Origin of the sequence: Paralimibaculum aggregatum (assembly GCF_030270585.1) — a bacterium.
GTDB classification, from domain to species: domain Bacteria; phylum Pseudomonadota; class Alphaproteobacteria; order Rhodobacterales; family Rhodobacteraceae; genus Thermohalobaculum; species Thermohalobaculum aggregatum.
In genome coordinates, this window is sequence record NZ_BSYI01000001.1 from 1 (window position 1) to 113,687 (window position 113,687).

General features: G+C 73.1%; 89 protein-coding genes, 4 tRNA genes and 1 pseudogene (1 of these 94 running past the window's edge). 36 read left to right on the forward strand and 58 right to left on the reverse strand.

Going from position 1 to position 113,687, the window contains the following annotated elements; all coding sequences use genetic code 11:
* Positions 1–274: pseudogene (locus QSJ97_RS00005) on the forward strand (hypothetical protein); the annotation flags it as partial.
* Positions 275–474: 200 nt separating this feature from the next.
* On the opposite strand, the gene QSJ97_RS00010 reads toward QSJ97_RS00005, so the two are convergent.
* Together QSJ97_RS00010 and QSJ97_RS00015 are read right to left on the reverse strand one after the other, a co-directional pair.
* A tRNA-Arg gene (locus QSJ97_RS00010) sits at positions 475–551 on the reverse strand.
* Between the two features lie 121 nt (positions 552–672).
* Positions 673–3,270, reverse strand: a complete 2,598-nt coding sequence (locus QSJ97_RS00015; protein WP_285669417.1) for a hypothetical protein — start codon at positions 3,268–3,270, stop codon at positions 673–675.
* Between the two features lie 237 nt (positions 3,271–3,507).
* Between QSJ97_RS00015 and QSJ97_RS00020 the strand changes: the two genes are divergently transcribed.
* The gene (locus tag QSJ97_RS00020; protein WP_285669418.1) at positions 3,508–4,110 is read left to right on the forward strand and encodes a biotin transporter BioY; all 603 of its coding nucleotides are present in this window, start codon (positions 3,508–3,510) and stop codon (positions 4,108–4,110) included.
* 55 nt (positions 4,111–4,165) lie between these two features.
* Positions 4,166–5,068 carry a histone deacetylase family protein gene (locus tag QSJ97_RS00025; RefSeq protein WP_285669419.1) on the forward strand — a complete coding sequence of 301 codons (903 nt, stop codon included), beginning with the start codon at positions 4,166–4,168 and terminating at the stop codon, positions 5,066–5,068.
* A 57-nt stretch (positions 5,069–5,125) separates the two neighbouring features.
* On the opposite strand, the gene QSJ97_RS00030 is transcribed toward QSJ97_RS00025, so the two are convergent.
* The 3 genes from QSJ97_RS00030 to QSJ97_RS00040 form a co-directional block, all read right to left on the reverse strand.
* Positions 5,126–7,159 carry a peroxidase family protein gene (locus QSJ97_RS00030; protein WP_285669420.1) on the reverse strand — a complete coding sequence of 678 codons (2,034 nt, stop codon included), beginning with the start codon at positions 7,157–7,159 and terminating at the stop codon, positions 5,126–5,128.
* 78 nt (positions 7,160–7,237) lie between these two features.
* Positions 7,238–8,041, reverse strand: a complete 804-nt coding sequence (locus tag QSJ97_RS00035; protein WP_285669421.1) for an ABC transporter permease — start codon at positions 8,039–8,041, stop codon at positions 7,238–7,240.
* Complete coding sequence (locus QSJ97_RS00040) at positions 8,041–8,946, reverse strand: ABC transporter permease subunit (protein ID WP_285669422.1); 906 nt, start codon at positions 8,944–8,946, stop codon at positions 8,041–8,043. Before QSJ97_RS00040 ends, QSJ97_RS00035 begins: the two co-directional genes overlap by 1 nt.
* A gap of 175 nt (positions 8,947–9,121) precedes the next feature.
* On the opposite strand from QSJ97_RS00040, the gene QSJ97_RS00045 reads away from it, so the two are divergent.
* Together QSJ97_RS00045 and QSJ97_RS00050 are read left to right on the forward strand one after the other, a co-directional pair.
* Complete coding sequence (locus QSJ97_RS00045) at positions 9,122–10,207, forward strand: polyamine ABC transporter substrate-binding protein (protein ID WP_285669423.1); 1,086 nt, start codon at positions 9,122–9,124, stop codon at positions 10,205–10,207.
* A complete protein-coding gene (locus QSJ97_RS00050) occupies positions 10,204–11,343 on the forward strand; it encodes an ABC transporter ATP-binding protein (protein WP_285669424.1) in 1,140 nt (379 codons plus the stop codon). The genes QSJ97_RS00045 and QSJ97_RS00050 overlap by 4 nt, the downstream gene beginning before the upstream one ends.
* 80 nt (positions 11,344–11,423) lie before the next feature.
* Here QSJ97_RS00050 and QSJ97_RS00055 read toward each other — a convergent pair whose 3' ends face one another.
* The 6 genes from QSJ97_RS00055 to QSJ97_RS00080 form a co-directional block, all read right to left on the reverse strand.
* A complete protein-coding gene (locus QSJ97_RS00055) occupies positions 11,424–11,597 on the reverse strand; it encodes a hypothetical protein (protein ID WP_285669425.1) in 174 nt (57 codons plus the stop codon).
* Positions 11,598–11,958: 361 nt separating this feature from the next.
* Positions 11,959–12,543 (reverse strand): sarcosine oxidase subunit gamma, encoded by a 585-nt coding sequence (locus QSJ97_RS00060; RefSeq protein ID WP_285669426.1) that lies wholly within the window; start codon positions 12,541–12,543, stop codon positions 11,959–11,961.
* Positions 12,536–15,580, reverse strand: a complete 3,045-nt coding sequence (locus QSJ97_RS00065) for a sarcosine oxidase subunit alpha family protein (protein WP_285669427.1) — start codon at positions 15,578–15,580, stop codon at positions 12,536–12,538. Before QSJ97_RS00065 ends, QSJ97_RS00060 begins: the two co-directional genes overlap by 8 nt.
* A gap of 3 nt (positions 15,581–15,583) precedes the next feature.
* Positions 15,584–15,901 (reverse strand): sarcosine oxidase subunit delta, encoded by a 318-nt coding sequence (locus tag QSJ97_RS00070; protein WP_285669428.1) that lies wholly within the window; start codon positions 15,899–15,901, stop codon positions 15,584–15,586.
* A gap of 142 nt (positions 15,902–16,043) precedes the next feature.
* Positions 16,044–16,304 (reverse strand): hypothetical protein, encoded by a 261-nt coding sequence (locus tag QSJ97_RS00075; RefSeq protein WP_285669429.1) that lies wholly within the window; start codon positions 16,302–16,304, stop codon positions 16,044–16,046.
* 96 nt (positions 16,305–16,400) lie between these two features.
* On the reverse strand, positions 16,401–16,622 hold the full coding sequence (locus QSJ97_RS00080) for a hypothetical protein (RefSeq protein ID WP_285669430.1): 222 nt from the start codon (positions 16,620–16,622) through the stop codon (positions 16,401–16,403).
* A 331-nt stretch (positions 16,623–16,953) separates the two neighbouring features.
* On the opposite strand from QSJ97_RS00080, the gene QSJ97_RS00085 reads away from it, so the two are divergent.
* Both QSJ97_RS00085 and QSJ97_RS00090 read left to right on the forward strand, forming a co-directional pair.
* A complete protein-coding gene (locus QSJ97_RS00085) occupies positions 16,954–24,174 on the forward strand; it encodes a type I polyketide synthase (RefSeq protein WP_285669431.1) in 7,221 nt (2,406 codons plus the stop codon).
* On the forward strand, positions 24,171–25,484 hold the full coding sequence (locus QSJ97_RS00090; RefSeq protein WP_285669432.1) for an aminotransferase class I/II-fold pyridoxal phosphate-dependent enzyme: 1,314 nt from the start codon (positions 24,171–24,173) through the stop codon (positions 25,482–25,484). Before QSJ97_RS00085 ends, QSJ97_RS00090 begins: the two co-directional genes overlap by 4 nt.
* Here the strand turns inward: QSJ97_RS00090 and QSJ97_RS00095 are convergent.
* Both QSJ97_RS00095 and QSJ97_RS00100 read right to left on the reverse strand, forming a co-directional pair.
* Positions 25,481–26,266, reverse strand: coding sequence for an SDR family NAD(P)-dependent oxidoreductase (locus tag QSJ97_RS00095; RefSeq protein ID WP_285669433.1), 786 nt, complete (start codon positions 26,264–26,266; stop codon positions 25,481–25,483). The genes QSJ97_RS00090 and QSJ97_RS00095 overlap by 4 nt on opposite strands.
* 9 nt (positions 26,267–26,275) lie before the next feature.
* The gene (locus QSJ97_RS00100) at positions 26,276–27,451 is read right to left on the reverse strand and encodes a capsular biosynthesis protein (RefSeq protein ID WP_285669434.1); all 1,176 of its coding nucleotides are present in this window, start codon (positions 27,449–27,451) and stop codon (positions 26,276–26,278) included.
* Positions 27,452–27,594: 143 nt separating this feature from the next.
* Here QSJ97_RS00100 and QSJ97_RS00105 point away from each other — a divergent pair, with 143 nt between their 5' ends.
* Positions 27,595–28,959, forward strand: a complete 1,365-nt coding sequence (locus QSJ97_RS00105) for a capsule polysaccharide biogenesis protein (protein WP_285669435.1) — start codon at positions 27,595–27,597, stop codon at positions 28,957–28,959.
* Positions 28,960–29,040: 81 nt separating this feature from the next.
* Here QSJ97_RS00105 and QSJ97_RS00110 read toward each other — a convergent pair whose 3' ends face one another.
* Positions 29,041–30,198 (reverse strand): polysaccharide biosynthesis/export family protein, encoded by a 1,158-nt coding sequence (locus QSJ97_RS00110; RefSeq protein ID WP_285669436.1) that lies wholly within the window; start codon positions 30,196–30,198, stop codon positions 29,041–29,043.
* A 114-nt stretch (positions 30,199–30,312) separates the two neighbouring features.
* Between QSJ97_RS00110 and QSJ97_RS00115 the strand changes: the two genes are divergently transcribed.
* Positions 30,313–31,368: a hypothetical protein gene (locus QSJ97_RS00115; protein ID WP_285669437.1), complete on the forward strand. Its 1,056-nt coding sequence runs from the start codon at positions 30,313–30,315 to the stop codon at positions 31,366–31,368.
* On the opposite strand, the gene QSJ97_RS00120 is transcribed toward QSJ97_RS00115, so the two are convergent.
* The 4 genes from QSJ97_RS00120 to QSJ97_RS00135 form a co-directional block, all read right to left on the reverse strand.
* Positions 31,311–32,609 carry a glycosyltransferase family 4 protein gene (locus tag QSJ97_RS00120; protein ID WP_285669438.1) on the reverse strand — a complete coding sequence of 433 codons (1,299 nt, stop codon included), beginning with the start codon at positions 32,607–32,609 and terminating at the stop codon, positions 31,311–31,313. The two genes, QSJ97_RS00115 and QSJ97_RS00120, sit on opposite strands and share 58 nt — an antisense overlap.
* Positions 32,606–35,362 (reverse strand): glycosyltransferase family 4 protein, encoded by a 2,757-nt coding sequence (locus tag QSJ97_RS00125; RefSeq protein WP_285669439.1) that lies wholly within the window; start codon positions 35,360–35,362, stop codon positions 32,606–32,608. Before QSJ97_RS00125 ends, QSJ97_RS00120 begins: the two co-directional genes overlap by 4 nt.
* Before the next feature lie 75 nt (positions 35,363–35,437).
* Positions 35,438–36,616 (reverse strand): non-hydrolyzing UDP-N-acetylglucosamine 2-epimerase, encoded by a 1,179-nt coding sequence (wecB, locus tag QSJ97_RS00130; RefSeq protein ID WP_285669440.1) that lies wholly within the window; start codon positions 36,614–36,616, stop codon positions 35,438–35,440.
* A gap of 160 nt (positions 36,617–36,776) precedes the next feature.
* Positions 36,777–37,820, reverse strand: a complete 1,044-nt coding sequence (locus tag QSJ97_RS00135; RefSeq protein WP_285669441.1) for a hypothetical protein — start codon at positions 37,818–37,820, stop codon at positions 36,777–36,779.
* A 50-nt stretch (positions 37,821–37,870) separates the two neighbouring features.
* Between QSJ97_RS00135 and QSJ97_RS00140 the strand changes: the two genes are divergently transcribed.
* Positions 37,871–38,728: a class I SAM-dependent methyltransferase gene (locus QSJ97_RS00140; RefSeq protein ID WP_285669442.1), complete on the forward strand. Its 858-nt coding sequence runs from the start codon at positions 37,871–37,873 to the stop codon at positions 38,726–38,728.
* On the forward strand, positions 38,725–40,035 hold the full coding sequence (locus QSJ97_RS00145) for a KpsE/RkpR family capsule polysaccharide export protein (RefSeq protein ID WP_285669443.1): 1,311 nt from the start codon (positions 38,725–38,727) through the stop codon (positions 40,033–40,035). Before QSJ97_RS00140 ends, QSJ97_RS00145 begins: the two co-directional genes overlap by 4 nt.
* Here QSJ97_RS00145 and QSJ97_RS00150 read toward each other — a convergent pair.
* The 12 genes from QSJ97_RS00150 to QSJ97_RS00205 all read right to left on the reverse strand — a co-directional run bounded on the left by QSJ97_RS00150 (position 39,977) and on the right by QSJ97_RS00205 (position 51,312).
* Positions 39,977–42,238: a glycosyltransferase family 2 protein gene (locus tag QSJ97_RS00150; RefSeq protein WP_285669444.1), complete on the reverse strand. Its 2,262-nt coding sequence runs from the start codon at positions 42,236–42,238 to the stop codon at positions 39,977–39,979. The genes QSJ97_RS00145 and QSJ97_RS00150 overlap by 59 nt on opposite strands.
* Before the next feature lie 24 nt (positions 42,239–42,262).
* Positions 42,263–43,036, reverse strand: a complete 774-nt coding sequence (locus QSJ97_RS00155; protein ID WP_285669445.1) for an ABC transporter permease — start codon at positions 43,034–43,036, stop codon at positions 42,263–42,265.
* 9 nt (positions 43,037–43,045) lie between these two features.
* Positions 43,046–44,368, reverse strand: a complete 1,323-nt coding sequence (locus QSJ97_RS00160) for a KpsE/RkpR family capsule polysaccharide export protein (RefSeq protein ID WP_285669446.1) — start codon at positions 44,366–44,368, stop codon at positions 43,046–43,048.
* A 7-nt stretch (positions 44,369–44,375) separates the two neighbouring features.
* A complete protein-coding gene (locus QSJ97_RS00165; protein ID WP_285669447.1) occupies positions 44,376–45,029 on the reverse strand; it encodes an ABC transporter ATP-binding protein in 654 nt (217 codons plus the stop codon).
* Between the two features lie 157 nt (positions 45,030–45,186).
* The gene (locus tag QSJ97_RS00170) at positions 45,187–45,603 is read right to left on the reverse strand and encodes an Sbal_3080 family lipoprotein (protein WP_285669448.1); all 417 of its coding nucleotides are present in this window, start codon (positions 45,601–45,603) and stop codon (positions 45,187–45,189) included.
* Positions 45,604–45,663: 60 nt separating this feature from the next.
* A tRNA-Glu gene (locus QSJ97_RS00175) sits at positions 45,664–45,739 on the reverse strand.
* 39 nt (positions 45,740–45,778) lie between these two features.
* A tRNA-Glu gene (locus QSJ97_RS00180) sits at positions 45,779–45,854 on the reverse strand.
* A 103-nt stretch (positions 45,855–45,957) separates the two neighbouring features.
* Entirely contained in the window at positions 45,958–47,742 is a 1,785-nt protein-coding gene (gene recJ, locus QSJ97_RS00185) for a single-stranded-DNA-specific exonuclease RecJ (RefSeq protein WP_285669449.1), read from the reverse strand.
* 203 nt (positions 47,743–47,945) lie between these two features.
* The gene (gene glpX, locus QSJ97_RS00190) at positions 47,946–48,917 is read right to left on the reverse strand and encodes a class II fructose-bisphosphatase (protein WP_434220871.1); all 972 of its coding nucleotides are present in this window, start codon (positions 48,915–48,917) and stop codon (positions 47,946–47,948) included.
* Positions 48,918–49,006: 89 nt separating this feature from the next.
* Positions 49,007–50,317 (reverse strand): homoserine dehydrogenase, encoded by a 1,311-nt coding sequence (locus tag QSJ97_RS00195; RefSeq protein ID WP_285669451.1) that lies wholly within the window; start codon positions 50,315–50,317, stop codon positions 49,007–49,009.
* A 151-nt stretch (positions 50,318–50,468) separates the two neighbouring features.
* Positions 50,469–50,816, reverse strand: a complete 348-nt coding sequence (locus tag QSJ97_RS00200; RefSeq protein WP_285669452.1) for a hypothetical protein — start codon at positions 50,814–50,816, stop codon at positions 50,469–50,471.
* A gap of 28 nt (positions 50,817–50,844) precedes the next feature.
* Complete coding sequence (locus tag QSJ97_RS00205; RefSeq protein WP_285669453.1) at positions 50,845–51,312, reverse strand: hypothetical protein; 468 nt, start codon at positions 51,310–51,312, stop codon at positions 50,845–50,847.
* 162 nt (positions 51,313–51,474) lie between these two features.
* Here QSJ97_RS00205 and QSJ97_RS00210 point away from each other — a divergent pair, with 162 nt between their 5' ends.
* From QSJ97_RS00210 to QSJ97_RS00220, 3 genes are all read left to right on the forward strand, one after another.
* On the forward strand, positions 51,475–53,289 hold the full coding sequence (locus tag QSJ97_RS00210; RefSeq protein WP_285669454.1) for a PHA/PHB synthase family protein: 1,815 nt from the start codon (positions 51,475–51,477) through the stop codon (positions 53,287–53,289).
* A gap of 74 nt (positions 53,290–53,363) precedes the next feature.
* Positions 53,364–54,371: a CE1 family esterase gene (locus tag QSJ97_RS00215; RefSeq protein WP_285669455.1), complete on the forward strand. Its 1,008-nt coding sequence runs from the start codon at positions 53,364–53,366 to the stop codon at positions 54,369–54,371.
* Positions 54,372–54,498: 127 nt separating this feature from the next.
* Positions 54,499–55,815, forward strand: coding sequence for an aspartate aminotransferase family protein (locus QSJ97_RS00220; RefSeq protein WP_285669456.1), 1,317 nt, complete (start codon positions 54,499–54,501; stop codon positions 55,813–55,815).
* Between the two features lie 41 nt (positions 55,816–55,856).
* Here the strand turns inward: QSJ97_RS00220 and QSJ97_RS00225 are convergent, their stop codons facing one another.
* The 8 genes from QSJ97_RS00225 to QSJ97_RS00260 all read right to left on the reverse strand — a co-directional run bounded on the left by QSJ97_RS00225 (position 55,857) and on the right by QSJ97_RS00260 (position 65,612).
* Complete coding sequence (locus QSJ97_RS00225; protein WP_285669457.1) at positions 55,857–56,810, reverse strand: ATP-grasp domain-containing protein; 954 nt, start codon at positions 56,808–56,810, stop codon at positions 55,857–55,859.
* An 86-nt stretch (positions 56,811–56,896) separates the two neighbouring features.
* Positions 56,897–57,742, reverse strand: coding sequence for an alpha/beta fold hydrolase (locus QSJ97_RS00230; protein WP_285669458.1), 846 nt, complete (start codon positions 57,740–57,742; stop codon positions 56,897–56,899).
* Complete coding sequence (locus QSJ97_RS00235; protein ID WP_285669459.1) at positions 57,739–58,923, reverse strand: acetate/propionate family kinase; 1,185 nt, start codon at positions 58,921–58,923, stop codon at positions 57,739–57,741. The genes QSJ97_RS00230 and QSJ97_RS00235 overlap by 4 nt, the downstream gene beginning before the upstream one ends.
* The gene (locus tag QSJ97_RS00240; protein ID WP_285669460.1) at positions 58,920–61,337 is read right to left on the reverse strand and encodes a DUF3141 domain-containing protein; all 2,418 of its coding nucleotides are present in this window, start codon (positions 61,335–61,337) and stop codon (positions 58,920–58,922) included. Before QSJ97_RS00240 ends, QSJ97_RS00235 begins: the two co-directional genes overlap by 4 nt.
* A gap of 10 nt (positions 61,338–61,347) precedes the next feature.
* Positions 61,348–62,112, reverse strand: a complete 765-nt coding sequence (gene fabI, locus QSJ97_RS00245; protein WP_285669461.1) for an enoyl-ACP reductase FabI — start codon at positions 62,110–62,112, stop codon at positions 61,348–61,350.
* A gap of 131 nt (positions 62,113–62,243) precedes the next feature.
* On the reverse strand, positions 62,244–63,617 hold the full coding sequence (locus QSJ97_RS00250) for an MmgE/PrpD family protein (protein ID WP_285669462.1): 1,374 nt from the start codon (positions 63,615–63,617) through the stop codon (positions 62,244–62,246).
* Positions 63,618–63,627: 10 nt separating this feature from the next.
* Positions 63,628–64,461 carry an HTD2 family dehydratase gene (locus tag QSJ97_RS00255; protein WP_285669463.1) on the reverse strand — a complete coding sequence of 278 codons (834 nt, stop codon included), beginning with the start codon at positions 64,459–64,461 and terminating at the stop codon, positions 63,628–63,630.
* 23 nt (positions 64,462–64,484) lie between these two features.
* On the reverse strand, positions 64,485–65,612 hold the full coding sequence (locus QSJ97_RS00260; protein WP_285669464.1) for a CaiB/BaiF CoA transferase family protein: 1,128 nt from the start codon (positions 65,610–65,612) through the stop codon (positions 64,485–64,487).
* A gap of 154 nt (positions 65,613–65,766) precedes the next feature.
* On the opposite strand from QSJ97_RS00260, the gene QSJ97_RS00265 reads away from it, so the two are divergent.
* Complete coding sequence (locus QSJ97_RS00265; protein WP_285669465.1) at positions 65,767–66,660, forward strand: LysR substrate-binding domain-containing protein; 894 nt, start codon at positions 65,767–65,769, stop codon at positions 66,658–66,660.
* Here the strand turns inward: QSJ97_RS00265 and QSJ97_RS00270 are convergent.
* The 4 genes from QSJ97_RS00270 to QSJ97_RS00285 all read right to left on the reverse strand — a co-directional run bounded on the left by QSJ97_RS00270 (position 66,651) and on the right by QSJ97_RS00285 (position 71,755).
* Positions 66,651–68,315 (reverse strand): ABC transporter ATP-binding protein, encoded by a 1,665-nt coding sequence (locus QSJ97_RS00270; protein ID WP_285669466.1) that lies wholly within the window; start codon positions 68,313–68,315, stop codon positions 66,651–66,653. The genes QSJ97_RS00265 and QSJ97_RS00270 overlap by 10 nt on opposite strands.
* A gap of 4 nt (positions 68,316–68,319) precedes the next feature.
* A complete protein-coding gene (locus QSJ97_RS00275; RefSeq protein WP_285669467.1) occupies positions 68,320–69,165 on the reverse strand; it encodes an ABC transporter permease in 846 nt (281 codons plus the stop codon).
* Positions 69,166–69,175: 10 nt separating this feature from the next.
* On the reverse strand, positions 69,176–70,129 hold the full coding sequence (locus QSJ97_RS00280) for an ABC transporter permease (protein WP_285669468.1): 954 nt from the start codon (positions 70,127–70,129) through the stop codon (positions 69,176–69,178).
* Positions 70,130–70,195: 66 nt separating this feature from the next.
* A complete protein-coding gene (locus QSJ97_RS00285) occupies positions 70,196–71,755 on the reverse strand; it encodes an ABC transporter substrate-binding protein (protein WP_285669469.1) in 1,560 nt (519 codons plus the stop codon).
* Positions 71,756–72,433: 678 nt separating this feature from the next.
* On the opposite strand from QSJ97_RS00285, the gene QSJ97_RS00290 reads away from it, so the two are divergent.
* From QSJ97_RS00290 to QSJ97_RS00310, 5 genes are all read left to right on the forward strand, one after another.
* The gene (locus QSJ97_RS00290) at positions 72,434–72,874 is read left to right on the forward strand and encodes a PepSY domain-containing protein (protein WP_285669470.1); all 441 of its coding nucleotides are present in this window, start codon (positions 72,434–72,436) and stop codon (positions 72,872–72,874) included.
* 27 nt (positions 72,875–72,901) lie between these two features.
* On the forward strand, positions 72,902–73,579 hold the full coding sequence (locus QSJ97_RS00295) for a response regulator transcription factor (protein WP_285669471.1): 678 nt from the start codon (positions 72,902–72,904) through the stop codon (positions 73,577–73,579).
* Positions 73,576–74,946, forward strand: a complete 1,371-nt coding sequence (locus QSJ97_RS00300; protein WP_285669472.1) for a sensor histidine kinase — start codon at positions 73,576–73,578, stop codon at positions 74,944–74,946. Before QSJ97_RS00295 ends, QSJ97_RS00300 begins: the two co-directional genes overlap by 4 nt.
* A 148-nt stretch (positions 74,947–75,094) precedes the next feature.
* Positions 75,095–75,403 (forward strand): hypothetical protein, encoded by a 309-nt coding sequence (locus tag QSJ97_RS00305; protein ID WP_285669473.1) that lies wholly within the window; start codon positions 75,095–75,097, stop codon positions 75,401–75,403.
* Positions 75,404–75,466: 63 nt separating this feature from the next.
* Positions 75,467–76,444 carry a hypothetical protein gene (locus QSJ97_RS00310; RefSeq protein ID WP_285669474.1) on the forward strand — a complete coding sequence of 326 codons (978 nt, stop codon included), beginning with the start codon at positions 75,467–75,469 and terminating at the stop codon, positions 76,442–76,444.
* A gap of 597 nt (positions 76,445–77,041) precedes the next feature.
* On the opposite strand, the gene QSJ97_RS00315 is transcribed toward QSJ97_RS00310, so the two are convergent.
* The 3 genes from QSJ97_RS00315 to QSJ97_RS00325 form a co-directional block, all read right to left on the reverse strand.
* Entirely contained in the window at positions 77,042–79,657 is a 2,616-nt protein-coding gene (locus tag QSJ97_RS00315; protein WP_285669475.1) for a cation:proton antiporter, read from the reverse strand.
* A 1,691-nt stretch (positions 79,658–81,348) separates the two neighbouring features.
* A tRNA-Leu gene (locus QSJ97_RS00320) sits at positions 81,349–81,435 on the reverse strand.
* 72 nt (positions 81,436–81,507) lie between these two features.
* On the reverse strand, positions 81,508–82,602 hold the full coding sequence (locus QSJ97_RS00325) for a neutral zinc metallopeptidase (protein ID WP_285669476.1): 1,095 nt from the start codon (positions 82,600–82,602) through the stop codon (positions 81,508–81,510).
* Between the two features lie 118 nt (positions 82,603–82,720).
* Here QSJ97_RS00325 and QSJ97_RS00330 point away from each other — a divergent pair, with 118 nt between their 5' ends.
* Positions 82,721–83,302, forward strand: coding sequence for a YqaA family protein (locus QSJ97_RS00330; protein WP_285669477.1), 582 nt, complete (start codon positions 82,721–82,723; stop codon positions 83,300–83,302).
* Positions 83,299–83,811, forward strand: coding sequence for a disulfide bond formation protein B (locus QSJ97_RS00335; RefSeq protein WP_285669478.1), 513 nt, complete (start codon positions 83,299–83,301; stop codon positions 83,809–83,811). Before QSJ97_RS00330 ends, QSJ97_RS00335 begins: the two co-directional genes overlap by 4 nt.
* Before the next feature lie 25 nt (positions 83,812–83,836).
* On the opposite strand, the gene QSJ97_RS00340 is transcribed toward QSJ97_RS00335, so the two are convergent.
* The 4 genes from QSJ97_RS00340 to QSJ97_RS00355 all read right to left on the reverse strand — a co-directional run bounded on the left by QSJ97_RS00340 (position 83,837) and on the right by QSJ97_RS00355 (position 87,492).
* Complete coding sequence (locus QSJ97_RS00340) at positions 83,837–84,421, reverse strand: HNH endonuclease (RefSeq protein WP_285669479.1); 585 nt, start codon at positions 84,419–84,421, stop codon at positions 83,837–83,839.
* A gap of 336 nt (positions 84,422–84,757) precedes the next feature.
* Positions 84,758–85,438, reverse strand: coding sequence for an alpha/beta hydrolase (locus QSJ97_RS00345; protein WP_285669480.1), 681 nt, complete (start codon positions 85,436–85,438; stop codon positions 84,758–84,760).
* A 125-nt stretch (positions 85,439–85,563) separates the two neighbouring features.
* Entirely contained in the window at positions 85,564–86,196 is a 633-nt protein-coding gene (locus QSJ97_RS00350) for a DNA-3-methyladenine glycosylase family protein (protein ID WP_285669481.1), read from the reverse strand.
* A 57-nt stretch (positions 86,197–86,253) separates the two neighbouring features.
* Positions 86,254–87,492 carry a DUF6456 domain-containing protein gene (locus QSJ97_RS00355; protein ID WP_285669482.1) on the reverse strand — a complete coding sequence of 413 codons (1,239 nt, stop codon included), beginning with the start codon at positions 87,490–87,492 and terminating at the stop codon, positions 86,254–86,256.
* A gap of 205 nt (positions 87,493–87,697) precedes the next feature.
* Here QSJ97_RS00355 and QSJ97_RS00360 point away from each other — a divergent pair, with 205 nt between their 5' ends.
* Positions 87,698–88,090, forward strand: coding sequence for a DUF6477 family protein (locus tag QSJ97_RS00360; RefSeq protein ID WP_285669483.1), 393 nt, complete (start codon positions 87,698–87,700; stop codon positions 88,088–88,090).
* A 12-nt stretch (positions 88,091–88,102) separates the two neighbouring features.
* On the opposite strand, the gene QSJ97_RS00365 is transcribed toward QSJ97_RS00360, so the two are convergent.
* Positions 88,103–89,656, reverse strand: coding sequence for a trimethylamine methyltransferase family protein (locus QSJ97_RS00365; RefSeq protein WP_285669484.1), 1,554 nt, complete (start codon positions 89,654–89,656; stop codon positions 88,103–88,105).
* A 329-nt stretch (positions 89,657–89,985) separates the two neighbouring features.
* Here QSJ97_RS00365 and guaA point away from each other — a divergent pair, with 329 nt between their 5' ends.
* Genes guaA through mazG form a run of 4 tightly spaced genes read left to right on the forward strand, consistent with a single transcriptional unit; the run spans position 89,986 to position 94,013 of the window.
* The gene (gene guaA, locus QSJ97_RS00370; protein WP_285669485.1) at positions 89,986–91,554 is read left to right on the forward strand and encodes a glutamine-hydrolyzing GMP synthase; all 1,569 of its coding nucleotides are present in this window, start codon (positions 89,986–89,988) and stop codon (positions 91,552–91,554) included.
* A 25-nt stretch (positions 91,555–91,579) separates the two neighbouring features.
* Entirely contained in the window at positions 91,580–92,254 is a 675-nt protein-coding gene (locus QSJ97_RS00375) for a YdcF family protein (RefSeq protein WP_285669486.1), read from the forward strand.
* On the forward strand, positions 92,251–93,147 hold the full coding sequence (locus tag QSJ97_RS00380) for a DMT family transporter (RefSeq protein ID WP_285669487.1): 897 nt from the start codon (positions 92,251–92,253) through the stop codon (positions 93,145–93,147). The genes QSJ97_RS00375 and QSJ97_RS00380 overlap by 4 nt, the downstream gene beginning before the upstream one ends.
* Entirely contained in the window at positions 93,144–94,013 is an 870-nt protein-coding gene (gene mazG / locus QSJ97_RS00385) for a nucleoside triphosphate pyrophosphohydrolase (protein WP_285669488.1), read from the forward strand. The genes QSJ97_RS00380 and mazG overlap by 4 nt, the downstream gene beginning before the upstream one ends.
* On the opposite strand, the gene QSJ97_RS00390 is transcribed toward mazG, so the two are convergent.
* Complete coding sequence (locus QSJ97_RS00390; protein WP_285669489.1) at positions 94,010–94,300, reverse strand: YciI family protein; 291 nt, start codon at positions 94,298–94,300, stop codon at positions 94,010–94,012. The two genes, mazG and QSJ97_RS00390, sit on opposite strands and share 4 nt — an antisense overlap.
* Positions 94,301–94,396: 96 nt before the next feature.
* On the opposite strand from QSJ97_RS00390, the gene QSJ97_RS00395 reads away from it, so the two are divergent.
* From QSJ97_RS00395 to QSJ97_RS00410, 4 genes are all read left to right on the forward strand, one after another.
* Positions 94,397–95,305 carry a LysR family transcriptional regulator gene (locus QSJ97_RS00395; RefSeq protein ID WP_285669490.1) on the forward strand — a complete coding sequence of 303 codons (909 nt, stop codon included), beginning with the start codon at positions 94,397–94,399 and terminating at the stop codon, positions 95,303–95,305.
* 89 nt (positions 95,306–95,394) lie between these two features.
* Complete coding sequence (gene eno, locus QSJ97_RS00400) at positions 95,395–96,684, forward strand: phosphopyruvate hydratase (RefSeq protein ID WP_285669491.1); 1,290 nt, start codon at positions 95,395–95,397, stop codon at positions 96,682–96,684.
* A 144-nt stretch (positions 96,685–96,828) separates the two neighbouring features.
* Positions 96,829–97,506 carry a hypothetical protein gene (locus tag QSJ97_RS00405; protein WP_285669492.1) on the forward strand — a complete coding sequence of 226 codons (678 nt, stop codon included), beginning with the start codon at positions 96,829–96,831 and terminating at the stop codon, positions 97,504–97,506.
* A 549-nt stretch (positions 97,507–98,055) separates the two neighbouring features.
* A complete protein-coding gene (locus QSJ97_RS00410; RefSeq protein ID WP_285669493.1) occupies positions 98,056–98,367 on the forward strand; it encodes a septum formation initiator family protein in 312 nt (103 codons plus the stop codon).
* A gap of 136 nt (positions 98,368–98,503) precedes the next feature.
* On the opposite strand, the gene alaS is transcribed toward QSJ97_RS00410, so the two are convergent.
* The 4 genes from alaS to QSJ97_RS00430 form a co-directional block, all read right to left on the reverse strand.
* Positions 98,504–101,164, reverse strand: a complete 2,661-nt coding sequence (alaS, locus tag QSJ97_RS00415; protein WP_285669494.1) for an alanine--tRNA ligase — start codon at positions 101,162–101,164, stop codon at positions 98,504–98,506.
* Between the two features lie 107 nt (positions 101,165–101,271).
* A complete protein-coding gene (locus QSJ97_RS00420) occupies positions 101,272–101,658 on the reverse strand; it encodes an MmcQ/YjbR family DNA-binding protein (protein WP_285669495.1) in 387 nt (128 codons plus the stop codon).
* Positions 101,659–101,662: 4 nt separating this feature from the next.
* The gene (gene recA / locus QSJ97_RS00425) at positions 101,663–102,730 is read right to left on the reverse strand and encodes a recombinase RecA (protein WP_285669496.1); all 1,068 of its coding nucleotides are present in this window, start codon (positions 102,728–102,730) and stop codon (positions 101,663–101,665) included.
* A gap of 317 nt (positions 102,731–103,047) precedes the next feature.
* Positions 103,048–105,324, reverse strand: a complete 2,277-nt coding sequence (locus tag QSJ97_RS00430; RefSeq protein ID WP_285669497.1) for an ATP-binding protein — start codon at positions 105,322–105,324, stop codon at positions 103,048–103,050.
* A 420-nt stretch (positions 105,325–105,744) separates the two neighbouring features.
* Between QSJ97_RS00430 and rimP the strand changes: the two genes are divergently transcribed.
* The 4 genes from rimP to infB are packed head-to-tail and all read left to right on the forward strand — an operon-like array spanning position 105,745 to position 111,706.
* On the forward strand, positions 105,745–106,365 hold the full coding sequence (rimP, locus tag QSJ97_RS00435; RefSeq protein WP_285669498.1) for a ribosome maturation factor RimP: 621 nt from the start codon (positions 105,745–105,747) through the stop codon (positions 106,363–106,365).
* 3 nt (positions 106,366–106,368) lie between these two features.
* A complete protein-coding gene (gene nusA / locus QSJ97_RS00440) occupies positions 106,369–108,030 on the forward strand; it encodes a transcription termination factor NusA (protein ID WP_285669500.1) in 1,662 nt (553 codons plus the stop codon).
* 26 nt (positions 108,031–108,056) lie between these two features.
* Positions 108,057–108,854 carry an RNA-binding protein gene (locus QSJ97_RS00445; protein WP_352231040.1) on the forward strand — a complete coding sequence of 266 codons (798 nt, stop codon included), beginning with the start codon at positions 108,057–108,059 and terminating at the stop codon, positions 108,852–108,854.
* Positions 108,851–111,706, forward strand: a complete 2,856-nt coding sequence (infB, locus tag QSJ97_RS00450) for a translation initiation factor IF-2 (RefSeq protein WP_285669501.1) — start codon at positions 108,851–108,853, stop codon at positions 111,704–111,706. Before QSJ97_RS00445 ends, infB begins: the two co-directional genes overlap by 4 nt.
* 34 nt (positions 111,707–111,740) lie before the next feature.
* On the opposite strand, the gene QSJ97_RS00455 is transcribed toward infB, so the two are convergent.
* Positions 111,741–112,154: a VOC family protein gene (locus QSJ97_RS00455; RefSeq protein ID WP_285669502.1), complete on the reverse strand. Its 414-nt coding sequence runs from the start codon at positions 112,152–112,154 to the stop codon at positions 111,741–111,743.
* A gap of 54 nt (positions 112,155–112,208) precedes the next feature.
* On the opposite strand from QSJ97_RS00455, the gene rbfA reads away from it, so the two are divergent.
* The gene (rbfA, locus tag QSJ97_RS00460) at positions 112,209–112,607 is read left to right on the forward strand and encodes a 30S ribosome-binding factor RbfA (RefSeq protein WP_285669503.1); all 399 of its coding nucleotides are present in this window, start codon (positions 112,209–112,211) and stop codon (positions 112,605–112,607) included.
* A gap of 143 nt (positions 112,608–112,750) precedes the next feature.
* Here rbfA and QSJ97_RS00465 read toward each other — a convergent pair whose 3' ends face one another.
* Positions 112,751–113,518 carry a class I SAM-dependent methyltransferase gene (locus tag QSJ97_RS00465; protein ID WP_285669504.1) on the reverse strand — a complete coding sequence of 256 codons (768 nt, stop codon included), beginning with the start codon at positions 113,516–113,518 and terminating at the stop codon, positions 112,751–112,753.
* A protein-coding gene (locus QSJ97_RS00470; protein ID WP_285669505.1) for a UbiH/UbiF/VisC/COQ6 family ubiquinone biosynthesis hydroxylase crosses the window boundary here: on the reverse strand, positions 113,515–113,687 show its end. 1,048 nt of this gene lie beyond the right edge of the window; 173 of the gene's 1,221 nt are visible here — the last part of the coding sequence; the start codon falls outside the window, past its right edge; it ends in the stop codon at positions 113,515–113,517. Before QSJ97_RS00470 ends, QSJ97_RS00465 begins: the two co-directional genes overlap by 4 nt.

Below are 113,687 nucleotides of genomic sequence, written 5' to 3' on the forward strand. Positions count from 1 at the left end.
GGTCGGGAGGGTGCAACGGACGGCACTCGAGGAGTTCCGGCCAACCGTCGATCTCGACGACCCGGACCTCGGGGTGAAGCTCAGGGAATGGCAGCACTTCCACAACTGGGAACGTCCGCACGACAGCCTCGGCGGCGGCGTTCCAATCGACCGCCTGTGCGACCGCATCCATCAGGCACCGCTCGGCGAGGAAATCGCCGATGCCTACGACCCGGACCGCGAACTCATCCTGCCGCGCGACGACTGCTCGACACGTCCGAACCGCCCAGACTGAAACCATGTCCGCAGATCACACAGCCGGAGGTCAGGGCCTTCTGCGCCAACATCGAAATTCTAAGTTGATACTCGAGAATGGTCTGGGCCACGAAAGGGATTTGCCATTGCCCAAATGCTCAAGCTCAGATCGCGTGGAAGACAGGTGGAAGATGACATCCCTGTCGGACCAATCTCCACACTCTAACGTGTTGATTTTGTTGGCGCACCGGGGAGGATTCGAACCCCCGACCCCCAGATTCGTAGTCTGGTGCTCTATCCAGCTGAGCTACCGGTGCCGGCCCTTGCAGGAGCACGCATCTACCCCCCGTGCGCGGGGATTGCAAGGGGCCGGGGGCAAAAAAACGTGCTCTCACCCCTGGCCCTTCCGGACAGGGGCGGCCATCGCATGCGCCGCCTTCAGCGGCCGACGAGGAGCAGTGTCCGGCTCTGGCCCGCCTGCTCGAGGCGCATCGCGTCGCGGCCGATCAGGCGCACCTCCCAGCCATCGAGGCGATCGCCGCGGGAGAGCCGGCGAACCGCGCCGTCGGCGGTGCGGACAAGCGCCGTGCGTCCGCCATTGAGCTGCAGGATGCCGATGAGCGATGTGCGGTCGAGCGACAGCCCCCGGTCGCGCGCGGCGATGCGCACGGAATTGCTCGGCGCCCGCAGCACATGGTTGATCTTCGGCAGGGCCGGCGGCGCGGTGCTCGCGAGGCGCGAGGGGCGCTCCGGCGGCGCCGGGGTCCGGAAGACGGGGCTGCGCCGGGCATCGCCGGCCGCCGTGGCTGGCGCGGTCTCCCCAGTCTCCCCGCCATCCGCGGGGGGCGTCTCCGCGGCGGCGGGAGCGGCGATCGCGGCCGGGCGCGGGCGCGGCAGAGGCATCTCGACGCGCGCGATGGCAGGGTCTGCGGGCTCCTCCGACGCCTCGGTCGCGGCTTCCGCGGGCCCGGCGGAGACCGGGGGCGCCTCGGCCTCGGTGCCGTCGCCCGCGGCGTCGGGCGCAGAGGCAATGCGGCTGCCCGGACGGGGCTGCGGGAGCCGCATGCCCAGCCACCGCGCCGGATCGCCCTCGACGATGCGGATGCCGTTGCTCTCGACGGGTGGCGCCTCGGTGCCGGCAGCCGGCGGGGTGCTCTCCCCCGCGGCGGATGCCGTCGGCTCCGCCGTTTCCGCCGCCGTTGGCGTAGGCGCGGGCGCGCCCAGCGCTTCGGGACGGGCCGGCGGCGGTGCCAGGGCGAGGCGCTGCGGCGCGCCCGGCCCGGGCTCCCGCGCCGCGGCTGCGAGGTCCAGGGCGGCGCCCGGGCCATCCGGGCGTCCCGCGGCCAGAGCGGCGAGATCGGGTCCGGCCAGCGTCCGGCCTCCGGCAATCTCCCGAGCGGACATCGTGCTGCGGGCCTCGGCGGAAAGGTCGGGCGCCGCATCCGCCGCCGCGCCGGCCGCCAGCCGGATCTCGGCACCGGCGCCGGGGCGGGGCCGCGGCAGCGGCGGCTCGGGCCAGGCGGGATGGTCGGGAGACAGCTCCTCGTCGCCCTCGGAGGGCTCCGGCGCCAGCCCCGCCCGCCGCGACCGCCCGGTCGGCGCCAGCGCCGGCGGGAAGGGCCGGCCCGGCGCCTCGAGACGCGGACGGCTCGGCAAGGTCCCGGCCTCGGGCAGCGGCGCCGGCGCCGTCAGCTCGGACGGCTCGGCCGGACGCGGCGGCGTGCCGAGGCCCAGCCCGCGGAGAATGCCGAAGGCCGGGGCCGGAAGCGTGGTCGGATCGAAGCTCAGGACCGCGGGGCTCACCCGCACGATCCGGCCGAACCCGTCGACCACGACGACGGGCGACGGATCCGAATTCGGGGCGGCGGCGGCGGGCGGCTCGATGGTCCGGCCGGTATCGGCGGGAGAATCGGGCGGCGTCGGCCGGCTGCTGGCATGCGGCGGACTGGCGATGCTGCCGCCGGACGCATCGACGCCGAAGGATGCGTGCCGCTCGAGGCTCGGCGGGCTGTCCGGTGCGCCGGCCAGCGCGCGCGGCGGCGAGATCGCGTCCGGATCGGCGCGCCGTCCGGCGTCCGGCAACGCATCGCCCGGGGCGCCTGCCCCCCCTGCCCCGGCCACCGCGGATTGCGGATCGAGCGCGGCTATCCCGGGCGCGATCGCGGGCGGCCGGGGCTCGGGATCATCCGCCAGCCACCAGGCGAGCCCGCCGGCGCAGGCAAGGAGCGCCGCGACGGCCGCGATGGTGCCCGTCCGCCTCGGGCGGGGTGCTGCGGCTGGCTGCGCCCGGGGCGGGACGGCGCCCCCCGGGGGCGAGACCGCGCCGGGAGTGGCGGGCGCTGCCGCGGGCCGTGCCGGATCGGCCGCGGCCTCGATTGGAGCGTCCGTCAGGGGCTCGGAGGGAGGCACCACGGCCGGCGGGGGCACCGGCGCTTCCTTCGCAGGCGCCTCCTGCGCGGACGGCTCCGCCTCGGGCGGCCCCTCCGGTGCAGTGGCAAGCGCCGCATTGACCGGCGCGAAGACCGGCCCGGCGGCGCCGAAGGCGTCGGCCTCGTGGCGCGTGGAGACTGGTCCGGGCAGGAAACCCCACTGCGCGGCGTAATCCTGCGCCTCGGACCAGGTGTCGTGCAACGCCGCCAGCACCGTGACCGTACCACCGCCATCCGGCTCGGAGACCGCGAGCACCAGGCCCTCGGGCGGCTGCAGCAGCGCCGCGCCGACCCAGGCGGCGGTCTCGGCCGGGCTCGCGAGGGCCGGGTCATCGGCAGCGAGGCGCCGTGCGAAGACCTGCTCCGGCGGCAGCCAGAGGAGCGCCGGTTCGCCCGCGACACCCTCCGATTCGGCGACCGCCCGGAGCGCCGCGACGCGGTCGGCGAAGCCCGTGCCCTCGATCGCCGCCGCGGCCGCTGGGCCCCAGCCGCCGCCAGCGTCGCGCAGATGCAGCGCCACGCCGTCCGTCGAGAAGTCGAGCGCGAGAACGGACCGCGCAGGACTGCCCGGATCCTTGCTTCCGCTCTCGGCCTCGCCCTTGGTCATGCGCGCCCCTGCAGGTTCGCTGTTGCCCCGCCGGGGCGGATGCCCGCGGCCGGGGCCCCCAGTCTGCCGGAAGCCGGAGCGGCTGGCCAGTCCCGCCCGCATCCAGCCCTCTTGCGCGGCGCGCGAGCCCTGTGCGAAAGCTGGTCGCGACGTCTACGCGGCGGAACCGCGGCGCGCCCCCGCGCCCCGCGGCACCGCCGGCAAAGCCGACGGGACACCGAGAGGAGACAAGGCAAGATGGCACGGACACTGAACGGCAGGGTGCTGAGCGAGGTCGTCTGGACCGATGGCGCGATCTGGACCAAGCGCGTGGCGCTGGTGGCGCTCGGCATCGCCGCGATGGCGATCGCGGCCAAGGTCAAGGTGCCGTTCTGGCCGGTGCCGATCACCATGCAGAGCTTCGTGGTGCTCTCGGTCGGCGCCGCCTACGGGATGCGTCTCGGCGCGGTGACGCTGCTCGGATACCTGGCGATCGGCGCCCTCGGCTTCGATATCTTCACCTCCTCCAGCGCCAGCAACAACGGCCTCGCCTACATGATGGCGGGCACCGGCGGCTATCTGGTGGGCTTCCTGCTCGCGGTGCTGGCGCTCGGCGCGCTGGCCCGGATCGGCTGGGACCGCTCGCCGCTGAAGATGGCTGGCGCGATGCTGATCGGCGAGGTGCTGATCTTCCTGCCGGGCGTGCTCTGGCTCGGCCATCTCTATGCCGCCGACAAGGGCTGGGCCTGGGTGATGGAGTGGGGGCTCACCGCCTTCCTGCCCGCCGAGGCGCTGAAGCTCGCCCTTGCCGCGGTGCTGTTCCCGCTCGCCTGGCGCGCGGTCGGCCGCGCCCGCGGCTGAGGCTGGCGCAAGGCAAACGCTCGACGCGGTCGGCGGCACGGGCCATATCCCGCCCATGCTGCCGATCGTGCACCACCCGGACTACCGCATCCCGCTGCGCCCGCGGCATCCTTTCCCGATGTCGAAATACGGCTACCTGCGGGAGGCGCTCGAGGCCCGCGGGCTGATCTCCCCCGGCAACGGGTTCGCCCCGGCGCAGGCCGGCGCCACGGTGATCGCCCGGGCCCATGACCCCGACTATGTGGCCCGCGTCCTCGAGGGCAGGCTGGCCCCGGAGGAGACCCGGCGCATCGGCCTGCCGGGCTCGGCGAAGGTGGCGCGGCGCGCCCGGCTGGCCTGCGCCGGCACCCTGCTCGCCACCTGGCTGGCGCTGGAGCACGGGCTCGCCGCCAATGCCGCCGGCGGCTCGCACCATGCCGGCCCCGAGGGCGGCGCGGGCTATTGCGTCTTCAACGATGTCGGCGTTGCCGCCGCGGCGGTGCTGGCGGGCGACGGGCCGGCGCCGGTGCTGGTGGTCGATTGCGACGTGCACCAGGGCGACGGCACGGCGCGGATCTTCGCGGAGGAGCCGCGGGTCTTCACCCTCTCCGTCCATGCCGCGCGCAACTATCCGGCGCAGAAGGCGCGATCGGATCTCGATCTCGCGCTGCCCGACGGCACCGGCGATGCGGACTATCTCGAGGCGCTCGGCGCGGCGCTGGAGCATGCGCTGGCCGCCGCCCGGCCCCGGCTGGTCTACTACAATGCCGGGGTGGATGTCTGGCAGGGCGACCGGCTCGGCCGGCTCGCGCTGACGAGCGGGGGCATCCGCGCACGCGACCGGCTGGTGCTGGGGCGCATCCGTGAAGCCGGGCTGCCGCTGGTCTGCGTGCTCGGCGGCGGCTATGACGACGACCCGCACCGGCTCGCCGGGCATCACGCGATCCTCTTCGAGGAGGCGGCGCGGCTTGCCGGCTGAGGCGCCCGCCCAGCTAGTCAGACGGCCAGACGGTCAGACTGTCAGCCGGAAAGCAGGTCAGCCGATCAGCGTGATCTCCGCCTCGTCGAGGCTCCAGTGCCCGGCGCCCCAGATCTGGACCACGGCGACGCCGTCCACCGAGAGCGTCGACATCGCGGCGTCATGGGTGATCTCCACCACCGCGGTGCCGGCGCCGAAGCCGCGCAGCTCGATGCCGTCCTCCGCGCCGTCGAAGCCCATCACCATGTCCATGCCGTCGTCGGCGGCATCGAAGACGAAGATGTCGGCCCCTTCGCCGCCCACCAGCAGATCATGCCCCGGCCCGCCGGCGATGCGGTCGTCGCCGTCCTCGCCCATCAGCTTGTCCGCGCCCGCGCCGCCGGAGAGCCCGTCGCTGCCGGTGCCGCCGCGCACCATGTCGGCGCCCTCGTCGCCGAAGAGGTCGTCGGCGCCGTCCTTGCCCTTGAGATAGTCCGCCCCCGCGAAGCCGATCAGCAGATCGGCCCCCTCGGTGCCCTTGATCAGGTCGTCTCCATCGGTGCCGCCGAGCCGGTCGGAGGCGAGGAAGGCGTCGCGCTGCACATGCGCGACCCCGCCGGAGCGGGCCAGCACATCCGAGAGCAGGGTGGCCCGCACCTCGCTCTCGAGCGCCGGGTTCGCCCACTCCCGCGCCAGGTAGAAGGCCGGGTCGCCGTCGCGGCTGGCGGCGAACTGCTCGGCCAGGATCGCCTGCACCGTCGGGCCGATGCCCGCCCCCGGGGCCTTGTCCTCGGCCAGCCCGCCGACCCAGAGATCGACGTCGCCCAGCGTCGGATAGACCGAGGCGAGCTCGGCCTGCACCGCCGGATCGGCGGTGATGACGGAGAAATCCGTGCTGCCGGCCAGCGCCTCGGCATCGACATCGCCGAGGATCTGCGCGCGCACCGAGAGATAGCCGTCGATCCCGTGGTCGCGCCCGCGCAGCATGTTTCGCTCGGGCAGCGAGAAGCCGGTGAGCCCGCCATCGGGGGTGAAGAGCAGGAAGTTGAGGCTGTCGACCACCTTCGTGTCGATCGCCTGCGCCGGGGTCTCGAGCACGCCGCGCAGCAGATCCGAGGTGCCCCGCTCCAGCAGCACCGCATCGGTCTCGAAGGCCTCGAAGAGCGCCATCTCGGCCGAGGCCGCCAGCCCGCCCTCGTCGAGGAAGCGGAAGGTCTCCGGGATCGCGGTATGGCCGAAACGGTAGGCCGCGGTGGAGAACTCGGTGGAGACCTGCGGATCGACATCCGGGTCGAAGCCGTCATAGGCGCCGAGCGCATCCGCGCCGATCAGATGCGGCAGGAACTCCTCGTAGGTGATCTGCTGGATCAGCACCTCGACGATGGCGCGGGCACTGGCGAAGAGCTCGTCGTCGGTCCAGTCCGGATGCTCGGCGGCCAGACGATCGGCCCAGTAGTTGTGCTCGTTGAGCCAGAGCGTGTGGACCGAGGTCAGCCCCGGGTTCTCCTGCACGCGGATGTCTCCCGCGGCGAACCCCTCGCCGGAGGGCGCATAATCCGCCGCGATATCGTCGAGGAACGGGATGAAGAGCTCGCGCTCGTCGGGCAGCAGGTCGACACCGTCCGGCCCCGGCCGGCTCTGCATCCGCCCGCCCTCGAAGGCGCGCAGCAGCAGGGTGCGGAAACTGTCGGAGCCATAGACGTTCGAGGCGTCGATCAGCGGGGTGATCACGTTCGGCTGCTCGCGCACGAAGTCGTGCCCCGGGCCGGTGTATTCCTCGGAGCGCACCACGTTGAAGGGCGCGCCCTCCCCCTCGAACTTGATGAATTCCGCGTCCTCGCCCTCCTGCTCGGGCGTGAGGTCCATGTCGTGGTCGAGGAACTGGCCCCAGAAGATCCAGAGCGCCGAGAGACCGTCCGGGTGGGGGATGTCGGCATCGCCCTGCGTGAACACCGCCTCGGCCACCTCGATCGCCGGGACCGGGTTCTCGGTGGGCGCGGAAATCCCGTCGCCATAGGCCGGCGCGGTCAGCCGCCGCAGCGCCTCCACCACCACATCCTGCTGGCTTCGCAGCGTGACAACCGCCTCCGAGCCAAGCGAACCGTCGTTCATTTCAAACCCCCAACAGGCGACCACGCCCGGATCGGGCGGAGTATGCCGAGATCACGAAAACTTGTACAGACGCCCGCCTCAGGGCAGATCGTCCGCCGCCGCCGCGCGGGCGCGCTTGAGGCTCACCGACCACACCAGCGTGCCGAGCGCAACGAGCCCGATCAGGATCGTCGCGATGGCGTTGATCTCCGGCGTGACGCCGAGCCGCACCTGGGAGAACACCTTGATCGGCAGCGTGGTGGAGCCGGGCCCGGCAGCGAAGCTCGCGATCACCAGATCGTCGAGCGAGAGCGTGAAGGAGAGCAGCCAGCCGGAGACCACGCCCGGGGCGATCATCGGCAGCGTCACGCGCCAGAACACCGTGGCCGGCCGGGCGCCGAGATCCTGCGCCGCCTCCTCCACCGAGCGGTCTAGGCCGGTGAGCCGCGCCTGCACCACCACCGCGACATAGCACATCGAGCATGTGGCATGGGCGAGCACGATGGTCAGCATCCCCCTATCGAGCGAAAGCGAGATGAAGGTCAGCAGCAGCGAGAGCCCGATGATCACGTCCGGCATCACCAGCGGCGCCAGCACCATGCCGGAGAACAGCGTCCGCCCGAAGAAGCGCGACGACCGGGCCAGCGCGATGCCGGCCATCACCCCGAGGCATGTCGCCAGCGTCGAGGAGGCCAGCGCCACGCGCACCGAGACCCAGGCGGCGTCGATCAGCCCCTGGTTCGCCCAGAGCTCGCGATACCATTTCAGCGACCAGCCGCCCCAGACCGTGACGAGCTTCGATTCATTGAAGCTGTAGACGATCAGCGTCACGATCGGCAGGTAGAGAAAGACGAAGCCCAGCCCCATGGCGACACAGAGCGGCCAGCTCGGACCCCGGCGCATCAGCCCGTGCCCCCGCGGCGCGCAATGCGCTGGAAGATCACGATGGGCACCACCAGCACCAGCACCAGCAGCACCGTGAGCGCTGAGGCCACCGGCCAGTCGCGGTTCTGGAAGAACTCGGTCCAGAGCGTGCGGCCGATCATCTGCGTCGAGACCCCGCCGAGAAGCTCCGGGATCACGAACTCGCCGACCGCCGGGATGAAGACGAGGAAGCACCCTGCCGCCACGCCCGGCATCGCCAGCGGCACCACCACCCGCCAGAACACCGTGGCCGGCCGGGCGCCGAGATCCGCCGCCGCCTCCATCAGGCTGCCGTCGAGCTTCTCCAGCGAGGAATAGAGCGGCAGCACCATGAACGGCAGATAGCTGTAGACGATGCCGATATAGACCGCGAGCGGCGTCAGGTGGATCACCAGCGGCTCGGTGATCGCCCCGAGGCTCAGCAGGACCTGATTGAGCAACCCCTCGGTCTTGAGGATGCCGATCCAGGAATAGACGCGGATCAGGAACGAGGTCCAGAACGGCAGGATCACCGCGGTGAGCAGGATCGCCCGCCATGTCGGGCCCGAGCGCGCCATGCCATAGGCCATGGGAAAGCCGACCAGCAGGGTCAGCAGCGTCGAGATCCCGGCCACCTGCAGGCTGTTGAGATAGCTGTCGATATAGAGCGCGTCGGAGAACAGGAAGGCGTAGTTCTCGAGGTTCGGCGCCGAGAGATGGTCGAGCGCGGCGCCGATGCTGTCCCAGACGGGCAGATAGGGCGGCCGCGCGATGGCCGGCTCGGAGATCGAGATCTTGGCGACGATGAAGAAAGGCAGCAGGAAGAACAGCAGCAGCCAGAGATACGGCACGGCGATGGTCAGACGCCTGCCCCAGCCCATGCCCCTCGCCCTGCCCTGGCCCATGCGCCCTCTTGTCCGCAACCCTGCCGGCCCCGAGCCTAGGGCCTGCCCGCGCAACGGGCAAGACGCCGCGAATGCCTGCGATTTGACTTTCGAGCCGGCCGGAGCGCGGCTAGTCTCGGTGCGACTCGGGCCGGTCACGGGCCCGGCGCAACAGGTTGGGAATAAGGAGACCGCAATGCGTCAGTGGATGTTCGGTGTCGCGGCCCTCGCACTCGTGGCGGGCACCGCCGCCGCCGAGGAGGGGGTTGTCCACGTCTACAACTGGTCCGACTACATCGACGAGGAGATCCTTGCCGAGTTCGAGGCCGAGACCGGGATCAAGGTGGTCTACGACGTGTTCGATTCCAACGAGCTGCTCGAGACCAAGATGCTCGCCGGCGGCTCCGGCTATGACGTGGTGGTGCCCACCGGCGACTTCCTGCAGCGCCAGATCGGCGCCGGCGCCTTCATGGAGCTCGACAAGTCGAAGCTCCCCAATCTCGTGAACATGTGGGACCGGATCGCCGAGGTCACCGCGAATTACGACCCCGGAAACGCCTATTCCATCAACTACATGTGGGGCACCACCGGCATCGGCTACAACGTCGACGCGGTCGAGGCGCGGCTCGGCACCGACGAGATCACCTCCTGGGACGTGATCTTCAAGCCGGAGCTGCTCGAGAAGTTCGCCGATTGCGGCGTGCACATGCTCGATGCGCCGACCGAGATGATCCCCGCCGCGCTCAACTATCTCGGCCACGATCCCGACAGCTTCGATACCGGGCAGATCGAGGAGGCGGCCGCGCTCATCCAGAGCATCCGCCCGCATATCGCGCAGTTCCACTCCTCGCAGTACATCGAGGCGCTGGCGAACGGCGACATCTGCCTGGCGGTCGGCTGGTCGGGCGACGTGCTGCAGGCCCGCGACCGTGCCGACGAGGCGGAGAACGGCGTGCGCGTCGGCTACGCGATTCCGAAGGAGGGCGCGCTGATGTGGTTCGACCAGATGGCGATCCCGTCGGATGCGCCGAACCCGGAGGCGGCCCATGCCTTCCTCAACTACATCATGAAGCCCGAGGTGATCGCGAAGGCGTCCAACTACGTCTATTACGCCAACGGCAACAAGGCGAGCCAGGCGCTGCTCAACGAGGACGTGATCGGCGATCCGGCGATCTATCCGCCCGAGGAGGCGGTGGCCAATCTCTATGTCACCAGCCCCTATCCGCCGCGGGTCCAGCGCACGGTCACCCGGCTCTGGACGCGGATCAAGACCGGCTCGTGAGCACCGCGGGCGTGCAGCGCAAGCCGGCGGCGGCAACCGCCGGCGCCAAGCCCTGGGCGGACCCCGCCGCCCGGCCCTATCTGGAGATTGCCGGGGTCACCAAGCGCTTCGGCAGCACCGCGGCCGTGGACCGCATCTCGCTCGGCATCCATGCCGGCGAGTTCTTCGCGCTGCTCGGCCCCTCCGGCTGCGGCAAGACCACCCTGCTGCGGATGCTGGCCGGGTTCGAGACCCCGGACGAGGGCTCGATCCGGCTCGACGGCGAGGAGCTCTCGCGCATCCCGCCGCATGAGCGGCCGGTGAACATGATGTTCCAGTCCTATGCGCTGTTCCCCCACATGACGGTGGAGAAGAACATCGCCTTCGGGCTGGAGATGGAGCGGATGCCGGCCGCGCAGCGGCGGGCCCGCGTCGAGGAGATGCTGGCGCTGACCCGGCTCGAGAAGCTTGCCCGGCGCAGGCCCGACCAGCTCTCCGGCGGCCAGCGTCAGCGCGTCGCGCTGGCCCGGGCGCTCGCCAAGAAGCCCAAGCTGATCCTGCTCGACGAGCCGCTCGGCGCGCTCGACCGCAAGCTCCGCGAGGCGACCCAGTTCGAGCTGGTGCGCATCCAGGAGGAGCTCGGCCTCACCTTCGTCATCGTCACCCACGACCAGGAGGAGGCGATGACCGTCTCCACCCGCATCGCGGTGATGAACGAGGGCCGCATCGCGCAGATCGGCGAGCCGCACGAGGTCTACGAAGCGCCGCAGAACCGTTTCGTGGCGGAGTTCATCGGCGATGTGAACATTCTCGAGGGGCGCGCCGATGCCGCGGCGGGGCGTTTCGTCTTTGCCGTCGGCGGCTGGGCGGAGCTGCCGGAGGGCGCCGCGCCGGTCGCGATGGCCGTGCGGCCCGAGAAGATCGAGATCGAGCTCGCCCGCGGCGCGGAGGAGGACGGGCCGAACCGGATCCTCGGCGTGGTCGAGGACATCGCCTATCTCGGCGACATGTCGGTCTATCACGTGCGGCTCGACAGCGGCAGCATCGTCCGGGTGGCGCGCACCAACCGGATCAGGGCGCTCGAGGAACCGATCGACTGGGACAGCCGGGTCCGGCTGGCCTGGGATGCGAAATCGGCGGTGCCGCTCGCGGCGTAGTTGCGGCGCGGCGGGCGATCACCGCCCCGGCGCGGGAGCCGCCCCCCGCGGGGCAGAACTCTCCGCCACCGGTGCGGCGATCAGGCCTCGCGAACCCCGCCGGTGCTGCGCGTGGCGCCGGTCTTGTTGCCGAAGGCCCAGCCGAAGGCGAGGATGAACAGGCGCCGCATCTCCCGCGCGCGCATCAGTTCGGCCTCTGCGATCTTCTCGCGGACGAGATCATGGTCGATCGCGCCGATGTCAAAGCGTTTCATGGACATGGTCTGCTCCATTCTTTCTGAGACTGAGGGCCCAGATCCCATGCGTTTCCTGTCTGCCAAAGATAGGCCTGCGGATGGGGCGGAGACCTGCCGTTTTCGCAAAGCGGCTTTTCGCACTTGCAGCATGACAGGCATGCGGACCCGGGACGCAACCGCCATGGTCCTAAAAGACGTTTGATGTCAGATCGTTATCGCCCGGCCGCGACCGGTTCGGCCATCGTTCACGCGTTCGGGAACGGGCCTGCGGCGGGGTCGGGTGCTGCTGCACCGAGGCAACAGGCCGGGCGATAAGGCGCAGGCGTGCTTCAATCCGCCGGGTCAGATCGGGGGCAGAAGCCCTGCCCCCGCGCCCGGGTCAGACGCCGAAGCGGCCGACCTCGGCACCCTCGACGCCGGAGGTCTCCAGCCAGGCGAAGAGGTGGTGCGCAAAGCTGCGGAAGCAGACCAGCTCCCACTCTTCGGGACCGCGCCGCCAGATGCCCACCGCGAGCCCGCCGAGATGGGTCCGCCGGGCCCGGCCCACGGGGAACCCGGCCTCGCTGAAATCGAGCGGTGCGCCCTTGGCCAGCGTCTCGGCGGCATCGGCCCCCTCGAGCCGCAGCACGGCACGGGCATGGGAGACGTCGAGCGCCATGTGATGCGTGCCGGCGAGCGCCCCCTCGAGCATCTCCACGGCGCCGGCCACCTCGGCATGGGGCACGAAGAGCAGCAGCTCGTCCGGCGCCATCCAGACCGCGCCGCGGTCATCGCCCGCGAACCCGGCCGACAGGGCCTCCGGCACCGCGACGCCCGTGATCGCCTCGACCGCCCCCACCAGCGCCGACGATGCGAGATCGCCCGCGCGCAGGGTGATCTGCCCGCGCAGCCCGCATTCGGCAAGCCGCAGCCCGGGGCGGGGTTCCGCCGCCCGGCCGTCCAGAGCACTCACAGCATCAGACATTCTGCCGCTCCCCCGCCGCGTCATAGAACACCGGGCTGACCACCTCGGCCCTGATCACCTTGTCCTCGCCCACCGGGAAGAGCAGCGTCTCGCCCATGCGCTCGGAGCCCCGCTCGATCAGCGCCATGGCGATGGAGCGGTCGAGGGTCGGCGAGAAATAGCTCGACGTCACATGCCCGATGGTGCGCATCGGCTTCGGCGCGTCGATGTCCTCCACCGCATGGGCGCCGTCGGGCAGCACCTCGGCCGGGTCCTCGGTGCTGAGGCCGACGAGCTGCTTGCGGTTCGGGCGGATGAGATCGGCCCGGCTCTGCGCGCGCTTTCCGAGGAAATCGTCCTTCTTCTTCGAGACCGCCCAGTGCAGGCCGAGATCCTGCGGCGTGACGGTGCCATCGGTCTCGTCGCCGATCATGATGAAGCCCTTCTCGGCGCGCATCACGTGCAGCGCCTCGGTGCCGTAGGGCATCGCGCCGAAGGCTTCGCCCGCCGCGTGCAGCGCCTGCCAGAGCGCGAGCCCGTGGCCGGCCGGCGTGGCGATCTCGTAGGAGAGCTCGCCCGAGAAGGAGATCCGGAAGATCCGCGCCGGGCAGCCCGCGACGGTGCCCTCGGCAAAGGCCATGAAGGGGAGCGCATCGGCGGAGATGTCGGCATCGGTGCCGGCGGCCTCGATCAGCCTGCGCGCCTCCGGCCCGGCCACCGCGATCTGCGCCCAGTGATCGGTGACGTTCTGGACATAGACCTCGAGGTCCCACCACTCGGTCTGCAGCCATTCCTCGAGATGGCCGGCCACGCGGTCCGACCCGCCGGAGGTGGTGTGCAGCAGGAAGCTGTCCGCCCCGGTGCGCACCACGACGCCGTCGTCGAACAGGAAGCCGTTCTCGTTGCACATCAGGCCATAGCGGCAGCGGCCCGGCTTCAGGGTCGACATCATGTTGGTGTAGATGCGGTCGAGGAAGACGCCGGCATCCGGGCCCTTCACCGCGATCTTGCCGAGGGTGGAGGCATCGAGCAGGCCGACATGGCCGCGGGCGTTCAGCACCTCGCGGCGCACCGCGGCCTCGCGGCTTTCGCCCTCGCGGCGATAGCAATAGGGGCGCTCCCAGTCGCCCACCGGCTCGAAATCGGCACCGTTCGCGGCGTGCCAGCCATGCATCGGGGTCTGCCGCACCGCCTTGAACAGCGGGCCCGCCGCCTGCCCCGCGATCGCCCCCATGGAGATCGGCGTGTAGGGCGGGCGGAAGGTGGTGGTGCCGACCTTCTGGATCGGCGCGCCGAGCGCCTCCGCCAGCAGCGCGAGGCCGTTGATGTTGGAGGTCTTGCCCTGGTCGGTGGCCATGCCGAGCGTGGTGTAGCGCTTGGTGTGCTCGACGCTCTCGTAGCCCTCGCGCGCGGCAAGGCGGACATCGGCCGCGGTCACGTCGTTCTGGAAATCGACGAAATGCTTGGTGCCGTGGGCATACTTGTCGCGCGAGGGGGTGAACCAGTGCGCCGCGACCGGCTGCTCGGCCGGCTCCTCCACCGCCGGAACCGGCAGCTCCGGACCGGGGGTGAAGCCCGCCGCCTCGGCCGCCGCGCGGCCAGCCATGCGCGCATCCGCAAGGCATGGGGCGCTGGTCAGCTCGCCATTTGCCGCCCCGGCGCAGCGGGTGTTGATCTCGCCGTCGGGGCCGAGCGGCGCGCCGGCTTCCGGATGCGGGCGGAACATCAGCGCGGTGTCGTCCCAAGCCAGCTTGCCGCCGCAATGGCTGTAGAGATGCACCACGGGCGACCAGCCGCCGGACATCGCGACGAGATCGACCGTCTCGGCCGGGCCTGCGCCGCCGATCTCGGTGCCGGATTTCAGCCGCCCGATCTCGACGCCCTCGAGCCGCTTGCCGCCCCTGGCCCTGGCGATCCCGCGGCCCTCGTGGATCGGGATCTGCAGCGCCCGCGCCATCTCCGGCAGCGCGCCCTCGGCATCGTGGCGCACGTCGACGATGCCGACGACCTCCGCCCCCGCCTCGTGCAGCGCCAGCGCGGTGCGGTAGGCGTCGTCGTTGTTGGCATAGACGATGGCGCGCCGCCCCGGGCAGACGCCATAGAGCCGGATGTAGTCGCGCACCGCGCCGGCCAGCATGACGCCGGGGGTGTCGTTGCCGGCGAAGGTGAGCGGGCGCTCGATGGCGCCGGTGGCGACGACGATCTGCTTCGCGCGCACCCGCCAGAGCCGGTGGCGCGGCGCGCCGGGCGTGCCGGGGCGATGGTCGGAGACGCGCTCGTAGAGCAGCGCATAGCCGTGGTCGTAGAGCCCGGCGGCCATGGTGCGCAGGCGCGTCACCACGCTCGGATCGGCCTCGAGCTCGGCGGCGCGGGCGGTGGCCCAGTCCGCCGCCGGCACGCCGTCGATCCGGGTCTCGGCCTCGGCGAGCGCCCGCCCGCCCCAATGCGCGGTCTGCTCCACCAGCAGCACCCGCGCGCCGGAAGCCGCCGCCTCGCGCGCCGCGGCGAGCCCGGCGATGCCGCCGCCGATCACCAGCACGTCGGTATGGGCGTGCAGGTGCTCGTAGCTGTCCGGGTCGCGCTCGCTCGGCGCCTTGCCGAGGCCGGCGGCGCGGCGGATGAAGGGCTCGTAGACATGCTTCCAGGCGGCGCGCGGATACATGAAGGTCTTGTAGTAGAAGCCCGCCGAGAACACCGGCAGCATCGAGGCGACCGCGGCATTCACCGCGCCGATGTCGAAATCGAGGCTCGGCCAGTGGTTCTGGCTGATCGCCTCCATGCCGGCATGCAGCTCGGTGGTGGTGGCGCGCTGGTTCGGCTCGAAGCGGTTGCCGGCGCCGACGCCGAACAGCGCGTTCGGCTCCTCGGCACCGCTCGCCACGATGCCGCGCGGGCGGTGATACTTGAACGAGCGGCCGACCAGCACCCGGTCGTTGGCCAGCAGCGCCGAGGCCAGCGTGTCGCCCTCGAAGCCCTCGAGATCGCGGCCGTTGAAGCGGAAGCCGAGCGGCTGGCTGCGGTCGATCAGGCGGCCGCCCTTCTCCAGACGATGCGCCATGGCTCAGCCCTCCCAGTTCGGGCGGCGGGCCCGGATGCGCTCGACGATCTCCGCCGGCGGCTCGGTGACCTGCGCCGGATAGGTGCCGAAGACCTCCAGCGTCACGGTGCAGCGCGCCGCATGGAACCACTTGCCGCAGCCGAAGGCATGGCGCCAGCGCTCGAAATGCACGCCCTTGGGGTTCTTGCGGGTGAACAGGTAGCCCGCGAAGTCCTCGTCGGTGGAGCCGGGGCCGAAGCGCTCGAGATGCGCCTCGCCGCCGGGCGCAAGCTCGGTCTCGGCGCAATCGGCGCCGCAATTCGGACAGGTGATCAGCAGCATGGGTCGGTCGGTCCTCGGGCGGTCGATGGGCAGAGGGCAGCCGCAAGATGCAGTGCGGCCTAGCCTCGTCGCACGCCGTCGAGGTTTGCACGCGACCGGACCCGTCGCAATAGGGCCTGCTTGCGACGCGCCGGACGCTCCCTCAGGTCGCCTTCAGGGCGGGGCGGGCACGGCGCAGCCTGCGCCCGGCAACCAGCGCCAGGCTCAGCAGGTTGGCCCAGAGACAGAGGACGACCGCCGCCGCCGGCAAGGCCGGCTCGAGATCCGCCGGCGCAAGGCCGGTCCAGACCAGCGCGATCACGGCCACCGCCCCGGCCATGCAGGCGACCGCGGTCATCCGCAAGGCGTCGCGCACGGGGGACTCCATGGGAGACTGGGCAATTTCAGCGTGTCGATCGGCCATTGCATCCTCCTCTTCCCGGTGCTGACAGGAGGCCATGCAATCTTGGCGAGATTTTGTCGGGCAGATGGCACAACCGGAGGATGCGTGAAGGGCGCCTCAGCCGGTCCGGCGTCCGAGCAGCAGCAATGCGCTGAGCAGGTTCGCCGAGATGCAGAGCACCAGGCCGCCGGAAATCAGCCCGCCGCGTTTCAGCCCGATGGTGGGTGCGGCCCATTCCGCCGCCAGCATCAGGCTCGCAAGCACGAGAAAGCACAGCGCCACAGCTCTGACGAACCGCCGTTTCACCGAAATCGGCCGGGCTTCTCCCGCATTCTGCATGCAACGACCCTCTTTCCCCCAAGGCAGGCCTTCACCGGCCAGTGTGACCCGAATCGCACTCGTTTCGCAAGGTGAACCTTCGCAGGATGCAAAGCCGCGCCACCGCCGGCCTGCCTGCCCGTCTGCCCGCCTGCCGGGCCGAGGCGCCCGCCCGTTCAGCCGATGTTAACCAAACCCCGCGATGGTTAATGCGCAACGCGGAGCACGGGCCGGAACCGGCCCGCTTCGGCCGCCAGGGGCGCGCCGGACCGCGGCGCCAGCGCCCCGCGCCTGCGGGGCGACCGCAACGTGCGCCCGGCTCGAATGGCCGGCGCCGGTCCGGGGGTGGACGGTGTATCAGAACGAGCTCGATCCGACGGCAGATCAACCGGCTGCGGGGCACGACACGGACCGGGAGGCAGGATCGGGGCCTGCCGCCGCCCCGCTGCCCGCCGCGCGCGATGTGGCGATCCTCGGCCATGCCTGCCGGCTGCCGGGTGCCGCCGACCCGGCGGCGTTCTGGGAGATGCTGACGGCCGGGCGCTCGGCGATCGCACCGATGGAGGGCGCACGCTGGCCGGCTTCGCGCCATCTCCACCCCGATCCGCGCCGCCGCGGGCGCAGCTATACCGATGCCGCCGCGCTGGTCGACGGGATCTGGGCGTTCGACCCCGGCTTCTTCGGCTTCTCGATCCGCGAGGCCGAGCAGATGGACCCGCAGCAGCGCCTGCTGCTGATGACCGCGTGGGAGGCGATCGAGGATGCCGGCGTGCTGCCGGCGCGCCTCTCCGCGGCGCGCACCGGGGTATTCGTCGGCTGCGCGGCGATGGACCACAGCCACGGCTTCCTCGAGCGGCCGGACTGCATCGACGCGCCGTTCATGACCGGCAACACCCTCAGCATCGTGGCCAACCGGCTCTCCCATGTGCTCGATCTCACGGGGCCCAGCTTCACGGTGGACACCGCCTGCTCGGCCTCGATGGTGGCGCTCGACCGGGCCGCGAAGGCGCTGGCCGCGGGGGAGATCGACTATGCGCTGGTCGGCGGCGTGCATGCCCTGCTCTCGCCGGCGCCCTTCGTCGGCTTCTCGCGGGCGGGGATGCTGTCGCCGAGCGGGCGGCTCCGGGCCTTCGATGCGGAGGCCGACGGCTATGTCCGCGGCGAGGGCGCGGTGGCGCTGCTGCTCGGCCGGGGCAGCGCGGCGGAGGCGGCGGGCGACCGGATCCGCGGCCGGCTGCTCGCCACCGGGGTCAACAGCACCGGCCGGCAGGGCGGCATCACCCGTCCGGCAGCCGCGCGCCAGGCGGCGCTGATCGCCGGGACGGTGCGGGCAGCGGGGCTCACGGCCGCCGAGATCGCCTTCGTGGAGGCCCATGGCACCGGCACGCCGGTGGGCGATCCGCAGGAGGCCGAAGCGATCGGCCTGGCGCTCGGCCAGGCCCGCGCAGCGCCGGTGCCGGTGGCGACGCTGAAGCCCAGTATCGGCCATCTGGAGCCGGCCTCGGGGCTGGCGGGGCTGCTGAAGGCAACGCTGGCGATGGAGCGGCGCGCGCTGCCGCCCTCGCTCGGATACGCGCGCGCCGGCCCCGGGGTCGACCCGGAGGCGCGCAATCTGCGCATCGTGGCCGAAGGCGCGCCGCTCGATCCGGCGGGCCGGGCCGCCGTGGTCAATGCCTTCGGTTTCGGCGGCGCCAACGCCTGCGCGGTGGTCGCCGCACCGAAACCGCGCCCCAGCGGCACAGCGGTGCCCGCGGCCCCCGGCGCGCTGGTGATCTCGGCCGCGACCGCGGCGGGGCTCGAGCGCCAGCTGGCGGCCTGGCGGCAGCGGCTGGCGGCGGCGGCCCCCGAGGAGGCGGCGGCGCTCGCCAATGCCGCGGCGCATCGGCGCGCGCGCCTCGCCCACCGCGCGGTGATCTTGCCCGGCGAGGGCGCGGAGCCCTATCCGCTCGCGGATCCCGGCGCCGTGATCCGCGGCCAGCTGCCGGCCAGCGGCGCGCGGATCGCCTTCGCCTTCGCCGGCAACGGTGCGCAATACCCGGCGATGGGGGCGCATCTCTACCGCTCCGATCCGGTCTATCGCCGGGCCTTCGATGCGGTGGCCGAGCGCTTCGCCGCCATCGATCCGCTGCAGGACCCGCGCGGGCTCGCCGATGCCCCGGCGGAGGCGCTGCGCGACGCCCGCCGCGCGCAGCCGGCGCTGTTCGCGCTGCAGGTCGCGCTCGTCGAAGCGCTGGCGGCGGCGGGGCTGCGCCCGCAGGCGGCGATCGGCCATTCGGTCGGCGAGGTGGCCGCGGCCTGGGCCGCCGGCGCGCTCGATCTCGCCACCGCGGTGCGCCTGATCGCCACCCGCGGCCCGCTTCTGAACGCGCTGCCGCCGGGCGGCATGCTGGCCCTGCGCGCAAGCCGCGACGAGGCCGAGGCGGCGATCGCCCGTTCCGGCATTCCCGGCCTCGCGCTGTCGGGGGACAATGCGCCGGAGGGCACCACCCTCTCCGGCGACGCGGCAGCGATCGCCGCCTTCCGCCGCTTCGCCCGGGGCGCGCGGCTGGCGGCGCGGCCGCTCGACGTCGCCTATCCCTATCACAGCCCGGCGCTCGAGCCGCTGCGAGATCGCTTCTTCGCGGCGCTGGGCGAGATCCGCCCACGCCCTTCGGCGATCCCCCTGGCGGCCGCGACCGAGGGCGGGGCGGTGGCCGGCGAGGCGCTCGATCTCGGTTTCTGGTGGCGCAACGTGCGCGAGCCCGTCCGGTTTCGCGAGGCCGTGGCGGCGCTCGGGCGCGCGGGCTGCGGGATCTTCCTCGAGATCGGCCCGCGGCCGGTGCTGCGCGCCTATATCGCGGACACGCTCGCCGCCGAGGGCCGCCCGGCCGCGGTGCTCGCGAGCCTCGACATCCGCGGGCCGGCGGCGCGGGCCGGCGTCGAGCGGATCGTGGCGGAGGCGCTTGCCCATGGCTCCGCGATCGACGAGGCCCGCGTCTTCGGCCCGGCCGCCCCGCTCCGTGCCGCGCCGCCGCCGACGCAGTGGGAGCTGAGGACCTGCCGCGCCATCCCGCGCGAGCCGGCATGCGACCATCCGCTGCTCGGAGCGCCGACGGGCCCCCATTGCTGGGAGACGCCGGTCGATGCCGCGCTGCATCCCTGGCTCGCCGCGCATCTCGTCGAGGGCCGTGCGACCATGCCGGCGGCGGCCTTCTCCGAGATCGCCCTGGTGGCGGCGGAGGCGGTGCATGGCACCGGGCGGGCGGAGGTCGCCGCGCTCGAGCTGCGCGCCGGGCTGGCCCTGGCCGAGGGCGAGAGCCGCCACCTGCGCTGCCGGGTAGAGGCCGCCGCCGCCATCGTCCTGATCGAGAGCCGCGGCGAAACCGGGGGCAGTCCGGAGGCCGGCGCGCCGCCCTCCTGGGTGCTGCATGCGCAGGCCAGCATCGCCCCGATCGGCGCCCGCCCCGCACCGCTCGGATGGCGCGCATCGGAGGCCGCCCGGAGCTGCGACGCGCCGGCACTCTATGCCGCGCTGGAGGCGGACGGGCTGCGCTACGGCGCTCCCTTCCGGCGGGTCTCCAGCCTCGCATTCGCCGGCAGGGAGGGGCTGGTGCGGCTCACCGGCGACCCGCGCAGCGCGGCGTTCTCCGGCCACCGGTTCGACCCCGGCGCGCTGGATGCGGCCTTTCAGGCGCTGCACCCGATCATCGCGGCGGCACTGCCCGAGGAGGCGCTGGCCGGCGATCTGCTCCTGCCGCGGCGGATCGGCCGGCTGCGGCCGGGCGCCGGCACGGATCCGGTCGCCGCGGAGCTTCGCCTCGATCATGTCTCCCCGGAGGCGGTGACGGCGGATGTCGTGCTGCTCGATGCGGCCGGGCGGGCGGTGCTGCGCGTCGACGGCCTCGGGCTCGACCGCGTGGCCCGGGCCGGTCCGGCGGCCAGCCGCTTCTGGACCGTCGGCGAAGTGCCGGTTGCCCCGCCTGCCCCGCCTGGCCCAGAGGTGCTGCGCGGCGCGGTCGCCGCCGCCCTCGCGGCAGAGGTGCGGGAGGAGGCAGACGAGGGCCGGCTGCTGCTGGATGCGCTCGCCCGCAGGATCGCCTGGGAGCGGCTCCCGCCGCGCGCCTCGGGCACCGAGGATGCGCTGGCGGCCAGGCTCCGCGCCGCGCTTGCGGAGGACGGCGCCGTTCCCGGCACCGGGTCCTGTCCCTATCCGCCGCGAGCCGAGCTGATCGCGGCACTGCTCGCCCTCGCGCCGGAGGATGCGCCGCGCCTGCGCCGCGTGCTCGATCTCGAGCGCCGGCTCGCCGATCCGGCCGCGGCGCCGCTGGACCTGCCGACCAGCGAGACCGGCTGCCCTGCCGCGCGCGCCGCCGCAGCCGCAACGGAGGCCGCGGCAGCGGCGCTGATCGGCGCATGGCCGGAAGCCGGGCGGCGGCGCATTCTGCTGCTTGGAGACGCGCCCGCGGCCTTGCGCCGTGCGCTCGGGGCCGCGCCGGGCATCGCCTCGATCCGCGAGATCGATCCGGAGCGGGAGGGTGCGCTTGAGGCGTTCCGGGCTGCGGGGCCGGCCGATATCGCGGTCGCGCCGCAGGGGCTCGGCACGGTCGACCGGGTCTGGTTGGCGCGCCTTGCGGCGGCGCTCGTGCCGGGCGCCGCGCTGCTGGTCTTCGCGCCCGGCCGGGATCTCCTGCAGGCGGTGGTGGCGCCCGCTTCGCCGGTGGCGGCGGACGCCGCCGGGCTTTGCGCGCGGCTGACGGAGGCCGGCTTCGCGGTGACCGAGCCGCTGCCCCTCGGCGGCCTCGCGGACGGGGTGCTGATCGTCGCCGCTGCGCCCGGCGCGGCAGCCGGCACCGATACGCCGGCCGAGCCCCCCGCGGTCGCGCTCGAGGCACCGCCCGGAGATGCTCTCGCCGCCGCGCTTGCCGCCGCCTGCCGGATCGATCCGCTGGCGCCGGAGCGGGTGGTCGTCCTGCCGCCGCGCGCCGCGGATGCCGCGGGGCTCGCGGCCGATCTGGGCGCCGTGCGCGCCGCGCTGTCGGCATCCGGTCGGCGGCTCTGGCTGGTGCTGGAGACCACGGGCGACGCAGATCCGAGGAGCGAGGCGATCGCGGCGCTGCTCCGGGTGCTGGCCAACGAGCAGCCGGAGGCCGGGAGGCGGCTGCTCCGCCTCGCGCCCGGGCTCGACGGCGCGGATGCCGCCCGCCGCATCGCGGCGATCATCGCCGATCCGCCGGACGAGCACGAGCTCACGCTGCGGGCGGGGATGCTGACGGCGCCCCGGCTCCTGCCCGCCCCGGACCTTGCCATGCGCCCGACCATGCCGGGAGACGCACCGCGGCTGAGCCGCCTGGCGCTCCGCCGGCGCGGCGATCCGTCGAGCCTCGCCTGGACCACGGCCGCACGCCGCACCCCGGGGCCGCGCGAGGTGGAGATCGAGATTGCCGCCACGGGGCTGAACTTCCGCGACCTGATCTGGGCACAGGGCGGGCTGCCCGAGGCGCTCCTGGCACCGGGGCTCACCGGTGCCTGCCTCGGCATGGAATGCGCCGGCCGGGTGGTTGCCGCCGGCGCGGAGGCCGGCATCGCGCCGGGCCAGCCGGTGGCGGCGATCGCCGCCGATGCCTTCGCGAGCCATGCCTGCGCCCGGCGCGAGGCGGTGCTGACGCTGCCCGAGGGCATCGACCCCGTCCACGCCGCGGGCCTGCCGGTGGCCCTCTTCACCGCCGACTGCGCGCTGACCGAGCTGGCCGGCCTCGCCGCGGGCGAGACCGTGCTGATCCATGGCGGCGCCGGCGGGGTCGGGCTGGCCGCGCTGCATCTCGCGCGGGCCCGCGGCGCCCGGGTGCTCGCCACCGCCGGCAGCGCCGACAAGCGGGCGCTTCTCACGGCCCTCGGGGCGGCGGCGGTGTTCGACAGCCGCAGCCTCGACTTTGCCGACCATGTGCGCGATGCGACGGCCGGGCGCGGGGCCGATGTGGTGCTCAACAGCCTGTCCGGCGAGGCGCTGCGCCGCTCGCTCGACTGCCTCGCCCCGTTCGGCCGCTTCGTCGAGCTCGGCAAGCGCGATTTCCTCGAGAACACGCGCATCGCGCTCGGCAGCCTTTCGGGCAACCGGCGGTTCCTGGCGCTGGATGCCGACAGCCTGCTGGCGGACTGCCCGGAGGTCGCGGCGCGGGTCATGGCACGGCTCGGCGAGGCGCTGGCGGAGGGGCGCCTGCCGCCGCTGCCGGTGCAGCGCTTCGGCGCGGCGGATGTGGGCGCCGCCTTCCGGCTGATGCAGGGCGCCGGGCATCTGGGCAAGATCGTGGTCGAGGCGCCGCCCGCGCCGCGCCGCGGGCAGCCCGCGCCGGGCGGCACCTGGCTGATCGCCGGCGGGCTCGGCGGGCTCGGCCTCGCGATCGCCCGCCGCCTCGCGGCCCGCGGGGCGCGCCGGCTCTGGCTGGTCTCGCGCAGCGGTCGCCCCCGGCCCGGCGATGCAGCGGCCCTCGCCGCGCTCGAGGCGACGGGGGCAGAGATCCGCTGCCAGGCCACGGACATCGCCGACCCCGCCGCGGCGGCAGAGCTTGTCGACCGCGTCGCGGCGGAGGGTCCGCTCGAGGGCGTCATCCATGCCGCGATGGTGCTGCGCGACGGCGCCTTCGCGGCGCAATCCGCGGAGGACGACCGCGCGGTGCTCGCACCGAAGCTCGACGGCGCCCGGCATCTCGACCGGCTGACCCGCGCGCTGGCACCGCGTTGGTTCGTCCTGCTCGGCTCGGCCGCGGCGGAGCTCGGCAATCCCGGTCAGGGCGCCTATGCCGCGGCGAACGCAGCGCTCGGCGCAATCGCGCGGGGTCGCCGCGCCGCGGGGCTGCCGGGCCTCGCCGTCGCGCTCGGGCCGGTGGCCGATGCCGGCCATCTCGCCCATGCGCCGGAGCTGCGCGCCCGCATGGCGCAGGCGCTGGGCCCGGGGGTGATGCCGGCGGCGGCCATGCTTGACGATCTCGGCCGGCTGCTCGACGATCCGGCGCCGCCGCCGGAGGTCCTGCTCGCGCCGCTGCCCTGGGGCCGCCTCGCGGCGCGCCTGCCGGCGCTTTCGGCGCCCCGCTTCGCGCATGTGGTGCCCGCGGGCAACGCGGCGACCAGCCAGGCCCCGCTCGCGGAGACGCTTGCGGGATTGCCGGAGGCCGAGGCGCTCGCCCGCCTCGCCGCGGCGCTTGGCGAGGCGCTGGCATCGGTCCTGCGCCAGCCCGAGGAGGCGCTCGACCCGCACCGCACGCTGCTCGATCTCGGGCTCGACAGCCTGATGTCGGTGGATCTGAAGCTGGCGATCGAGGCGCGCCTCGGGGCCTCCCTGCCCACCCTGCATCTCGGCGAGGACACGACCATCGCCGATCTCGCGCGGCAGCTGCTCGCCGGTCTGCGCGCTGGCGAGACGGGCGCGGACAGCGCCACCAGGCCGGGCGACGGCGCCCCGGCCGATGCCACCATGGAGCGGCTGATCCGCCAGCATGTGGCCACGAGGGACGACGCCCTGCGCCCGGAGACCGCATCGCGCCTTCGCGCCGCCGCGGCGAAGGATGTCCGCAACGCCGCGGCGGAGCCCGCCCGATGAGCGGCAGGGCCGAGGGTGCGGCGCTGGTCGCCCGGCTGCGCGCTCAGGCGGCGGCGCGGCCCGCGCCGGGCCCTGCGGATGCTGCCGACACCACCCCCGCACCAGCGGGTGCCGACTATGATTTCGAGGATCTGCCGGAGCACCGCCCGATCCGTCTGCAGCTCGCCGCGCTCGAGTCGCTGGGGCTGGAGCACCCGTTCTACCGGCTGAACGAGAGCGGGCCCACCACCGCTCCGGTGATCGAGGGGCGGCCGCAGCTCTCCTTCGCCAGCTACGACTATCTCGGCCTGAACGCACATCCCGAGCTGATCGCGGCGGCGCGGGACGCGGTGGCGCGCTGGGGGGTCTCCGCCTCGGCCAGCCGGCTGGTCGGCGGCGAGCGGGCGCATCACCGCCAGCTCGAGGCGGCGCTCGCAAAGATGCAGGGCACGGAGGACTGCGTCGTCTTCGTCTCCGGCCATGCCACCAATGTCACCGGGATCGGCGCGCTGATGGGCCCGCAGGACCTGATCCTGCACGATGCGCTGGCGCACAACTCGGTCACCGTCGGCGCGCAGCTCTCCGGCGCCGCACGCCTGACCATGCCGCACAACGATCTCGACTGGCTCGAGGACAGCCTGGCCCGCCGGCGCGGCGATTTCCGGCACGTGCTGATCGCGGTGGAGGGGCTCTACTCGATGGATGGCGACATTCCCGACCTCGCCCGTCTGGTGGAGATCAAGCGCCGCCACGGGGCCTGGCTGATGGTCGACGAGGCGCATTCCCTCGGCGTGCTCGGCGCCACCGGCCGCGGGCTGGCGGAGCATTGCGGCGTGCCGCCCGCCGCGGTGGACATCTGGATGGGCACGCTCTCCAAGACGCTGGCCTCCTGCGGCGGCTACATCTGCGGGCAGGCGGCGCTCGTCCGGCACCTCAAGGCGCGCGCCTCGGGCTTCGTCTTCTCGGTGGCGCTCGCCGCGCCGCTGGCCGCCGCGGCCACCACCGCGCTGGCGCTGATGGCGCGAGAGCCGGAGCGGGTTGCGCGGCTCCAGGCGCGGGCCGCGCGCTTCCGCGACCGTGCGCGGGCGGCCGGGATCGACACCGGCCTCGGCCAGGGCTTCGCGGTGATGCCGGTGATGGTGGGCGACAGCCTGCGCGCGCTGAGAGCCTCGGCCGCGCTCTTCGAACGGGGGATCTATGCCCTGCCCATCGTGCATCCCGCGGTGCCGGAGCGCCAGGCCCGGCTGCGCTTCTTCATCACCGCCGAGCACACCGAGGCGGAGATCGACCGCGCGGTGGCGGAGACGGCGGCGGCGCTCTCGGCGCTCTAGCGCTCCGCCTCCTCCGCCGCGATGCGCGCGGCGAAGCCCGCCGCCAGCCGGTCCGACAGCCCGGCCGGCAGGCAGCGATCCGCCCAGGAGAGGAACGCCAAGGCCCGCGGGAAGCTGACTACCGCGCGGCCGCGCGCGACACCCGTGAGGATGCGCAGGGCCGCCCGGTCCGCCGGCATCTCGAAGGGTCGGGCGCCGCGATGGCGCGCGGTCATCGGCGAGGTCACGAAACCCGGGCAGATCACCGTGACCCCCACCCCGTGCGGCCGCAGCGCGCCGCGCAGCGCCGTGCCATAGGCCCGCAGCCCCGCCTTGCTCGCGCCATAGGCCGCCATGTCGGGCAGCGGGCGCAGGGCGGCGAGCGAACTCATCAGCACCACGCGCCCGGCACCGCGCGCGCGCAGCGCCGGCAGCAGCGGGCTGACGGTGTTGATCGCGCCGATCAGGTTGGTCTCGACCACGCGGGCTGCATCCGCCCGGCTCTCCCAGCGGCCATCGGGCGCGGTGCCGCCGCTGATCCCGGCATTGGCGATGAGGAGATCGACCGGCGCCCGCGCGTCGAAGCCGGTCAGCGTCCCGGCCAGCGGATCGGCGGCGCGGACATCGATGGCGGCGCATTCCGCCGCACCGCCGGCGGCACGCACCCGTTCGGCAACGGCAGCCAGCCGCGCCTCGGACCGTGCGACCAGCAGCAGGCGCCGCCCCGGTGCGGCCAGCGCCCCGGCCAGGGCCGCGCCGATCCCCGACGAGGCGCCGGTGATGACGATGTTGCGCGGCTTCATCCCGCGCCCTCAGAACGGCGCCGGCGCGAGGATGCGCGCCGCGACGCCCCGGGCGCCGGGCTCGGCGCCGCTGCCGTCGAACCCGCCCGGCACCTGCACGGTGGCCGCGAGCATGGCGGCGAATGCCGCGACCAGCCCGTCCTCCGGCGGCTGCGGCGCCGACCAGAACCCGGCCAGCGGCCCGCGATGGGTCATGCCCGGCACGTCATAGACCGCCGCGCCGAGCGGGATCACCGGCACGCCGGCCTGCAGCGCGCCGAGCCCCACGGTGGAGTTCACCGTCACCACGCCGGCAGCCGAGGCCAGCAGCCGCTCGAGATCGCCGCCGGCGAGATAGAGCACCCGGCCGCTGACCCCGTGGCGCGCCGCCAGCCGCCGCACCCGCCGCGCCCAGAGCGCCAGCCCGTTGTCGAGCGGATGGCGCTTGACCAGCAGCAGCGCATTGCCCGGCGCATGGGCGGCGAAATCCGCGACGACGCGATCCAGCACCGCCGCGAGCCCGCCAGGCGGCCCGTCGCGCCGGATCTGGAAATCGGTCTCGAGCTGCAGCGGCAGGAGGAAGACCGGCCCCGCCGCGCCCAGCGCCCGTGCCATGCCGGCCCGCACCCGCCGCGCGGCCAGCGGCGCGCCGAGCGCCTTGCCGATCCAGCCGGCCCAGTCCGCGACAGGGCCATGCAGCGCATGGGTGCGGTAGCGCGGCCAGGCCGGCCGGCCGAGCAGGTTGGCGAGGTTCCACGCCACATCCATCGCCGCATAGCTGGCGAAGGGCGCGGCGAAGCGCTGGGCCTCGACCGCGCCGGCAAAGCCCCGGATCCGCACCGGGCAGCGCGGGATGCGCGAGCGCGCGCCCATGCCGCCGGGCTCCAGCGTCAGCCAGCCGGGGCGCAGATAGCCCTGCTCCACCACATGCACGCGCACCCCCGTCGCCTCGGCCTGCGCGATCGCCGCGCGGTGCCAGAACCGCCCGTCGCCGAGGCAGACGAGATCGCTCACCCGCTCGGCCGCGAGGCGCGCGCCGATCCAGCCCGCCCAGCCCTCCGGCCGGCCGCGATAGCGAAGCGCCGGGCCGCGCCAGAACAGCCGGTCCCCCGGGCAGAGCAGCACGCGCAGCACCTCCGCCCCCTCCGCCCGCAGCGCCGCCGCGAGCCGCAGGAAGAACCAGGAGGCCGGCCCCTGCAGCAGCATGATCCTGCGGCCTTCGCCGCTCCCTGTCCGGTTCCTGGTCGGCATAGGCAGAGTGTTAACCGATGAAGGGTAAACCGGAGGTAACGCCGGCCCGGATTTCGCGCCCGCGATCCGCTGCCCGGCCCGTCCGGAAGGAGCCCCGCATGCGCCCGAGCCCGCCCCGCACCGTCCTGATGCTCCAGGGCCCTCCCTGCCGGTTCTGGCGCGAGCTCGGCGACGGGCTGCGCGCAGAGGGGTTTCGCGTGCTGCATGTCGGCTTCTGCCTGGCCGATCTCGCGCTCTGGCGGCGGCGCGGGCAGCGGCTCTGGCGCGGCCGGCTGGCGGACTGGCCGGCGCATCTCTCGGCGCTGATCGCGGCCGAGGGGGTGACCGACATTCTCTATTATGCCGACCGGCTGCCCTATCACGCCGCGGCGATCGAGGTGGCCCGCGCCGCCGGCATCCGCGCCTGGGCGATCGAGAACGGCTATCTGCGGCCGGACTGGCTGACCATGGAGCCCGAGGCGATGGGGGCGCTGTCCCGCTTCCCGCGCGATCCGGCGGAGATCCGGCGCCTGGCCGGGGACGCCGCGGTGCCCGAGGCAACGCCGCGATACCGCCACGGTTTCGCCCGCGAGGCCGTCTCGGAGGTGGTGTTTCACCTCGCCATGGTTCTGGGCCGGCCGATCTTTCCCAACTATATGGCGGACAAGCATTATCCCCCGCTGCTCGACTATCTGAGCTGGCTCCGGAAATGGAGCCTCGGGGGCGCCGCGGTGCGGGCGGCGGCGCGCGCCGAGGCGGCCTGCCGGCGGCGCGACTGGCCTTTCGTGCTGCTCGCCATGCAGCTGCAGAGCGACTACCAGATCCGCGCGTCCTCGCCCTATGGCTGCCTCTCGGAGATGCTGGAGGACGCCATCGCCTCCTTCGCCGCCCATGCGCCGGCGCGGCTTCGCCTCGTGGTCAAGCTGCACCCGATGGACAATGGCTGGGAGAACTGGCCCGCCCGCATCGCCCGGCTGGCCCGCGCCCATGGCGTGGCGGACCGGGTGCTGGCGATCGACGGCGGATCGCTCGATCTCTTCCTAGAGCGTGCCGAGGGGGTGCTGACGGTCAACTCGACGGTCGGCATCCATGCGCTGCGCCGCGGCCGGCCGGTGCTGGCGCTCGGCGATGCGGTCTACGACATGCCGGGGCTCACGCATCAGGGCGGGCTCGGGCGGTTCTGGGCGCGGCCGGAGGCGCCGGAGCCGGAGCTGCGCGATGCCTTCCTCGCCGCGCTCGCCGACCGGATCCAGCTGCGCGGCTCGTTCTACGACCCGGCGGGGCGCGCGGCGGCGGTGGCGGAGATCGCCCGGCGTCTCGGCAAGCCCGAGCGCCACTGGCTGCTCTGCCGGCCGGTCGAGGCGCTCGGCCTCGCCGCGCAGGCCCGGCCCGGCGGTACCGCCGATGCGGCCACGGAGCCGGGCGATCTCGGTCCGGCCGGCAGCCCGGCGCTCGCCCTCAGGCAGCAGAGGCAGATGGCCTGACCTCGCCGGGCGCCAAAGGCCCGAGGGGCGCGCGGCCTGCGCCGCCCGCCCCCGGTCCTGCCTTCCGGTTCGGGTGTCCGATCAGTTCACCACGAGATTGCCGATCACGGCGCCGGTCGTCACCGGCTGCAGAGCCAGCGAGACGATGCGGAAGATCTTCTCCAGCGAGTTCAGCTCGGAATTCGCCACATAGAGCGTGTCGCGGTGGCGGATCGGGAAGCGCTTGGCCAGCAACAGCCCGGATGGCTTGGAGAAATCCAGCCGGTAGACCACCGGCACCGGCTCCGCGCCATAGCCCGCGAGCCGCGCCCCCGGCACCTGCGGCATGCCGACCAGCACGGAAGGCGCCTCGTAGCGGATCACGAAGACCCCCGCCGCATCGGCCCGCGCATCGACCAGCCCGTTGGCCATGCCGAGCGCCTCGTCGAGCGAGAGCCGCGGCCGGTCGAAGCCGATCCTGGCGTTCTGCGCCACCGCGCCGAGCACCGAGAAATGCCGCGGCCGGTGCTCCACCGAGATCACGTCCGCCGGGTGCACCGCCACGTTCTGCGCCGGCTCGGCGAGCAGCGCATCCATCTCCACCAGCGCGCTCGACTGCTTGCGGGTGAGGCGCAGCGCGCTCTCGTGGATCGGCTTGCTCAGCCCGCCGGCCGCCGCCACCATGTCGAGCACCCGCTCGCCGGTGCCGCTGAGCGGCACGCGCCCGCCGCCGGCCACCGCATCGCCGAGCACGGTGACCGAGGCGCTCGGCGAGCTGACCAGGCTGACCACCGCCTGCGGCTCGATCGCCTGGCCCTGCAGCGCCGCCTCGATCCGCCGCGCCGCCGCCTCCGGCGAGAGCCCGCGCACGCGGACATTGCCGCCATAGGGCACCCGGATCGTGCCATTGGCCGAGACGATCTGCTCGGGCAGCGCGCGGGCGCCGCCGCCGCCTTCGACCGAGCCGGAGAACAGCCCGCCGCCGGTGGCCTCGAACAGCATCACCTGCACCCGGTCGCCAGTGCGCAGGCGCCGCCCGTAGATCGCCGGGCCGCGCGCCAGCCGCGTGAGATCGTCGCCGAGCTCGACCGCGCCGAGGCGCCGGACGACCTCCGCATCGGTCTCGATCAGCTCGAAGCCGAGCGCCTCCGGCGCCGCCGCCTCGTCATACACATCGGCGGTCAGGGGGCCGGAGCGCGGAACGGCGGAACAGGCCGACGCCAGCAGGGCGCAGGCCAGGATGACAAGTCTGGTCGACATGGGTTCCCCATTCATTAACCGTTTAGGGTCAAGCTGGCCTCGGAACGAATTCTGTACCAAAGCGCAACAGGCGATGAACAAAGCCTAGGCGCGCGCGGTTAATGGGAGCTTACAATGCTGTTCAACATCGAGGCGGATTCGGGCTCCGAGATCGCCGGCTACCTGGTGCCGGACAGTTTTTCCGACACGCCGCGGCTCTGCCTCCATGCCGGCGGCGCGCTGCTCTGGCACGGCGAGGCCAGCGAGCCGCGCGCGGCGCTGGTGGCCGCCGGGCGCCACGCCACCGGGCGCTGCGGCTTCCGGATCGGGCCGGCCGAGGTGCCGGGGCTGGCCGCGCTCGCCGATCTCGAGCTGCGCGAGCCGGCCAGCGGGCTCTGCCTCTACCGCCGGGCGGGCGGGCGCCGGCTGGTCGGGCAGAGGATCTTCCGGCTGGAGACGCGGCTGCTTGCCGACAGCGGCTTCGACCGCGCCATGGAGCCGCATTTCCAAGCCTGGCACAGCCGCATCGAGCATTTCGGGGCGGAAACGATCAACCAGCTCTTCCTGCTCCACGGCATCGCCTCGAGCTATGCCAGCGGGCGGGTGCAGGTGCCGGCGCATCCCGCCCTCACCGACGGTTCGGTGACCGTGATGCTGCAGCTGCGCGACCCCTTCGAGGAGCTGGCCGAGCGCATCGCCGTGCTCGCCGGGGCGCGCGGGCCGCTGGCGCGGCATCTCACGGTGCGCGAACGGCTGGCGCTGCACGGCGCGGCGGCGGCGCTGGACGGCCTCGACCCGGGCTCGGCGCGCGCGGTGCGGCGGCTGTTCCGCCGGCTCGAGCCCGGGGTGGCGGCGGCGCTCTCCAACCCGCTGGCGCGCCAGCTCACCACCGCCAGCCCCGGCGATCTCTGCGCGCCCGCGGCGGTGGCGGCGGGGCTGCGCGCGCTGGCCGGTTTCGAGATCGTCTCGACCGGCGAGCTGCCCGGCTATTTCGAGGCCGCCGCGGCGGCGCTGCTCGAGCTGCCGCCGCCGGCGCCGATGCGCGACCCCCATGCCGCGGAAACGGCGGAGATCGCCGATGCCCTGGCCGGGATCTCCGCCGTGCAGGCGATGCTGGAATGCGATCTCGAGATCTATGCCAGCGTCTCCGGCGTCTTCGACGGGCTGGCCAGCGGCACCAGCCAGGGCTGAGTGGCATCCGCCGCGGCGCTGAGCGGCGCCGAATGGCGGAACAGCCGGTGATAGGCATCGACCATGCGGTCGAGCCCGATCGCGGCGCGCCGCTCCGCCAGCACCTCCGGCGCCGCCGCGCCGCCGCGCATGGTCAGCGCCGCCGCCATCGCCTCGACCAGCGCGCGCAGGTTCCGCGTCTCCCCGGTCTGGCTGAGCGCGGCGATCCGCGCGGGGCCGAGCGCGGCGACATCCTCCGCCGCCTCGATCACCCGCACCCGCGGGCTCATCCGCCGCGCCTCGCGGGCATTGCCGACATCGGTGAGGATCATCGGACGGTCCGCCGCCAGCGCCTCGAGCACCACGTTGGAGCAGCCCTCCTGCAGCGTCGGCAGCAGCACGCAGTCCACCACCTCGCGGTAGAAGGCGGCCATGGCGTCGTGCGGCACATAGTCGACCCGGGTGATCCGCGCGCGCGCCGGCGAGGCCGCGATCAGCCGCTCGACATGCGCGCCATAGGCCTCCTCGCCCGGATTGCCGAGCAGCACGAGCTGGAAGCCCCGGTGGCGCTCGGCCAGCATCTCGGCGGCGCGGATCGCCAGCGGATGATGCTTCACCGGATGGAAGCTCGCCGGCATGGCGAAGACGAAGCGCCCCTCCGGCAGGCCGAGATCGGGCAGCGGCGCCGCCCCCTCCAGCCAGCCGAGATCGACGCCGTTGGGGATCAGCTCGATGCGGTCGGCGGGGCAGCCGGCCCGGCCGGCGAAATAGCTGCGCACGAATTCCGAGACGGCGGTCACGCGGTCGGCCTGCAGCACCTGCCGGGCATGATGGGCGAAGCCGGCATCGTCGAGCCAGGTGTAGACATTGTGCAGGGTGTAGAGCGTGAAGATGCCGAGCGCGCGCGCCGCCGCGAGGCCGAAGCTCGAATAGTGGTAGTGCAGCACCTCGATCCCGTGCGCCGCCAGCGTCTCGACGAAGCGCGGCTCCTCGCGGTTGAGGATCACCGCGTGGTCCGGGCTCTCGAGCCGGCCGAGCATGGCGCCGGCGATGTTGTTCTCCACCAGCACGACGACGCGGCAGCCGCGCGCGCGATAGCCGCGATAGAGATTGAGCGCGACCTGCTCGAGCCCGCCCTTGTCGAAGGAGGGGACGACGAGGCCGACGGACAGCGGCGGCGCAGCGCCTGTCGACGGGCCCGTCACCGGGTTCATCACAGGGTTCATCGCGGGCCTTTTCACGGGGCTCTTCACGCGGCTCATGCGGTGCTCCTGATCCGTTGCGGGGCGGCGGCGGCCGGGCCGGCCTCGGCGACCGCGGCGGCGATCTGCCCGAGCCCCGCGCGCGAGCGGGCCAGCAGGCTGCGGAATACCGCGTGGTTGGCGGCGGCCATCTCGGCGCGGGCGTCGGGGCCGGGCAGCCGGCCTTCGCGGAACGCCGCGGCATCGAGGTAGCGCATGCCCATCGCCGCGAAATCGCCGACATGCGGCGTGTCGAGCACCGGGATCACGCCGAAACGCAGGTATTCGATCAGCTTGGTCGGGCAGGCGACGCGGTTGACCGTGCAGTCCTCCCGCAGCAGCAGGCCGAAATCGCAGCGCTGATAGGTGGCGAAGACCTGCGCCTGCGCAGCCGCGCGCAGCGAGAGGCCGGGCGCGCCCTCCTCCACCCCGGCGCGGCGGAGCGCCCGGGCCATGCCCTCCGGGTCCGGCGTCAGCAGGCACCAGTCGATCTCCTCGACGGTGGCGGCGACGGCCGCGGCCAGCTCGGGGATGCACTGCCAGCGCTGGGTGCCGCCGGCATAGATCGCCCGCGGGCGGGCGTTGTAGGGCCGCGCGGGCAGCTGCGCCGGGCCGGAATGGGTGTAGATCGGGCAGACGATCATCCGCTCCGGCGCGAGGCCCAGCTTCTCCGCGAAATGCGCCGCCATGGCATCGGTGACGCAGACCACCAGATCCGCCTCGCGCGCCGCCCAGGCTTCGTATCCGGCGTATTTCTGCGCCATGTAATGGTTCTCGTAGAGCACGAATTCCTCGGGGACCGCGCCGTGCATGTCCATGATCAGGCGGCCGCGGCGCGCCGGCAGCAGGCGGCGCAGCACCGGCGGGTCGATGCCGACGAGGCTCTGGCTGTAGACGCAGGCGCCAAGCCCCAGCAGCGCCGCCAGCACCGCCTCGCCGAGGGGATCGCGATGGGCGATCTCGAGCCGCCAGATGCCGGTATCGAGGAACACCAGCGCCGGCCGCCCGGCCCGCGCCTCGACCATCTTGAGATAGAGCCGGTCGCGCGGCGCCAGCGCCTTGTCGATCGCCACCACGCGCTGGACATAGCCGTCCTTCTCGTCGCCGGTCACCGGGTCGGTGTCCATGGTCAGCACCAGCACCGGATCGGCCGCGGCGAAGATCCGCGCCAGCGCCGCGGCGACCGGCTGCATGCCCAGCACGTCGGCCAGGCTCGCCCGGTCGCGCGCGATCAGCTCGGCCCAGAGCGCGTCCTGCACCCGGCGATAGGCAGCGCGGAGCCCGGCCGGATCGGCCAGCGAGACCGGCTGCGGCGCGGCGCCGAAGGCAACCTCGTCCCAGGGGCAGAGGGCGGCGGCGTCGGCCAGCCCCCGGCTCTCGGCGGGGCTTGCCGTCTCGAGCCGGCCGAGCCGGGTGTGCAGGCGCCGCAGCTCGCGGCCGAGCGCCGCCGCGCCGGCCTCGCGCCGGGCCGCATGAGCCGCCAGGAGCCGCGGGGCATCCGCCGTCCAGCAGCCGAGCGCCGCGGCATCCGCGGCCTCCGCCGTCGCCGCCGCCAGCGCCGCCGCCACCGGATCGCCGGGCGCCGCGCCGGCAATGCTCGTGCGCTCCAGCCGGTGCGCATAGATATGCCGCGCGACCACCGGGGGCGCGAGGCCGAGGCCGTCCATCCCCGCCAGCAGTCGCCCGAGGGCCTGGCGCAGATCCGGCGCGCTCTCGTCGAGCAGGCCGAGCGCCTCGAGCGCCCCCGCCTCGAACAGCAGGCAGGCCGGCTCCAGCGCCGCGGCCTCGGTCACCGCGCCCGGGATCAGCGCACGGCGCCGGGCCGCGAAGCCCTCCAGCGCCGCCAGCGGCTCGGAAGAGGCATAGATGTCGAAATCCACCGGCACCGCCTGCACCGTCTCGGCCAGGTTGAGCACCGGCGCGGCCACCGGCGCCCAGAGATCGACCAGCCCGCGAAGCGCCCCCCGCGGCAGCAGCGCCGCCTGCTCCAGCAGGCCGACATGGCTGTGCCGCCCGGCCTGCTGCGCCGCCCAGAGCCCGGCATTGGCGAGCGCCAGCGCGTCGCCCCCGGGCACGCAGTGGCGCCTGACCTCGAGCCCGTCGCCCCGCGCCGCCACCGCCTCAGCCAGCGCATCGAGCTCGCCCCGCGCCGGCTCGTCGCCGGCATCGGTGAGATAGACGGTGACCGGCAGCCCGGCGCGGCCCTGCGCCAGCGCCCAGAGCGCGAGATCGAGCGCCGTCCGGTCGCCCAGATAGGGCATGGCGAGCGCGATGTCCGGCTGCCCCGGATCGAACGCCGCGACCTTGGGATGCGGCCGGATGCCGGCGGCGCGTCCCTCGGCGAGCCAGTGCGAGAGCGGGTCGCGGTCGCCGCCGGCAAGCTCCGGGCAGGCCGCGAGATAGGCCGCGGTGCAGAACAGCCCCGAGGGGTCGCGCCCCTCGCGCCAGCCATGTGCCAGCCAGTGCTCCAGCGGCTCGCCGCCGGCCAGCGCGACATCCCTGTAGCGCGCGCGGTACCAGGCGGGGGAGAACAGCGGACAGGGCGAGCGCGCCGCCTGCGAGCCCCGCTCGAGATAATCGGCCCGCGGCTCGACCGCCCGATCGACGGCATGGCCGGCATACCAGGCGGCATCGAAGAGCGGGGCGCCGGGCTCGGCGGCCGGGGTGTCCTCTGCCGGGGCGGCCTCCGCCGGGCCCGCCGCGCCGGGCGGAGCGGCTTCGGCGATGGCGGCAGGGTTGGTATCGGCGGCGCGGCGGCGCAGGAGGCGAAGCATCGCGAGCGGTCTCCTCGGGCTCTCGGGCGGTCTGGGGCTCTCGGGCGGTCGGGGCGGGACGCGCCGGCCCCGGGCTCAGGCGGTCAGCGCGACGGGGGCGGGCTGCGCCGCGATCGCGGGATCCGGCGCGAACTCGGACACCGGCTCGCCCTTGATCGCGGCGAGGATCCGGCCGCTTGCCGCGCCGTCGCCATAGGGGTTGGCGATGCGCGCGATGCGGGCATGCTCGGCGCTGTCCTCGATCAGCCGGGCCGCGGCGGCAACGATCGCCGCCGGATCGGTGCCGACGAGCTGCGCCGTGCCGGCGGCCACCGCCTCGGGGCGCTCGGTGACGTCGCGCATCACCAGCACCGGCGTGCCGAGCGAGGGCGCCTCCTCCTGCACGCCGCCCGAATCGGTCAGCACCAAATGCGCCCGGCGCAGCAGCCAGACGAAGGGCAGATAGTCGAGCGGCTCGATCAGATGGATGCGCGGATGCCCGCCGAGCCGCGCATGCACCGGCTCGCGCACCTGCGGGTTGAGATGCACGGGGTAGACGATGCGGACATCCTGCCGCGCGGCGAGATCGGCCAGCGCCGTGCAGATATCCTCGAAACCCTGGCCGAAGCTCTCGCGCCGGTGACCGGTGACGAGCACCAGCCGCGCCCCCGGCGCCGCCAGCGGCGCGAGTTCGGCGATCCGCGCCGCCTCCTGCCCGGAACCGAGGCGCGCCTCGGCGAGGCGCAGCGCGTCGATCACCGTGTTGCCGGTGACGACGATCTCGCGCGGGCCGAGATTCTCCGCCAGCAGGTTGGCGCGGGCCAGCGGCGTCGGCGCATAGAGCTGGTCGGCCACCGCGTCGATGCAGCGCCGGTTCATCTCCTCGGGCCAGGGCCTGCCGAGATCGCCGGTGCGCAGCCCCGCCTCGACATGGCCGACCGGGATGCGCCGGTGGAAGGCGGCGACCGCCGCGGCCATCGCGGTGGTGGTGTCGCCATGCACGAGAATGCGGTCGGGCCGCTCCTCCTGCAGCACCGGGTCGAGCGCGCCGAGCGCCCGCGAGGCGAGGCGGTTGAGGCTCTGGCCCGGGCGCATCAGCGCGAGATCGTGATCCGGCCGGATCGCGAAGGCGCCGAGCACCGGGTCGAGCATCTCGCGGTGCTGGCCGGTGATGCAGACCCGCTGGTCGATCGCCGGATCGGCCGCCATCGCGGCGATCACGGGGGCGAGCTTGATCGCTTCCGGCCGGGTGCCGAAGACCGTCAGGACCTTCATCGCGGGCCTCCTCTCGCAAGGCACGGGCGGGCTGGGCGGATGGCGGCGCGGGGCGTGCATTCGTGACGCATCGGGGGCCTTTCCGGTCTCGATCTGTTCGCCCCCGAAGTTAAGCAACAGTCGTTAACCGAGTATTGACGAAAAGCAGCCGAAATATTGCTCAATTGATGAGGTTGGGGGGCCCGAGGGCGAAGCCATGCCGCCAGAAATCCTGCAGAAGCGCCGGATGGTTGAGATCGGCCGCCAGTGCCCGCCCGCGTGCCGCCAGCGCGCGCCGCGCCGCCGCGTCGCGGATCAGCCCGGAGACCGCCTCGGCCCAGGCCCCGGCCCGCTCCGGCAGCACCAGCCCGGCGCCGCGCCGCGCCACCCGCGCCGCCTCGGGCCAGCCCGCGGAATACACCCCGGCCGCCCCGGCCACGCCGTGCTCGATGATCTTGTTGACCGAGCGGGCGCGGTTCACCGGCGTCTCCCGCAGCGGATAGAGCGCGATGTGCAGCCGCCGCGCGCCGAGGCTCGCCCGATAGGCCTGCCAGGAGGTCTCGCGGATCGGGCGCAGCCGCGGATGCCCCGCGAGCGCGCCGAGCCGGTGATTCGCAGCGAGATGCAACTCCGCCTCCGGGTGCCGGTCCAGCAACTCGCGCAGCACCGGCAGGAGGAAGGCGAGATCCCCGCCATGCACCGCCGAGCCGAGAAAGCCGATGCGCACCGGCCCGGCCTCGGCATGATGCGCCAGCCCGGCCAGCGGCTCCGACCAGTGCGGGCGCAGCAGATGCACCCGCGCCCGGCCGCGATAGCGCTCGGCCAGCGCCGCCGAGCTCACCGCCACCTCCGCGCCCGCCGCGAGCAGCCGACGGCCCTGGCGCCGCTCGAACAGCGCGAGCTTCAGCCGCTGGCCGGGTCGCAGCGAGCGGTCGGCGCAGGCCGCCTCGATGTCGTCGTCGATCAGCCAGATCACCCGCCGCCGCCGCGGCAGCGCCTCGGCCCGGCCCCAGTTGCGCACCACCACCAGGGTCTCGGCCGAGGCGAACACCCCCGGCCCCAGCCGCGCGACCGGCCGGTCCGGCCCGATCCAGCCGCCGCAGGCGTTGACCAGGTAGAGATCCGCGGTGGGCGAGCGGGGGCGGATCATCGCCCGCGCCGCCAGCCGCTCGGCCGCCGCCCCGATCCGCCGCCCGATTCCGCTCCCGGCTCCCGCGCCGATCATCGCCCCGCTCCGCCGCCATCCCGCACCGTCTGCATCAGAGGTTAGACCCCATGTTCTCCGCGCGCGCAAAAGGATCGCAGAGGCCGCTCCCCCTGCCCGACCTGTTCGACCGCTATGTCGCCACGCCGCCCTCGGCGCAGAACGCCGTCGATGCGGTGCCCGGCTGGCGCACCGCGCTGCCGCCCGAGACCGGCGCCGAGGCCGGCACGCTCGGGCTGATGTCCGACAGCCGCATCGCCTGGGCGCTGGAGCGGCTCGGCGGCGTCGCCGGCGCCCGGGTGCTCGAGCTCGGGCCGCTCGACGGCGGGCACACCGCGATGCTGCACGCCGCCGGCGCCGCCCGGGTCGACGCGATCGAGGGCAACCGGCTGGCCTTCCTGCGCTGCCTGATCGCCAAGGAGCTGCTCGGGCTCGATCGCGCGCATTTCCATCATGGCGATTTCGCCGCCGGGCTCGGCAGCGCCGATGGCCGCTACGACCTCGTGCTGGCCTCGGGCGTGCTCTACCACATGGCCGATCCGGCGGCGCTGCTGGCACGCCTCGCCGCGGTGACCGACCGGCTCTATCTCTGGACCCATCTCTTCGACGCCGCCGCGATGCCGGAGGGCGACCCACGCCGCGGCGCCTTCACCGGGCGGGTGCTCGAGGCGGCGCATGGCGGCGTGCCGCTGCGGCTGCACGAGCGCGGCTATCTCGGCTCCGAGCGCAAGGCGGCGTTCTGCGGCGGCCCGCGCGACCGGCATGTCTGGATGGAACGCGGCGGGCTGATGGCGCTGCTCGGCGCGCTCGGCTTCGACCGGCTGGAGATCGCCCATGACGATCCCGCGGCCGAGGGCGGGCCGGCGCTCTCGGTGCTGGCAACGCGCAGCCGCGGCCCGGCGGCCGGCGCGGCGGAGACGGCAGGGTGAGCGCCCAGCCGGTGATCCGCCTCGCGCCGCCCGGCCGCCGCGGCCGGCGCGCGCCGGACCCCGCGCCGGAGGTGGAGATCGACGCCGGGCCGGCGGCAACCGGCTCCGGCCCCGGTCCCGGCGCCGAGGCCGGCATGGCGCCGCCGATCGCCGCGCCGATGCCGCCGAGGGCGCGTCCGCGGCGGGTCAACTGGCCGGCGGTGATCTCGTTCGCGCTGATCGTGGTGCTGCCGGTGGTCGTGATCGGCACCTATTATTACCGCCACGCCGCCGACCAGTTCACCGCCACCGCGCGCTTCACCCTGCGCGAGACCCGGGCCCGCCCGCTCGGCTTCGAGGCGGCGGAGGGCGCGCCGGAGCGCATCGGCAGCGGTCTGGCCACCGAGACGGTCTCGCATTTCACCCATGTCGCGGCGAGCTATCTCGAGAGCCGGGCGCTGCTCGCCGATCTCGGCGCCGTGCTGGATGTCGACGCGATGTTCCGCCGCCCGGAGGCGGATTTCTGGGCACGCATGCCGGAGGGGCTGCCGGCGGAGGCGCGGTTCGACTACTGGCGCGAGCGGGTGCGCGTGGCGGTGGACGGGCCGTCCGGCATCGTCAGCCTGCAGATCCGCGCCTTCCGCCCGGAGGATGCGCTGGCGCTGGCCGATGCGGCGGTGGCCCGGGCCGAGGCGCTGGTCAACGCGCTCTCGCTGCGCCAGAAGGCCGATGCGGTGGCGAGGGCCGAGGCGGAGGCCGCGGAATCCGAGCGCCGGCTGCAGGCCAGCATCGCCGCGCTCTCCGCCTTCCGCGACCGCGAGGGGCTGCTCGACCCCGGCCAGGAGGGCGCCGAGACGGTGCGGCTGCTGAGCCAGCTCACCACCGAGCGGATCCGCCTCGAGAGCGAGCTGCGCGTGCTCGACCGGGTGGTGGACGGCGATGCCGCGCGCGCCCGGGCGCTGCGCACCCGGCTCGCCAGCATCACCGGGGACATCGCGCAGCTGCGCGACCAGCTCGGCTCCGGCGCCGCCGCGGATGCCAGCCTCGCCGCCGCCCTCGGCCGTTTCGAGGCGCTGGAGATCCGCCGCCGCTTCGCCGCCAAGCTCTACGGCCTGGCGCAGACCCGGCGGATCAATGCGGAGATCGACCGGGCGCGCCAGTCGGTCTTCCTCAACCTCTTCGACCCGGCCCAGCGGCCGGAGCGGTCGGACCATCCGCGCCGGGCCGCCTTCACGCTGCTGGCCTTTCTCGGCCTCAGCGCGGGCTGGGCTATCCTCGCGCTGATCTGGGCATCGGTCGCCGATCACCGGCTGGACCGGCGAGGCTGAGCGGCGCGCGCAGCGGTGCGGCGCTGGCCAGGCCGAGGAAGACCCGCGCCGCCGGCAGCCGCTCCCCCACCACCAGCCGCGGGCGCGACTGGAAACGCGACCACCAGGGGCTGAAGCTCGGATCAACCAGGGTGGCGGTGCCATGGCGCGCGGCCAGCGCATCCTTCTCGCGCTGGAAGCGGCGCGCCTTCTCACCCACCATGTCGGAGCCGCGCGAGGCGCTCTCGTGGTGGAACAGCGTGGCGAAGGGGGTCCAGACCACGCCATATCCGGCCTCCCGCGCGCGGGCGCAGAGATCGACGTCGTTGTAGGCCACCGCGAAGCGCCGCGCATCCATGCCGCCGAGCCGGTGCCAGCATTCCGCCGTCACCAGCATGCAGGCGCCGGTCACCACGCTCAGCGAGTTGCGCACCGCGAGCCGGCCCATCGGCCCCGGATCGTCCTCTGCCGCCCGGTAGTACCAGTGCCCGGCATAGCCGCCGAGGCCGAGCACCACGCCGCCATGCTGCAGCGTGCGGTCGGGGAACAGCAGCTTCGCCCCGACCACGCCGGTGCCCGGATAGGCGAGGCATTCCACCATCTCGCCGAGCCAGCCGGGCTCGATCACCGAAATGTCGTTGTTGAGCAGCAGCAGCGCCTCGCCGCGGGCCATCGCCGCGCCGCGGTTGACCATGGCGGCGAAGTTGAACGGCTCCGGCCGGATCTCGTAGCGGAAATCGCCGCGCCGGGCCTCGCGGGCATAGAGCGCATGCACCCGCGGATCGGTGGAGCCGTTGTCGACCACGACGATCTCCATGCGCGGATAGTCGGTGCGCGCGCGCAGGTCGCCGATCACGCGGGCGATCATCTCGTGGCTGTCGCGGTTCGGGATGATCACCGAGACCAGCGGGCGCGGCGCCTCCGGGAAGCGCATCCGGTGCAGCTCGCCGATCAGCGCCGGCTCGGCGCGGGCCGGGCCGGCGAGGCTGGCGAACTGCTCCTCGAGCGCCTTGCGGGCATTGGCCACCGCCCGGTCCTTGCCGGCATGGGAGACGCTGCCGGCCCGCTCGGTCCACTGATAGGCCGGATAGGGCAGGTGCCGGATCTGCCCGGCGCGCAGGCCGCGGGTGTAGCGCAGCACCAGCTCGTAGTCCTGGCTGCCGTGGAAACCCTCGCGCAGCCCGCCCAACGCCGCCAGCCGCTCGCGGCGATAGACCGAGAGATGGTTGACGTAGTTGACGCCGGAGAGCAGCACCGGGTCGAAGGCCGGCTTCCAGAACGCACCCTTCGGCGCGCCGGCCTCGTCGGTCACCACCTCGTCGGTGTAGAGGAACAGCGTCTCGGGATGATCGCGGAGCGCGCGGCGCAGCCGGTCCACCGCATGGGGCGAGAGCGCGTCGTCATGGTCGACCAGCCCGACCCAGGCGCCGCGGGCCGCGGCCAGCGCGCGGTTGGTGGCATGGGCGATGCCGCGGTTCGCCCCGGCGCGCAGCACGGTCAGCCCCGGCACCCGGTCATGGGTGGCCAGCCAGAAGGCGGTTTCGGGGCTCGAGGAACCGTCATCGGCGAGGATCAACTCGGCCCCCGGCCCCTGCGCCTCGAAGGAGGCGAGCAGCCGGTCGAGCCAGGCCGGCTCGGCATCGTAGACCGGCACCAGGAAGGAGATCTCCGGCTGCACCGGCACCGGCAGCGGCGAAAGGCTCGCCTCGAGCGCCGCCATCTCCCAGATCCGCGCGAGGTTCTGGCCGAGCCCGGGCCGCCCCACCGCGGGGCGCCGCAGCCTCCCGAGCCGCGCCGCGAGCCCCGGATCCGGCCCGATCAGGTTGACCGTGAGCCCCGGCCGCCGCGCCAGCCGCGCGCGCAGCAGGCGCACGAGGCCGGCCCGGCTGCGCCGGCTCCAGCGCCGCAGCGCGAAGCGCGTGCCCGGATGCTCCGCCGGGTCGAGCCTGAGCCCGAGCCGGCCGGGCCCGGCGCGGAGATCGATCGCCAGCAGCAGCACCCGGCTCTCGGGAAAATCCACCCGCTCCGCCTCGGAGAAGCCGCCCCGCTCGCGCAGATAGACCGCCGCATCCAGCGGCCGGTCGCGCGCCTCGAGCTCGATCACCGCGAAGCGCGGCCCGGCGCGGCCCGGCGCGATGGCGATCTGCGGGTCGGGCCCCGTCGCCTCCCAGATGCCGCCGCCGCGGGCCGCAAGCTCGCCGTTCGGCGTGAATGACGTGAACATGGTTCCTCCCCGGCCGCGCGGGCCTCATCCGCCCAGCAGCCGGCCGCGGATCGCCCGCTCCAGCACGAGGCTCAGCACGATGGTCGCCGCCGCCCAGCCGAGCACGTAGGGCCGGTCGAGCAGCGTGTCGGGATAGCCCTCGTAATAGGCCCCCCGCATCCATTCCACGAGATGCATGGTCGGGATCCAGCTCAGCGCCTCGCCGAAGCGCGCCGGCAGCGCGCTCGGCACGAAGAGGATCCCGGAGAAGATGTAGCAGCCGATCACGATCAGCGTGTAGATCGTCACCCAGCCGTGCAGCACCATGGCGATGATCGCCGAGAGCATGCCGCAGCCGAGCCCGAGCGCCAGCGCCGCGCCCATCGCCGCCGCCGCCTGCACGATGTCGGCCGGCATCGGGTCGATCCCCACAGCGAGCGCGATGCCCACCAGCAGCGCCGCCATGGCGCAGCTGCCGAGCAGCTCGAGCAGCGCCCGGCCGAACAGGATGTCGAGGATCTTCACCGCCGGGAAGGCGAGCAGCTGGCGGTTCATCACCAGGCTCATCATGATGAAGCGTGACATGTAGTTCCAGGTCATGAAAGGCAGCAGCGCGGTGCCGAAGAACAGCTCGATGCTCTGCCCCCAGGGCGCATAGCGGCCGAGGAAGGTGTAGAACAGCAGCAGGATCAGGATATGCGCCAGCGGCCAGCTCACCGCGAGCAGGTAGCCGAGCCCGTGGTTGAAGAAGCGGGTGCGGATGTCGCGCAGCATCACCGCCCGGATCGCCCGCCCCGTCGCCGCCAGTGCCTCGCCCATGCCGCCCCCTCAGGCCATGTGGTTGCGGATCGTGGCGAAAAGCCCCGCCGCCGCGCCCCAGAGCGCCAGGCAGGCGGTCAGGATCACCCCGAGCCAGAGCGCCCGGCGCGGGTGGCTCGGCTCCTCCGGCAGCGCCGGCTCGACGAAGACGTCGAGATACATCATCCGCGCCTCGGCGACCTGGCGCACCTCCTCGAGCTTGGCGGCGGCGGCGAGGAACTGGCGCTCCGCCAGCTCCTGCTCGACCTCGATCTCGGCGAAGCGGGCCATCACCTCGGCGAGGCTGCGCCCGTCGGCCGCGCCGGCGCCGACCCGCTCGCGCCCCAGCGCCGCAAGCTGCGCCTTCAGCGAGGCGATGCGCCGCGAGAGCGCCTGCAGCCGGGCCGACGAGGGCGCCAGATGCTGCGCCTGCGCGGCATGGTCCTGCTCCAGCCGGATCAGCTCGGCGCGGGTGCTCGAGGCCAGCGCCGAGAGCGCCCCGGCCTCGGCCTCGGTGTCGAGCACGCCGGCCTCGTTGCGCGCCACCGCGAGCCGCGCCTGCGCCGCGGCCAGCCGGTCGGCGGCATCGCGGAACAGCGCCTCCGCCTTGGCCACCGCATCGGCCCAGACGCGGGCGTTCAGCCGCTCGACCAGCGCCTCCGCCGCGGCGATCGCCGCCGCCGAGAGGTCGCGCGCGCCCTCCGGCGTGAAGGACTGCAGCCGGAACACCACGATCCCCGCCGGCAGCTCGATCTCGGCGCCCGAGAGCGCCTCCCAGCGGGCATGCAGGTCCTCCGCCGGGGCATCCGGGGCGAGGCGGGCCACCCAGTCCCCGGCGATCCAGGTCTCCGGGCGCAGCGGATCGGCCGCCGGCCCGGTCCAGCGCGCGCGCAGCCCCTCGCGCGCGGCGAGCTCGGCCACCAGGCCCGCGCTCCCGAGATATTCCGCGATCACCTGGGTGTCGCGCTGCATCTCGATCGAGGGCAGGCCGGTGATGCCGGAGAGCCGGTCCGGCCGCGCCGCCTGGTTGACGCGCAGGATCATCCGGCTCTCGACCTCGTAGCGGTCCTCCGCCAGCCAGCCGTAGTAGACACCGGCCAGCGCCATCGGCAGCGCCACCAGCAGCGCGAAGCCGGCCCGCGCGAAGGCGCGGATCGCCCCGGCCCGCCGCCGCTCGGAGAAGCCGACATCGAAGCGCCGCCGCCGGTTGGAGAAATTGTGCCGGCCCGCCGCGGCGGAGAGCCCCTGCGCGACATGCGCGCGCAGCGCCGCCGGCCCGTCGGGCAACACGGGGGCAGCGGGGGCCGGGGTGGCTGGGGCCGGGGCGGGGCCGGTGATCCGCGGCTCGGTCATCGCCGCCTCACCGGTTGAGCCGCAGATAGGCGGCGATGGCGAGCCCGACATCGGGATAGGTCAGCAGCTGGCCCTCGACGATCAGCGCGCCGCGGTCGCAGTATTTCGCGATGGTCTGCATCGAGTGGCTGACGACGATCAGGTCCGCCGTGCTGCGCCGCGCATCGAAGGCCGCCGCGCAGCGCGCCTGGAAGCGGGCATCGCCGACCGCGGTGATCTCGTCGATCAGGTAGACGTCGAACTCGATGGCCATCGAGAGCCCGAAGGCCAGCCGCGCCATCATGCCGGAGGAATAGGTCTTCACCGGGTTGCGCAGATAGTCGCCGAGCTCGGCAAACTCCTGCACGAAGCGGGCGATGCGGCGCGGGTCCTCGCCATAGACACGGGCGACGAAATGGATGTTCTCCTGCCCGGTCATCTGCGGGTGGAAGCCGCCGGCGAAGCCGAGCGGCCAGGAGACCCGCCGGCTGCGACGCACGCGCCCGGCATTGGGCAGCTCGATCCCGGCGATCAGCCGCAGCGTGGTGGACTTGCCCGCGCCGTTGACGCCGAGCAGGCCGTAGGAGAGCCCGCTCTCGAACACCGCCGAGACATCGTCGAGCACCGTCTTCGGCCGCCCGTCGGTGCGGTAGGATTTGGAGACCCGCTCGAGCGCGATCACCGGGCGCCTCCGCCCTGCCCCGCGCCGCCGCGCCGCCGCCTCGCTGTCTCGCCTCTCGCCACCACGCACCCCGGTTGCGGGCTGAGCCCGTTCTGGACGGCGCCCAGAATCGCCGGGGGTGGTTAATTCTTGGTGAGCGGCGGCGTCTCCGCCCGCCTCACTGGTGCAGGAGGTCGCTCACCATCGGGCCGATCTTGCCCTCGGTGGAGCCGAACTTCTCCATGCTCAGCCCGCCGGCGCTGGCGTCATAGCTGGCCGAGCCGATCACCCGCCCCGCGTCCAGTATCTCCAGCCGCGCCGTGTAGAGATACATCGCGAGATCCCAGCGCCAGGTGGCGGTGTAGCGCATGACATGGCGGCAATGCCCGGGCGCCGGGCCCTGCACGACCTCGGTCCTGACCCCGCGCATCTCGACCTGGCGGACGAGCGCAGGCAGGAACCCCTCCATGTGGACGGCCGGGTTGGACTCGATGCAGAGCGCGAAGATGTGGTCGGGGACGGGGGTCGCGGCACGCTGGATGCTGCAGGATGCCAGCAGCAGGACCGCTGCCGCGAGGAAATGATGAAGCCGCAAGGCCCTGCTCCGAAATGCGCGCGTCAATCAATCCGGACGAAGCTGCCCCGGGAGGAAGGTTGGTACGCCCTAGGGGACTCGAACCCCTGTTTCCGCCGTGAGAGGGCGGCGTCCTAGACCACTAGACGAAGGGCGCCCATGGGGGGGCGACTTTCTGCACCGGCTGTCCTTCGCGTGGTACGCCCTACGGGACTCGAACCCGTGTTTCCGCCGTGAAAGGGCGGCGTCCTAGACCGCTAGACGAAGGGCGCGCCGGCGCCGGTGCAGCGCTAGATAGCGAAGGCCCGGGGATGGCGCAAGAGCAAATCCGGGCATTTTTCCGGGGATCGCCCGGGGGATCGCTCAGCGGATCGCTCAGGGGATCGCAAGATCCTCGAGCCGCAGCTTGGCGCGCCGCCGGCCGCCCCAGTCGTCGATCTCGAGGCGCCCCGCGGCATGCACCGGCTGGCCCGAGGCCCCGGCATCGGCGAGCGCCGCGGCAAGGCCGCTGTCCTCGGCGCGGAAGGCGATGGCATCGACGCTGCCGCCCGGCCCCGCGAAGCGGCAGCGCATGTGCCCGGTGCCGACGGGCTTCACCCCCTGCACCCGCACCCCGGCGAAGGCGAGCCGCGGTGCCGGATTGGCCGGGCCGAACGGACCCGCCGCCTCGAGCCGGGCCACCAGCTCGACGCTCGCGCCGCCCGGCGCCAGCGCACCGTCGATGGCGAGATCCTCCGGCCCCGCCGTGCCCGCCCCCTGCGCCGCCAGCCGCCCGCCGAGCGCGTCCATCGCCGCCTCGAGCCGCGCCGCCGCCACGGTGAGCCCGGCCGCCATCCGGTGCCCGCCGCCCTTCAGCAGCAGCCCCTCGGCCGCCAGCGCCGCCACCGCGGAGCCGAGATCGACCCCGGGCACCGAGCGGCCCGAGCCCTTGCCCTCGGCGCCGTCGAGCCCGATCACCACCGCGGGGCGGTTGAAGCGGTCCTTCAGCCGGCTCGCGACGATGCCGACGACACCGGCATGCCAGCCCTCCCCGGCGGCCCAGACCAGCGGGCCGTCGGCGCCGCGCGCCTCGGCCTGCTCGGCCGCCGCGGCCAGCACCGCCGCCTCGATCTCGCGGCGCTCGCGGTTCAGCCCGTCGAGCCTTGCGGCCAGCGCCGCCGCCTCGTCCGGGCAGCGGGTGGCCAGCAGCCGGGTGCCGAGATCCGCCGCGCCGACCCGCCCGCCGGCATTGATCCGCGGCCCCAGCGCGAAGCCGAGATCGCGCGCGCTCGGCGGCGCCGTCAGCCCCGCCACATCGGCCAGCGCCGCGAGCCCCGGCCGCCCGCGCCGCGCCAGCACGCCGAGCCCCTGGCGCACGAAGGCCCGGTTGAGCCCGATCAGCGGCGTCACATCGGCGATGGTGGCCAGCGCCACCAGATCGAGCCAGGCGCGCAGGTCCGGCTCCGGCCGCCCGGCGAAGGCGCCCTGCCCGCGCAGCGCCCGGTTGGTCGCGGCGAGCAGCAGGAAGGCGACCCCGGCGGCGCAGAGATGGCCCTGGCCGGAGGGACAGTCGGCCCGGTTCGGGTTGACCACGGCCAGCGCCCCGGGCACCGCGCCCTCGGTCAGGTGATGGTCGACCACCAGCACATCGGCGCCGGCCCGGCAGGCGGCGGCGATCGGCTCCGGCGCGGCGCTGCCGCAGTCGAGGCAGATCAGCAGGTCGTGCGCCGCGCCGAGCCCGGTCATGGCGGGCAGGTTGGGGCCATAGCCCTCGTCGATCCGGTCGGGGATATAGGGGGTGGCCTCGAGCCCCAGGGCGCCCAGCCAGTCGAGCATCAGCGCCACCGAGGCGGCGCCGTCGACGTCGTAGTCCCCAAAGAGCGCGATGCGCTCGCGCCGCCGCACCGCCAGGGCCAGGCGCTCGGCGGCGCGGTCCATGTCGGCGAGCCGGCTCGGATCGGGCATCAGCGCGCGCAACGTCGGCGCGAGGAAGCCCTCGGCCTCCTCCGGGCCGACCCCGCGCAGCGCCAGCACCCGGCCGACGATCTCCGGCAGCGCGGCGGTCTGGGCGATGGCGAGGCCGAGGCGCTCGGCATAGGCGTCGGGGCCGACCCAGCGCCGGCCGGTCACCGACCGGGCGACGCCGAGAAAGGCGGGGGGCGTTTTCGAGTCATCCAGCATGCCATATCTATGGCACCGAGCGGGTCAGACCGCAACGACTTGTGGTATCCTCCATCGGAACGCAGGCGCAACATGCGGCTCCGCCAGATGCAGGCAGCGAGCCGCCGCGCCCGGCCGGGGCGCTGGCGGCGGCTGGTCGCCCGCCCGAAATGCCGGCACCGTGCCGGCTGTGCGGGCCATCGGCGGCCCGCCGGCCGCAGAGATCAGAAATTCCGCGTGCGATACATCAGCCGGCGCATCGAGCCGGTGCGCGAGCGCATCAGCAGCGTCTCCATCTCGATGAAGTCGCCGTGGCGCCGGGCGCCCTTCAGGATCGAGCCGTCGGTGACGCCGGTGGCGGCGAAGATCACGTCGGCCTTCACCATGTCGTCGCGGCTGTATTTGGCATCGAGATCCTCGATCCCGGCGCGGCGGCCGCGGGCGATCTCGTCCTCGTTGCGGAACATCAGCCGGCCCTGGATCTGCCCGCCCATGCATTTCAGCGCCGCCGCGGCCAGCACCCCCTCCGGCGCGCCGCCGAGGCCCATGTACATGTCGATCCCGGTCTCGGCCGGGTCGGCGCAGTGCATCACCCCGGCGACGTCGCCATCGGTGATCAGCCGGATCGCGGCGCCGGTGGAGCGCACCGCATCGATCAGCTCCTTGTGGCGCGGACGCTCGAGGATGCAGACGCTGACATCCTCCGGCCTGCAGCCCTTGGCCTTGGCGAAGACCCGCACCCGCTCGTCCGGGCTCATGTCGATATCCACCAGCCCGTCCGGGAAGCCGGGCCCGATGGCCAGCTTGTCCATGTAGACATCCGGCGCGTGCAGCATCGAGTGCCGCGGGCCCATGGCGATCACGGTGATCGCGTTCGGCATCGCCTTGGCGGTGAGGGTGGTGCCCTCGAGCGGGTCGAGCGCGATATCGACCTCGACGCCGCTGCCGGAGCCGACCTCCTCGCCGATATAGAGCATCGGCGCCTCGTCGCGCTCGCCCTCGCCGATCACCACGGTGCCCTTGATGTCGAGCATGTTGAGCTGGGTGCGCATGGCGTCCACCGCCACCTGGTCGGCGGCCTTCTCGTCGCCCCGCCCGATCAGCCGGGCCGCCGCCAGCGCCGCCGCCTCGGAAACGCGGGCAAGCCCGAGGCTGAGCATCCGGTCCTGGAAATCGAGACGCACATCATCGGTCATCGCCATTCTCCCTCAGCTCGGCCCGGGTCGACTGCCGCCGGGGCCATTGTCCGGGCTTCTAGGCCGCCCCCGGCCAGCGTGCAAGCCGCTCAGATCTCCTCGATGGCGATCGCCACCGGCTCGGCAGCGCTCACATCCAGCGCCGCGATGCGGGCCACCGCGCCGTCGATCATCTCGCGCCGGGCGTCGTGGGTGACGATCACCACCGGCACCGCGCCGGCCCGCGCGCCGCCGCGCCCGTATTGCCGCATGCGGTGGATCGAGACCCCGGCCTCGCCGATCGCCGAGGCCAGCGCCGCCAGCGCGCCGGGCCGGTCGAGCAGCGAGAAGCGCAGGTAGTAGGGCGCGTGCTCGTCGGAGTAGTCGAGCCGCTCGGCCGCCCGGAGCCCCGCCGCGGGCTGCGCGAAGAGCGGCCCGGCGGCGCCGCGGGCGATGTCCATGAGATCGGCGACGATCGCCGAGGCGGTCGGCCCCTCCCCCGCACCGGGGCCGGTGAAGGCGCAGGTGCCGACGAAATCGCCCTCCAGCACCACCGCGTTGGTGACGCCGGGCAGGCTGCCGATCAGGCTCTCGCGCGGGACCATGGTGGGGCGCACGCGCTGCTCGAGCCCGCCGGCCTCCATCCGCGCCACCGCCAGCAGCTTGATGGCGAAGCCGAGATCGCCCGCGGTCTCGATATCGGCCGCGGTGATGCGCTCGATGCCCTCGGTGGTGACCCCCGCGAAATCGACCCGGGTGCCGAAGGCGGCGGCGGCGAGGATCGCCAGCTTGTGCGCCGCATCGGTGCCGCCGACATCGAAGGCCGGATCGGCCTCGGCATAGCCCTTGGCCTGCGCCTCGGCGAGCACCTCGGCATAGCCCCGCCCGGTGGCGGCCATCTCGGTGAGGATGTAGTTGCAGGTGCCGTTGAGCACGCCGGAGACGCGGTGGATGCGGTTGGCCGCGAGGCCCTCGGTCAGCGCCTTCATCACCGGGATGCCGCCGGCCACCCCGGCCTCGGCGCGCAGCGCGACGCCGGCCGCCTCCGCCGCCTCGGCCAGCGCCTGGCCGTGATGGGCGATCAGCGCCTTGTTGGCGGTGACCACCGGCTTGCCGGCGGCGAGCGCCGCCTCGACCAGTGCCTTGGCCGGGCCGTTGGAGCCGCCGACCACCTCGACGACGCAGTCCACGTCATCGCGCGCGGCGAGGCGCACCGCGTCGTCCTCCCAGGCATAGGGCGCGAGATCCACCCCGCGGTCGCGGCCGCGCGAGCGCGCCGACACCGCGGTGACCGCAACCGGCCGCCCGGCGCGCGCGGCGATCGCCCCGGCATTGGCGGCAAGCAGCTTCACCACGCCGGCGCCGACGGTGCCGAGACCCGCGATGCCGATCCTGAGGGGCGAGGTGTCTGGGCGGGTCATCGGGCGATCTCCGGGCTGATGGGCGGGACTGGGACGCTGTCGGGACGGGGGGCCGCGGGCGGATGCCGCGAACCGGGCTCGCGCCGGCGCTTAGCGCGTCCGGCCGGCCGGCTCAACCGGCAAAAGCGGCGCATCCGGGCAGGCCGGGCGCTCAGCCGCGCAGATCCCAGCCGAAGGGCGCGAAGCCGAAGCGGAAGGCCAGCCGCGCCGTGCGCTCGCTCGCCTCCCGGATCTCCGCCAGCCCGAAGGTCAGCTTCACGGTGGCGGCGATGTGCTTGGGCCGCTCCTCGGTCTTCTCGCGGATGCCCGCCGGCATGCCCTCCGCCTCGAGGCTCGCGAGAAACGCGTCGGGCTGCGCGCCGGGCACCCAGGGCACGAAATGGAAGCTCAGCACCACCGGCTGGCCGGGCACCAGCCGGGTCTCGCGGGTGACTTCGGCCATCGCCTTCTCGAGGCGATCGCGCTCGCCCGCCCAGTCCCAGGTCTCCGGATCGATCATCGCGCTGTCCTCCCTGCGGCCTGCCGGCTCATTCGGTCTCCGCACCATCCGCCGCCGCCTGCGCCTCCGCGGCCCGGCGCCGGGCGCGCTGGGCGGCCTCGGCCTCGACCAGCGCCGCCCGTTCCGCCGGGGTCAGCGGCGGCCGCCGCGCCTCCGCGGTGCGCCGATCGCGCCGTGGATCGGCCGCGGCCAGCGCCTTCCGCTCGGCCTCGCTCAGAACCGGCGGGGCCAGCCGCGCCGCCTTGGGCCCGGCGCTCTCGGAGGCCAGCGAGAGCTCGGTCTGCACCGCGATGCCCCCGGCCGGATCGGGCACGGCGGCGGTGTAGGTGCCCGGCGGCGGCGCCGGCGGCACATCGACCAGCAGCGGCCAGGGCGTGGCCTCGACCTCCGGGCTCTCGACCACCTGGTATTCGTTGAACAGGCGAAAGCTCTCACAGCCCGCCAGCGCCAGCACCAGCGCCGCCGCGACACCATGCGCTGCCCCAAACCGCTTCATTCGCCCGCCTCCGGTCTGCTATGGATTGTTGAGGGCCGGCTTCCCCGTGGCGGAACCCTACCCCCCTGCGCGGGGGCTGGCCAGTGCCGAACCGCCGGGCCCGGCCGATGGCCGGGTCCCCAAGCTCCCGCCGGAGGAGCAAGACCACGGAGGAAGCCCGCCATGGCCGACGAGCCCGCGACGAAGCCCACCGACCCCGCCGCCGACCTGCCGGTCCTTTCGGACCGCATCGGACGCATCGTCGAGCGCAGTTCCAAGGTCTGGGCCGAGGCGCTCGACAAGCAGATCGACGATATCGGCCATCTGAAGCCCGATCCGCTCAACACGGTGCCCTCGATGGCGCGCTGGGCCTACGACTTCTGGGACCATCCCGACCGGATGGCGACCGCGATGGGCCAGCTCTGGGCGGCGCAGGCCGATCTCTGGACCCGCACCATGCAGCGCGCCTGGACCGGCGAGGCCGCCTCGCCGCTGATCCAGCCGGAACGCGGCGACAAGCGCTTCAAGGACAAGCTCTGGGACGAGAGCCCGTTCTACGACTATCTCAAGCAGTCCTACCTGCTGACGGCGGACTGGCTGAAGGGCCGCCTCGCCGAGGCCGAGGGGCTGACCCCGCAGGACCGCAAGAAGCTCGAGCTGATCACCCGCAACTTCATCGAGGCGACCTCGCCCTCGAACTCGCCGGTGATCAACCCCGAGGTGCTGCGCACCACCATCGACGAGAAGGGCGAGAACCTGATCCGCGGCCTCGAGCACCTGGTGCGCGACCTCGAGCGCGGCAAGGGCCAGCTGCTGATCCAGCAGACCGACATGAGCGCCTTCAAGGTGGGCGAGAACATGGCCACCACCCCCGGCGCGGTGGTCTTCGAGAACGAGCTGCTGCAGCTGATCCAGTATGCCCCGGCCACCGAGCAGGTGCACAAGACCCCGCTGCTGTTCTGCCCGCCCTGGATCAACAAGTTCTACATCCTCGACCTCAACGAGAAGAAGTCGATGATCCGCTGGCTGGTCGAGCAGGGCCACACGGTCTTCGTGATCTCCTGGGTCAATCCCGGCCCGGCGCAGAAGGACGAGACCTGGGAGAGCTACATGACCAAGGGCGTGCTCACCGCCCTCGCGAAGGTGCTCGAGGAGACCGGCGAGCCGCAGGCCAACATCGTCGGCTACTGCATCGGCGGCACCATGGTGGGCAGCACCCTCGCCTACATGGCCGCCAACGGCGACGACCGGGTGAAATCCGCCACCTTCTTCACCGCCCAGCTCGACTTCACCGATGCCGGCGAGCTGCAGGCCTTCGTCGATGACGAGGTGCTCGACACCATCGAGCAGGCGGTCGACGAGAAGGGCTATCTCGCCGCCGAGAACATGTTCGCCGCCTTCAACTCGCTGCGCTCGACCGACCTGATCTGGGGCTTCGTGATCAACAACTACCTGCTGGGCAAGGAGAACTTCCCCTTCGACCTGCTCTACTGGAACTCGGATTCGACGGCGATGCCGGGGCGGGTGCACATGTACTACCTCGACACCTTCTACAACCGGAACCTGCTCGCCAAGGGCGAGATGGAGATCGCCGGGCAGCGGCTCGACCTCTCCAGGGTCAAGCTGCCCTGCTTCCATGTCGGCACGGTGGAGGACCACATCGCGCCGGCGCCCTCGACCTATCGCGCGGCGAAGATGCTCGGCAGCCGCAGCCAGACCTACATCCTCGCCGGCAGCGGCCATATCGCCGGCGTCGTCAACCCGCCGGCCTCGGGGAAATACCAGTACTGGACCAAGCGCGGGCTGAAGGGCACCACGCTCGAGGAATGGCGCGAGGGCACCACCGAGACCAAGGGCTCCTGGTGGCCGCACTGGGACAAGTGGCTCGCCGCGAAATCCGACGGCAAGGTGCCCGGGCGCAGCCCCGGCACGGTGCTCGGCCAGATCGAGCCGGCCCCCGGGCGCTACGTGAAGCAGCGCTTCGACGACGAGAGCTGATGGCGCCGGCCGGCGCGCGCCGGGCCGGGCGCCGGAGCGGGCGCCGGGGAAGGCGCCCGGGAAAGCCCGCGCGGATGTTCGGGCGGATGTTCGGGCGGATGTTCGGGCCGATGTTCGGGCGGATGCTTCGGGGCGGGCTGCTCGCCGCGCTGCTCGCCGGGCCCGCCGCCCCGGCGGCGGCGCAGTCGGGCGTGATCAACCCCTGCGCCTTCTCCGAGCGCGACAGCGCCTGCCGCGTCGAGGACGGCGAGTACCGCGTGCTGCTGCCGCAGGGGCTCGGCCCGTTCCCGGCGCTGGTCTATCTCTACGGCTCGCTCGGCGAGAGCCGGCGGATCACCGACTCGCGCCAGTTCCGCGAGGAGATCGTGCGCCGGGGCTATGCACTGATCGTGCCGCAGGCGCTCGACATCACCTATCTCGGCAGCCTGCGCGGCACCGGCTGGGGCCGGCGGATCCGCGCCGCGCGCCACCCGCGCGACGATGTCGACTTCCTGCGCCGGGTGGTGTTCGACGCCCGCCGGCGGGTCAATATCGACCCCGGGCGGATCATCTGGGCCGGCCATTCCGACGGCGGCTACATGGTCTTCGAGATGGCCTGCCACCACCCCGAGATGGGCGTCGCCTTCGCCTCCCATGCCGCGAGCTATGGCGGGATGCTGCCGCGCGCCTGCCGCCGCCCGGTCCGGCTCCTGCACACCCATTCGCCGGACGACCGGATCGTGCCCTTCGCCGGCGAGCGGCGCCAGGGGCCGATCGTCGACAGCGCCGATCTCGGCGAGGCGCTCGGGCTGATCGCGCGCACCAATCGCTGCCGCCGCGGCCCGGAGCCGGCCGGGCGCTTCTTCGGCTTCGAGCGGCAGACCTGGTCCGACTGCGAGCATGGCTCGGCGCTCGACCTGCTGATCCACGACCGCGGACACGGCTGGCCCGCGGCCTGGCTGCCGGCGGTGCTCGACTGGTATGACAGCGTGAGCTTCCGGCCCGCGGTCTCGCGCACCATCCGGGTTGGCGAGCCGGCCCCGGGCACCCGCCGCAAGGTGCCGGGCGCCTCCGGGGGCTTCTTCAAGTCCGTCCCGAAATAGCGCCTGCCGCGGCGCATCCGCCCTGCTTCTCCCCCGCGCGTGCGTCGTGCGGCGGTGTGCGGCCGAAAGGGTGTTGCCTTCCGCGCGGATCGGCGTATTGGTACAACTGTACCAATCGGAGCCAGTCATGACAATTTCCGACCATTCCGCCGATGCCGCCGCCCCCGCCCAGGCCGACTGGATCCGCCGCGCCCAGGCGGTGCTGCCCGCCGGCAGCTTCGGCAATTTTCCCGGCGACATCGTGATCGAGAGCGGCGAGGGCGCGCGCATCCGCGATGCCGATGGCCGGGACTATGTCGATTACCTGATCGGCTCGGGCCCGATGCTTGTCGGCCATCGCCACCCGGAGGTGATCGCCGCGGTGCAGGCGCAGCTTGCCAGCGGCCTGACCTTCTTCGCCAACAACCCGCATGGCATCGCGCTCGCCGAGGTGATCGTCGATGCCGTCGCCTGCGCCGAGCAGATCCGCTATGTCTCCACCGGCTCGGAGGCCGATCTCTATGCCATGCGGCTGGCCCGCGCGCATACCGGCCGGCAGAAGATCCTGAAGTTCGAGGGCGGCTATCACGGCATGTCCGACGTGGCGCTGATGAGCCTCGCGCCGAAGCGGCTGGCCAATTTCCCCGAGCCGGTGCCCGACAGCGCCGGCATCGCCGAGGCGGTGCGCGGCGACGTGCTGGTGGCGCCGTTCAACGATCTCGAGGCGGTGCGCGCGCTGGTGGCGGCGCATGGCCCGGAGATCGCCGGCATCATCGTCGAGCCGCTGCAACGGCTGATCCCGCCCGAGCCGGGCTTTCTCGAGGGGCTGCGCGAGATCGCCTCCGCGCAGGGCATCGTGCTGATCTTCGACGAGGTGGTGACAGGCTTCCGCTTCGGCTATGGCGGGGCGCAGGCGCTCTATGGCGTGACGCCGGATCTCTGCACGCTGGGCAAGGTGATCGGCGGCGGCTTCCCGCTGGCGGCGATCGCCGGGCCCGCCGCGATCATGCGCCATTTCGACCGCGAGGCGGTGGGCGAGGACGGGTTTCTCTACCAGGTCGGCACGCTCTCGGGGAATCCGGTGGCGGCGGTGGCCGGGCTCAAGACGCTGGAGATCCTGCGCCGCCCCGGCACATACGCGCACATCGAGGCCGCCGGCCGGCGGCTGCAGGGGGCGATCCGCAGCGCCTTCGCGGCGGCGGGGGTGCCGGTGCAGGTGGTCGGCGTGCCCTGCCTCTTCGACGCGGTCTTCACCGAGGCGCCGGTGCGCAACTACCGCGACATCTTCCACGCCGACAGGCGCCGGGCGATGGACTTCACCCGGGCACTGCGCAACCGCGGGGTGCTGAAGCCGGACGGCAAGTTCTACATCTCCGCGGCGCTGACCGAGGCGGATCTGGCGCTGACCGAGGCGGCCATCGCCGAGGCCGCGCCGGAGGTGGCGGCGGGGGCGGTGACGGCGTGACCGGCGGGGGGCGGCGGGGGCGGGCGGGGCCCCTGCCCCGGTCAGCCGGCCTGCGCCGCCGCGAGCCGGGCCTTCAGATGCGCCACCACCAGCTCGGCGATGTCGGTCTTCGAGACCTTGGCGAAGTGGCGCCAGGAGGGCGGGCGGTTCATCTCGATCACCACGGTGCGCCCGTCGGCGAGGCGGGCGACATCCCAGCCGATCAGCCCCTGGCGCATCACCTTGCCGAGCGCATCGAGCACATCCGCCGGCGCCGGCTCCTCGACCAGCTCGGCCCCCTGGCTCGCATTGGCCGGGCGCTCGGGCCCGGCCGCCACCCGGCGCACGCAGCCGATCACCGCGCCGTCGAGGGTGTAGACCCGGTATTCGGCGGCGATGTCGAGCGCCGGCTCGATCAGGAAGGGCGGCATCTGCCGGCCGAAGCTCTCGGCCACGTCGAGCACCGCCCGGATCGATTCGGCCGAGCCGTCGACCCAGCGCACCGAGACGCCGCCCGAGCCGGCGATGCTCTTGGCCACCAACTTGCCGCGGGAATAGTCGTGCGCGCGCAGGCAGGCGGCGAGATCGACCCGGCTCGCCACCAGCGTGCGGTCGACATCCGCGCCGCTGCCCTGGGCCTCGACGATCAGGTCGCTGAGATCCGTGGAGCCGCGCTGGAAGCGTTCGTTCGGGTCGAGCATCACGCAGCCGTTGCGGCGCAGCGCATGGTCGATGGCGCGGACCATGTGGGTGCTGCCGCCGCCGGTGGCGCGGACGATCATCGCGGCGGGCTCGTAGACGCGCCCCATCGCCATCAGCCGCGCCGGGCGGCCGTCGCTCGGCAGCCGGAGCTGGAAGCTCCAGACCGGCCCGGCGGCGACCTCGAAGCCCGCCCGGTCGGCCGCCTTCATCAGGCTGCGCACCGAATAGGGCGCGCTGTAGCGCCCCGGCGCATCGGCCGGCTGGATCTCGTTGGACAGGATCACGAGGAGCGGGCGGGTCTCGGGACCGGACATCGGGGCCTCGGCGGCAGCGACCGGCTGCGCCGCCGGCCGGTTGCCGTGCTAGCGCATTCGCCGCCCGCGGTCGAGCGCCGACGCGCTCAGCCGGCGTGCCTGGCGAGGAAGCCGTCGATGGCGGCGAGCGCCTCCGGCTCGTCGAGGAAGGGCGCATGGCCGCGCCCGGCGAGCTCCAGCGTCTCGATATCGGGCCGGGCGCGCGCCATCTCGGCCACGGTGGCGGGCAGCAGGATGTCGGAGTTCGCGCCGCGGATCACCAGCACCGGCACCCCGTGCAGCCCCTCGAAGAGCGGCCAGAGCGACACCGTCGGCCCCGCCGCATCGAGCCCGGCCGCCACCGCGCTGCGCAGCTCCGGATCATAGGCGAGCGCCGGCCGGCCCTCCGCGTCGTCGTAGATCCTGCGGGCAAAGCGCTCCCAGTCGGCAAGGCTCACATCCGGAAAGGCGCGCTCGTTGGCCGCGCGCAGTTCCGCCGCCGCCTCGGCGAAGCTCGCGGCCGCCGGCGCCCGCCCGAGGCCGGAGAGGATGCGCAGCAGCCCCTGCCCCTCGACCACCGCGCCGACATCGTTGAGCACGATTCCCGAGACCCGCTCCGGCGCGCCGCAGGCAAGCGCCATGGCGAGGATGCCGCCCCGCGAGGTGCCGATCATCGCGACGCGCGCGAGCCCGAGATGGTCGAGCAGCGCCCGGGCATCGCCGGCCTCCACCGGGATGGTGTATTCGGCGATCGGGTCGAGCGCATGTTCCGAGCGCCCGCGGCCGCGGCTGTCGAGCCGGATCACCCGGTAGCGCGGCGCCAGATGCGCGGCGAGGTCGGAGAATTCCCGGCTGTTGCGCGTGAGCCCGGCCAGGCAGAGCACCGCCGGGCCGCTGCCGCCGCTGTCCTCATAGGCGAGGCGGCGATGATCGGCGGTGCGGAAGCTCTTCACGCGGCGCCCTCCCCGAGCATCGCGGCGGCGGCGCGGGCGATCACGATCTCCTCGTCGGTGGGGATCACCATGACATGCGTCCGGCTGAGATCGGCGGAGATGATCCGCGCATTGGCCTCGTTGCGCGCCCGGTCGAGCTCGATGCCGAGCCACTGCATGCCGCGGCAGACCTCCGCGCGCACGAGGCGCGAGTTCTCCCCGATGCCGCCGCAGAAGACCAGCGCGTCGAGCCCGCCGAGCGCCGCCGCCAGCCCGCCGAGCTCGCGCCGGATGCGGAAGGTGAAATAGTCGATCGCCTCGCGCGCCGCCGGGGCTTCGGAGGCCTCCAGCGCGCGCATGTCGTTGGCCATCCCCGAGAGCCCCTTGAGCCCGGATTCCAGGTACAGCAGGTCGGCGAGCTCGGCCGTGGTCATGCCTTCCTGATCCATGAGATAGAGCACTACGCCAGGATCGAGCTGGCCGCAACGCGTGCCCATCGGCAGCCCGTCGAGCGCGCTGAAGCCCATGGTCGATGCCACCGAGCGTCCGCCGAGCAGCCCGCACATCGAGGCGCCGTTGCCGAGATGCGCCACCACCACCCGCCCCGAATGCAGCAGCGGCGCGCTGCGCGCGAGCTCGCCGGCGATGTAGTCGTAGCTCAGCCCGTGGAAGCCGTAGCGCCGCACGCCCCGGTCGTAGAACCGCCGCGGCAGGGCGAAGGTGTCGTTCACCCAGGGGTGGTTGCGGTGGAAGCTGGTGTCGAAGCAGGCGACCTGCAGCGCCTCGGGGAAGGCGGCGCGGGCGGCGCGCGCGCCGGCGAGGTTGTGCGGCTGGTGCAGCGGCGCGAAGGGCACGAAGCGCTCGAGCCCGGCCAGCACGTCGTCCGAGAGCCGCGCGGGGCCGGCATGGTCGGGCCCGCCATGCACCACCCGGTGGCCCACCGCGGCGATCTCCCCATCCGGGAAATGCCGCGCCACGAGCCGCAGCACGAGGCCCACCGCGCCGGCCTGATCGGTCGCGCCGGCCGGGTCCTCGCCGGGCGCGATGGCGGTGCCCGCGGCATCCCTGAGGTGCAGCGCGGGGCTGCCGCCGATCCGCTCGATCAGCCCGGCGGCACGCGGCTCGGGCCCCTCCGCCAGCGCGAAGACGCCGAATTTCAGCGAGGAGGAGCCGGCATTCAGCGTCAGGACATGGGCACTCATCCCGCGGCCGCGCCCGGCGCCCGGGGCACGGCAAACGGGTCCTCCGTGATGTCCCCGGCAAAGGGCGGCTGGCCGAGCACGCGGTGGAAGCGCTGCAGCAGCTCGACGGTATCCGGCGCCATCTCGTCGACCGGGCCGGGGATGTAGCGCACCAGCTCGAGCGCGCGGCGGCGCTCCGCCTCGGTGCGAAGCAGGTCGGGCAGCGTCTCGATCGCCCGCTCGCGCTCGAACTCCACGATCAGCGTCTGCTCGTTGATCATCAGGTTGCGCTGCGCCGCCGGCAGCGAGCGGAACGGCTCGTCCTCGGCCAGCACCCGGGCCGAGCGCTCGAGCCGGTCGCGCCGGACATTGCCGCGGCTGTCGGCCATCAGCACCAGCATCCGCACCACCGCCTCGGCGAGGCCGCCCTCGGAGATGTGGCAGAGCGCGGTCTGCACCTCCGAGAGGTTGCGTAGCTCCGCGCTGCTGGAGAGGCGCCGCGGCCGGGCATGGGTGCGGCCGAACCAGCGCGCCCAGGGGGTGCTCCAGAGGCCATGAAACAGCATCTCGTACCAGGCGTCGCGCAGGTCGCGCGCGAGATCGAGCGACTGCTCGATGACGTCCGCCATCGCCCGCTCGCCCTGCAGGAAGGGGTTGTCCGCCGGCAGCGCGGCGCGCGGCGCGGTCCCGGCGGCGACATGGTCGGCCAGCAGCTTCATCGCCGGGTTGCGGCTCGAGAGCATGGCGCGCTGCAGGCGCAGCGGGTGCAGCGCCCGGCCGAGCTCGGCGCTCGCCGCCGTGGCGCCGGCCTGCACGAAGGGGCGCACCGCGATGTCGTAGAGCTCGGTCTGCAGCTCCGAGGCGCGCGCCACCGCGGCGAAGCTCGCCTCGTCCTCGCGCCCGTCGTCGAGCGTGGCGATGTCCTCCAGCGTGCGCTCGTGGAAGCTGACCGTGAAGCTGCGGTTCTCGACGGCGCCGGCATAGGCCTCGATCTTCATCTCGTAGAGCCCGGGCGGCAGCGCCTCGATGGTCCTGAGCGTCGAGGCCACCTCGCTGTGCTCCTTCCGCGCGATCTTCGAGGAGACGAAGATGCCGAGATGGCCGATCTGGTCGTGCACCATGTAGATGATGCGCTGGCCGCGGATGCGGATCTCGGAGACGTCGGCATAGGCGTCGGTGATCCAGTTCAGCGCCTGCTGCGGCGGGGTGATGTTGTCGCCGTGGCTGGCGAAGACGACGATCGGCGCGCGGATCTTCTTGACGTCGATCGGCTGGCCGGGCTCCAGCTGCGCCTCGTTGCGCGCCAGCCGGTTGCCGATGAAGAGCTGCTCGACGATCCAGCGGATCTCCGCCTCGTTGAGCAGGAAGAAGCCGCCCCACCAGCGCTCGAATTCGAGGAAGCGGGTGCGGCCCGCCTCCGGCGCGGCGTAGATGTCGTAGTATTTGCGGAACAGCGTGCGGCCGGGGCTCAGCATCTCGAAGTTCGAGACCAGATGGGCGCCGTCGAACACGCCATGGCCGAGATCCGACCAGAACATCGGCTGCCAGGTGCCGCCGAGCACGCCGCCATTGTAGCGCATCGGGTTGGTGCCGACCTCGCCGGACCAGGTCGCCACCGGCGCGCCGTTGAGGCAGAGCGGGCCGACGATGTCCGGGTTGGAGGCGGCGAGGATCAGCGCCGCCCAGCCGCCCTGGCAGTTCCCGGTCACCACCGGGTTCGAGGCCTTGGGATGGCGGCGCATCACCTCGCGCACGAAGGCGGCCTCGGCGCGGGTGACACTGGCCAGCGTCTGCCCCGGCTCCGGCATCCGGCGGAAGCCGACGAAATAGACCGGGTGCCCGGCGCGCAGCGCGACGCCGACCTGGCTGTCGGTCTTGAAGCCGCCGATGCCGGCGCCGTGCCCGGCGCGCGGGTCGATGATCACGAAGGGGCGCTTCGTGTCGTCCACCATGCAGCCCTCCGGCGGCAGGATCTTCAGCAGCATGTAGTTGCAGGGGTCCGGCAGCCCGGCGCCGTCGAGCACCACCTCGTGGTCGTAGATCAGCACCGGCGGGCAGCCCGCGGCCTCGTGCTCGAGGAAGATGTCGCCGCGCTCGCGCAGGATGTCGAGGAAGACCAGCCCGCGGCGCAGCGCATCCGCGGCATAGGCCGGCAGATCCTCGGCGACGCTGCCGGTGCCGAGCCGCGCCAGCGCGGCCTCGGTGATCGCGGTGAGCGTCTCCACGTTCTGCTCGGCGCGGGCGCGGTGGCCCTTCGCGATGGTCTCGGCAAGGCGCCCGGCGGCACGCAGCATCAGTTCGCCGGTGCGGGTCAGCTCCGCGAGGCTGGCGCCGGCCACCTGGAGCCGCGCGGCGGGCGACCATGCCGTGCTGTCCGGCAGGGCAAAGCGCAGCAGGTTGGATTGGGCGTCGATCGCCCGGGTCTGGCTGGTCATGATCTCTCCGCTAGCCGATGATGCTGTAGCCCCCGTCGATGTGATGCACGCCGCCGGTGACGTTGAACGCCTCGCGGCTGGCGAGGAAGGCGGCATAGGCCCCGACATCCTCGATGCTGGCCAGCATGCTGGTGGGTGCGCGCTCCGCCGCGCGGTCGAGCAGCTCGTCGAATTCGGCGATGCCGGAGGCGGCGCGGGTGCGCAGCGGCCCCGGCGAGAGCGCGTGCACCGAGATGCCCCTCGGCCCCAGCTCCGCCGCGACATAGCGCATGGTCGCCTCGAGCGCCGCCTTGACCGGGCCCATGACGTTGTAGTGCTCGACCACCTTCTCGGCGCCGTAGAAGCTCACCGTCATGCAGGTGCCGCCATGCGGCATCAGCGGCTCGGCGCGGCGGATCATGCGCAGGAAGGAATGCACCGAGACGTCCATGGCCAGCGCGAAGCCCTCGGCCGAGCAGTCCACCACCCGGCCGTGCAGGTCGTCCTTCGGGCAGAAGGCGATGGAGTGCACCAGCGTGTCGAGCCGGCCCCAGCGCGCGGTGATCTCGGCGAACAGCGCCTCCGCCTGGGCCTCGTCGCGCACGTCGAGCGGCATGATGATCTCCGCCCCCAGCGCCTCGGCCAGCGGGCGGACATGGGGCTCGGCCTTCTCGTTGAGATAGGTGATCGCGAGATCGGCCCCCTGCGCCCGCAGCGCGGCGGCGCAGCCATGGGCGATGGAGTGATCATTGGCGACCCCGATGACGAGAGCCTTCTGACCTGCGAGCGAAAACATGGCGACACCTCCGGCAATTGCCTGAGCATGAGCGCGTTTCGGCAGGTAGCGCAAGTGAATTTTGTGCAACGCAGCATTGCGCCGCGAGCGGGTGCCGCGCCGGCACCCGCCCGGTTTCCGGGCGCCGCCGGTCAGGCCGCGGGGTGGTGCTGCGCGAGGATGCCGATCTCGTCGAGCGGCGCGGCGCCATCGGCCTCGAGGAAGCGCTCGGCCAGCGCCGCCGAACAGCCGCAATCCGCCACCTTGCGCAGCAGCTGCGCCCGGGTCATCGGCATCGCCACGCCGCCGGGCACGTCGCTGGTCACCTGCTCCAGCACCCGGCCGTCAGCCAGCGTCACGGTGATGGTCTCCGGCGTCGAGGGGCCGATATCGCCGGGGTCGCCCTTCGGCAGGCGGTAGAGGTCGAGCTCCACCGCGGCGGTCATGCGCTGGCGCTCCGGGTCGGAGAAGCGCGCCGGGCGGAAATCCTCCGGCACGACATGGCCGGTGGTCAGCCCGGTCACCACGCAATAGCGCACCGAGAAGCGCGCCTCGGCATCGTTGGTCGGCACGCCGAAGCCGGCCACCCGGTGGAACGGCTCGGGCATCCGCACCCGGATCGACGCGATCTCGTCGCCCGGCGCGAGCCGGCGGTGCAGCGCCTCCGCCCCGTGGATCGGCCGGTGCGTGTAGGCGCAGCTCGGCCAGAGCTTGCGCACCACGGGAAACAGCTCGACCGCCCGGCCGAGCTCCATCTCCTGCATCATCGCGCTGAAACCGATCGATTCCGCCGTGCCATAGACCCTGGCGAAGCCGAAATCGCTGTCCCAGAGATTGCAGTTGCCGGTGGCGTTGCCGCGGGCCAGCAGCGCCGCACGCAGGCCGGATTCCGCTGCCAGCCCGGCATGGATCGCCTTGGCATCGAAGCCGAACTGCATCTTGAGCCCGGCCGAGGAGCTCGCCGCCAGCGCCATCGCATTGGCCATCTGGAAGGGCGAGAGACCGAGCGCCCGGGCGCAGGCCGCCGCGGTGCCGATGGGGCCGAGCGTCGAGGTCGAGTGCCAGCCGATGTCGTAGTGCCCGTAGCCGAGCGCCTTGCCCATCCAGATGACGGTCTCGTAGCCGACCAGCCAGGCCTCGCAGATCCGGTCCACCGTCATCGGCACCTTCTGCGCCAGCGCGAAGAGCGCGCCGAGGATCGGGGCGCTGGCATGGCTGGAGCCGGAGAGCTCGTAATCGTCGAAGTCGATGGCATGGGTGCGCACGCCGTTGACCAGCGCCGCGCCGTGCAGCGAGAGCATGGCGCCGCCGCCGGTGGGCTGCACGCTGCCGGCGCTCAGCCCGAACGCCATCGCCTCCATGGCCGCGAGCGCCTGGCGCTCCGGCGTACCGATCACGGTGCAGGCCAGCGTGTCGACCAGCGTGACGCGGGCCTCCTCGCGGATCGCCGCGCCGATGCCGAGATCCGGCCGGGCGGCCCAGGCGGCGAAGGTCTCGGCAAAGTTCTGGACGTTGGGTTTCAGCATGGGGGTTTCCTCAGAACACGGCATCGGCGGTCATCGCCGTTGCGCCGTCGGCACGGCGGGCCCAGAGCGCCATGGTCTCGCCCTCCCGCCGGCCCTCGATGCGGAAGGGGGCGGCGCCGGCAATCGGGGCCAGCCCGCGGAAGGCGAATCGCCGGGGCGCGCGGCCCATGCTGCGGGCGGCGAGATCCACCAGCAGCGTCGCGGTGAGCGGCCCGTGGAACACCAGCCCGTCATAGCCCTCGACCGTGCGGGCATAATCGACATCGTAGTGGATCCGGTGGCCGTTGAAGGTCAGCGCCGAGTAGCGGTAGAGCATCACCGGGCCGGGCGCGATCTCCTCGGAGACCGCCGCGCCCGCCGGGGCCGGCACCGTCTTCGGCGCGGGCGCATCCGGCGCCGGGTCCTCGCGATAGACGATGTCGTGCTCCTCGCTCAGCGCCAGGGTCTCGCCGGCGAAGATCTCGTGCAGCACGGTGACGAAGCAGAGCCGGCCCGAGCGGCCGTCCTTCTCCTCGATCGCCTTGATGGTGGAGCGCTTGCGCACCGCCGCGCCGAGCAGCAGCGGCGCGTGGAACTCCAGGCGCCCGCCGGCCCACATCCGCCGCGGCAGCGTCACCGGGGGCAGGAAGCCGCCCTTCCTCGGATGCCCGTCGCGGCCGAGCTCGCCCATCGGCCGGGCCTCGAGGAAATAGAGCCAGTGCCAGAGCGGCGGCAGCGCATCGCCCTCGGCGAGCGTCGGCGCCCGGTCCAGCGTCGCCTGCATGAAGCGCGCCGGCTGCGGGCGGAGCACGTCCTCCGCGGTCTCGCTGCGCCCGATCCAGGCGCGGATGTCCCGATCCGTCATGTATCCCTCCATCTCGGCCTCGCTCAGGCGAACTCGGCGCGGAGCGCGGCGCCGTGCTGGCCGATCGCCGGCGCCGCGGCCAGCGGCTCCCCGGCCTCCGCATCCAGCCAGCGGATCGGCGGCGCCGGGATCGCCACGCGCTCGCCGCCATCGGTCGCCACCTCGCGGCGGCGGAGCGCCGGATGCCGGCCGAGCTCGGCGACGCTGTTGACGCCGCCAAAGGCGATGCCGGCCTCGGCGAGGCGGGCGCGGAACTCCTCCCGGGTGAGCCCCTTCGTCACCGCCGAGATCATCGCCTCCAGCGCCGCGCGGTTCGCCACCCGCTCGTTGTTGGAGGCGAAGCGCGGGTCCTGCCCGGCGGCGTTGGAGCGCAGCACCTCCTGGCAGAAGCGCTGCCATTCCCGCTCGTTCTGCACCGAGACCAGCGTCAGCCCGCCCTCGGCGGTCTCGAAGGCGCCATAGGGCGCCATGCTGGGGTGGCGCAGCCCCACCCGCCGCGGCGCGCCGGCGCCGTGCTCGCCGTGGATCAGCGGCACGCTCATCCAGTCGGCCGCGACGTCGAACAGCGAGACCGCGAGCGCCGCGCCCTGCCCGGTGCGCTCGCGCAGCATCAGCGCCTCGAGCACCGCGGCATGGCAGGTCATGCCGGCGCCGATATCGCAGATGGACACGCCGATCCGGCCCATTTCGGTCTCGCCGCCACTGATCGCCGTCAGGCCCGATTCGGCCTGGATCAGGAAATCATACGCCTTGAGGTGCCGCACCGCCTCGCTTTCGCCATAGCCGGTGATGTCCACCGTCACCAGCCGCGGATGGCGCGCCCGCAGCGCGGCCGAGCCGAAGCCGGCGCGGGCCATCGCCCCGGGCGCGAGGTTCTGGACGAACACGTCCGCCCGTTCGAGGATGCGAGACAGCAGCGCCGCGTCCTCCGGCTGGCGGAAATCCAGCGCGAGGGATTCCTTGCCCTGGTTGGTCCAGGTGAAATAGGAGCTGGCGCCCCGTGCCGCGCGGTCGTAGCCGCGGGCGAAATCGCCCTCGGCGCGCTCGATCTTGATGACGCGGGCGCCGGCCTCGGCGAGGCGCGCGGTGCAGAGCGGCGCGGCCAGCGCCTGCTCCACGGATACGACGAGGATGCCTTCGAGCGGTTTCATCTGTTCTCCTCCGGGCGAAAGGGCGGGCCCGGCGGCGTGCCGGGACGGCGGCGCGCCTCGCGGCGCCGCCGGGCCGTGTGATATGCCGGGGCGGCTGGAAAGAAAATTGACATATTCTGCATCAACCGTTCAGCCTGATCGTACAGGAGGCGCCATGCACAAGCTGCCACCGCTCAACGCGCTCCGGGTCTTCGAGGCGGTCTCCCGGCATGGCGGCGTGCGCGCCGCGGCCGGCGAGCTCTGCGTCACCCCGCCGGCGGTGAGCCACCAGATCGCCAATCTCGAGGACTGGCTGGGCGCCGCGCTCTTCGTGCGCCGCGGGCGCAGCCTCGTGCTCACCGAGACCGGGCAGGACTATCTCAAGGAGATCCGCCCCAGCCTCGAGGCGATCGGGCGCGCCACCACGGTGGCCTCGCAGCGCAAGGCCCGCGAGACGCTGACCCTGGCCGCCCCGCCGACGCTGACCGCGAAGTGGCTGATGCCGCGGCTCGGCGGCTTCATGGCGGCGCATCCCACCTATGACCTGCGGCTGATCGACCGGATGACCTTCGACCCGGAGGAGCCCGGCATCGACCTCGCCATCGAGTACCGCTACGAGCCGGACCCCGATCTGGTCTCGCTGCAGATCCTGCCGGACGAGGTGGTGGCGCTCAGCACCGCCGCCTATGCCGAGGCCAACGGGCTGCGCTCGCCGGCCGATCTCCGCGGCCTCACGCTGATCGAGACCGAGCGGCGGCTGACCTCCTGGAAGACCATCCTGGCCGACTATCCCTGGGCGGCGCAGCAGCGCTTTCTTTATGTCAGCTATTCGCTGCATGCCTTCGAGGCCGCAGCGCAGGGGCTCGGCGTGGCGATCGGCAACCGGGCCAACGTGGCCGAGCTGATCGCCGAGGGCCGGCTCCGCGTGCCCTTCGCCTTCGACGAGGCCACGGTGCCGCCGATGCCGCGCTACTACCTCTCCACGGTGCCGCACAAGGCGCGCCTCGAACGGGTGCGCGCCTTCCGCGACTGGATGCAGGACCATCTCGCCGGGGCGGATCAGGGCTGAGCCCGGTCCCGCGCCGCCAGCACCCGGGTGAGCCAGCCGGGGTCCATCTCCGGCACCGAGGCGAGCAGCAGCGCGGTATAGGGATCGTGCGGCGGCGTGAAGACGGCGTCCTTCGGCCCCTTCTCCACAACCCGGCCGGCCTGCATCACCACCACCTCGTCGGCGATGGCGCGCACGGTGGCGATGTCGTGGGTGATGAACATGTAGGCGAGGTCGAGCTCGCGCTGCAGCCGGTCGAGCAGCCTGAGGATGCCCTCCGCCACCAGCTGGTCGAGGGCGCTGGTCACCTCGTCGCAGATGATGAAGTCCGGCTCGGCGGCGAGCGCCCGGGCGATGCCGATGCGCTGCTTCTGGCCGCCCGAGAGCTCCCCCGGCAGCCGGTCGATGTAGCGGTCCGGGTCGAGCTCGATCATCTCGAGGAGTGCGCGCACCCTGGCCTCGCGTGCCTTGCCCTTCAGCCCGCAATAGAGCTGCACCGGCCAGCCGAGGATCTCGCGGATGCGCTGCTTCGGGTTCAGCGCGGTGTCGGCGGACTGGTAGATCATCTGCACCCGGCGCAGCGCCTGCCGCGGCCGCGCGCCGTGGCGCGGGGCGAGCACCTCGCCGTCGAGCCGCACCGCGCCGGCACTCGGCGGCAGCAGCCCGGTGATCACCCGCGCGGTGGTCGACTTGCCGGAGCCGCTCTCGCCCACCACCGCCACGGTCTGCCCGCGATGGATGTCGAAGGAGACGTCCTCCAGCACCGGCGTGCGGCCATAGGCGGCGCTGACCCGCTCCACCGAGATCACCGGGGTGGCCCTCGGCGCGGGGGCCGGCCGGGGCGCGCGCACGAAGCTGCGCACCGCCCAGAGCGATTTCGTGTAGGCCTCCCGCGGCGCCGCGAGCATCCGCCGCGTCGGCGCCTCCTCGACCTCGCGGCCCTTCAGCAGCACCTTGATGCGGTCGGCCATCTGGGCGACCACCGCGAGATCGTGGGTGATGTAGATCGCCGCGGTGTCGAAGCGGCGGACGATGTCGCGGATCGCCGAGAGCACCTCGATCTGGGTGGTGACGTCGAGCGCCGTGGTCGGCTCGTCGAAGATGATGAGATCCGGCCGGCAGGCCATCGCCATCGCGGTCATCGCGCGCTGCAGCTGCCCGCCCGAGACCTGGTGCGGGTAGCGGAAGCCGATCTCGCCGGGGTTGGGCAGCCGCATCCGGCGATACAGCTCGGCGGCGTCGCGCTCGGCCTCGGCGCGGCGCATCACGCCGTGCAGCACCGGCGCCTCGGCATACTGGTCGATCAGCCGGTGCGCGGGGTTGAAGCTCGCCGCCGCCGACTGCGCGACATAGGCGATGCGCCGGCCGCGGAGGGCGCGCCGGGTCGCCTCGGAGGCGGTGCGCAGCTCGATCCCGTCGAAGCGGATCGCGCCGCCGGAGATCCGGCAGCCGTCGCGGGCATGGCCCATGGCGGCGAGGCCGATGGTCGACTTGCCGGCGCCGCTCTCGCCGATCAGGCCGAGGATCTCGCCGCGCCGGAGGGTGAGATCGACACCGTGGACGATCTCGCTCCAGCCGGTCCCGGTGCGGGCCTCGATCGTCAGGCCCTCGATGGTCAGCAGCGCGGTGCGGGCGCACATCCCGGTGGTGGCGGCGCGGGGATTGGGGGCGTTCATGGGCTCAGTCCTTCAGGCCGCTGGCGCGGTGCAGCATCCAGTCCACGACGAAGTTGACGCCGATGGTCAGGAGCGCGATCGCGGTGGCCGGGATCAGGGGGGTGATGTCGCCGAAGGAGATCAGGCTCGCATTGTCGCGCACCATCGAGCCCCAGTCCGCGGTGGGCGGCTGGATGCCGAGGCCGAGGAAGGACAGCGCCGAGATCGCCAGGAACACGAAGCAGAAGCGCAGGCCGAACTCCGCCGCCAGCGGCGCCGCCGCATTGGGCAGGATCTCGCGGGTGATCAGCCGCCAGGTGCCGTCGCCGCGCAGCCGTGCCGCCTCGATGTAGTCCATCACCACGATGTTCATCGAGACCGCCCGGGCGAGGCGGAAGACGCGGGTGCTGTCGACCAGCGCGATGATCAGCACCACGCTCAGCACCGAGGTGCCGAAGATCGTCAGCAGCAGCAGCTTGAAGATCAGCGAGGGGATCGCCATCAGCACGTCCACCAGCCGGCTGAGCAGCTGGTCGACCCAGCCGCCGCGCAGCGCCGCGAGGATGCCGAGTGCGGCGCCGGCGAGGAAGGCCAGCACCGTCGTCGCCACCGCAATGCCCACGGTGTTGCGCGCGCCGTAGATGATCCGGCTCAGCATGTCGCGCCCGAGATTGTCGGTGCCGAGGAGGTACTCGGCGCTCCAGGGCATGAACTCGGCATCGACGATCTCGGTCTCGCCATAGGGGGCGATCAGCGGAGCGCAGAGCGCCACCGCCACGTAGAGCGCGATCACCGCCATGCCGAAGCGCGCCGTGAAGGGGGCCGAGCGCAGGCCCCGCGCGGCGGAGAGGGGGAGGATGGATGCGGTCATGGCCAGGCCCTCAGCGCGCATGCACGAGGCGCGGGTTGGAAACCGTCGCGAGCACGTCGGCCGCGAGGTTCAGCAGCACATAGGCGGCGGCGAAGATCAGGCTGGCGGCCTGCACCACCGAGACGTCGCGCTTGGCCACGCTGTCGACCAGCAGCTGCCCGAGGCCGGGATAGACGAAGACCACCTCCACCACCACGACGCCGGTGACCAGATAGGCCATGTTCACCGCCACCACGTTGATGATCGGCGCCAGCGCGTTGGGCAGCGCATGGCACAGGATCACCCGGCCCCGCGGCACGCCCTTGAGCCGCGCCATCTCGATATAGGGCGAGGCCAGCAGGTTGATGATCGCCGCCCGGGTCATCCGCATCATGTGCGCGGTGACCACCAGCGTCAGCGTCAGCGCCGGCAGGAAGGCGGCGTAGAGCCGGTCTCCGAGCGGCATCTCCGCGGTGACGTCCGCCACCGCCGGGAAGAGGCCCGACTGCGCCAGGACGAAGATCAGGATGTAGCCGAGGAAGAACTCCGGCAGCGAGACCGAGGAGAGCGCGGTCACGTTGGCCAGCCGGTCGAACACCGAGTTGCGGTAGAGCGCCGCCAGCAGCCCCAGCACCAGCGCCAGCGGCACCGAGATCGCCGCGGCATAGAGCGCGAGGAAGAGCGTGTTGGAGATCCGCGCCGCGATCAGCTCGGAGATCGGCCGCCGGCTCGCCATCGAGGTGCCGAAATCGCCAGTGGCGATGCCGCCCGCCCAGTCGAGATAGCGCTCGAGCGCGGGCCGGTCGAGGCCGAGCTCGCTGCGGAAGGCGGCCACCGTCTCCGGCGTCGCCGACTGCCCGAGGATCTCCTGGGCGAGATCTCCCGGCAGCATCTCGATCGCCGAGAAGATGATCACCGAGATTGCCAGCAGCGTCGCCAGCCCGAGGCCGAGCCGCCCCAGGATCATCAGCCAAAGCGTCTTCATGTCAGGCCCCTGCCCTCCGCGCTTGTCAAGGTGGCGGCGGGGACGCTGCCCCGCCGCCGGTCAGGATCACGCCTTGATCCACCAGCGCTCGATCGAGCGCCCGCCATCGAGCTCCCAGGCGCCGGACATCGCCTCGGGATGCCCGATCCGGTCGCTCAGCGCGAAGACGTTGTCGGCGAACAGCGGGATCACCGCGGCGCCCTCGTCGCGGATCATCACCTGCATGTCGCGGTAGAGCTCGGCCCGGCGGCTCTCGTCGAGCTCGGTGCGCGCCGCCTTCAGCAGGGCATCGAAGCGCGGCTCGCGCCAGAAGCTCTCGTTCCAGGCGGCGGTGCTCTCATAGGCCGCCGAGAGGATCATGTCGGCGGTGGCGCGGGTGCCCCAGATGCCGGCCACGAAGGGCTTCTTCATCCAGGTGTCGGTCCAGAACCCGTCGGTCGGCACGCGGGCGATCTCGAGGTCGATGCCCACCGGGGCGAGCTGCTCGCGATAGAGCGTCACGCCGTCCACCGCGCCCTGGTAGAGCCCGTCGGTCACGCTGAGCGACAGCGAGACATTGTCGAGCCCCGCCTTCTTCAGGTGGTGGCGTGCGCGGTCCGGGTCATAGGCGCGCTGCTCGATGTCGGCGGCGTAATAGGCCATGGTCGGCGCCACCGGGTGGTCGTTGCCGAGCGAGCCATAGCCGCGCAGCACCTTCTGCAGCAGCGCCTCGCGGTCGACGCCGTATTTCAGCGCGAGCCGCAGGTCCATGTTGTCATAGGGCGCCAGCTCGGCGTTCATCGCATAGGTGTAGTGCAGCCCGCCGGTGGTGCTCGCCACCTCGATGCCGGACTTGCGCTTGAGCATGTGCACGGTCTTGAGATCGGCCTGGTCCATCACGTCGATAGCGCCGGTGAGCAGCGCGTTCTGCCGCGAGGTCGCGTCCGACATCGCCAGGATGTCGACGCTGTCGAAGAAGGCCCGGTCCGCGCGCCAGTAGTTCGGGTTGCGCTCCAGCGAGGCGCGCACGCCCGGCTCGAAGTTCTTCAGCACATAGCCGCCGGTGCCGATGCCCGAGGCGAAATCCGCCACCCCGTCGCGCGCCGGCATCACCATCATGCGATAATCGGAGAAGATCGCCGGGAAATCGGCATTGCCGGCCTCCAGCGTGAAGCGCACGGTGAGGTCGTCGAGCCGCTCCATCCCCTTGATCGCGGTCATCAGCGCGCGGGCGCCGGAGGTGCTGCCGGGCCGCACATGGTGCTGCACGGTGGCGATCACGTCGTCGGCGGTCAGCGCCTTGCCGTCGTGGAAGGTGATGCCGGGGCGCAGGCGGAAGACCCAGCTGGCGGCGCCCTTCGAGCCCTCCCAGAACTCCAGCAGCTCCGGCTGCAGGCGGTTGTTGCCGTCGATCTCCACCAGGGTGTTGCAGAAGGCATAGCCCATGGTGCGCACGAAGGCGTGGCTGTAGGTGCCGGGGTCGAGCGAGTCGGTGGTCGAGCCGCCGCGCACGCCATAGCGGACATGGCCGCCGCGGCTCGGGGCGGCGGCACGGGCGCCGCCCGGCCAGCCGAGGGCGGCGAGGCCGCCGGCGGCCGCCATGGAGCCGAGCAGCGCGCGGCGGGTGGGGTCTGCGTGGTGTTTCATGTGCCGGGCCAAGGCGTCCTCCATCTGGCAGATCGTGGTGCTTGTCACCTTCTGGAGAGAGCTGATACAGATGAACCAGATTGGAAAAAATTGATCTTTTCTTTCCCGATCGTTCAGAACATGTGAACGATTCATGCGTTATCCATCGGCCGGATGACCGGAAGCCCCGGCACCCGCGCAACCGCCGCTTCGCGCATCCCGGCAGCCGCCTGGATCAAGGCGCGGGCCGCGCCGCAGGTTGCCTTTGGCGATCGTAAAATCCCCTCCGTTTCAACCATGTAACCGGATCGGCATGCAGATCTCCCTCCCCCGTCCCGCCCGACCGCGGCGTTGCCCGGCGGGTGCCCGGGGCGATGGATCGCGGCGAGCCCCCATGGCCGGGCGGCTCCTCGGGAGCGGCGGGCGGCCTGCGCCGGATCGGGCGGAGCAGGCGCTCCGACGGCGGCGGGCCCTGCCGCCGGGGCCATGACGGCGCCCCGCGGCGCCGGATGCCGCACAGTCTCGAAGGTCCGGGTGCCGAAGGCGGGCGCGCGGATGATGCCGCCGCCGGGCTGCACGCAGGGACCGAGGCCGGCCGGTTCGCGCCGTCGCCCGGCGCCGCACCGCAGCCCCCTCCGGCCCCCGGCCCGCCAGGCGATGTCAGCCTCCCGTCAGCCTCACGCGCCGAGAGTCGCGCCCATGACCGAGCGATCCGCCCCTCCGGCGCCCCCGCAGCGCCCGCATCTGCCGGTGCTCAGCCGCCGCGCCCTCGCCGGGTGCCTGCTGGCCGTCGCCGGCGCCCTGCTCGGCGCCGGGAGCGCCCGGGCGCAGGGCCGGCGGCAGCGCCAGGGGCGCCAGGGCCGCCAGGGCCGCAGGTCGCCGCAGATGCGCCGGGCCGACCGGCAGGCGCTGCGCGAGGCGGTGCGCCGCGGCGAGGTGCGCCCGCTGCGCGAGCTGATGGCCGAGTTCGAGGCGCGCACCGGCTTCGAGATCATCGACATCCGCCTGCGCCGGCATGGCGGCGATTTCCTCTATGGCTTCAAGGTCATCACCGAAGGCGGCCTGATCGACACGCTGGTGATGAACGCCGCGACCGGGGAGATCATGACCCTGCGTGACGCCCGCACGCGTTACCGCTAGTCTGACCTTGCGGAACGGAGGAGAGCGATGCGCCTTCTCGTGGTGGAGGACGAGCCGAAGCTCGCGGCCGATGTCGTCCGGGCCCTCGAGGGCGCGGGCTTCGTGGCGGAGACCTGCGCCGATGGCGAGGAGGCCTGGTTCCGCTGCGAGACCGAGGACTACGCCGCCGTCGTGCTCGATCTCGGCCTGCCCCGGCTCGACGGGCTCTCGGTGCTCAGGCGGCTCCGGCAGGCCGGGATCGCGACCCCGGTGCTGATCCTCACCGCCCGCGGCAGCTGGACCGAGCGGGTCGACGGGATCGATGCAGGGGCCGACGACTATCTCGTCAAGCCGTTCCGCATGGAGGAGCTGCTGGCGCGGCTGCACGCGGTCCTGCGCCGGTCTGCCGGCAAGGGCGCCTCGACGCTGGCGATCGGGCGGCTGACGCTCGATGCCCGGCAGATGCGGGTCAGCGTGGACGGCACCCCGGTGCCGCTCGCGCCGCTCGAATACCGCGCGCTGGCGTTCCTGATGTACAATGCCGGGCGCGTCGTGCCGGCGCACGAGCTCGCCGACCATGTCTACGGCGTCGACGGGCTGCGCGAGGCCAACACGCTCGAGGCGCTGATGAGCCGGGTGCGCCGCAAGCTGAAGGTCGAGGCGATCGAGACCCGGCGCGGCTTCGGCTACATCGTGCCCGAGAACGCACCCGGCTCCGCGCCGTGAACCGGCTCTCGCTCCGGCTGCGCATCGTCCTGCTCTCGGCGCTGTCGCTCGGGGCCTCGCTGCTCCTGGCCTGGGCGCTGCTGACCCGCCTGTTCGAGGCGCAGATCGCGGCGCGGCTCGAGGCCGAGCTGACCGGCCATCTGGCGCAGCTCACCCGCTCGGTCGAGATCGGCCCGGACGGGGCGGCGGCGGTGATCGACCGGATGCCGGGGGACGGGTTCCGCCGGGCCTTCGGCGGGCTCTACTGGCAGGTCTCCGGGCCCGGGCAGGCGCCGCCGCTGACCTCGATCTCGCTCTGGGACGAGACGCTGGACCTGCCGCCCGCCAGGGCAGGCTTCGGCGCGGTGGTGCGGCACGACCGCCTGCCCTTCCTCGACACCGAGCTGATGGCGCTCGAGCGCCGGGTGGTCCTCGCGGCACCGGGCGGCCCCGAGGTCGGGGCGCCGCTGCGCCTCGCGGTGGCGGCCGACCGCGCCGCGCTCGAGGCGGCGAAGGCCGAGTTCGGCGACGACGTGCTGGTTCTCGTCGCCCTGCTCGGCGGCTTCCTGGTCGCTGCCGGGGCGGTGCAGATCCATTTCGGCCTGCGCCCGCTGGCGCGGCTGAGCGCCCGGCTCGACGGCATGCGGGCAGGCCGGGCGGAGCGCCTCGAGGGCCGCTTTCCGGGCGAGATCCAGCAGCTCGTCGACGCGCTGAACGCGCTGCTCGGCGCGCGCGAGACGATGGTGGCGGAGGCGCGCGCGCGGGCCGGCGATCTGGCCCACGGGCTCAAGACGCCGCTCTCGGTGCTCGCGGCGGAAAGCCGGCGCCTCGCGGCGGCGGGCGACGCCGAGGGGGCCGCCGAGATCGCGGCGCAGATCGAGCGGATGGACCGCACCATCGAGCGCGAGCTGGCCCGCGCGCGGGTGCGCGGCGGGGCCGGGATCGGCGCCGCCGCGACACCGCTGGCCCGCGCCGCCGACCGCCTGCTCGGCGCGCTCGCACGCATCTCGGGCGAGGACGGCCCGGCCTGGGAGCGGACCCTGCCCGAGGGGCTCGCCGTCGCGGTCGACCCGGTCGATCTCGAGGAAGCGCTTGGCAATCTGCTCGACAACGCGCGCAAATGGGCGCGCGGCCGGGTGCGGCTCTCGGCCGGCCGGGCGGCGGGGGAGATCTGGGTCGCGGTCGAGGATGACGGGCCCGGCATCCCGCCCGAGGCGCGCAGGCAGGCGCTCGCGCGCGGCGGGCGGCTCGACGAGACCACGCCCGGCACCGGTCTCGGCCTCGCGATCGCCGGCGACATCGCCGCGCGCTATGGCGGGCGGCTCGAGCTCGGCGCGGGCGCGTTCGGCGGGCTGCGCGCGGCGCTCGTGCTGCCCGCGGCGGGCTGAGCTCCCAGGCCCCCGCCTCCCCCCGCCCCCCACGCTTCCTGACATCGCGCTGACGGCCGCGGTCAGGCTCGGCGCAGCCGGCGATTCGTAGGGTGTCTCCATCGGACGGCACGGGGCCGTCCAGGCCAGAGACCCGAAGGAGACACCCATGACCAGGACCTCGATCCTCGCCGCCGCCCTCGTCGCCGCCCTCGCCGCCCCGGCGCTGGCCGGCCCGGCCGCCACGCCGGGCGTGGACCACCGCGAGCACCGCCAGGCGCACCGCATCCATGCCGGCATCCAGGACGGGCAGATCGGCCTGCGCGAGAGCTGGCGGCTGATCCGCGGCCAGGTCGGCATCCGCCGCGCCGAGCGCCGCGCCAGGAGCGACGGCCATGTCGGCCTCGGCGAGCGGGTGCGCCTGCACCGCCAGCTAAACCGCCAGAGCCGCCGCATCTTCCGCGCCAAGCACAACTGAGGGGGCCGGCCCCGACCCCGCCGCGGGCTCCGGGGCCGCGCCCTGCACAGAGGAGGACCAGCCATGTCCGCAGTCATGACCAACGGCGTCGGCGACTTTCTCGACGCTCCGATCACCCGGCGCTATCTCGCCGAGATCGTCGACGACACCGAGACCGCGCTCACCCGCGCCCAGCGCAACATCCGCAGCGGCGCGCTGGCCCAGTGCAAGCCCGGAACGCTCGGCACCTACAAGTCCGACAGGGCGGCGCTCGAGGCGGCGAGCGCCGATTTCCACGACGAATGGAACCGCGCGATCAACGACGAGGTCGAGACGCTCGACGATTTCCAGGACGCCTATCAGACGCTGCTGCTCGCGCTCGAGCTGCTGGAGCGGGAGAACGTCGCCTTCACCGCCGTGGTGACGACCGATCTCGGGGCGAAGCTGGCGAAGTATTTCGGCATCCTGATCCTGTTCAGCCCGCTCGCGGATCGCTTCGCCAGGCTCAGGCGCGATCTCGACGGGATCATGTCCGATCTCGTCCGGGCGAAGCGCGCGGCCAAGGCGAAATCGGCGAAGGCGGCGCTCGCCATCTGCATCGCCGGCGCGGCGGTCGCGCTCGGCCCGATGTCGCTCGGCATGACCATCGGCGTCGCGCTCGGCACCACCGCCGTGGGCCTCGTGATCGACGAGGTGGTGGGCAACGGCGCCTCGGGCGGCGCGCTCCAGAACGCCAACAAGGGCGCGGGCGCGGCGGCCAAGATCCTCAACGCCAACCTCAAGGAGCCCTACAAGGGCGTGGGCACGATCGTCTCGGGGGTGGCCGCCGTCGTCGCCACCGGGGATGCCGCGGCGGCGATCGTCCGGAAGACCCGGCTCGAGGCCCGCGCGAAGAAGCTCGAGGCCGACTACAAGGCGCTGCTCAAGGAGCTGAAGATGCTCGTCGCCAAGGTCTCCGTGGCGCAGAAGGAGGCGAACGCGGCGCATCGCGAGGCGCTGAGCAAGGCGGGGCGGTTCCGCTCCCAGACTGGCGCGCGGAAGGGGCTCTTCGCCGGCGGCTGAGCGGCCCTCCGCGCGGTCCCGGCTCCGGTGCGGAGCGGCACCGGGGCGGGCCCCGGACCGGCGCCGAAGGCGGGCGCCCCGGAGCATCGCAGCCGGCGCCGGCCCGACGGCCGCGGGGCCGCGGGCGGCCTCGCCCTCGGCGCGGCGCGGGAGCGGCTGCGGCAGCGCCAACCCCGCCGCCGGCCCCGGGGATCTCGCGGGAACCGCTGCGGCGGGCGGCAAGCGCCGCGGCCACCCCGGCCTCGCCGAAAACGCCCGGCATTTCCCGAGGCGCAGTCGGCGCGAGGGCCGCGGCCCGCACGGAAACGGCGCCGGCTCACGGGCGAGCGCCGTCCCCCGCGGGCTGGAGATGCGCAGCGACATGCACTGCCCCGGGCTGGCGGAAGATAGCCTCGGCAGGGATGCCCCCGGACGGACCGGCACGGCGGTTTCCCGCACCTCGCCATTGCCGCCCGGCGTCGCGATCCCGGCCCCCCGGGAGTGCCGCCCACCAGGAACGCCGCCGGCCGGAAGCGCCGCCCACCGGGAGCGCCGCCGACCGGAAGCGCCGCCGGCCGGAAGCGCCCCCGCCGGAAGCGCCGCCCGCCGGGAGCGCCGTCAGCCCCAGGGCCAGGGCGGGCCCGACCGGGCGCCGATCACCCCCCGGACCGGGGGCCGGATGCCGCGCCGCTCCACACGTTCCGCGGTGAAGCGCCGGGCGGCGGCCGGTTCGTCCTCGTCCGAGAACAGGCTCTCGGGCGAGATCCCGCGCTTCTCGGCGCTGGCCCGCACCGCCTCCTGCAGCGCCGCGCTGCGCGAAAGCAGGCGGCGGAACCGCGCCTCGTCGAGCACGAGCAGGGTCGAGGGCGCGATGGCGCGGACCTCGGCGCGCGGCACCTTGCGCGTCAGGATCGCCATCTGGCCGACCATCTCGCCGCGGCCCAGCCGCCAGGTCTGGCCGGCGCTTTCCAGCTCGACGGCGCCGGAGGCGATGAAGAACACGCTCCTCGGGGGGCTGTCCTTGTGGATGATCACCTCGCCGGCATCGACATAGCGGGCCCGCAGGGCGCGGCCGAGCCGCTTGAGCGCCGCCTCGCCGAGATCGGCGAACAGCGGCGACTGCCGGATGAGCTCGGCGCGCTGCAGCGCGAGGTCGAGGCGCGGGCGTTCCTCGGCATTGGCCCGGCGGGCATCGAGATCCTGCATCAGCGCGGTATAGACCTCGGCGCTCATCAGCCCGTCGCCGCGCATCGCGGCGTATTCGCGCTCCTCCAGCCGCAGCGCCGTGCGCCGGATGAAGCGGCGTTCGAGCTCCTCGGCATAGCCGGGATACTGCAGGCGCAGGCCCTCCAGCGCGGTCTCCACCGCCTCGATCCGCCGCGTCAGCAGCTCGTGCAGCAGGTCGGCGACGCGCCGCCCGTGGATCCGCCGGATGCGCCCGTCGATGAAGGCGCCGAGATCGCGCAGGATCAGGCGCTGCGACAGCAGCAGCTCGAAGCGGTCCGCGGTCATGCTGGCCAGCGGCCGCGACAGGCCGAGCCGGTTGGTCAGCCGGATGGCGGCCCGGAAGGTCCAGCCATAGGCGACGCTGCGGCGGGCCGCGCGCTGGTATCCGCTGCGCCCGCCGCTGCGCGCGCTCTCGATCAGCCGGTCCGCATCCGAGAGGACCTGCTCGGCCATGCGAGCGGAGATCGTCCGCTCCCGCATCCGGGCCAGGATGGTGTCGCGCTCGTGCCGGGCGAGGGCGATCAGCCCGAGCGTGACGCGGTCGCGGTCGAGGATGTCGGCGCTTTCCTCGGAGGCCTTCACCGCCGCCTCCAGCCGCTCGCCGAAACGCTTGGCCTCGGAGCGCACGATGTCGTGGCTCAGCTCGTAGTTCTCGGTGGTGCGCGCCACGTCCTCGCGCACCGTCTGCAGCGCCACCGCCACCACCTGGCGCGACAGCGCCTCGTCGATCGGCGAGAGCCGGTCGAGCCCGAGCCAGCCGATCATCGCCCGCAGCGTCGTGCCCTGCACGATCAGGGTGAACAGCGTGAAGCCGGTGGCGAGGATGCCGACCAGGCGCTTGGTCTCGTCCGGCACCCGCACGCTCTCGGTCACCGCGAGGGCGAGGGCGAGCGTCACCGCGCCCCGCAGCCCGCCCCAGAGGATCGCCATCCGGAACGGCCGCTCCACCGCCGGCGAGACCCGGAGCCGCGTCAGGAACGGCAGCAGGCCGAACAGGATCACCGCGCGGGCGGCGATGGCGGCGAGGATCACCACGCCGATCAGCACGAAATCCCCGAGCCGGACCTCCTCCAGCAGCCGCGGGATCAGCAGCGCGGCGAGGATGAAGATCAGCGCCCCGGCCCAGTGCGCCAGCACCTCCCAGAGCTCGCGAAGGTTGATCAGCGCCTGCGGCGGCAGGCGGCCGGGCGCGATCAGGTTCAGCGTCAGGCCGGCGGCGACCACCGCGATCACGCCCGAGGCGCCGACTCTCTGCTCGGCACCGATATAGGCGAGATAGGGCAGCGCCACCGAGATCGACAGCTGCGCCAGCTCGTGGCGCCGGAACAGCGCCATGATCCAGACCGCGAAGCGCGCCGCCAGCCAGCCGGTGAACGCACCGCCGACGATCAGGATCGGGAAGCGGGCCAGCGCCTCGCCGAGCGCCGGGTCCGGCACGCCGAGCATCGCGAACCCCATGAACAGGCCGAACAGCGCGATCGCCGCGGCATCGTTCAAGAGGCTCTCGCCCTCGATGATCCGGGCCAGCCGGCGCGGCGCCGAGATCGACCGGAAGATCGAGACCACGGCCGAGGGGTCGGTGGTCGAGACGATCGCGCCGATCAGCAGACAGGCGGTGATCGGCAGCGTGCTCGCCCAGGACAGCGCATAGCCGACGCTCAGCGTCGCCACCACCACCGCGACCACGGCGAGCACCAGGATCGGCACCCAGTCGTCCAGCATCCGGCGCAGGTTCATCCCCAGCGTGGCCTGGAAGAGCAGCGTCGGCAGGAAGACGTAGAGAAACACGTTGGAGCGGATCGGCAGCCCCAGGATCGCCTCGGCCACCGGGTTCAGCGCATCGGTCAGGTCGGTCCGCAGGAAGAATATCGCGCCGGCACCGATCAGCACGCCGAGCACGGCGAGGATCACGCTGTAGGGCAGGCGCAGGCGCGCGGCGAGCGGCTCGGCCGCGCCGATGACGAGAAACAGCGAGGCGATGACCGTGGTAATGACGACGATATCCATCAGGCTGAAATAGCTCGAATTTTCGAGGCGCGAAACCGCCTTGATCCGGGAATTCCGCGGCGGGTAAGGCGATGCCGCCCTGCGGGCATCGCCCCGGACATCGCTCGAGGCATCGCTCCGGGCATCGCTCCGGCTGGGCGGATGTGTGCAACGCACCATGCAGACCGCGGTGCAGCGCGCACCGGCCCGGGTCCGCCGGCCGGAGACCGCGCCATCGCCAGAGGCCGTGGCCGATCGACGCAGGCCGCACCCACGCCGCGCCGGGCGATCCGACCGGGGCGGCGCCGGCGCGATCCGGCGGCTGCGGCCCTGTCCTGTCCCGTCCTCTCCAGTCGCGAGGCGTCCCCGCCTCCCCGATGCCGCCCGCGGCCGGCCCGGAAGGCGCCCGAACGCCCGTGGCCGGGCGGGTTGCCCCGGAGATGCCGCCGGGACGGCCCTGCAATGCCAGCGCCCTATCGCCGGACGGCAACCGGCAGCGGTATGGCGCCGCCGAGCGCCAGTGGCGGACGCTCAGCCCCAAAGCCGGCCAGCCACCGGAACCGGCGCGCGCACCGCACAGGCAACGCCGTCACGGCCGGCCGCGAGCGCTTGCGCATCGGCATCGGCTTCCGAGCCAGTCGCCGACCGGAACGCCCGAACCGCCATCGCGCAGATGGCAGCGGCTCGATCCCTCCGCCCCGCCCCCGGGATCGGGGACGGAAACCGCATCGCCCGGCCCGGCCCCGGTGAGGCGGACGACATCGCCGCCGGCGCCGCCCAGTCAAGGCGCGATGTGCTTCCGCCTGGTCGGCAAGTCCGCACCCGCGCCGCCCCCGGGATCGGGGAGAGAAACCGCATCGCCCGGCCCAGCCCCGGCCAGGCGGACGGCATCGCCGCCACCGCCCAGCCGAGGCGCGACGCGCTTCCGCCCGGTCGGCGGGTTTGCACCTGCGCCACTGGTTCGTGCCGGTGTTGCCCCTGCCGAGGTCGGCGCCGCCGGCCCCGGGTCATCGCCGCGCCGGAAGGCCTCCGCCGTCAGGGCGATACCGGCCATCGCCCGGCCGCCACCGATACCGGCAGACGCGACGGTCCGCAGGATCGGCGCCGCCCGCGGGTTGCCGCCGATGACGCTGGTGTCCTTGCGGCGCCATCGGCCACCGGCGCCGGGGGGCGGCCCCCGACGCTGCCGGATCGGCGTGCGGGCTGGCGCCGAATGCCGCCGCGAAGCCGATTCCGCAGCGCGATGGACGCGGTGGCGAGGGCATACCCGGATGGCTCGTACAACACCGAAGTCCCGCGTCGTCCGAAGGGTCCACTCCACGCCGCCGCCGAACCACGGGCCGCGGGGCCCCGGCGAGATCGCGCGCCCAGACACCGACAGGCCCGCAGGCCTGACCCTTGCACCGGATGGCGATGCCACGCCCGGGACGACGCGCCTCCGTGCCCCGCCCGGCCAGAGCGAGACCTGCCATGCGCCGGGTGATCCGCGCCGCCGGGCGGCGAACGCGGACCGGGCCGGGCGACCCGCAGGGGGCGCCCGGGTCGCGGGTCGCGCAATGCCGGGGCGGCGCCGGCGCTCGCTCACCCTGCCGTGGCAGCGCCCCGCCGCGCCATGCACGTGAGCAGACGCGGAAACCTCGGCGGCAGGATGGCGGGCGGACGCCCCCCAAAGGCAGGCAGCTCACCGATTTCGGGATGTCGCTCGCGCGCTATGGTGCCCGGAGTCGGACTCGAACCGACATGACCGTGAGGCCGGCGGATTTTGAGTCCGCTGCGTCTACCAATTCCGCCATCCGGGCTGGCCGCCCGGTTATGCCCAATCGCGGTCCCGGCGGTCAACAACTCCGGCCGGCGGGGCCCGCGGCGGCGCCTCAGTCGGCCACGCCGAGATAGATCGGCAGCGCCACCTCGGTGCAGTCCATCGGCCCGCGGGCGACATAGCCCTGGGTATAGGCGTCGATGCGGCTGCGCAGATGCGGGGTCGCCGGCTGGCCGCCGAACAGCATCCGCAGCACCTGGCCCGGCGCCATGCTGTCGCCGAGGCTGCGGTCGCGCTGCGCCCAGAGGCCGGCGAAGCAGTCGGCCTGCAGGTCCCGCGCCTCGCCCGCCAGCGGCTTGATCGCCACGCCGAGGGCGTCCTGCAGGTAGTGGCCGATCTCGTGCGCGATGGCGAGCAGGTCGGCGCTGATCATCCGGCGATCCGTGTCGAGATAGAGCTTCTGGTCGAGCGGGCAGTAGGCCGGCCATCTCGGCTCCGCGCGGTCGGCGCAGCCGCCCTCGTGCCAGAGCGCGCCGTCGGCGAGGCGGAACGGCTGGTAGACCATGCCGATCTCGGCGAAGATCCGCGCCCAGACGAGGTTGCTGCCGGCCGCGATCACCGCCGGCGGCGGGGTCACGACGGCGGCGCCGGCCTGCCCGGCGACCGGCCCGGCATCGAGCGCGGCGCCCTGCTCCTCCGCCGGCAGCGCCACCGCCTCGGCGCCGCCCATGGTCGAGCCGCTCACCGCCCCGCTCGCGCCCGGAACCGCACCCGGAACCGCGCCGTGGCTGGCCGCCTCGACCTTCGGGCCGCGCAGCGGCGCCGGCCCGGCGGCCGCCGCGGCCGGCTTCGGCTCGGTCGCCGCCGGCAGCACCCGCCCGCCCAGCCCGAGCGGGGCCACCAGCCGGATCTCGCCGCCATCGGCGATGCGTGCGGTCTCGGACACCGGCCCGGCAATCGGCGCGGGCCGGTGGGCGGCCGCCGCGCCGGCGCCGGTCTCGGGATCGTCGCCGGTGAGCACGGTGGAGAAGGCGGTCGCCATCAGCCCGGCCGCGACCACCGAGACCGCGGCGCCGAGCCCGACGCTGCGCAGCAGCTTCCGGCGGCGGATCGCGGGGTCCTCGAAGCGCGGCCGGCGCCGCGGCGCCGGAACCACGACCGGCCCGCCATTGATGACGTCGCGAAAGCTGTCGTTCGACTCGACCATACGTACCACGTCTCCCACACGCACCGGCTGGACTTGGGTCGTACTCATTGCTACCGACTGCACCCAGCACCGGCCGTCGCCCTCGCAATACAGGGCATCACCCACCGGATCGAGAGTGATGTTAACGAAACTTTATGACCGGATTTTGGCGATGGCCGAGCGCCGGGACGCGCTGTGGCTGCTCGCCGGGGTGTCGTTCGCGGAGAGCTCGGTGTTCCCGATCACGCCGCTGGTCATGCTGATCCCGATGGTTCTGGCGCGGCCCGACCGGGCCTGGCTGATCGCCGCGGTCTGCACCGCCGCCTCGGTGGCCGGCGGGGTCGCCGGCTATGCCATCGGCGCGCTGCTCTTCGAGGAGGTCGGGCAGCCGGTGCTCGCATTCTACGGCAAGGAGGACGCCTTCGGCGAGGCGGCTGAGATGTTCAACGAGAACGGCTTCGCCGCGGTGCTGACCGCGGCCTTCACGCCGTTTCCCTACAAGGTCATCACCATCGCCTCCGGGGTCACCGGGCTCGCGCTCTCGACCCTGGTGCTGGCCTCCATCGTCGGCCGCGGCGCGCAGTTCTTCCTGGTGGCGGCGATCCTCTGGAAATTCGGCCCGCCGGCACGGGCCTTCATAGAGCGCCGTCTGGGGCTCGTGGCCTCGGTCGGGGCGGCGCTCCTGATCGGCGGATTCGCAGCGGTGAAGTTCCTGATATGACGGTCTATGGACGCACTTTCCTCGCCGGCGCCGCCTCGGCGCTCATGCTGCTCGCGGCGTTCGGCTTCCAGTATCTCGGCGGGCTCGCGCCCTGTCCGATGTGCCTCTGGCAGCGCTGGCCGCATGCCGCGGCGGCCGTGCTGGCGGTGCTGGCGGTGACCGCGTTCTGGCGCATGCACCGCACGCTGGCCGGGCTCGGCGCGGTGGCGATGCTGGTGAGCGCGGCGCTCGGGTTCTACCATGCCGGCGTCGAGCAGGGCTGGTGGCGCGGGCTGTCCGGCTGTGTCGCGCCCGATCCCTCGGCGCTCTCGGCGGATGCGCTGCTGACGCAGATCCTGGAGACCGACATCGTCCGCTGCGACGAGATCCCCTGGTCCTTCCTCGGCCTGTCGATGGCGGCCTGGAACGCGGTGGTCTCGCTCGGCATCGCGGTGGTGTGGATCTGGTCGGCGCTGAGCACCCTGCCGGCAGCCGGCACCGGCGGCGCCGAGCCGCAGCAGGGCAAGTGAGGCGCCGGGCGGCGCGCGACCGGGCTCAGGCCTCCAGCTCGGCGTCCCAGTAGAGGAAGTCCATCCAGCTCTCGTGCAGCAGGTTCGGCGGGAACTTCCGCCCCTTGTTCTGCAGCTCCTCGGCATCCGGGCGATAGGCCGGGCGCGCCAGCTTCATGCCGGCCTGGCGCAGCGTCAGGCTGGCCTTGCGCAGGTTGCAGCGCGCGCAGGCGGCGACGACATTCTCCCAGGTGGTGCGCCCGCCGCGCGAGCGGGGCAGCACGTGGTCGAAGGTCATCTCGCCGCGCGAGCCGCAATACTGGCAGGAGAACTCGTCGCGCAGGAACAGGTTGAACCGGGTGAAGGCCGGGAAGCGGGCCGGCTTGACATAGTCGCGCAGCACCACCACCGAGGGCAGCCGCATCGCCATCGAGGGGCTGTGCACCTCGACATCGTATTCCGCGACGATCTGCACCCGATCGAGAAAGGCAGCCTTCACCGCCTCCTGCCATGGCCACAGGGAGAGGGGAAAATAGGAGAGTGGCCTGTAGTCGGCATTCAGCACGAGCGCAGGGTGATCCCTGAGTCCGGCCGGTTGCCGCACAAAGCTGCTCGCAAAGGATGCATCCATGCTGCTCGCCTCGTCATTGAGTGCGACAGTGCCGAGGCGGGTTGCCAAGCACGCCCCCGCAATCGCACTATATCTCGGGCCGGCACGGTTGCAACCATCTAGATATCCCGCTGGTCCGCGCCTGCAGACCTCATAACAAAGCGCTGCAACAGAATTGTGTCGGGGCCGCCGCGCGGAATCCCGCGCGGGCTGTCCACAGGGTTATCCCCAGGCAGCGCGATTCGCCGTGCCGGCGGCACGGGGCGCGCTTGGCCCCTGCGCCTCCGGAGGTGCGCGGCGCAGGGTCGGTCGCCCGGGTCGGTCGCCCGGGTCGGTCGCCCGGGTCGGTCGCCCGGCTCAGTCCACCGGGTCGGTCAGCGGGCCGAGGCCGAAGACCTCCGCGAGGAAGCCGGTGGCCAGGCCCAGCCCGTCCGGCGCGATGCCGTGGCCGGTGCCCTTGCTGGTGAAGGTGTTGACCGGGAAGCCCGCCGCCGACAGGCCCTTCTCGGCCTCGGCCAGCGAGCTGTGCGGCACCACCTCGTCGGCATCGCCATGCACCAGCAGCACCGGCGGGCGCGCCTCGGCGAGGCCGAGAGCGGCATGGTCGATCAGCCGCCCGGAGAAGCCGACGATGCCGGCCAGCCCCGGCGCCCGCCGCGGGCCGACCGAGAGCGCCATCATCGTGCCCTGGGAGAAGCCGAGCAGCGCGGTCGCCTCGCGCCCCACCCCGGCCTCGGCGATCGCCGCCTCGATGGTGCTGTCGAGCAGCTCGGCCGCGGCGACATAGCCCTCGTGCATCTCCACCTCGGAGCTGCCGTCGATCGGCGGGATCGGGAACCACTGCCGCCCGGCCGGGTTGACCCGGCAGGGCTGCGGCGCATCCGGCGCGAAGAAGGCGGTGTCGGGCAGATAATCCGCCATCGGCCGGGCGAGGCCGATCAGGTCGTTGCCGTCGGCACCATAGCCGTGCAGCAGGATGACGAGCTGGCGCGCGGTGCCGGATTTCGGGGCGGCCCGGGGGCCGGTAAGCTGGGTCATGGGGGTCTCCCGCTGGGGCCATCAGGGCTGGTCGCGTGTGATAGCCGCCATGGCCGCCCGCGGCAAGCGAGGGCAGGCGAGGGCGGCCCGCGGCGGGCGGGGGCGGCCCGCGGCGGGCGGGGCGCTCAGCCGGTGACGCCCTCGCGGTTCCGGGCATGGCGGTAATAGGCCCAGAGCATCCGCGCCGCCACCGCGCGCCAGGGCGCCCAGGCCTCGGCCTGCCGGCGCAGCGCCTTCGGCGTCGGCCGCGCCTCCAGCCCGTAGAGGATCCGCGCCGCCTCCTGCAGCGCGAGATCGCCGGCGGCGAAGACATCGCGCCGGCCGACCGCGAACATCAGGTAGATCTCCGCCGTCCACTGCCCGATGCCCTTGACCGCGGTGAGCGCCGCCAGCGCCTCGTCCTCCGGCATCCCGGCGAGCGCGGCATAGTCGAGATCCGCCGCCGCCAGCGCCTGGGCATAGGCGATCTTCTGGCGCGAGAGCCCGGCCTTGCGCAGCGCCTCGTCGCCGGCCGCGAGCAGCACCGCCGGGTCCTCCGCGCCCAGCGCCGCGAGCCGGCCCCAGACCGCATCGGCCGAGGCGACCGAGAGCTGCTGGCTGACGATCGCCTGCAGCAGCGCCGGATAGCCCCCGGGCCGGCGGCGCAGCGGCGGCAGACCGCAGAGCGCATGCGCCTCGGCCATCCGGTCGCAGCGCCCGGCGAGCCAGGCGCAGCCCTCGGCGATGTCGTCGGCGGTCTCGATCAGGCGGCTGTCCATGGGCGCGAGGCTGGACCAGCCCCGCCCCCGGATCAAGCGCCGCGTTCGGCCGCCGGCTCAGCCCTGCCCCGCCTCCAGCCCGTAATGCGCCACCAGCCGCTGCAGCGCGAGCTTCAGCACCACCTTGCCCGAGCGCGCCGACCAGCCCATCCGCTTCTCGCAGGCCTCCAGCCCCTCGAGGAAGCAGCAGACCCGGAGCGCCACGTCCGAGAGCCCCGGGCCGAGCACGTCGAGCGCCCCGCGCACCCGCTCCCGCGCCGCCGCCGGGCCCTCCGCCGGGCCGCGCCCGGTGCCGGCGCCGCGGTCGCATGGGGTGAGGAAGGCCGCCCAGTCCTGCCCCACGCGGGGGCCGATCTGCGCCGCCTCGAACTGGTCGCGCAGCCGCTCGCCGGCCTCGACCTCGGCCGGCGTCAGGAAGGGCTGCCCGTCCGGCCCCTTGCGCCGCGCCAGCCAGCCGAGCGGGCTCTCGCCGAGATTGACGCCGCGGACCTCCGGCCGGCCGCCCGCGGGATCGGGCAGCAGCCGCTCCCCGGCAACCCGGTGCTGGGCCTGGAACGGCGTCGGCGCCTCGGCGAGGCCGGGCCCGGGGCCCGCCGCGGCACGCGCCTTCGCCGCCTGCTCCTCCGCCAGCAGCCGCTTCAGCGCCGCGCGGCCGGCCTCGGTGATGCGGTAGCGCAGGCTCGCCGCGCCGCGGCCGACGAGGCGGATCCAGTCGCGCCGCACCAGCTCGCCCGCCGCCTTCAGCTCCAGCATGGCGATCGGCTTGCGGTGCTCGTTGGCGGCGCAGAAGATGCCGCCCTTGCGGTTGCCGGGGGCCACCAGCAGGAAGGCGCCGGGTTCGGAGAGCCGCCGCAGCGCCGTCTTGGCGGCGCGGCCGGGGCGCTCGTCGGCGGCCGCGGCGGCCGGGTCGGGATGCGCCGCCAGCCGGGCCGCGAGCTGCGCCGCGGGCCGGGCCGCCCGGTCTTCCGGAGATGCCGCGGCATGCGCGGCGCGGAGCGCGCAGGGGGCGGCGACATTGGCCGCGCGGTCCGGCGGCGCGGCGGCATCGGCGCAGGGCTGGGCCATCAGCCGGTCGAAGATCGGATCGTCGCGCTTCTCCTCCACCCGCTGCACCGCGCGCATCACCGTGGAGGGGTGGCGGCCGATCTCGCGCGCCAGCGAGCGCAGGCTGGCCCCGGCCTCGGTATGGGCGCGGTAGAGTGCCGCGTCGCGCGCCGTGCCGGTCGCCGCCGCGCCGGGGAAGGATCTCTGCGCCCAGTCGGCGCAGTGGTCGAGAATATCGCAGGTCTTTGCCACGGTCTTGCCCCTTATGGATCGAATTTTTCTACAATTGGTTGTATGTCCCAAATTCTAACAGCTCGTTAATGGCCGTCTTTCCGGTTTTATTTACTATCTATTAACCGTTTCGGACGGCATGACCGTGCGCTGCCGGCGATTTTCGCGCAACAGGGGGCCGGCCCGGCCCATGCTCTGGGCATCGGAGCAACCGGAAGGATCACCGATGTTCGACATGCATGATGCCGGCGCGCTGGCGCCGCAGCGCCCCGCCGGAGCGATCGCCGAGATGATCGCCGGGGCCGTCGTCGCGGCTCCCGCCACAACCGCCGCAACCGCCGCGACCGGCGCGATCGGCCCCATGGCCCGGCCGAAGCCGCTGGCCCGCGCCGCCCGCAGCGCCGCGCGGAGCTATCGGCGGATGCGCGACCTGCCCGGCGCGGTGCCGGGGCTCGCCGCCGCGCCGGAGGCCGAGATCCTGCCGCGGCTGGCGGCGGCCGAGGCGCGCTGCGAGATCGCGCGGCAGGCCCGCGCGGCAGGCTATCGCCCGGCGCAGCACCTGCAGATCCTGGCCGCGCTGCTCGCCGAGGCCCGCCGCGCCGCCGGCCCCGGGCGCTGAGCCGCCCGCGCCTCAGCCGAAGGCGTCGGGCTCCTCGGCCTTGCGGCCCGCGACATAGGCCTGCAGCGCCTCCTCGATCGCCGGGTCGAGCGCCGGCTGCTCATAGGTGTCGAGCAGGTGCTTCACCCGGCGCGCGGCGAACTGGACGCTGTCCATCCCGCCCTCCTCGATCCAGGTCTCGTAGGGCTTGTAGTCGAGCACCTGGGTCCGCCAGAACGCGGTCTTGAAATTGGCCTGGGTGTGCGAGCAGCCGAGATAGTGTCCGCCCGGGCCGACCTCGCGGATCGCGTCCATCGCCATGCCGTTCTCGTCGAGCGAGATGCCGCCCGCGAGCTGGTGCAGCATGCCGAGTTGGTCGGCGTCGAGCACCAGCTTCTCCGGGCTCGCCACCAGCCCGCCCTCGAGCCAGCCGGCCGAGTGCAGCATGAAGTTGACCCCGCCGAGCAGCGCCGCGTTGAGCGTGTTCGCGGTCTCGTAGGCGGCCTGGGCGTCCGGCAGCTTGGAGGTGCAGAGCGCGCCGCCGGAGCGGAACGGCAGGCCGAGCCGCCGCGCCAGCTGCCCGGCGCCGTAGAGGATCAGGCTCGCCTCCGGGGTGCCCATGGTCGGGGCGCCGGAGTTCATGTCGATCGAGGTCACGAAGGCGCCGAAGATCACCGGCGCGCCGGGCTTCACCAGCTGCGAATAGGCCACGCCCGCCAGCACCTCGGCGAGCACCTGGGTCAGCGTCCCGCCGATGGTGACCGGCGCCATCGCGCCGCCGACGATGAAGGGCGAGACGATGCAGGCCTGTCCGGCCGCGGCATAGACCTCGAGCGCGCCCATCATCACGTTGTCGAAGGTGAGCGGCGAGTTGATGTTGATCAGCGAGGTCATCACCGGGTCCGCCGGCAGCGCGCCGCCGAACAGGATCTCGCTCATCCGCACCGAATCCTCGGCGCGCTTCGGGTCGGTGACCGAGCCCATGTAGGGCTTGTCCGAGAGCCGCATATGCGCCAGCAGCATGTCGAGATGGCGCTTGTTCACCGCCACGTCGGTCGGCTCGCAGACCGTGCCGCCGCTATGGTGCAGCCATTTCGACTGGTAGGTCAGCTTCACGAACATCTCGAAGTCGGCCATCGTGGCGTAGCGCCGGCCTTCCTCGTAGGTGCGCACGAAGGGCGGTCCGTAGACCGGCGCGAGCACCAGGTTCCGGCCGCCGATCTCCACCGCGCGCTCGGGGTTGCGCGAGGTCTGGGTGAAGCGCCCGGGCGCGGTGGCGCAGAGCTTGCGGGCGAGGCCGCGGGGGATGTGCACCCGCTCGCCCTGCACGTCGGCGCCGGCCTCGCGCCAGCGCTCCAGCGCCGCCGGGTTCTCGACGAAGTTGACGCCGATCTCCTCGAGCACGGTCTCCGCATTGGCCTCGATCAGCTCGAGCGCCTCGGCGTCGAGCACCTCGAAATCCGGAATCCGGCGCTCGATGAACCGCGCGACCTCGTGGCGCGTGCTGGTCCGCTCGGCCCGCCGCGCCGCACCGCCACCGCCGCGCGCGCGGCGCCTGCCCGTATCCGCTGCTCCTGCCTCGGCCATGCGCTGCTCCTCATGCCAGCCAACCGGGCCGCGCCGACGAGGTCGGTCACGGCTTCCCGATTCCCTGATGACGCGAAACTCCCGCAGGAGGGGGGCGGTTTTCGCCCCTCGGTGGCCCGGAAGCGACATCGTCTAGCCCCGCGCGCGACAGATCCCGTCGCAGCCCGCACGCCGCGCCGGATGCCGCGCCGGATGCCGCCGCGATTGTTGCGCCGCACCCGCCGCGCTGCGCCGCACCAGCGCGCGCCGTCCGGCGCCGCCCGGGCGTGACAGCGCGCCCGCGAGGGTCTAGAGGAAGGCGCGAGATCCATCCCCGGGAGCCAGCGCCGATGACCGCCGAAGCCGCCGACATCCACGAGCTGTGCCTGATCGTCGATTTCGGCAGCCAGGTGACGCAGCTGATCGCCCGCCGCCTGCGCGAGATCGGCGTCTATTGCGAGATCCACCCCTTCGACCGGGTCGATGCCGCGATGCTGGCGGCGCATCCGCCGAAGGCGGTGATTCTCTCCGGCGGCCCGGCCTCGGTGGAGGACGAGGGCGCGCCCCGCGCGGCGCCGGAGATCTTCGAGCTCGGCGTGCCGGTGCTCGGCATCTGCTATGGCCAGATGGTGATGGTGCACCAGCTCGGCGGCCGCGCCGAGGGCGGGCATATCCGCGAGTTCGGCCGCGCCGAGCTGCGTCTGGCCGAGCCCTCCGAGCTGTTCGAGGGCGTCGCCGGGCCGGGCGAGACCGCCGAGGTCTGGATGTCGCATGGCGACCGGGTGAGCGCGATGCCGCCGGGCTTTCACGTGCAGGGCGCCTCGGAGGGCGCGCCCTATGCGGTGCTGGCCGACCCGGCGCGGCGCTTCTACGGGCTGATGTTCCACCCCGAGGTCGCGCATACGCCGAAGGGCGCGGCGATCCTCGAGAACTTCGTGCGCCGCATCGCCGGCATGAAGGGCGACTGGTCGATGGCCGCCTATCGCGACGAGGCGATCGCGCGGATCCGCGAGCAGGTCGGCGATGCCCGGGTGATCTGCGGGCTCTCCGGCGGCGTCGACAGCTCGGTGACGGCGATCCTGCTGCACGAGGCGATCGGCGACCAGCTGACCTGCGTCTTCGTCGATCACGGGCTCCTGCGCCAGGGCGAGGCGGAGGAGGTGGTGACGCTCTTTCGCGACACCTACAACATCCCGCTCGTGCATGCCGAGGAGGCCGACCGTTTCGTCGGCGCGCTGGCCGGGGTGACCGACCCGGAGACCAAGCGCAAGACCATCGGGCGGCTCTTCATCGAGGTCTTCGACGAGCACGCCAAGGGCATCGAGGCGGATTTCCTCGCCCAGGGCACGCTCTACCCGGATGTCATCGAATCGGTCTCGGTGAGCGGCGGCCCCTCGGTCACGATCAAGTCGCACCACAATGTCGGCGGGCTGCCGGAGCGGATGAAGCTCAAGCTCGTCGAGCCGCTGCGCGAGCTGTTCAAGGATGAGGTCCGCGCCCTCGGCCGCGAGCTCGGCCTGCCGCCGGCCTTCGTCGGGCGCCACCCCTTCCCCGGGCCGGGCCTGGCGATCCGCATTCCCGGCGAGATCACGCCGGAGCGGCTGGAGATCCTGCGCGCGGCGGATGCGATCTATCTCGAGGAGATCCGCCGCGCCGGGCTCTACGACGAGATCTGGCAGGCCTTCACCGTGCTGCTGCCGGTGCGCTCGGTCGGCGTGATGGGCGACGGGCGGACCTATGACCAGGCCTGCGCGCTGCGCGCCGTCACCTCGGTCGACGGCATGACGGCGGATGTCTATCCCTTCACCCCGGCCTTCCTGTCGCGGGTGGCGGGGCGCATCGTCGGCGAGGTGCGCGGCATCAACCGGGTGACCTACGACATCACCTCGAAGCCGCCGGGAACCATCGAATGGGAGTGAGCCGCCAGGAGCCGCGCCAGTGCGGATGATCGGGCGAACGCTGCGCTGGGGCCTGCGCCTCGGCCTCGCGGTGCTGCTCGTCACCCTCGCCGCGGTGATCTGGGCCGACCGCGCGACGCTCTCGGAGACCCTCGACGGCGCCGCGCTGTCCGCCCCGGTCGATGCCGCCATCGTGCTCGGCGCCGGGGTCTCGGGCGACGGGCGGCTGCATTACAGCTCGCGCCGGCGGGTCGAGGGCGCGGTGGCCCTGCTCGCGAGCGGCAAGGCGGAGCGGCTGATCTTCAGCGGCGGGATCGGCGGCAACCATCCCACCGTCTCCGCCGCGCAGCTGATGCGCGACTTCGCCGAGGAGCTCGGCGCCGACCCGCAGCGGCTGCTGATCGAGCCCCGCGCGGTCTCCACCTTCGAGAACATCCGCTTCTCCTTCGAGATCGCCGCGGCGCGCGGGCTGGACAGCCTGGCACTGGTCTCCGACCCCTATCACCTGCCGCGGGCGCGCCGCATCGCCGCCTGGTTCGGGCGGCCGGAGATCCCGGTCTCGGCGGTTGCCGGCTTCGACACCACCTGGTGGCCCGAGCGCGGGCTGCACTACACCCGCGAGGCGCTGGCCTGGTGGCTCAATCTCGGCAAGATCGCCGGCTGGGAGGGGCTCGCGCTGCTCGGCGTCAGCCCCGAGGCACGGGCGGAGATGATCCGATGAGCGCGCCGGGGCTCGAGACCCACGCCGCGGCGGACCGCTCGGGCGAGATCCGCGCCGCGCTCTGGATGACCGGGGCGATCGCCTCGTTCTCGCTGATGGCGGTGGCCGGGCGCGAGCTTGCCGGGCATCTCGACACCTTCGAGATCATGACCTACCGCTCGCTGATCGGGCTCGTCGTGGTGCTCGGGCTCGGCGCCGCCACGGGCCGGCTGCGCGACATCCGCACCCGCCGCCTGCCGGCGCATCTCTGCCGCAACCTGTTCCACTTCGCCGGGCAGAACCTCTGGTTCTACGCCGTCGGCGTGATCCCGCTGGCGCAGGTCTTCGCGCTGGAGTTCACCACGCCGATCTGGGTGGCGCTGCTGGCGCCCTTCGTGCTGGCCGAGCGGCTGACCCGGACCCGCCTGATCGCCGCCGGGCTCGGCTTTCTCGGCATCCTCCTGGTGGCGCGGCCGGGGCTGACACCGGTCGGCCCCGGGCATCTCGCGGCGGCGCTGGCGGCGGTCTGCTTCTGCGGCAACGTGCTGGCGACCAAGTCGCTGTCCGGCACCGACCGGGTCTGGACCATCCTGTTCTGGATGACCCTGATGCAGGCGGCGATGGGGCTGGCCTGCGCGCTGGTCGACGGCACCATGACGCTGCCCGACGCCACCAGCCTGCCCTTCGTCGTCGCGGTCGGGATCTGCGGGCTCACCGCGCATCTCTGCGTCACCTCGGCACTGGCCGCGGCGCCGGCGCTGATCGTCGCGCCGATGGACTTCCTGCGCCTGCCGCTGATCGCGCTGGTGGGCATGGCGCTCTATGACGAGCCGCTGGAGATCGCGGTCTTCGCCGGCGCGGGGCTGATCCTCGCCGGCAACCTGATGAACCTGCGCAGCGGAGGCCGGCGATGAGCGACGGATCGGATCACGGCAGCCGCCCGCTGGCGGATCGGGAGGCCTCGGACGCGCTGGTTTGGGACGGCGCCGGCAGCCTGCCGCGGCTGCTCGAGATCATGGCCCGGCTGCGCGCGCCGGATGGCTGCCCCTGGGACCGGGAGCAGGATTTCGCCTCGATCGCGCCCTACACCATCGAGGAGGCCTGCGAGGTCGCCGAGGCGATCGAGCGCGGCGAGATGGGCGAGCTGCGCGACGAGCTCGGCGATCTGCTGCTGCAGGTGGTGTACCATTCCCGAATCGCCGAGGAGGCCGGGGATTTCGCCTTCGCCGATGTCGTGCAGGCGGTCTCCGACAAGATGCTGCGCCGCCATCCGCATGTCTTCGGGCCGGTGCGCGGCGCGCCGAAGGCCGATCCGGCCGAGGTCGACTGGGAGACCCTGAAGGCCGCCGAGCGCGCCGAGAAGGGCGAGCGGCGCGACAGCGTGCTCGACGGCGTGCCGGCCACCCTCTCGGGCCTGACCCGGGCGCTCAAGCTGACCAGGCGCGCCGCCCGCGTCGGCTTCGACTGGACCGAGCCGCGCGACGTGCTGGCCAAGATCGCCGAGGAGGCGGGCGAGCTCGCCGAGGAGATCGGCGGCGAGCCGGCGCGCATCGAGGAGGAGTTCGGCGACCTGCTCTTCGTCATGGTCAATCTCGGGCGGCATCTCGATGTCGATCCGGAGACCGCGCTGCGCCGCGCCAATGCCAAGTTCGAGCGCCGCTTCCGCGCCATCGAGGCGGCGCTGGCCGCCGAGGGCCGCAGCCCCGAGCAGGCGACGCTCGCCGAGATGGACGCGCTCTGGGACGCCGCCAAGGCCGCGGAGAAGGCGGGCAAGGGCTAGACCTGCCGCCGCCCCTCGGCGAAGACCCGGCGCCAGGCGAGGATGCGCACGGCCCGGCGCAGGCCGGTCGGCCAGAACGGGTCCGCCTCCACCAGCGCGCGCGCCGCGGCCTCGTCCGCCGCCTCGACGATCCAGAGCCCGCCGGCCGGGGCGCCGGCCTCGGCGAGCGGCCCGGCCGCCCGGATCTGCCCGGCATGGGCCTCGAGAAAGTCGAGATGCGCGGCCATGTGGCGGGCACGCTCCCCGGCATGGGCCTCGTCGTCCTCGAACAGGATCGCGAAATGCATGGGCGCCTCCGTTCGGTGCATTGCGGTTGATGCGGCCAGCATAGCGCGGCAGAATTGCCTCCGATCGGTGCATTTTCGCGGAACGGAGAGGCAGAAATGCAGGGCGGCGCGCGCGAGGACTGGGACGCCTTCCGCCTGCTGCTGGCGATCTCCCGCGGCCGCGCGCTGGCCAGGGTCGCGGCATCGCTCCGGGTCGATGCCAGCACCGTGCTGCGCCGGCTGGCCCGGGCCGAGGCCGCGCATGGCGCGCGGCTCGCCGAGCGCATCGGCGGCGAGCTCCGCCCCACCGGCGCCGGCGCGCGCCTCGTCGCCGCCGCCGAGCGCATGGAGCGCGAGGTGCAGGCCGCCCGCGCCGCCGTCACCGGCACCGACAGCGCGGTGGCCGGCCTCGTGCGCCTGACCGCGGTGCCGATCCTTGCCAACCGGGTGCTGGTGCCGGCCCTGCCGCGGCTCTGCGCGGCGCATCCGGCGCTGGCCGTCGAGCTGCAGGCCGAGCCGCGCGATCTCAGCCTGCTCGGCCGCGAGACCGACATCGCGCTGCGCCTCGCCCGCCCGGCGCGGGAGATGGCCGCCCGGGCGCGGCGGGTCGGGCGGCTCGCCTATGGCGGCTTCGTCCGGCGCGGCGCCGAGGCGGCGGCCGGCGGCCCGCTGCCCTGGATCGGCTATGCGGCGGCGATGCAGGCGCTGCCGCAGAGCCGCTGGCTGGCCCGGCACTGCCCGCCCCCCGCGGTGCTGGTCTCCGATGCCGAGTCGATGCTCGCCGCCGCGCTGGCCGGGCTCGGCCGCGCGCTGCTGCCCGCCGCCATCGGCGCCGCCGAGCCGGCGCTCTGCCCGGTGCCGCTGCCGGCGCCGGCGCCCGAGCGCGAGCTCTGGCTGATCACCCATCCCGAGCTGGCGCCGCTGCCGCGGATCCGCGCCGCGGCGGCATGGATCGGCGAGACCGTCGCGGCGCTCGCCGCGCCGCAGGCCCCGCAGGCCGCGGCGTCGAGCCCGCCCGCGGGCTGACCGCGGCGGCAGCGCCGCTTTACGCCCCGGTCCCGGCAGTGTAGTGCTCGCCCTGCCCTGACCGCTTGACCACAGGAGGCCGCCCCCCAATGTCCGCCATCATCGACATCACCGCGCGCGAGATTCTCGACAGCCGCGGCAACCCGACCGTCGAGGTCGACGTGCTGCTCGAGGACGGCACCACCGGCCGCGCCGCCGTGCCCTCCGGCGCCTCGACCGGCGCCCACGAGGCGGTGGAGCTGCGCGACGGCGGCACCCGCTTCCACGGCAAGGGCGTGCGCAAGGCGGTGGACGCCGCCAACGGCCCGATCTTCGACGCGCTGGCCGGCGTCGATGCGCTGCTGCAGAAATCGGTCGACCAGGCGATGATCGAGCTCGACGGCACCCCCAACAAGGCCAAGCTCGGCGCCAACGCGATCCTCGGCGTCTCGCTGGCGGTGGCCCATGCGGCGGCGAAATCCACCGGCCTGCCGCTCTACCGCTATGTCGGCGGCGTCGCCGCGCGCACCCTGCCGGTGCCGATGATGAACATCCTCAACGGCGGCAGCCATGCCGACAACCCGATCGACATCCAGGAATTCATGATCATGCCGGTGGGCGCGGAGAGCTTCTCGCACGCGCTGCGCATGGGCGCCGAGATCTTCCACACCCTGAAGGCCGAGCTGAAGGCCGCCGGCCACAACACCAATATCGGCGACGAGGGCGGCTTCGCGCCGAATATCGGCTCCTCGCGCGAGGCGCTGGACTTCATCCTGCGCGCCGTCGGCAAGGCCGGCTACGATCCGGGCGGCGACGTGATGCTGGCGCTCGATGCCGCGGCCACCGAGTTCTACGACGCCGGCAGCAAGCGCTACAGCCTCGCCGGCGAGGGCAAGTCGCTCAATGGCGACCAGATGGCGGCCTATCTCGCGGATCTGGTCAACGACTACCCCATCGTCTCGATCGAGGACGGCATGGCCGAGGACGACTGGGACGGCTGGGCCCGGCTCACCGCCGAGATCGGCGACCGCTGCCAGCTGGTCGGCGACGATCTCTTCGTGACCAATTCCGAGCGCCTCGCCCGCGGCATCAAGGCCGGCACGGCCAACTCGATCCTCGTCAAGGTCAACCAGATCGGCACGCTGTCGGAGACCCTGGCGACCGTCGACATGGCGCACAAGGCCCGCTACACGGCGGTGATGTCCCACCGCTCCGGCGAGACCGAGGACGCCACCATCGCCGATCTCGCCGTCGCCACCAATTGCGGGCAGATCAAGACCGGCAGCCTCGCGCGCTCCGACCGGCTGGCGAAATACAACCAGCTGCTGCGAATCGAGGAGGAACTCGGCGAGGCCGCGGTCTATGCCGGCCGCGCGGTGCTGCCCGGCCGCCCGCGCTGAGGCGGCAGACGCGACGATCTCCGTTCCCCGACCACGGGCCCGATGACGGCCCGCGGTCGCATGTTCGCGCATGCACACAATCTATGCGTGCAGACCGGTGGGTTTTCTGCTACCTATGCGGCAATGGTGAACGGGGAGTGAATCATGCAGCGGCGATTCGTTTCCGCGCTTGTCCTGGGAATTCTGGCCTGCGGCCCGGCCGAGGCCGCCGTGGTCAGCTTCGACTTCACGGGCGAGGTGCCGAACACCGCCGGCACGGTGGTGTTCTCGGCGCTGGCCGCCACGCCGCCGCCCAACATCGCCTTCCTCGACGCCACCGCATCGACCGGCTTCGTCGGGCGTGACGCGCTCGGCATCGGCGCCGGCCCCGGCCTCGGCGACAATGGCGACAGCGATGCGATCGACGCCAACAGCGCCTTCGTGAACCTCGCCTTCGATCCGGGCGAGCTGATCGGCGGCGAGGCCACGCTGCTCTCGGTGGTGTTCGACGATGTCGAGGCGCAGGGCGGCGGCGACCAGGTAGACATCTTCGTCGACAACCTGCAGATCGCCACCAATCTCGACCTCGCCAGCCTGCCGGCGGCATCCGGCGGCGGCGTGCTCTATACCTTCGCGGCCAACACCACCGGCCTCGAGGTGCGGTTCCAGGCCACCGACGGCAATGACGACTTCTTCATCCGGGGCTTCGAGGCGGATGTGCTGCTGCTGCCGCTGCCCGGCGCCGGGCTGATGCTCGCGGCCTCGCTGGCCGGGCTGGCGGGCCTCGGCATCGCCGGCCGGCGCCGCAAGGGGAGCGGGCAGCCGGGCAGCGCCGCCGCGTGACGCCGTGCCGGGCGGCGCCGCCGCCCGCGCGCTGCCGCCGCGGCAGGCTTCCCTTGCCGAAGACCCGACGGGCCGGCGCGACCATCCGACCGGCTGCGGCCCCGCGGATGGCGGCGGCCTGAACCGAGATCTCCCGATGCGGCGGCTTCCGGGCTCGCCGGGCACTGCCTGACCGTCATCGATGCCGGCGATTCGCCGGATGGCGGCAGGCTCCCTCACCGATACGCCCGATCCCCCGCTGACCGGCGGCGGCGATGCGGTTGCCGCAAGGACCGCCGCGGGGCACGGTGCCGCCTCCCGCAGCCCGCTGCGACCCTGCGGCCGGGAGGCGCGGGACCGTGGCGGCGCCCGCAAGGGGCGGGCTCCCGGGGCCGGTTCGGTGCCGCGGACAGCGCGCAGCGGGCCGCCAGCGGATGGCGACCGGCCCGTCCGGCGCTGTTGCGCGGCGGACTCACCGCTGCGCCCCGCCTCCGGATCGAGTCGAGAAACCCGGTGCAAGCCTCTCGTTTCCATGGCAGACTCGCAGCGACAGGAGATGAGGGGCAATCGATGCCGCAACAGGGGCTCAGCCGGATCGCCGGCCTGCTGATCTACGGGATCGTCGCTGCCGGCTGCGGTGTCTTCGGCTGGTCCGGACTGAAGGGCGAACGGGGCCTTGCCGCGCTCGCCGCCGCCGAGGCCGAGGAGGTCCGCCTCACCGAGAAGCTTGCCGCGGTGGAGGCCGAACGCGTGGCGGCGGAGAACCGGGTGCGCCGGCTCGGCACCGACTATCTCGATCTCGACCTGCTCGACGAGCGCGCCCGCAGCGTGCTCGGCCTGGTGCGCCCGGACGAGGTGGTGATCCGCCCCGTCGCGCGCTGAGGCCGCGGCCCGCCGGCCTCCGGCACGCCCGCAGTCCCCCCACCCGCAGGACCCCCAACAGGAAAGGGCACGCGCCGGCATGAGCCCGGCACGCGCCCTGCTTCCGATGGGACGAGCCCCCAGGCCCGCAAGCCGGTCAGGGAGCCAGCAGCGCCTCCGCCGCGGCGATCGCCTCGGCCGCCCGGCTCGGATCGCTGCCGCCGCCCTGGGCCATGTCGGGCCGGCCGCCGCCGCCCTTGCCGCCGAGCTCGGCCACCGCCGCGCGCACCAGATCGACCGCCGAGATACGGCCCGTCAGATCCTCGGTGACGCCGGCCGCCACCGCCGCCTTGCCGCCGGTATCGGCCACCAGCAGCACCGCGCCGGAGCCGAGCCGCGCCTTGTGGGTGTCGATCAGCGCCCGGAGATCCTTGGCCTCGACGCCGCTGAGGCTCTGCGCGAGGAACGGCACGCCGCCGACCTCGCGCGCCTCGGGCGCCGCGCCCTCGCCGCCGCCGAGCGCCAGCTGACGGCGCAGATCGGCAAGCTCGCCCTCCAGCCGCCGGCGCTCGTCGAGCAGCACCTGCGCCCGCTCGGCAACCTCCGCCGGGCGCACCTTCAGCACCGCCGCGGCCGCCGCCAGCGCCTGCGCCTCGCTCTCGACATGGGCCAGCGCCGCCGCCCCGGTCAGCGCCTCGATGCGCCGGATGCCTGCCGCCGAGGCGCCCTCGGCGACCACGCGCAGGAGCCCGATATCGCCGGTGCGCCCGACATGGGTGCCGCCGCAGAGCTCGATGGAATAGACCCGGCCGCCCGGGCCCTCCTGCCCCTCGGGCCGGGTGCCCATCGAGACCACGCGCACCTCGTCGCCGTATTTCTCGCCGAACAGCGCCCGCGCGCCGAGCGCCTGGGCATCCTCGATCGGCATCACCCGGGTCTGCACCTGGGCGTTCTGGCGGATATAGGCGTTGACCTCGGTCTCGATCGCCGCCTGCTCCTCCGGGCTCACCGCCTTCTGGTGCACGAAGTCGAAGCGCAGCCGGTCCGGCGCCACCAGGGAGCCGCGCTGGGCGACATGCTCGCCGAGATGGCCGCGCAGCGCCTCGTGCAGCAGGTGGGTGGCGGAGTGGTTGGCGCGGATCGCGGCGCGCCGGGCGCTGTCGACCGCGAGCTTCGCCGCCTCGCCCTGAACCAGCTCGCCCTCGACCACCTCGGCCATGTGGACGAAGAGCCCGCCGGCGCGCTTCTGCACATCGGTGACGCGCGCCCGGCCGGTGTTGGTGACCACCTCGCCGTGATCGCCGACCTGGCCGCCGCTCTCGGCGTAGAACGGGGTCTGGTTGAACACCAGCGCCACGGTCTCGCCGGCCTGCGCCGAGCCGGTGCGCTCGCCGCCGCGCAGCACCGCGCGCAGCACGCCCTCGGCGCTCTCGGTCTCGTAGCCGAGGAAATCGGTCGCCCCGACCTCCTCGGCGAGATCGAACCAGATGCCCTCGTCGGCGGTCTCGCCGGAGCCGGTCCAGGCCGCGCGGGCCTGCGCCTTCTGCGCCGCCATCGCCGCGTCGAAGCCCTCGAGATCGACCGCCCGGCCGCGCTCGCGCAGCGCGTCCTGGGTGAGATCGAGCGGGAAGCCAAAGGTGTCGTAGAGCTTGAAGGCGGTGGCGCCGGGCAGCGCATCCGCCTCGCCGAGGGCGCCCAGCTCGTCCTCCAGCAGCTTCAGCCCGCGGTCGAGGGTGCGGCGGAAGCGGTGCTCCTCGCGCTCCAGCGTCTCGGCGATCAGCGCCTGCGCCTGCGGCAGCTCGGGGAAGGCCTGGCCCATCTGGCGCACCAGCTCCGGCACCAGCCGGTGCATCAGCGGCGCCGCGATGCCGAGCTGGTGGGCATGGCGCATGGCGCGGCGCATGATCCGGCGCAGCACGTAGCCGCGGCCCTCGTTCGAGGGCAGCACGCCGTCCGCGATCAGGAAGGAGCAGGCCCGCAGGTGATCCGCGATCACCCGGTGATGGATCCGCCCCGGCCCGTCCGGATCGGCGCCGGAGGCCTGCGCCGAGGCCTCGATCAGCGCCCGCATCAGGTCGGTGTCGTAGTTGTCGTGCTTGCCCTGCAGCACCGCGCCGACGCGCTCGAGCCCCATGCCGGTGTCGATCGAGGGCTTGGGCAGGTTCTCGCGCCGGCCGTCCTCGAACTGCTCGTACTGCATGAAGACGAGGTTCCAGATCTCGATGAAGCGGTCGCCGTCCTCGTCCGGGCTGCCCGGCGGGCCGCCGGGGATGTGCTCGCCGTGGTCGAAGAAGATCTCCGAGCAGGGGCCGCAGGGGCCGGTCGGGCCCATCGACCAGAAATTGTCCGAGGTGGCGATGCGGATGATCCGCTCGTCCGGCAGCCCGGCATATTTCTTCCAGATTGCCGCAGCCTCCTCGTCGTCATGATAGATCGTGACGAGGAGCCGGTCCTTCGGCAGCCCGTATTCCTTGGTGATCAGGTCCCATGCCAGCGGGATCGCCTGCTCCTTGAAATAGTCGCCGAAGGAGAAGTTGCCGAGCATCTCGAAGAAGGTGTGGTGCCGCGCGGTGTAGCCGACATTGTCGAGGTCGTTGTGCTTGCCGCCGGCGCGCACGCATTTCTGGCTGGTGACCGCGCGCACATAGGGCCGATGCTCGAGCCCGGTGAACACGTTCTTGAACTGCACCATGCCCGCATTGGTGAACATCAGCGTCGGATCGTTGCGCGGCACGAGCGGCGAGCTCGCGACGATCTCGTGGCCGTGCCTGGCGAAATAGTCGAGGAAGGCGGTCCGGATCTCGGAAAGCGACGTCATGTTCTGGCCCTGCGCTGTGCTGGTCGCGCACCTCTAGCGCGGCAGTCAACCGGCTGTCCACCGGTGCCGGCGCCGCGGGGGCCCGCGCAGGCCCCGGGAGACCGGTTTCAGCCGCCGAGCCGGGCCGCCAGCCGCTTCGGCGCGGTGAGCGCGAAGCTGCGCCGCACCAGCCGCGCGACCTCGTCCCAGTCCACCGCCGCGCCGTCGGGGGTCGCGTCGAGCCGCATGCCGATCCAGCCGCGATGGCCGACATAGGGCGGGCGGAAGAAGCGCGCGGGATCGGCGCCGACCAGCACCTCCTGCGCGCCCTCCGGCGCCTTCATCCAGACCGAGGGATGCCCGTCGCCCGCCTTGAGCATGGCGAAGATCCTGTCGCGCACCCGGAAGGTCGGGGCGCCCCAGGCGGTCTTCTCGGTGGCCTCGGGCAGCGCGAGGCAGAGCGCGCGCAGCCGGGCCTCCGCCGCGCCCTCCGCGCCCTCCGCGGTCTCGGTCACGGGCTCAGCCCTCGACCACCTCGCTGTCGTCGTCGGACATGCCGAGGGCGAAGTCGAGCCCGTGCGCGGCGCGGATCTTGTCCTCGATGGTCAGCGCGATGTCCGGGTTGTCGCGCAGGAACTTCTTGGCGTTCTCGCGGCCCTGGCCGATGCGCTGGTCGGAGAAGGAGAACCAGGAGCCGGATTTCTCCACCACCCCGGCCTTGACGCCGAGATCGACCAGCTCGCCGGTCTTGGAGATGCCCTCGCCATACATGATGTCGAACTCGACCTGGCGGAACGGCGGCGCCACCTTGTTCTTCACCACCTTGACCCGGGTCTGGTTGCCGACGACCTCGTCGCGGTCCTTGATCGAGCCGATGCGGCGGATGTCGAGCCGCACCGAGGAGTAGAACTTGAGCGCGTTGCCGCCGGTGGTGGTCTCGGGCGAGCCGAACATCACGCCGATCTTCATGCGGATCTGGTTGATGAAGATCACCATGCATTTCGAGCGGGAGATCGAGGCGGTGAGCTTGCGCATCGCCTGGCTCATCAGCCGCGCCTGGGCGCCGACGGTGGCGTCGCCCATGTCGCCCTCGAGCTCGGCCTTCGGGGTCAGCGCCGCGACCGAATCGACCACCACGCAGGAGATCGCGCCGGAGCGCACCAGCGTGTCGGTGATCTCGAGCGCCTGCTCGCCGGCATCCGGCTGCGAGATCAGCAGCTCGTCGACATCCACCCCCAGCTTGCGGGCATAGACCGGGTCGAGCGCGTGCTCGGCATCGACGAAGGCGCAGACCCCGCCGAGCTTCTGCTCCTCGGCGACGCAGTGCAGCGCGAGCGTGGTCTTGCCCGAGCTCTCCGGCCCGTAGATCTCGATGATGCGGCCCTTCGGCAGGCCGCCGATGCCGAGCGCGATGTCGAGACCGAGCGAGCCGGTGGAGACCGCCTCGACATCCATCACGTCGCGCTGGCCGAGCCTCATGATCGAGCCCTTGCCGAAATTCCGCTCGATCTGCGCGAGCGCGGAATCCAGCGCCTTCTGCTTGTCCATGCTCCGCCTTTCGTCAAGCTTGAGCAACCCGTCGGTCATCTCACGGTCTCCTTATTCCACATCGGCCGGCAGCGGGGCAATCGGGCCCGTGCATCGCCGCGGCCGGGCGCCTGCCCTGCCGGCGATGCGGGCGGGCCGGGCCGCCGTTGGCCACCTTTGGCCACCGCCTGCTACCGCCTGCCGCCGCCTGCCACCTCTGTGGTTCCCATCTATGGTCCTGCCTCGTTCGCTCAACGTTCGCACATTGACTGAAACGAATACAGAACAAACTTGCATCAAACGCCGTCTTTTTCCAACATTGGGGACTGCAAGGGTGAAGGATTGGTTAACGCGCCGGCACCGCGGCTGCCGGGGCCTCACTCCACCGGCATCTCGGCCAGCGCCTCCTTGACCTTGGCGGTCAGCTCGTTGAGCGAGAAGGGCTTGGGCAGGAAGTGGAAATCCGTCTCGGTGAGGTTCTTGCGGAAGCTCTCCTCGGCATAGCCGGAGACGAAGATCAGCCGCAGCCCCGGGCGCATCTGGCGCGCCTTGGCGGCGAAGGTCGGCCCGTCCATCCCCGGCATCACCACGTCGGAGACCAGCAGGTCCACCTGGAACTCCGGATCGGCGAGGATCTCCATCGCGTCCTCCGCCGTCGCCGCCTCCGCCACCTCGTAGCCGCGCAGCTTCAGCGCCCGCGCCGCGAAGGCCCGCACCGGATGCTCGTCCTCGACCAGCAGCACCGAGCCGCGCCCGGTGAGATCGCGCCGCGGCTGCTGCGCCTCGACCGGCTCCGGCGGCGCCGGGCGCTGCTCGCTGGCGCGCGGCAGCAGGATGCGGAAGCAGGCGCCGCCGCCCCCGGCATTCTCGGCGAAGATGTAGCCGCCCGACTGCTTGACGATGCCGTAGACGGTGGAGAGGCCGAGCCCGGTGCCCTCGCCCTTGGGCTTGGTGGTGAAGAAGGGGTCGAAGACCTTGTCGATCACCTCCGGGTCGATGCCCGGGCCGGTATCGGTGATTCGGATCTCCACATAGTCCCCCGCCGGCTCGCGCTTGGCGCCCTCGCGCAGGTCGCGGGTGACGTTGCGCACCGAGATGGTGACGGTGCCAGTGCCCCGCATCGCGTCGCGCGCGTTCACCACGAGATTGAGCAGCACCTGCTCGAGCTGCTGGTGATCGGCGCGCACGAACCAGAGATCCGGCCCGATATCGAGCACCAGGCTGGTGGTCTCGCCGACCAGCCGGTTGAGCATGTAGTGGGTCTCGGAGACCACGTCCTGCACCGAGAGGATCTCGGGCTTCAGCGTCTGCTTGCGCGAGAAGGCGAGGAGCTGGCGCACCAGCGCGGCGGCGCGGTTGGCGTTCTGGGTGATCTGCATCAGGTCGGAATAGTCCGGGTGGCTGGCATCCTTGCGCAGCAGCAGCAGGTCGCAATGCCCGACGATGGCGGTGAGCACGTTGTTGAAGTCGTGCGCGACGCCGCCGGCCAGCTTGCCGACCGCCTCCATCTTCTGGCTCTGGGCGAACTGGTCCTCGAGCTGGCGCAGCTGCGAGGCATCGGTCAGCACCGCGATCAGGGTCTCGCGGGCATAGAGCGAGACCCGGGTGAGGGCGATCTGCAGGAAGGTGTCGGCCCCCTTGAGCTGGACCATCTGGCCGCGCCCGCGCCCGCCCGGCTGGGCCGCCAGCGCCGCCGCCTCGAGCGTCGCGCCGGGCTGGCCGAGCGGCACGAAGAGATCGGTGAGATTGGCGCCGGGGCGGGCCCGGTCCGACAGGATCTCGCGGGCGCGGGAATTGCACCAGAGCAGCGTGCCGTCGGTCTCGAACTGCGCCAGCGCCACCGGCACCAGCTCGAGCACCCGGGTCGGGCCGGAGCGGGCATAGCCCTCGCGCGCCACGGGAAACAGGAAGAGCTCGCGCCCCGCCCCGCCCGCCTGCCCGTCTCCGGGCGCGGCGGCCGCCGGCACCGGGGCGGCCCATTCGGCCGGGTCCTGCGTGCCGCCGGTCTCGCCGAGGAAGGCGCGGTAGATGCCTACATGCCCGTCGCGCCGGGTCAGCAGCACCCGGTCGCCCTCGGCGCGGGCGCTGCCGGGCAGCGCCGCCAGCACCGGCGCCGGATCGCGCCCGAACTGCTGCGCGAAGGCGGTGTTGACGAGGGGCGATTCGCCCTCCCCGAACGCGACATGGGCGAAGGGTGCGTGCTGGTAGGGCGAGGCGACCAGCGCCGGCGCCGCCTCGGCCAGCGCCTCGGCGGTGAGCAGCGACCAGAGCAGGTGCCCGTCCTCCGCCGCCCAGACGCCGAGATAGCGCGGCTCGGCGCTGCCGCGCAGCGCCACCGGCAGCACCGCGAAGCCGAGCCGCCGGGCGCCCTGGCTGAGCCGGTAGATCGCCGCGGCGCCGCAGCGCTCGAGGCAGCCGCCGAGGGTGGCCTCGATCCCGGCGCGCATCGGGGCCAGCGCCTCGAAGGCCCGATTGGCGGCGATCGCCCGGCCTGAGAACCGCGTGAGCAGCGAAGGATGCGGCGCCTGCTCGAGCCGCGCGCGCAGCCGGTCCATCCGCCGGCGGTCGCGCACGTCGCCGACCGCGACGCCGGCGCTGATGCCGAGAAGCGCCGCCGAGGGGCCGGCCAGCAGGATCAGCTCGAATACATCCATACACCAGTCCGTTCCGGTTCGCCGGCGCCCGCCCCGACGGGCCTGCGGCGCGCCCGCTGCCGATGCGTCTCCGCCGGCTGCGCTCTCCGGCAAGGACGGGCCGGCAGGGCGGAGCTGTCAAGCGGAGAATGATCCGAACGCGCCTATCCGAGGGAACTGTACAAAACTGAATGAAGGGTTAACGATCGGGACCGCTCCGGCGCCTCCCGGAGCGCCCCCGGCGACGGCGACCTTCGCGGCAGCTCGGGGCTTGCATCCGGGCGGTGCCGGGCGTATGTGTTGCGGCAAATCGCTAAGGGCGCGCCAGCCCGGCGCGGCCCGCGAAGGCCCGCTGGGCCATATGTTCTCCGAGACAGGAACGGGAGATCATGCGTGGCGCGGCCAAGGCGCGCCACCGTCCGTCCGAGGAGCATGTTGCCCATGGCAGATCTTGTCGCGAAAGCGCCGTTCGACCGCCGGCTGGCCGAGATCGTCCGCCCGACCGTCGAGGGGATGGGCTTCGCGCTGGTACGCCTTCGCCTGATGGGCGGCAAGACCAAGACGCTGCAGGTGATGGCCGAGCGCCCGGACGGCCGCATGGAGATCGAGGACTGTGCCGAGCTGTCGCGCGCCATTTCGGCGGTGCTCGACGTCGAGGACCCGATCACCGACGAGTACAACCTCGAGGTCTCGAGCCCCGGGATCGACCGGCCGCTCACCCGGCTGGAGGATTTCGCCCGCTGGGAGGGCTACGAGGCCAGGATCGAGACCGAGGAGGCCATCGAGGGCCGGCGCCGCTTCAAGGGGCTGCTGGCCGGCGTCGAGGGCACCGAGGTGCTGGTGGAGATCGACGAGGGCGTCGTCGGGCTGGAATTCGACTGGCTGGGCGATGCCAAGCTGATCCTGACCGACGAGCTGGTGGCCGAGAGCCTGAAGGCCTCCGAGGGCCGCGTGGACATCGACGAGAGCGCCTTCGACGCCATCGAGGAAGAGCCGGAGGAGACCGAGGCAGCGGATCAGGACCCCGCCGCGCCCGCCCTCAACGATTGGAAGGACGCCTGAGCCATGGTCAGTGCCAACCGACTGGAGCTGTTGCAGATCGCCGATGCGGTCGCCCGCGAGAAGCTGATCGACCGCGAGCTGGTGCTCGAGGCGATGGAGGAGAGCCTCGGCAAGGCGGCGCGCTCGCGCTACGGCGCCGAATACGACATCCGCGCCTTCATCGACCGCAAGTCGGGCGAGGTGCACATGTCGCGCGCCATGGAGATCGTCGAGGAGGTGGAGAACCACTTCACCGAGATCGCGCTCGAGGAGGCCCGGCTGAAGAACCCCGAGGCGCAGATCGGCGATTTCATCACCGACCCGCTGCCGCCGATGGATTTCGGCCGCATCGCCGCACAGACCGCCAAGCAGGTCATCGTGCAGAAGGTGCGCGAGGCCGAGCGCGAGCGCCAGTACGAGGAATTCAAGGACCGAATCGGCGAGATCATCAACGGCGTGGTCAAGCGGGTGGAATACGGCAACGTGGTGGTCGATCTCTCCCGCGCCGAGGCGATTCTCCGCCGCGACCAGCTGATCCCGCGCGAGAGCTACCGTGTCGGCGACCGCATCCGTGCCTATATCAGGGATGTGCGGCGCGAGGCGCGGGGGCCGCAGATCTTCCTGTCGCGCACCGCGCCGGAATTCATGGCGAAGCTGTTCCAGATGGAGGTCCCGGAGATCTACGACGGGGTCATCGAGATCAAGGCGGTGGCGCGCGACCCGGGCAGCCGGGCCAAGATCGGCGTGCTGAGCCACGACAGCGGCATCGACCCGGTCGGCGCCTGCGTCGGCATGCGGGGCTCCCGCGTGCAGGCGGTGGTCAACGAGCTCCAGGGCGAGAAGATCGACATCATCCCCTGGGTCGACGATGCCGCCGCCTTCATCGTCTCGGCGCTGCAGCCGGCCGAGGTGGTCAAGGTGGTGATGGACGAGGATGCCCGCCGCATCGAGGTGGTGGTGCCGGACGAGCAGCTCTCCCAGGCGATCGGCCGGCGCGGGCAGAACGTGCGCCTCGCCAGCCAGCTCACCGGCTGGGACATCGACATCATGACGGAGGCCGAGGAATCGGAGCGCCGTCAGCAGGAGTTCAACGAGCGCAGCCAGATGTTCATGGAGACGCTCAACGTCGACGAGATGGTGGCGCAGCTGCTGGTCTCCGAGGGCTTCGCCTCGCTCGAGGAGGTCGCCTTCGTCGAGATCGACGAGCTGTCCTCGATCGACGGCTTCGACGAGGAGACCGCCGAGGAGCTGCAGGCCCGTGCCCGCGAGAGCCTCGAGGAGGTCAACCAGAAGGCCCTCGCCGAGGCCCGCGAGCTCGGCGCCGGCGACGACCTGATCGGCTTCGAGGGGCTGACCCCGCAGATGGTTCTGGCGCTCGCCAAGGACGGGATCACCTCGCTGGAGGAGTTCGCCACCTGCGCCGACTGGGAGCTGGCCGGCGGCTACACCACGATCGACGGCAAGCGGGTGAAGGATGACGGGCTGCTCGAGCCCTTCGACATCGGCCTCGAGGAGGCGCAGTATCTGGTGATGAAGGCGCGGGTCGATCTCGGCATGGTCGATCCCTCGGAGATCGTCACCGACGAGGATATCGAGGCCGCCGCCGCCGAGGCGGAGGCCGGCGAGACCGGCGAGGCCGCGGGCACATCCCCGTTCGCCGATGCGGAGACGTCCGCGCGGATCTGATCCGCGCGGGCAGCGGGGCGCGCGGCATGGCGCTCGGGCACGGAACCGGCATCGACGGAGACGGACAGGCGATGAGCCGCGGCGGGCGCGCGAAGAACAGGGCTGACGGCCCGGAGCGGCGCTGCATCGTCACCGGCGAGAGCGGAACGCGCCGAGGGCTGATAAGGTTCGTGCGCGACCCGGAGAATCGGGTGGTGCCGGATCTGGCCGAGAAGCTGCCCGGACGCGGCGTGTGGTTGACCTCAGAGCGCGCCTTGGTGGAAAAGGCAGTCGCGAAGCGGCTGTTCGCCCGGGCCTTCCGGGGGCCGGCCGAGGTGACGCCGGATCTGGCAGACAGGCTCGAGAGCCTGCTCGCCGACCGGCTGGTGGCGCAGGTCGCGCTGGCGCGAAAGGCCGGCCAGGCGGTAACCGGGTTCGAGAAGACCCGGGAGAGGCTGCGGGCGGCGAACGCGCCGGGCGTGCTGCTCGAGGCGGCCGAGGGTGCCGCCGACGGGCGCGGGAAACTGCGCCGGCTGGCCAGGGGCTGGCCGGTGATCGGGCTGTTGTCGGCCCGGGAATTGGGTTTGGCTTTCGGGCGCGATTTTGCGATACATGCCGCTCTCGACGCGGGCGGGATCGCGGAACGGGCGCTTCGCGAGGCCGAGCGGCTGGCAGGTCTCCGGGGCGCCGGGCAATCGGGCGCCGACGGACCGATGGAGCAGGCCGGGCAAGGCCCCGGCACGGATTGCACGACCGATGGCGCGGAGGGCATTCGGCCCCGCGCGCCCGAAGATGACAGTGATGCAAGCGGGCCCGTTCCGGGCCCAGTACGGGATGGCGGATGAGCGACACGGATAGCGGCGACAAGAAACCGGCGGCACGCGGCGGACGCGGAGGTCCTGGCGGCGGGCGCGGCGGCGGACGCCCGCCGAGCCGCGGCGGCGCGACCAAGCCGGTGGTCGTGGAAAAGAAGCGTAAGCGCGTGCTCACCGCACCGGGCAGCGGCGGCGCGGCCGGCGCCGCCCAGGCCTCCGGCGGTGCGGCCAGCGTCAAGACCGCAGCGAGCGTGAAATCGACGGCCTCGGCCGGCCAGGGCGGCGCCAGCGTCGCCACCAAGAGCCGTCCGCAGGGTGCCGAGGCCGGGCGCGCCGACAGCGCGCCTGCGCGCAGCGGCGGCGGCCGGGCCGATGGCGGCAGCGGCGGCAATCGCCGCGGCGGCGGCGGCCAGGCTGCCGGCGACGCGCCGCGCGGGCGCGGCCAGAACCGGGGCGGCAAGCCGCAGATGCTGCGCTCGCTCTCGGACGAGGAATACGCGCGCCGCCTCGAGGCCCTGAAGCAGGCCAAGAAGCACGAGGAAGAGGCCCGGCGGCGTGCCGTCGAGGACGCCAAGCGCCGTGCCGAGGAGGAGGCCAAGCAGGCCGCCGAGGATGCCAAGCGGGCCGCCGAGGAAGCCGCCGAGGCCAAGCGCCGCGAGGCCGAGGAAGCCGAGGCCAAGCGCCGCGAGGCCGAGGAGGCGGAGGCCAAGCGCACCGCCGCCGAGGAGGCCGAGCGCCGCGAGAAGGCGGAGCGCCAGCGCGCCGCCGAGGCGGCTGCCGGGGCGACCCCCGCGCCGCTGCCGGGCGAGCAGGCCGCGCCGAAGCCCAAGCGCGCCGCGGCGGCCGAGGGCCAGGCCGCGAGCCCGGCATCGCCCCGCTCCAAGGACGACGGCGACGACGGCCGCGGCCGCAACAAGCCGATGCCGCAGACCAAGAAGCGCGAGAAGGAGCAGCCGACGCCCAACAAGGGCCGCGGCGAGGACAAGCGGCGTACCGGCCGCCTGACCATCTCCAAGCTCGGCGGCGACGAGGACGGCCGGCAGCGCTCGCTGGCGGCGATGCGCCGGCGCCAGGAGCGCGAGAAGCGCAAGTCGCGCGGCCACCAGGAGACGCGGGAGAAGGTCATCCGGGACGTCACGCTGCCGGAGGTCATCACCGTCCAGGAACTCGCCAACCGCATGGCCGAGCGGGTTGCCGACGTCATCAAGGCCCTGATGAAGAACGACATCATGGCCACGCAGAACCAGTCGATCGACCAGGACACCGCCGAGCTCATCATCGAGGAGTTCGGCCACCGGGTGAAACGCGTCTCGGAGGCGGATGTGGAACAGTCGATCGAGAGCGCAGAGGATTCCGAGGGCGACCTCGAGCCGCGTGCGCCCGTGGTGACCATCATGGGTCATGTCGACCACGGCAAGACCTCGCTGCTCGACGCGCTGCGCAAGACCAATGTCGTGGCCGGCGAGGCCGGCGGCATCACGCAGCATATTGGCGCCTACCAGATCAACACCGAGGCCGGCGCCAAGATCACCTTCCTCGACACGCCGGGCCACGCCGCCTTCACCTCGATGCGTGCCCGCGGCGCGCAGGTGACGGATATCGTGATCCTGGTGGTCGCGGCCGATGACAGCGTGATGCCGCAGACGATCGAGGCGATCTCCCACGCCAAGGCGGCCGAGGTGCCGATGATCGTGGCGATCAACAAGATCGACAAGCCGGGCGCCGATGCCAACCAGGTCCGCACCGAGCTGCTGCGCCACGAGATCGTGGTCGAGGGCATGGGCGGCGACGTGCTCGATGTCGAGGTCTCGGCCCTCACCGGCCAGGGGCTCGACACGCTGGTCGAGAACATCACGCTACAGTCCGAGCTGCTGGAGCTGAAGGCCAACCCGGGGCGGCCGGCCGAGGGCGCGGTGATCGAGGCCAAGCTGGATGTCGGCCGCGGCCCCGTGGCCACCGTGCTGGTGCAGCGCGGCACCCTGCGCACCGGCGACATCTTCGTCGTCGGCGAGCAGTGGGGCAAGGTGCGCGCGCTGATCAACGACCAGGGCGAGCGGATCACCGAGGCCGGGCCGTCGGTGCCGGTCGAGGTGCTCGGGCTCAACGGCACGCCGGAGGCCGGCGACGTGCTCAACGTCGTCGAGGACGAGGCCAAGGCGCGCGAGATCGCCGACTACCGCCACCGCAAGGCGCGCGAGAAGGTGGCCGCCGCCGGCAGCCGCGCCTCGCTCGACCAGCTGCTGGCCCAGGCCAAGTCGGACGAGAACGTCAGCGAGCTGCCGATCGTCGTGAAGGCGGACGTGCAGGGCTCGACCGAGGCGATCGTGCAGGCGCTCGAGAAGATCGGCAACGACGAGGTGCGGATCCAGATCCTGCATTCCGGCGTCGGTGCGATCACCGAATCGGACGTCAACCTCGCCGAGGCCTCGGGCGCGCCGATCATCGGCTTCAACGTGCGTGCCAATGCGCCGGCCCGCAACGCCGCCAACCAGAAGGGGGTCGAGATCCGCTACTACTCGATCATCTACGACCTGGTGGACGACGTGAAGGCGGCGGCCTCGGGCCTGCTCTCGCCGGAGGTGCAGGAGACCTTCATCGGCTATGCCGAGATCAAGCAGGTCTTCAAGGTCTCGGGCGTCGGCAAGGTCGCCGGCTGCCAGGTCACCGAGGGCGTCGCGCGGCGCTCGGCGGGCGTGCGCCTGCTGCGCGACAACGTGGTGATCCACGAGGGCACGTTGAAGACGCTCAAGCGCTTCAAGGACGAGGTCAAGGAGGTCCCGGTCGGCCAGGAATGCGGCATGGCCTTCGAGAACTACGAGGACATCCGCGAGGGCGACGTCATCGAGATCTTCGAGCGCAAGACCGTGGAGCGCACGCTCTGATCCGGGGCGGGGCCACGGCCCTGCCCGCCATCTCTCAGTCGAGCCCCCAGAGCCGGGGCTCGGCAAACTCCACCGAATTGCCGGCAGGATCGCGGACATAGACCGAGCGCGCGCCGTTCGGCCACCGGAAATCCGCCTCGATCGCGACCCCGGCCGCCGCGAGACGCGCGGTCCAGTCCTCGAGCTCCGCCGCGCTGGCGCGGAAGCAGAGATGGCCGGGGCCACGGGCGCCATGCGGCGGCACCGGCAGCCGGCTGCCCGGGGCGGGCGGGTTGGCGGTGGCGCCGGGATCGAAGACCAGCAGCATCCCCGCCCCGCATCGGAAGAAGACATGACGGCCGGGCTCGCGCAGCACCGGCTCGAGGCCGAGCAGGCCGCCGTAGAAAGCCTCGGCAGCGGCGAGATCCTCGGCATAGACTGCGGTTTCGAGCACGCCACCGGGCTGCATCGCGGGTCCTCCCGGGGGCGAGGCTCGCACCGCCAGGCACAGGAGGTCAAGCAGATGGCCAGGGACAGGAACAAGGGCGGCGCACGCGGCCCCAGCCAGCGCCAGCTCCGGGTCGGGGAGACGATCCGGCGCGCGCTGGCCGAGGTGCTGATGCGCGGCGAGGCGCACGGGCTCGGCATGGCGGCGGCCTCGATCACGGTGACCGAGGTGCGCCCCTCGCCGGATCTGCGCCAGGCGACGGTCTATGTGATGCCGCTCGGCGGGCGCGATCCCGAGGGCGCGATCGCCGCGCTGATGGAGGCCCGCGGCGAGATCCGCCGCTCGGTGGACCGCCGGCTCAGCCTGAAATACTCGCCCGACCTGAAATTCGTGATCGACGACACCTTCGACCGATATGACGAGACCCGGGCGATGCTGAACCGGGACACGGTGCGCCGGGACCTCGAGGGCTGAACGCATCTGGCTGAACGCGGCGGGCTGAAGTCGGCGGGCCGTGAGGCAGGCAGCGCCGGCGCGCGCCGCAGGCCCCGCCCACCCCGGCGACCGGCCGGCCCGGTGGAGAGGCTCCGCTCCCCCACCGGCCTGCGGCGCGCGCCTCAGCTCTGGCGGATGCCGGCGAGCACGGCGAACCGGCCCCTTGCCCAGGGGCAGTGCGCGGCGAAGTCCGCCGCCCCGAGCCAGGCGAGGAGGTCCGTGACGGTGGCGCAGCGGTCATGCGCCATGCGCGCCCGCGCCGCGGCGAGCGCGGCATCGCCGGCGCCCGCCGCACGGGCCGCCGCCTCCCATGCCCGATCGGCCGCCGCCTCGGCCGCCGGGTCCGGCTGCAGGATCTGCTCGGCATCGACGAAGCGCCCGCCCGGCGCCAGGATCCTCGCGATCCCGCGGAACAGGGCAGCCTGTGCCGGATGCTCGAGATGATGGATCGCGAGCGCGGAGATCACCGCATCGAAGCGCCCCTCGGGGAGCGAGCCGGCCATGTCGGCCAGGCGGGTCTCCGGCGCCGGCAGGCCGAGCCCGGCGAAACGCGCCCCGGCCAGCGCCAGCATCCCCGGCGCGACATCCTGCAGCACCAGCCGCGCGCCCGGATGGGCGAGGGCGACCCGCGCCGCGAAGAGCCCGGTGCCGGCGCCGAGATCGAGCACCCGCGCGCCGCGCGGCAGGGCCCCGAGCGCCGCGACCCCGGCATCGTAGAATTCGTCGAGATCCGGCACCAGCCGGCGCCGCTCGGCGTCGTAGCCGGCGGCGTCCCGGTCGAACAGCGCGCCGACCGCCGCCCCGCCAGCCGGCGCGGGCCCGCCGCCTCCGGGTGGGTGGGCGGGGGAGGCGGCGGGCCCGCGCCCCGCGCCGTCGGCGCCGCCGCTCACAGCGGCTCGCCCCGCATCAGCCGCGGCACCTCGCCGGCCAGCCCTTCCGCCTCGCGCATCAGCGCGCGCCCGAGCGCCGGGCTCGCCCCCACCGCCGCGAGCCCGGCCTGGCGCAGCACCGAGAGCGCGCCGCTCGCATTCGAGAACAGCCGGTTCAGCGCATCCATGC

What these genes read in the sequence shown, in the direction of transcription:
- QSJ97_RS00380 (WP_285669487.1), top strand. Translation starts at nt 92,251, where the DNA reads ATGAGCGCGCCGGGGCTCGAGACCCACGCCGCGGCGGACCGCTCGGGC.
- QSJ97_RS00125 (WP_285669439.1), bottom strand. Translation starts at nt 35,362, where the DNA reads ATGCTTCGCCTCCTGCGCCGCCGCGCCGCCGATACCAACCCTGCCGCC.
- QSJ97_RS00365 (WP_285669484.1), bottom strand. Translation starts at nt 89,656, where the DNA reads ATGGCCGAGGCAGGAGCAGCGGATACGGGCAGGCGCCGCGCGCGCGGC.
- QSJ97_RS00030 (WP_285669420.1), bottom strand. Translation starts at nt 7,159, where the DNA reads ATGAACGACGGTTCGCTTGGCTCGGAGGCGGTTGTCACGCTGCGAAGC.
- QSJ97_RS00430 (WP_285669497.1), bottom strand. Translation starts at nt 105,324, where the DNA reads ATGGATGTATTCGAGCTGATCCTGCTGGCCGGCCCCTCGGCGGCGCTT.
- recJ (WP_285669449.1), bottom strand. Translation starts at nt 47,742, where the DNA reads ATGCTGGATGACTCGAAAACGCCCCCCGCCTTTCTCGGCGTCGCCCGG.
- QSJ97_RS00455 (WP_285669502.1), bottom strand. Translation starts at nt 112,154, where the DNA reads ATGCAGCCCGGTGGCGTGCTCGAAACCGCAGTCTATGCCGAGGATCTC.
- QSJ97_RS00025 (WP_285669419.1), top strand. Translation starts at nt 4,166, where the DNA reads ATGCTGCCGATCGTGCACCACCCGGACTACCGCATCCCGCTGCGCCCG.
- QSJ97_RS00200 (WP_285669452.1), bottom strand. Translation starts at nt 50,816, where the DNA reads ATGATCGATCCGGAGACCTGGGACTGGGCGGGCGAGCGCGATCGCCTC.
- glpX (WP_434220871.1), bottom strand. Translation starts at nt 48,917, where the DNA reads ATGACCGATGATGTGCGTCTCGATTTCCAGGACCGGATGCTCAGCCTC.
- QSJ97_RS00325 (WP_285669476.1), bottom strand. Translation starts at nt 82,602, where the DNA reads ATGGTCGAGTCGAACGACAGCTTTCGCGACGTCATCAATGGCGGGCCG.
- QSJ97_RS00240 (WP_285669460.1), bottom strand. Translation starts at nt 61,337, where the DNA reads ATGACCAGCCAGACCCGGGCGATCGACGCCCAATCCAACCTGCTGCGC.
- QSJ97_RS00100 (WP_285669434.1), bottom strand. Translation starts at nt 27,451, where the DNA reads ATGCTGCTGCAGGGGCCGGCCTCCTGGTTCTTCCTGCGGCTCGCGGCG.
- QSJ97_RS00095 (WP_285669433.1), bottom strand. Translation starts at nt 26,266, where the DNA reads ATGAAGCCGCGCAACATCGTCATCACCGGCGCCTCGTCGGGGATCGGC.
- QSJ97_RS00305 (WP_285669473.1), top strand. Translation starts at nt 75,095, where the DNA reads ATGACCAGGACCTCGATCCTCGCCGCCGCCCTCGTCGCCGCCCTCGCC.
- QSJ97_RS00350 (WP_285669481.1), bottom strand. Translation starts at nt 86,196, where the DNA reads ATGGACAGCCGCCTGATCGAGACCGCCGACGACATCGCCGAGGGCTGC.
- QSJ97_RS00310 (WP_285669474.1), top strand. Translation starts at nt 75,467, where the DNA reads ATGTCCGCAGTCATGACCAACGGCGTCGGCGACTTTCTCGACGCTCCG.
- rbfA (WP_285669503.1), top strand. Translation starts at nt 112,209, where the DNA reads ATGGCCAGGGACAGGAACAAGGGCGGCGCACGCGGCCCCAGCCAGCGC.
- QSJ97_RS00195 (WP_285669451.1), bottom strand. Translation starts at nt 50,317, where the DNA reads ATGACCCGCCCAGACACCTCGCCCCTCAGGATCGGCATCGCGGGTCTC.
- QSJ97_RS00255 (WP_285669463.1), bottom strand. Translation starts at nt 64,461, where the DNA reads ATGACGGATCGGGACATCCGCGCCTGGATCGGGCGCAGCGAGACCGCG.
- QSJ97_RS00020 (WP_285669418.1), top strand. Translation starts at nt 3,508, where the DNA reads ATGGCACGGACACTGAACGGCAGGGTGCTGAGCGAGGTCGTCTGGACC.
- QSJ97_RS00135 (WP_285669441.1), bottom strand. Translation starts at nt 37,820, where the DNA reads ATGATCGGCGCGGGAGCCGGGAGCGGAATCGGGCGGCGGATCGGGGCG.
- QSJ97_RS00265 (WP_285669465.1), top strand. Translation starts at nt 65,767, where the DNA reads ATGCACAAGCTGCCACCGCTCAACGCGCTCCGGGTCTTCGAGGCGGTC.
- QSJ97_RS00070 (WP_285669428.1), bottom strand. Translation starts at nt 15,901, where the DNA reads ATGCTGCTGATCACCTGTCCGAATTGCGGCGCCGATTGCGCCGAGACC.
- QSJ97_RS00235 (WP_285669459.1), bottom strand. Translation starts at nt 58,923, where the DNA reads ATGAGTGCCCATGTCCTGACGCTGAATGCCGGCTCCTCCTCGCTGAAA.
- alaS (WP_285669494.1), bottom strand. Translation starts at nt 101,164, where the DNA reads ATGACGTCGCTTTCCGAGATCCGGACCGCCTTCCTCGACTATTTCGCC.
- QSJ97_RS00290 (WP_285669470.1), top strand. Translation starts at nt 72,434, where the DNA reads ATGACCGAGCGATCCGCCCCTCCGGCGCCCCCGCAGCGCCCGCATCTG.
- QSJ97_RS00280 (WP_285669468.1), bottom strand. Translation starts at nt 70,129, where the DNA reads ATGAAGACGCTTTGGCTGATGATCCTGGGGCGGCTCGGCCTCGGGCTG.
- QSJ97_RS00045 (WP_285669423.1), top strand. Translation starts at nt 9,122, where the DNA reads ATGCGTCAGTGGATGTTCGGTGTCGCGGCCCTCGCACTCGTGGCGGGC.
- QSJ97_RS00105 (WP_285669435.1), top strand. Translation starts at nt 27,595, where the DNA reads ATGCGCCCGAGCCCGCCCCGCACCGTCCTGATGCTCCAGGGCCCTCCC.
- QSJ97_RS00040 (WP_285669422.1), bottom strand. Translation starts at nt 8,946, where the DNA reads ATGGGCCAGGGCAGGGCGAGGGGCATGGGCTGGGGCAGGCGTCTGACC.
- QSJ97_RS00405 (WP_285669492.1), top strand. Translation starts at nt 96,829, where the DNA reads ATGCAGCGGCGATTCGTTTCCGCGCTTGTCCTGGGAATTCTGGCCTGC.
- QSJ97_RS00155 (WP_285669445.1), bottom strand. Translation starts at nt 43,036, where the DNA reads ATGGGCGAGGCACTGGCGGCGACGGGGCGGGCGATCCGGGCGGTGATG.
- QSJ97_RS00360 (WP_285669483.1), top strand. Translation starts at nt 87,698, where the DNA reads ATGTTCGACATGCATGATGCCGGCGCGCTGGCGCCGCAGCGCCCCGCC.
- QSJ97_RS00210 (WP_285669454.1), top strand. Translation starts at nt 51,475, where the DNA reads ATGGCCGACGAGCCCGCGACGAAGCCCACCGACCCCGCCGCCGACCTG.
- QSJ97_RS00150 (WP_285669444.1), bottom strand. Translation starts at nt 42,238, where the DNA reads ATGTTCACGTCATTCACGCCGAACGGCGAGCTTGCGGCCCGCGGCGGC.
- QSJ97_RS00055 (WP_285669425.1), bottom strand. Translation starts at nt 11,597, where the DNA reads ATGAAACGCTTTGACATCGGCGCGATCGACCATGATCTCGTCCGCGAG.
- QSJ97_RS00035 (WP_285669421.1), bottom strand. Translation starts at nt 8,041, where the DNA reads ATGCGCCGGGGTCCGAGCTGGCCGCTCTGTGTCGCCATGGGGCTGGGC.
- QSJ97_RS00110 (WP_285669436.1), bottom strand. Translation starts at nt 30,198, where the DNA reads ATGTCGACCAGACTTGTCATCCTGGCCTGCGCCCTGCTGGCGTCGGCC.
- QSJ97_RS00285 (WP_285669469.1), bottom strand. Translation starts at nt 71,755, where the DNA reads ATGAAACACCACGCAGACCCCACCCGCCGCGCGCTGCTCGGCTCCATG.
- wecB (WP_285669440.1), bottom strand. Translation starts at nt 36,616, where the DNA reads ATGAAGGTCCTGACGGTCTTCGGCACCCGGCCGGAAGCGATCAAGCTC.
- QSJ97_RS00395 (WP_285669490.1), top strand. Translation starts at nt 94,397, where the DNA reads ATGCAGGGCGGCGCGCGCGAGGACTGGGACGCCTTCCGCCTGCTGCTG.
- QSJ97_RS00080 (WP_285669430.1), bottom strand. Translation starts at nt 16,622, where the DNA reads ATGCAGAATGCGGGAGAAGCCCGGCCGATTTCGGTGAAACGGCGGTTC.
- QSJ97_RS00330 (WP_285669477.1), top strand. Translation starts at nt 82,721, where the DNA reads ATGTTAACGAAACTTTATGACCGGATTTTGGCGATGGCCGAGCGCCGG.
- QSJ97_RS00220 (WP_285669456.1), top strand. Translation starts at nt 54,499, where the DNA reads ATGACAATTTCCGACCATTCCGCCGATGCCGCCGCCCCCGCCCAGGCC.
- recA (WP_285669496.1), bottom strand. Translation starts at nt 102,730, where the DNA reads ATGACCGACGGGTTGCTCAAGCTTGACGAAAGGCGGAGCATGGACAAG.
- fabI (WP_285669461.1), bottom strand. Translation starts at nt 62,112, where the DNA reads ATGTTTTCGCTCGCAGGTCAGAAGGCTCTCGTCATCGGGGTCGCCAAT.
- QSJ97_RS00445 (WP_352231040.1), top strand. Translation starts at nt 108,057, where the DNA reads ATGGCGCTCGGGCACGGAACCGGCATCGACGGAGACGGACAGGCGATG.
- QSJ97_RS00390 (WP_285669489.1), bottom strand. Translation starts at nt 94,300, where the DNA reads ATGCATTTCGCGATCCTGTTCGAGGACGACGAGGCCCATGCCGGGGAG.
- QSJ97_RS00120 (WP_285669438.1), bottom strand. Translation starts at nt 32,609, where the DNA reads ATGAGCCGCGTGAAGAGCCCCGTGAAAAGGCCCGCGATGAACCCTGTG.
- QSJ97_RS00075 (WP_285669429.1), bottom strand. Translation starts at nt 16,304, where the DNA reads ATGGCCGATCGACACGCTGAAATTGCCCAGTCTCCCATGGAGTCCCCC.
- QSJ97_RS00090 (WP_285669432.1), top strand. Translation starts at nt 24,171, where the DNA reads ATGAGCGGCAGGGCCGAGGGTGCGGCGCTGGTCGCCCGGCTGCGCGCT.
- QSJ97_RS00260 (WP_285669464.1), bottom strand. Translation starts at nt 65,612, where the DNA reads ATGAAACCGCTCGAAGGCATCCTCGTCGTATCCGTGGAGCAGGCGCTG.
- QSJ97_RS00160 (WP_285669446.1), bottom strand. Translation starts at nt 44,368, where the DNA reads ATGACCGAGCCGCGGATCACCGGCCCCGCCCCGGCCCCAGCCACCCCG.
- QSJ97_RS00410 (WP_285669493.1), top strand. Translation starts at nt 98,056, where the DNA reads ATGCCGCAACAGGGGCTCAGCCGGATCGCCGGCCTGCTGATCTACGGG.
- QSJ97_RS00060 (WP_285669426.1), bottom strand. Translation starts at nt 12,543, where the DNA reads ATGTCTGATGCTGTGAGTGCTCTGGACGGCCGGGCGGCGGAACCCCGC.
- QSJ97_RS00375 (WP_285669486.1), top strand. Translation starts at nt 91,580, where the DNA reads ATGATCGGGCGAACGCTGCGCTGGGGCCTGCGCCTCGGCCTCGCGGTG.
- QSJ97_RS00270 (WP_285669466.1), bottom strand. Translation starts at nt 68,315, where the DNA reads ATGAACGCCCCCAATCCCCGCGCCGCCACCACCGGGATGTGCGCCCGC.
- QSJ97_RS00115 (WP_285669437.1), top strand. Translation starts at nt 30,313, where the DNA reads ATGCTGTTCAACATCGAGGCGGATTCGGGCTCCGAGATCGCCGGCTAC.
- guaA (WP_285669485.1), top strand. Translation starts at nt 89,986, where the DNA reads ATGACCGCCGAAGCCGCCGACATCCACGAGCTGTGCCTGATCGTCGAT.
- QSJ97_RS00215 (WP_285669455.1), top strand. Translation starts at nt 53,364, where the DNA reads ATGTTCGGGCGGATGTTCGGGCGGATGTTCGGGCCGATGTTCGGGCGG.
- QSJ97_RS00140 (WP_285669442.1), top strand. Translation starts at nt 37,871, where the DNA reads ATGTTCTCCGCGCGCGCAAAAGGATCGCAGAGGCCGCTCCCCCTGCCC.
- QSJ97_RS00205 (WP_285669453.1), bottom strand. Translation starts at nt 51,312, where the DNA reads ATGAAGCGGTTTGGGGCAGCGCATGGTGTCGCGGCGGCGCTGGTGCTG.
- eno (WP_285669491.1), top strand. Translation starts at nt 95,395, where the DNA reads ATGTCCGCCATCATCGACATCACCGCGCGCGAGATTCTCGACAGCCGC.
- mazG (WP_285669488.1), top strand. Translation starts at nt 93,144, where the DNA reads ATGAGCGACGGATCGGATCACGGCAGCCGCCCGCTGGCGGATCGGGAG.
- QSJ97_RS00315 (WP_285669475.1), bottom strand. Translation starts at nt 79,657, where the DNA reads ATGGATATCGTCGTCATTACCACGGTCATCGCCTCGCTGTTTCTCGTC.
- QSJ97_RS00065 (WP_285669427.1), bottom strand. Translation starts at nt 15,580, where the DNA reads ATGGCGCATCGTCTGGAGAAGGGCGGCCGCCTGATCGACCGCAGCCAG.
- nusA (WP_285669500.1), top strand. Translation starts at nt 106,369, where the DNA reads ATGGTCAGTGCCAACCGACTGGAGCTGTTGCAGATCGCCGATGCGGTC.
- QSJ97_RS00340 (WP_285669479.1), bottom strand. Translation starts at nt 84,421, where the DNA reads ATGGATGCATCCTTTGCGAGCAGCTTTGTGCGGCAACCGGCCGGACTC.
- QSJ97_RS00295 (WP_285669471.1), top strand. Translation starts at nt 72,902, where the DNA reads ATGCGCCTTCTCGTGGTGGAGGACGAGCCGAAGCTCGCGGCCGATGTC.
- QSJ97_RS00275 (WP_285669467.1), bottom strand. Translation starts at nt 69,165, where the DNA reads ATGACCGCATCCATCCTCCCCCTCTCCGCCGCGCGGGGCCTGCGCTCG.
- QSJ97_RS00225 (WP_285669457.1), bottom strand. Translation starts at nt 56,810, where the DNA reads ATGTCCGGTCCCGAGACCCGCCCGCTCCTCGTGATCCTGTCCAACGAG.
- QSJ97_RS00345 (WP_285669480.1), bottom strand. Translation starts at nt 85,438, where the DNA reads ATGACCCAGCTTACCGGCCCCCGGGCCGCCCCGAAATCCGGCACCGCG.
- QSJ97_RS00015 (WP_285669417.1), bottom strand. Translation starts at nt 3,270, where the DNA reads ATGACCAAGGGCGAGGCCGAGAGCGGAAGCAAGGATCCGGGCAGTCCT.
- QSJ97_RS00335 (WP_285669478.1), top strand. Translation starts at nt 83,299, where the DNA reads ATGACGGTCTATGGACGCACTTTCCTCGCCGGCGCCGCCTCGGCGCTC.
- QSJ97_RS00250 (WP_285669462.1), bottom strand. Translation starts at nt 63,617, where the DNA reads ATGCTGAAACCCAACGTCCAGAACTTTGCCGAGACCTTCGCCGCCTGG.
- rimP (WP_285669498.1), top strand. Translation starts at nt 105,745, where the DNA reads ATGGCAGATCTTGTCGCGAAAGCGCCGTTCGACCGCCGGCTGGCCGAG.
- infB (WP_285669501.1), top strand. Translation starts at nt 108,851, where the DNA reads ATGAGCGACACGGATAGCGGCGACAAGAAACCGGCGGCACGCGGCGGA.